At 63.4% G+C, this 114,422-nt stretch carries 102 protein-coding genes, 1 tRNA gene and 1 pseudogene (2 of these 104 running past the window's edge); 51 read left to right on the forward strand and 53 right to left on the reverse strand.

Annotated features, from left to right (window positions below; genetic code table 11):
* Positions 1-391: the 3' portion of a universal stress protein gene (locus tag B7X65_RS03740; protein ID WP_293592801.1), read on the forward strand. Its footprint begins 86 nt before the window's first position; 391 of the gene's 477 nt are visible here — the last part of the coding sequence; its start codon lies off the left edge, out of view; the stop codon is at positions 389-391.
* Between the two features lie 39 nt (positions 392-430).
* On the opposite strand, the gene B7X65_RS03745 is transcribed toward B7X65_RS03740, so the two are convergent.
* From B7X65_RS03745 to B7X65_RS03790, 10 genes are all read right to left on the reverse strand, one after another.
* Positions 431-1,069 (reverse strand): phosphoribosyltransferase, encoded by a 639-nt coding sequence (locus tag B7X65_RS03745; protein ID WP_293592803.1) that lies wholly within the window; start codon positions 1,067-1,069, stop codon positions 431-433.
* Positions 1,070-1,112: 43 nt separating this feature from the next.
* Positions 1,113-1,394, reverse strand: coding sequence for a hypothetical protein (locus tag B7X65_RS03750; RefSeq protein ID WP_293592805.1), 282 nt, complete (start codon positions 1,392-1,394; stop codon positions 1,113-1,115).
* Positions 1,395-1,417: 23 nt separating this feature from the next.
* Positions 1,418-1,708, reverse strand: coding sequence for a FixH family protein (locus tag B7X65_RS03755; protein ID WP_293592807.1), 291 nt, complete (start codon positions 1,706-1,708; stop codon positions 1,418-1,420).
* A gap of 26 nt (positions 1,709-1,734) precedes the next feature.
* Entirely contained in the window at positions 1,735-3,153 is a 1,419-nt protein-coding gene (gene ccoG / locus B7X65_RS03760; protein WP_293592809.1) for a cytochrome c oxidase accessory protein CcoG, read from the reverse strand.
* 20 nt (positions 3,154-3,173) lie between these two features.
* Positions 3,174-4,100 carry a cytochrome-c oxidase, cbb3-type subunit III gene (gene ccoP / locus B7X65_RS03765; protein ID WP_293592811.1) on the reverse strand — a complete coding sequence of 309 codons (927 nt, stop codon included), beginning with the start codon at positions 4,098-4,100 and terminating at the stop codon, positions 3,174-3,176.
* A gap of 2 nt (positions 4,101-4,102) precedes the next feature.
* Positions 4,103-4,240, reverse strand: coding sequence for a CcoQ/FixQ family Cbb3-type cytochrome c oxidase assembly chaperone (locus B7X65_RS03770; RefSeq protein ID WP_096663174.1), 138 nt, complete (start codon positions 4,238-4,240; stop codon positions 4,103-4,105).
* Between the two features lie 14 nt (positions 4,241-4,254).
* Complete coding sequence (gene ccoO, locus B7X65_RS03775; RefSeq protein WP_293592813.1) at positions 4,255-4,980, reverse strand: cytochrome-c oxidase, cbb3-type subunit II; 726 nt, start codon at positions 4,978-4,980, stop codon at positions 4,255-4,257.
* A gap of 10 nt (positions 4,981-4,990) precedes the next feature.
* Positions 4,991-6,424 (reverse strand): cytochrome-c oxidase, cbb3-type subunit I, encoded by a 1,434-nt coding sequence (ccoN, locus tag B7X65_RS03780; protein WP_293592815.1) that lies wholly within the window; start codon positions 6,422-6,424, stop codon positions 4,991-4,993.
* 64 nt (positions 6,425-6,488) lie between these two features.
* Positions 6,489-6,626 carry a cbb3-type cytochrome oxidase assembly protein CcoS gene (gene ccoS, locus B7X65_RS03785; protein ID WP_293592817.1) on the reverse strand — a complete coding sequence of 46 codons (138 nt, stop codon included), beginning with the start codon at positions 6,624-6,626 and terminating at the stop codon, positions 6,489-6,491.
* 12 nt (positions 6,627-6,638) lie between these two features.
* Positions 6,639-8,912, reverse strand: coding sequence for a cation-translocating P-type ATPase (locus tag B7X65_RS03790; RefSeq protein ID WP_293592819.1), 2,274 nt, complete (start codon positions 8,910-8,912; stop codon positions 6,639-6,641).
* A 109-nt stretch (positions 8,913-9,021) separates the two neighbouring features.
* Between B7X65_RS03790 and B7X65_RS03795 the strand changes: the two genes are divergently transcribed.
* Both B7X65_RS03795 and B7X65_RS03800 read left to right on the forward strand, forming a co-directional pair.
* Entirely contained in the window at positions 9,022-9,465 is a 444-nt protein-coding gene (locus B7X65_RS03795) for a universal stress protein (protein ID WP_293592821.1), read from the forward strand.
* A 44-nt stretch (positions 9,466-9,509) separates the two neighbouring features.
* Positions 9,510-9,932 carry a universal stress protein gene (locus B7X65_RS03800; protein ID WP_293592823.1) on the forward strand — a complete coding sequence of 141 codons (423 nt, stop codon included), beginning with the start codon at positions 9,510-9,512 and terminating at the stop codon, positions 9,930-9,932.
* A gap of 141 nt (positions 9,933-10,073) precedes the next feature.
* Here the strand turns inward: B7X65_RS03800 and dcd are convergent, their stop codons facing one another.
* From dcd to B7X65_RS03820, 4 genes are all read right to left on the reverse strand, one after another.
* Positions 10,074-10,646: a dCTP deaminase gene (dcd, locus tag B7X65_RS03805; RefSeq protein ID WP_293592825.1), complete on the reverse strand. Its 573-nt coding sequence runs from the start codon at positions 10,644-10,646 to the stop codon at positions 10,074-10,076.
* A gap of 151 nt (positions 10,647-10,797) precedes the next feature.
* The gene (gene guaD / locus B7X65_RS03810) at positions 10,798-12,087 is read right to left on the reverse strand and encodes a guanine deaminase (protein ID WP_293592827.1); all 1,290 of its coding nucleotides are present in this window, start codon (positions 12,085-12,087) and stop codon (positions 10,798-10,800) included.
* A 55-nt stretch (positions 12,088-12,142) separates the two neighbouring features.
* Entirely contained in the window at positions 12,143-13,225 is a 1,083-nt protein-coding gene (locus tag B7X65_RS03815; RefSeq protein ID WP_293592829.1) for a BMP family ABC transporter substrate-binding protein, read from the reverse strand.
* 258 nt (positions 13,226-13,483) lie between these two features.
* Positions 13,484-13,870 carry a surface-adhesin E family protein gene (locus tag B7X65_RS03820; RefSeq protein WP_293592831.1) on the reverse strand — a complete coding sequence of 129 codons (387 nt, stop codon included), beginning with the start codon at positions 13,868-13,870 and terminating at the stop codon, positions 13,484-13,486.
* A gap of 171 nt (positions 13,871-14,041) precedes the next feature.
* Here B7X65_RS03820 and B7X65_RS03825 point away from each other — a divergent pair, with 171 nt between their 5' ends.
* Complete coding sequence (locus B7X65_RS03825; protein WP_293592833.1) at positions 14,042-14,854, forward strand: response regulator; 813 nt, start codon at positions 14,042-14,044, stop codon at positions 14,852-14,854.
* 13 nt (positions 14,855-14,867) lie between these two features.
* Here the strand turns inward: B7X65_RS03825 and B7X65_RS03830 are convergent, their stop codons facing one another.
* From B7X65_RS03830 to B7X65_RS03855, 6 genes are all read right to left on the reverse strand, one after another.
* Positions 14,868-15,908 (reverse strand): adenosine deaminase, encoded by a 1,041-nt coding sequence (locus B7X65_RS03830; RefSeq protein WP_293592835.1) that lies wholly within the window; start codon positions 15,906-15,908, stop codon positions 14,868-14,870.
* Positions 15,909-16,006: 98 nt separating this feature from the next.
* On the reverse strand, positions 16,007-17,158 hold the full coding sequence (locus tag B7X65_RS03835) for a BMP family ABC transporter substrate-binding protein (RefSeq protein WP_293592837.1): 1,152 nt from the start codon (positions 17,156-17,158) through the stop codon (positions 16,007-16,009).
* 84 nt (positions 17,159-17,242) lie between these two features.
* The gene (locus B7X65_RS03840) at positions 17,243-18,163 is read right to left on the reverse strand and encodes an ABC transporter permease (RefSeq protein WP_293592839.1); all 921 of its coding nucleotides are present in this window, start codon (positions 18,161-18,163) and stop codon (positions 17,243-17,245) included.
* Positions 18,163-19,248, reverse strand: coding sequence for an ABC transporter permease (locus B7X65_RS03845; RefSeq protein ID WP_293592841.1), 1,086 nt, complete (start codon positions 19,246-19,248; stop codon positions 18,163-18,165). The genes B7X65_RS03840 and B7X65_RS03845 overlap by 1 nt, the downstream gene beginning before the upstream one ends.
* Positions 19,235-20,812 (reverse strand): ABC transporter ATP-binding protein, encoded by a 1,578-nt coding sequence (locus tag B7X65_RS03850; protein ID WP_293592843.1) that lies wholly within the window; start codon positions 20,810-20,812, stop codon positions 19,235-19,237. The genes B7X65_RS03845 and B7X65_RS03850 overlap by 14 nt, the downstream gene beginning before the upstream one ends.
* A gap of 60 nt (positions 20,813-20,872) precedes the next feature.
* Positions 20,873-21,805: a LysR family transcriptional regulator gene (locus B7X65_RS03855; RefSeq protein WP_293592845.1), complete on the reverse strand. Its 933-nt coding sequence runs from the start codon at positions 21,803-21,805 to the stop codon at positions 20,873-20,875.
* 72 nt (positions 21,806-21,877) lie between these two features.
* Here B7X65_RS03855 and B7X65_RS03860 point away from each other — a divergent pair, with 72 nt between their 5' ends.
* The 5 genes from B7X65_RS03860 (at position 21,878) to B7X65_RS03880 (ending at position 28,110) form a co-directional block, all read left to right on the forward strand.
* The gene (locus tag B7X65_RS03860) at positions 21,878-23,446 is read left to right on the forward strand and encodes an FAD binding domain-containing protein (protein WP_293592847.1); all 1,569 of its coding nucleotides are present in this window, start codon (positions 21,878-21,880) and stop codon (positions 23,444-23,446) included.
* The gene (gene xdhB, locus B7X65_RS03865; protein WP_293592849.1) at positions 23,443-25,827 is read left to right on the forward strand and encodes a xanthine dehydrogenase molybdopterin binding subunit; all 2,385 of its coding nucleotides are present in this window, start codon (positions 23,443-23,445) and stop codon (positions 25,825-25,827) included. Before B7X65_RS03860 ends, xdhB begins: the two co-directional genes overlap by 4 nt.
* Positions 25,828-26,114: 287 nt before the next feature.
* Positions 26,115-27,011: a diguanylate cyclase gene (locus B7X65_RS03870; RefSeq protein ID WP_293592851.1), complete on the forward strand. Its 897-nt coding sequence runs from the start codon at positions 26,115-26,117 to the stop codon at positions 27,009-27,011.
* A 286-nt stretch (positions 27,012-27,297) separates the two neighbouring features.
* A complete protein-coding gene (locus B7X65_RS03875) occupies positions 27,298-27,546 on the forward strand; it encodes a hypothetical protein (RefSeq protein WP_293592853.1) in 249 nt (82 codons plus the stop codon).
* Positions 27,547-27,777: 231 nt separating this feature from the next.
* Positions 27,778-28,110 (forward strand): BON domain-containing protein, encoded by a 333-nt coding sequence (locus tag B7X65_RS03880; protein ID WP_293592855.1) that lies wholly within the window; start codon positions 27,778-27,780, stop codon positions 28,108-28,110.
* A 63-nt stretch (positions 28,111-28,173) separates the two neighbouring features.
* Here the strand turns inward: B7X65_RS03880 and B7X65_RS03885 are convergent, their stop codons facing one another.
* The 5 genes from B7X65_RS03885 to B7X65_RS03905 form a co-directional block, all read right to left on the reverse strand.
* Positions 28,174-29,154, reverse strand: coding sequence for an FAD:protein FMN transferase (locus B7X65_RS03885; protein ID WP_293592857.1), 981 nt, complete (start codon positions 29,152-29,154; stop codon positions 28,174-28,176).
* Positions 29,135-31,342, reverse strand: a complete 2,208-nt coding sequence (locus tag B7X65_RS03890; protein ID WP_293592859.1) for a PepSY domain-containing protein — start codon at positions 31,340-31,342, stop codon at positions 29,135-29,137. The genes B7X65_RS03885 and B7X65_RS03890 overlap by 20 nt, the downstream gene beginning before the upstream one ends.
* Positions 31,343-31,351: 9 nt before the next feature.
* Positions 31,352-31,828 (reverse strand): DUF2271 domain-containing protein, encoded by a 477-nt coding sequence (locus B7X65_RS03895; protein ID WP_293592861.1) that lies wholly within the window; start codon positions 31,826-31,828, stop codon positions 31,352-31,354.
* 25 nt (positions 31,829-31,853) lie between these two features.
* Positions 31,854-32,267 (reverse strand): PepSY domain-containing protein, encoded by a 414-nt coding sequence (locus B7X65_RS03900; protein ID WP_293592863.1) that lies wholly within the window; start codon positions 32,265-32,267, stop codon positions 31,854-31,856.
* A gap of 521 nt (positions 32,268-32,788) precedes the next feature.
* Positions 32,789-33,955 (reverse strand): mandelate racemase/muconate lactonizing enzyme family protein, encoded by a 1,167-nt coding sequence (locus tag B7X65_RS03905; RefSeq protein WP_293592865.1) that lies wholly within the window; start codon positions 33,953-33,955, stop codon positions 32,789-32,791.
* 103 nt (positions 33,956-34,058) lie between these two features.
* Between B7X65_RS03905 and B7X65_RS03910 the strand changes: the two genes are divergently transcribed.
* Positions 34,059-34,961 carry a LysR family transcriptional regulator gene (locus tag B7X65_RS03910; RefSeq protein ID WP_293592867.1) on the forward strand — a complete coding sequence of 301 codons (903 nt, stop codon included), beginning with the start codon at positions 34,059-34,061 and terminating at the stop codon, positions 34,959-34,961.
* Positions 34,962-35,122: 161 nt separating this feature from the next.
* Here the strand turns inward: B7X65_RS03910 and B7X65_RS03915 are convergent, their stop codons facing one another.
* From B7X65_RS03915 to B7X65_RS03930, 4 genes and pseudogenes are all read right to left on the reverse strand, one after another.
* On the reverse strand, positions 35,123-36,880 hold the full coding sequence (locus tag B7X65_RS03915) for a PAS domain S-box protein (RefSeq protein ID WP_293592869.1): 1,758 nt from the start codon (positions 36,878-36,880) through the stop codon (positions 35,123-35,125).
* Positions 36,881-37,090: 210 nt separating this feature from the next.
* Positions 37,091-37,192 (reverse strand): annotated as a pseudogene (locus B7X65_RS03920) (LysR family transcriptional regulator); the annotation flags it as partial.
* A gap of 148 nt (positions 37,193-37,340) precedes the next feature.
* Entirely contained in the window at positions 37,341-41,069 is a 3,729-nt protein-coding gene (locus B7X65_RS03925) for a PAS domain S-box protein (RefSeq protein WP_293592870.1), read from the reverse strand.
* Positions 41,066-41,242, reverse strand: a complete 177-nt coding sequence (locus B7X65_RS03930; RefSeq protein WP_293592871.1) for a hypothetical protein — start codon at positions 41,240-41,242, stop codon at positions 41,066-41,068. Before B7X65_RS03930 ends, B7X65_RS03925 begins: the two co-directional genes overlap by 4 nt.
* A gap of 436 nt (positions 41,243-41,678) precedes the next feature.
* Between B7X65_RS03930 and B7X65_RS03935 the strand changes: the two genes are divergently transcribed.
* Positions 41,679-41,945: a DUF1810 family protein gene (locus B7X65_RS03935; RefSeq protein ID WP_293593019.1), complete on the forward strand. Its 267-nt coding sequence runs from the start codon at positions 41,679-41,681 to the stop codon at positions 41,943-41,945.
* Positions 41,946-41,961: 16 nt separating this feature from the next.
* Here B7X65_RS03935 and B7X65_RS03940 read toward each other — a convergent pair whose 3' ends face one another.
* Positions 41,962-42,861 carry a LysR family transcriptional regulator gene (locus B7X65_RS03940; RefSeq protein ID WP_293592872.1) on the reverse strand — a complete coding sequence of 300 codons (900 nt, stop codon included), beginning with the start codon at positions 42,859-42,861 and terminating at the stop codon, positions 41,962-41,964.
* A gap of 96 nt (positions 42,862-42,957) precedes the next feature.
* On the opposite strand from B7X65_RS03940, the gene B7X65_RS03945 reads away from it, so the two are divergent.
* The 4 genes from B7X65_RS03945 (at position 42,958) to B7X65_RS03960 (ending at position 48,273) form a co-directional block, all read left to right on the forward strand.
* Positions 42,958-45,120 (forward strand): indolepyruvate ferredoxin oxidoreductase subunit alpha, encoded by a 2,163-nt coding sequence (locus B7X65_RS03945; protein ID WP_293592873.1) that lies wholly within the window; start codon positions 42,958-42,960, stop codon positions 45,118-45,120.
* On the forward strand, positions 45,117-46,730 hold the full coding sequence (locus B7X65_RS03950) for an indolepyruvate oxidoreductase subunit beta family protein (RefSeq protein ID WP_293592874.1): 1,614 nt from the start codon (positions 45,117-45,119) through the stop codon (positions 46,728-46,730). The genes B7X65_RS03945 and B7X65_RS03950 overlap by 4 nt, the downstream gene beginning before the upstream one ends.
* 30 nt (positions 46,731-46,760) lie before the next feature.
* On the forward strand, positions 46,761-47,744 hold the full coding sequence (locus B7X65_RS03955; RefSeq protein ID WP_293592875.1) for a tripartite tricarboxylate transporter substrate binding protein: 984 nt from the start codon (positions 46,761-46,763) through the stop codon (positions 47,742-47,744).
* A gap of 109 nt (positions 47,745-47,853) precedes the next feature.
* Positions 47,854-48,273, forward strand: coding sequence for a thioesterase family protein (locus B7X65_RS03960; protein ID WP_293592876.1), 420 nt, complete (start codon positions 47,854-47,856; stop codon positions 48,271-48,273).
* 616 nt (positions 48,274-48,889) lie between these two features.
* Here B7X65_RS03960 and B7X65_RS03965 read toward each other — a convergent pair.
* The 3 genes from B7X65_RS03965 to B7X65_RS03975 form a co-directional block, all read right to left on the reverse strand.
* The gene (locus B7X65_RS03965; protein WP_293592877.1) at positions 48,890-50,206 is read right to left on the reverse strand and encodes a glycerate kinase; all 1,317 of its coding nucleotides are present in this window, start codon (positions 50,204-50,206) and stop codon (positions 48,890-48,892) included.
* Between the two features lie 82 nt (positions 50,207-50,288).
* The gene (locus tag B7X65_RS03970; protein ID WP_293592878.1) at positions 50,289-51,245 is read right to left on the reverse strand and encodes a tripartite tricarboxylate transporter substrate binding protein; all 957 of its coding nucleotides are present in this window, start codon (positions 51,243-51,245) and stop codon (positions 50,289-50,291) included.
* A gap of 43 nt (positions 51,246-51,288) precedes the next feature.
* Entirely contained in the window at positions 51,289-52,383 is a 1,095-nt protein-coding gene (locus B7X65_RS03975) for a tartrate dehydrogenase (protein ID WP_293592879.1), read from the reverse strand.
* A 97-nt stretch (positions 52,384-52,480) separates the two neighbouring features.
* Between B7X65_RS03975 and B7X65_RS03980 the strand changes: the two genes are divergently transcribed.
* A complete protein-coding gene (locus tag B7X65_RS03980) occupies positions 52,481-53,416 on the forward strand; it encodes a LysR family transcriptional regulator (protein ID WP_293592880.1) in 936 nt (311 codons plus the stop codon).
* A 20-nt stretch (positions 53,417-53,436) separates the two neighbouring features.
* On the opposite strand, the gene B7X65_RS03985 is transcribed toward B7X65_RS03980, so the two are convergent.
* On the reverse strand, positions 53,437-54,678 hold the full coding sequence (locus B7X65_RS03985) for a urate hydroxylase PuuD (RefSeq protein ID WP_293592881.1): 1,242 nt from the start codon (positions 54,676-54,678) through the stop codon (positions 53,437-53,439).
* A gap of 130 nt (positions 54,679-54,808) precedes the next feature.
* A complete protein-coding gene (gene xdhC, locus B7X65_RS03990; RefSeq protein ID WP_293592883.1) occupies positions 54,809-55,615 on the reverse strand; it encodes a xanthine dehydrogenase accessory protein XdhC in 807 nt (268 codons plus the stop codon).
* 149 nt (positions 55,616-55,764) lie between these two features.
* Between xdhC and B7X65_RS03995 the strand changes: the two genes are divergently transcribed.
* Complete coding sequence (locus tag B7X65_RS03995) at positions 55,765-56,274, forward strand: hypothetical protein (protein ID WP_293592885.1); 510 nt, start codon at positions 55,765-55,767, stop codon at positions 56,272-56,274.
* Positions 56,275-56,399: 125 nt separating this feature from the next.
* Here B7X65_RS03995 and uraH read toward each other — a convergent pair whose 3' ends face one another.
* On the reverse strand, positions 56,400-56,753 hold the full coding sequence (gene uraH, locus B7X65_RS04000; RefSeq protein WP_293592887.1) for a hydroxyisourate hydrolase: 354 nt from the start codon (positions 56,751-56,753) through the stop codon (positions 56,400-56,402).
* Between the two features lie 88 nt (positions 56,754-56,841).
* On the opposite strand from uraH, the gene B7X65_RS04005 reads away from it, so the two are divergent.
* The 8 genes from B7X65_RS04005 (at position 56,842) to B7X65_RS04040 (ending at position 65,131) form a co-directional block, all read left to right on the forward strand.
* Entirely contained in the window at positions 56,842-57,507 is a 666-nt protein-coding gene (locus tag B7X65_RS04005) for a GntR family transcriptional regulator (RefSeq protein WP_293592889.1), read from the forward strand.
* Between the two features lie 8 nt (positions 57,508-57,515).
* Positions 57,516-58,466: an allantoinase PuuE gene (gene puuE, locus B7X65_RS04010; RefSeq protein WP_293592891.1), complete on the forward strand. Its 951-nt coding sequence runs from the start codon at positions 57,516-57,518 to the stop codon at positions 58,464-58,466.
* A 2-nt stretch (positions 58,467-58,468) separates the two neighbouring features.
* Positions 58,469-60,277, forward strand: a complete 1,809-nt coding sequence (gene uraD, locus B7X65_RS04015) for a 2-oxo-4-hydroxy-4-carboxy-5-ureidoimidazoline decarboxylase (RefSeq protein WP_293592893.1) — start codon at positions 58,469-58,471, stop codon at positions 60,275-60,277.
* A complete protein-coding gene (locus tag B7X65_RS04020) occupies positions 60,270-61,502 on the forward strand; it encodes an ArgE/DapE family deacylase (RefSeq protein ID WP_293592895.1) in 1,233 nt (410 codons plus the stop codon). The genes uraD and B7X65_RS04020 overlap by 8 nt, the downstream gene beginning before the upstream one ends.
* A gap of 174 nt (positions 61,503-61,676) precedes the next feature.
* Positions 61,677-62,720: an ABC transporter substrate-binding protein gene (locus tag B7X65_RS04025; protein WP_293592897.1), complete on the forward strand. Its 1,044-nt coding sequence runs from the start codon at positions 61,677-61,679 to the stop codon at positions 62,718-62,720.
* Between the two features lie 122 nt (positions 62,721-62,842).
* The gene (locus B7X65_RS04030) at positions 62,843-63,685 is read left to right on the forward strand and encodes an ABC transporter ATP-binding protein (RefSeq protein WP_293592899.1); all 843 of its coding nucleotides are present in this window, start codon (positions 62,843-62,845) and stop codon (positions 63,683-63,685) included.
* A 1-nt stretch (position 63,686) separates the two neighbouring features.
* Positions 63,687-64,454 carry an ABC transporter permease gene (locus tag B7X65_RS04035; RefSeq protein WP_293592901.1) on the forward strand — a complete coding sequence of 256 codons (768 nt, stop codon included), beginning with the start codon at positions 63,687-63,689 and terminating at the stop codon, positions 64,452-64,454.
* 296 nt (positions 64,455-64,750) lie between these two features.
* Positions 64,751-65,131 (forward strand): hypothetical protein, encoded by a 381-nt coding sequence (locus B7X65_RS04040; protein WP_293592903.1) that lies wholly within the window; start codon positions 64,751-64,753, stop codon positions 65,129-65,131.
* 3 nt (positions 65,132-65,134) lie between these two features.
* Here the strand turns inward: B7X65_RS04040 and B7X65_RS04045 are convergent, their stop codons facing one another.
* Complete coding sequence (locus B7X65_RS04045; RefSeq protein ID WP_293592905.1) at positions 65,135-65,626, reverse strand: DUF1854 domain-containing protein; 492 nt, start codon at positions 65,624-65,626, stop codon at positions 65,135-65,137.
* A 10-nt stretch (positions 65,627-65,636) separates the two neighbouring features.
* Positions 65,637-67,973 carry an ABC transporter ATP-binding protein gene (locus B7X65_RS04050; RefSeq protein WP_293592907.1) on the reverse strand — a complete coding sequence of 779 codons (2,337 nt, stop codon included), beginning with the start codon at positions 67,971-67,973 and terminating at the stop codon, positions 65,637-65,639.
* A 200-nt stretch (positions 67,974-68,173) separates the two neighbouring features.
* Here B7X65_RS04050 and cphA (B7X65_RS04055) point away from each other — a divergent pair, with 200 nt between their 5' ends.
* The 5 genes from cphA (B7X65_RS04055) to B7X65_RS04075 all read left to right on the forward strand — a co-directional run bounded on the left by cphA (B7X65_RS04055) (position 68,174) and on the right by B7X65_RS04075 (position 76,850).
* Positions 68,174-70,399, forward strand: coding sequence for a cyanophycin synthetase (gene cphA, locus B7X65_RS04055; RefSeq protein ID WP_293592909.1), 2,226 nt, complete (start codon positions 68,174-68,176; stop codon positions 70,397-70,399).
* Between the two features lie 70 nt (positions 70,400-70,469).
* Positions 70,470-73,064 (forward strand): cyanophycin synthetase, encoded by a 2,595-nt coding sequence (gene cphA / locus B7X65_RS04060; RefSeq protein ID WP_293592911.1) that lies wholly within the window; start codon positions 70,470-70,472, stop codon positions 73,062-73,064.
* Between the two features lie 700 nt (positions 73,065-73,764).
* Positions 73,765-74,595 carry an urease accessory protein UreD gene (locus B7X65_RS04065; protein WP_293592913.1) on the forward strand — a complete coding sequence of 277 codons (831 nt, stop codon included), beginning with the start codon at positions 73,765-73,767 and terminating at the stop codon, positions 74,593-74,595.
* A gap of 127 nt (positions 74,596-74,722) precedes the next feature.
* Complete coding sequence (locus tag B7X65_RS04070; RefSeq protein ID WP_293592915.1) at positions 74,723-75,529, forward strand: M48 family metallopeptidase; 807 nt, start codon at positions 74,723-74,725, stop codon at positions 75,527-75,529.
* Between the two features lie 109 nt (positions 75,530-75,638).
* Positions 75,639-76,850, forward strand: a complete 1,212-nt coding sequence (locus B7X65_RS04075) for a cation:proton antiporter (protein WP_293592917.1) — start codon at positions 75,639-75,641, stop codon at positions 76,848-76,850.
* Positions 76,851-76,863: 13 nt separating this feature from the next.
* On the opposite strand, the gene urtE is transcribed toward B7X65_RS04075, so the two are convergent.
* The 5 genes from urtE to urtA all read right to left on the reverse strand — a co-directional run bounded on the left by urtE (position 76,864) and on the right by urtA (position 83,278).
* Positions 76,864-77,556, reverse strand: a complete 693-nt coding sequence (urtE, locus tag B7X65_RS04080) for an urea ABC transporter ATP-binding subunit UrtE (protein ID WP_293592919.1) — start codon at positions 77,554-77,556, stop codon at positions 76,864-76,866.
* A 666-nt stretch (positions 77,557-78,222) separates the two neighbouring features.
* Positions 78,223-79,104, reverse strand: coding sequence for an urea ABC transporter ATP-binding protein UrtD (gene urtD / locus B7X65_RS04085; protein ID WP_293592921.1), 882 nt, complete (start codon positions 79,102-79,104; stop codon positions 78,223-78,225).
* Entirely contained in the window at positions 79,101-80,210 is a 1,110-nt protein-coding gene (urtC, locus tag B7X65_RS04090) for an urea ABC transporter permease subunit UrtC (RefSeq protein ID WP_293592923.1), read from the reverse strand. Before urtC ends, urtD begins: the two co-directional genes overlap by 4 nt.
* A gap of 14 nt (positions 80,211-80,224) precedes the next feature.
* Positions 80,225-81,799 (reverse strand): urea ABC transporter permease subunit UrtB, encoded by a 1,575-nt coding sequence (gene urtB, locus B7X65_RS04095; RefSeq protein WP_293592925.1) that lies wholly within the window; start codon positions 81,797-81,799, stop codon positions 80,225-80,227.
* Positions 81,800-82,000: 201 nt separating this feature from the next.
* Entirely contained in the window at positions 82,001-83,278 is a 1,278-nt protein-coding gene (urtA, locus tag B7X65_RS04100; RefSeq protein WP_293592927.1) for an urea ABC transporter substrate-binding protein, read from the reverse strand.
* Positions 83,279-83,498: 220 nt separating this feature from the next.
* On the opposite strand from urtA, the gene B7X65_RS04105 reads away from it, so the two are divergent.
* Positions 83,499-83,924: a hypothetical protein gene (locus B7X65_RS04105; protein ID WP_293592929.1), complete on the forward strand. Its 426-nt coding sequence runs from the start codon at positions 83,499-83,501 to the stop codon at positions 83,922-83,924.
* Positions 83,925-83,993: 69 nt separating this feature from the next.
* Here B7X65_RS04105 and B7X65_RS04110 read toward each other — a convergent pair whose 3' ends face one another.
* Positions 83,994-85,088 carry an AI-2E family transporter gene (locus B7X65_RS04110; protein WP_293592931.1) on the reverse strand — a complete coding sequence of 365 codons (1,095 nt, stop codon included), beginning with the start codon at positions 85,086-85,088 and terminating at the stop codon, positions 83,994-83,996.
* Between the two features lie 319 nt (positions 85,089-85,407).
* Here B7X65_RS04110 and B7X65_RS04115 point away from each other — a divergent pair, with 319 nt between their 5' ends.
* Positions 85,408-85,815: an EF-hand domain-containing protein gene (locus B7X65_RS04115; protein ID WP_293592933.1), complete on the forward strand. Its 408-nt coding sequence runs from the start codon at positions 85,408-85,410 to the stop codon at positions 85,813-85,815.
* Positions 85,816-86,279: 464 nt separating this feature from the next.
* Positions 86,280-86,831 (forward strand): hypothetical protein, encoded by a 552-nt coding sequence (locus B7X65_RS04120; RefSeq protein ID WP_293592935.1) that lies wholly within the window; start codon positions 86,280-86,282, stop codon positions 86,829-86,831.
* A gap of 63 nt (positions 86,832-86,894) precedes the next feature.
* Here the strand turns inward: B7X65_RS04120 and B7X65_RS04125 are convergent, their stop codons facing one another.
* A complete protein-coding gene (locus tag B7X65_RS04125) occupies positions 86,895-92,075 on the reverse strand; it encodes a PAS domain S-box protein (protein WP_293592937.1) in 5,181 nt (1,726 codons plus the stop codon).
* Positions 92,076-92,618: 543 nt separating this feature from the next.
* Here B7X65_RS04125 and B7X65_RS04130 point away from each other — a divergent pair.
* The 6 genes from B7X65_RS04130 to B7X65_RS04155 are packed head-to-tail and all read left to right on the forward strand — an operon-like array spanning position 92,619 to position 98,623.
* Positions 92,619-93,005 (forward strand): type IV pilin protein, encoded by a 387-nt coding sequence (locus B7X65_RS04130; protein WP_293593022.1) that lies wholly within the window; start codon positions 92,619-92,621, stop codon positions 93,003-93,005.
* A 9-nt stretch (positions 93,006-93,014) separates the two neighbouring features.
* Entirely contained in the window at positions 93,015-93,488 is a 474-nt protein-coding gene (locus B7X65_RS04135; RefSeq protein ID WP_293592939.1) for a GspH/FimT family pseudopilin, read from the forward strand.
* Positions 93,485-94,012, forward strand: coding sequence for a type IV pilus modification protein PilV (locus tag B7X65_RS04140; RefSeq protein ID WP_293592941.1), 528 nt, complete (start codon positions 93,485-93,487; stop codon positions 94,010-94,012). The genes B7X65_RS04135 and B7X65_RS04140 overlap by 4 nt, the downstream gene beginning before the upstream one ends.
* Complete coding sequence (locus tag B7X65_RS04145) at positions 94,009-95,025, forward strand: PilW family protein (RefSeq protein ID WP_293592943.1); 1,017 nt, start codon at positions 94,009-94,011, stop codon at positions 95,023-95,025. The genes B7X65_RS04140 and B7X65_RS04145 overlap by 4 nt, the downstream gene beginning before the upstream one ends.
* Positions 95,022-95,582, forward strand: a complete 561-nt coding sequence (locus B7X65_RS04150; protein ID WP_293592945.1) for a pilus assembly PilX N-terminal domain-containing protein — start codon at positions 95,022-95,024, stop codon at positions 95,580-95,582. Before B7X65_RS04145 ends, B7X65_RS04150 begins: the two co-directional genes overlap by 4 nt.
* A 17-nt stretch (positions 95,583-95,599) precedes the next feature.
* Positions 95,600-98,623: a PilC/PilY family type IV pilus protein gene (locus B7X65_RS04155; RefSeq protein ID WP_293592947.1), complete on the forward strand. Its 3,024-nt coding sequence runs from the start codon at positions 95,600-95,602 to the stop codon at positions 98,621-98,623.
* Positions 98,624-98,668: 45 nt separating this feature from the next.
* On the opposite strand, the gene B7X65_RS04160 is transcribed toward B7X65_RS04155, so the two are convergent.
* Positions 98,669-99,151, reverse strand: coding sequence for a CreA family protein (locus B7X65_RS04160; protein WP_293592949.1), 483 nt, complete (start codon positions 99,149-99,151; stop codon positions 98,669-98,671).
* Between the two features lie 151 nt (positions 99,152-99,302).
* Here B7X65_RS04160 and B7X65_RS04165 point away from each other — a divergent pair, with 151 nt between their 5' ends.
* A complete protein-coding gene (locus B7X65_RS04165; protein ID WP_293592951.1) occupies positions 99,303-99,725 on the forward strand; it encodes a hypothetical protein in 423 nt (140 codons plus the stop codon).
* Positions 99,726-99,786: 61 nt separating this feature from the next.
* Here the strand turns inward: B7X65_RS04165 and B7X65_RS04170 are convergent, their stop codons facing one another.
* Positions 99,787-99,939, reverse strand: coding sequence for a hypothetical protein (locus B7X65_RS04170; protein ID WP_293592953.1), 153 nt, complete (start codon positions 99,937-99,939; stop codon positions 99,787-99,789).
* 300 nt (positions 99,940-100,239) lie between these two features.
* Here B7X65_RS04170 and B7X65_RS04175 point away from each other — a divergent pair, with 300 nt between their 5' ends.
* Positions 100,240-100,851 (forward strand): DUF502 domain-containing protein, encoded by a 612-nt coding sequence (locus B7X65_RS04175; protein WP_293592955.1) that lies wholly within the window; start codon positions 100,240-100,242, stop codon positions 100,849-100,851.
* A 92-nt stretch (positions 100,852-100,943) separates the two neighbouring features.
* On the opposite strand, the gene infA is transcribed toward B7X65_RS04175, so the two are convergent.
* The 4 genes from infA to B7X65_RS04195 form a co-directional block, all read right to left on the reverse strand.
* Positions 100,944-101,195, reverse strand: coding sequence for a translation initiation factor IF-1 (gene infA, locus B7X65_RS04180; RefSeq protein WP_077592971.1), 252 nt, complete (start codon positions 101,193-101,195; stop codon positions 100,944-100,946).
* A 60-nt stretch (positions 101,196-101,255) separates the two neighbouring features.
* Positions 101,256-101,495, reverse strand: coding sequence for a hypothetical protein (locus B7X65_RS04185; protein WP_293593024.1), 240 nt, complete (start codon positions 101,493-101,495; stop codon positions 101,256-101,258).
* Positions 101,496-101,984: 489 nt separating this feature from the next.
* Entirely contained in the window at positions 101,985-102,956 is a 972-nt protein-coding gene (locus B7X65_RS04190; protein WP_293592957.1) for a response regulator transcription factor, read from the reverse strand.
* Complete coding sequence (locus tag B7X65_RS04195) at positions 102,953-106,387, reverse strand: ATP-binding protein (protein ID WP_293593026.1); 3,435 nt, start codon at positions 106,385-106,387, stop codon at positions 102,953-102,955. The genes B7X65_RS04190 and B7X65_RS04195 overlap by 4 nt, the downstream gene beginning before the upstream one ends.
* A gap of 210 nt (positions 106,388-106,597) precedes the next feature.
* Between B7X65_RS04195 and B7X65_RS04200 the strand changes: the two genes are divergently transcribed.
* The 7 genes from B7X65_RS04200 to ureG are packed head-to-tail and all read left to right on the forward strand — an operon-like array spanning position 106,598 to position 111,129.
* Positions 106,598-106,900 (forward strand): urease subunit gamma, encoded by a 303-nt coding sequence (locus tag B7X65_RS04200; protein ID WP_077592967.1) that lies wholly within the window; start codon positions 106,598-106,600, stop codon positions 106,898-106,900.
* A gap of 29 nt (positions 106,901-106,929) precedes the next feature.
* Complete coding sequence (locus B7X65_RS04205; RefSeq protein ID WP_293592959.1) at positions 106,930-107,115, forward strand: hypothetical protein; 186 nt, start codon at positions 106,930-106,932, stop codon at positions 107,113-107,115.
* A gap of 7 nt (positions 107,116-107,122) precedes the next feature.
* Positions 107,123-107,428 carry an urease subunit beta gene (locus B7X65_RS04210; protein ID WP_293592961.1) on the forward strand — a complete coding sequence of 102 codons (306 nt, stop codon included), beginning with the start codon at positions 107,123-107,125 and terminating at the stop codon, positions 107,426-107,428.
* Positions 107,428-109,146, forward strand: a complete 1,719-nt coding sequence (ureC, locus tag B7X65_RS04215) for an urease subunit alpha (RefSeq protein WP_293592963.1) — start codon at positions 107,428-107,430, stop codon at positions 109,144-109,146. Before B7X65_RS04210 ends, ureC begins: the two co-directional genes overlap by 1 nt.
* A 14-nt stretch (positions 109,147-109,160) precedes the next feature.
* Entirely contained in the window at positions 109,161-109,781 is a 621-nt protein-coding gene (gene ureE, locus B7X65_RS04220) for an urease accessory protein UreE (RefSeq protein ID WP_293592965.1), read from the forward strand.
* A gap of 5 nt (positions 109,782-109,786) precedes the next feature.
* Positions 109,787-110,476, forward strand: coding sequence for an urease accessory UreF family protein (locus B7X65_RS04225; protein WP_293592967.1), 690 nt, complete (start codon positions 109,787-109,789; stop codon positions 110,474-110,476).
* Positions 110,473-111,129: an urease accessory protein UreG gene (ureG, locus tag B7X65_RS04230; RefSeq protein WP_293592969.1), complete on the forward strand. Its 657-nt coding sequence runs from the start codon at positions 110,473-110,475 to the stop codon at positions 111,127-111,129. The genes B7X65_RS04225 and ureG overlap by 4 nt, the downstream gene beginning before the upstream one ends.
* A 157-nt stretch (positions 111,130-111,286) precedes the next feature.
* Here ureG and B7X65_RS04235 read toward each other — a convergent pair whose 3' ends face one another.
* Positions 111,287-111,700 (reverse strand): hypothetical protein, encoded by a 414-nt coding sequence (locus tag B7X65_RS04235; RefSeq protein WP_293592971.1) that lies wholly within the window; start codon positions 111,698-111,700, stop codon positions 111,287-111,289.
* A gap of 148 nt (positions 111,701-111,848) precedes the next feature.
* A tRNA-Ser gene (locus B7X65_RS04240) sits at positions 111,849-111,936 on the reverse strand.
* Positions 111,937-112,244: 308 nt separating this feature from the next.
* On the opposite strand from B7X65_RS04240, the gene B7X65_RS04245 reads away from it, so the two are divergent.
* The 3 genes from B7X65_RS04245 to B7X65_RS04255 form a co-directional block, all read left to right on the forward strand.
* Entirely contained in the window at positions 112,245-112,613 is a 369-nt protein-coding gene (locus tag B7X65_RS04245; protein WP_293592973.1) for a hypothetical protein, read from the forward strand.
* 170 nt (positions 112,614-112,783) lie between these two features.
* Complete coding sequence (locus B7X65_RS04250) at positions 112,784-113,929, forward strand: hypothetical protein (protein ID WP_293592975.1); 1,146 nt, start codon at positions 112,784-112,786, stop codon at positions 113,927-113,929.
* Positions 113,930-113,933: 4 nt separating this feature from the next.
* Positions 113,934-114,422 carry the 5' portion of a hypothetical protein gene (locus B7X65_RS04255; RefSeq protein ID WP_293592977.1) on the forward strand. It continues 219 nt past the right edge of the window, so only the first 489 of its 708 coding nucleotides appear in the window; the start codon lies at positions 113,934-113,936; the stop codon falls past the right edge of the window.

Here is a 114,422-nt window from a genome sequence, read left to right on the forward strand (position 1 = left end):
TGGCGGCAGGGTACGGCTTGTTCATGTGCTGGAAGAACTGACCCACCTGACCGGGTATGAACAGTTTGGCGGCTATGCGGGCGATCTGACCCGGATCATGCGCGACTCCGGGATGCAGATCCTCAATGACGCCATGGCCATCGCCAAGGCCGCTGGCGTGGAGGTGGATACGGTGCTTTTCGACAACCTGGGGGAGCGCCTCGCCGAGGCGGTGGCCGAGGCCGCCAGGCAGTGGAAAGCTGACCTGGTGGTCGTCGGCACCCATGGTCGACGCGGGGTCGGGCGCATGTTGCTGGGCAGCGGTGCCGAGCAGGTCATCCGGCTCGCCCCGGTGCCGGTGCTGGTGATCCGCTCGGAGATGGAAAGGGAAAGCAAGCCAGGCGCTCACTGAAGCAGGGCGGCAATACCAGGCTGGCGCGGCAGAGCGTCCTCAGGACGCAGCCAGCAGCCTGCGTACCTGCTCGTCGCCCACCGGTCCGAAGTCGCGGTAACAGTTTCCGACACCACAGAAGTCCGGCGGACTCAGGGCGCAGACAAACTCATCGGCCGCCGTGCCGATCCACTCCTGCGCACCCGGGGGCGCGACCGGCACGGCCACCACGATCCACGCGGGCTTGGCCCCTCGCAAGGCCATCAGTGCGGCACACATCGAGGCGCCGGTGGCCACACCGTCGTCAACCACAATGACCGTGCGACCTTCGATGCGTGCAGCTTCCCGCGACCCACGGTAAAGCGTCTCGCTCCGCGCCAGTTCACGGCTCTCGGTCGCGATGATCTCTTCGAGCTGCTGCGGACTCACCCCGCTGGCAGCCAAAGCCTTGGGATCAATGTACCTTGCGCCGCCGCTGGCAATGGCGCCCAGGGCCAGATCGGGCCGGCCTGGCACACCCAGCTTTCGCACAACCAGCAAGTCCAGTTCAGCAACCAGCGCCCGGGCCACTTCCCACGCAACCGGTACACCGCCGCGTGCCAAGGCCAGCACGACCACATCGTCGCGTCCTGCATATGCCGGCAGATGACCGGACAAGGCACGACCGGCGGCAGCGCGGTCTTTGAACTGGGTGGTCATGACCATACCGTGCAGAGGCCTGCCAAGGCAACCTCGCTTCGTGTTATTGCGGGCGGCAGCTGTCAGGGCGCTCGCCTGTGGGGACAGGACAGCGGTTGACCTCGGCGGACGACATGCCCAGCAGAGCGGTCAATGCGCTCGACACCATGCACACCATCCAGAACACAAAAAAGGCCGCGGTGTACACGCCCTGCCGCGAAAGGCCCAGCGGCTGGCCAGACCAGAGCAGGTCCCCCGGATCGACCACGGCAAAGACAAGCAACTCAAGCGCGCACGCCCCCAGGAACGCGGGCCACGCGATCCACATCAGTTTCTGGTTCCACATGGCTGTCTCCGTCGTTATAGTAGTTAGCGCTGTCCGGCAGGCGCCAGCGTGGCACCAGGCGGCGTGGCTGCATGATTTCGGCCCTGCACGGCCGGCAAGAGGGATTTTTCCCTCTCGGCAGCGAGCGTCTTGTTGATCTCCAGGCCCTGCCGGTAATAGTCCTCGGCCACCAGTGATTCCGGGTTGGCCAGGGCAAGCCAGAGCGTGGTAAAACCGGCCACCACCACGACAGCGGGGCCCGCAATCACCAGCCAGACATAGCCGAATTTCCACCAGGGCGCGGGTGCCGCTTGCGGTGCCTGGGCAGTACTCATGTAGTTTTCCTTCATGTTGCTCTCCCTCATCGTGGAACAAGGAAAATCGACTTCTCGTTCACATGGCTCTCGCCGGCAATGTCGCTGACGTTGAACGCGATCGCGTGTGATCCGGGAGCAGCCGACCCGTAGCCGATCTGCAAGCGCACCGGCACCCAGCGCGATTCGGCGGGGCCGATATCGAATTCGGACTCCGAAGCCAGCACCAGACCTTCCAGACCGGACGCCGTGATGCGGTAACGCTGCGGCTGCTCGGTGGCATTCATGATCTGCAGCCGATACACATTCTCCAGCTTGCCGCCGGCGACGATGCGCGACAGTGCTGCGCGGTCCCTCACCACATTTACTTTCAGCGGCGTACGCTCAAGCAGGCTCCACATGATGCCGACGCAAAGCGCCAGGAGGATCGCACTGTAGACCAGCACCCGCGGGCGCCGCACCCTGCGCCACAGCTGGGAATTGCTCCACTGGCCGGCCATGGCGTTCTGGGTGCTGAAGCGGATCAGGCCGCGCGGGTAATTCATCTTGTCCATCACCGTGTCGCACACGTCGACGCAGGCGGCGCAGCCAATGCATTCGTACTGCAGTCCCTCGCGGATATCGATACCCGTGGGGCAGACCTGCACACACAGGGTGCAATCCACACAGGCCCCCAACGCCAGCGTGGACAGGTCGGCCTTGCGCGAGCGGGCGCCGCGCGGCTCGCCGCGAGCCGCGTCATAACTCACGATCAAGGTGTCGCGGTCAAACATGGCGCTCTGGAAACGCGCATAGGGACACATGTATTTGCACACCTGCTCGCGCATGAAGCCGGCGTTGCCATAGGTGGCGATGGCGTAGAAGTTCACCCAGAACCATTCCCAGGGGCCGAACGACAGCGTGAAGGCCTCGGCCCACAAAGTCTGGATCGGCGTGAAGTAGCCCACGAAGGTGAAGCCGGTCCACAGCGACAGGACAATCCACAGGAAGTGTTTGGTCCCCTTTTTCAGCAGTTTGCGCGCCGATGCGGGCTCCGCATCCAGCCGCATGCGCGCGCTACGATCACCCTCGACCTTGCGCTCGATCCACAGAAAGATCTCGGTATAGACGGTCTGCGGGCAGGTAAAGCCGCACCACAGCCGGCCCGCCACCGCCGTGAACAGGAACAGCGACAGCGCGCTGATCACCAGCAGACCCGTCAGGTAAATGAAGTCCTGCGGGTACAGCACGACGCCGAACAGGTAGAAGCGGCGTGCACCCAGGTCGAACAACACGGCCTGCCGCTGGCCCCATTCCAGCCAGGGCAGGCCATAAAACACCAGCTGCGTCAGGAACACGAAGCCCCAGCGCCAGCGGGCGAACAGCCCCGTCACCGACCGCGGATACAGCTTCTTCTGCGCCTCGTACAGCGATACCTCTTCCTCGGGAACGATGGGGATGATCTTGCGGACTGGCGTTTCCTGCACGGGGTGAACTCTTTCGGTGGTCAGGGGCGCGCGGTCGCGAGCGTCGCTGGTTTGTTGGACATACCCCAGACGTAGGCTGACAACACATGGATCTGCGCTTCGGTCAGTTTACCCGCCTGGCCCGGCATGACGTTGACCTTGCCGCTATTGACCATGTTGACAATCGCCTGTTCGCCCCAGCCGTGCAACCAGATGTCGTCGGTGAGGTTGGGTGCACCCAGGGCCTGATTGCCCTTGCCGTCCATGCCATGACAGGCTGCACATGCCGTGAACTTGGCCTTGCCGAGCTGGGAACGCAACGAGTCGTGCGGACTGCCGGACAGGCTGAGCACGTAGTGGGCCACGTTTTTCACGTCGTCGGGTGTACCCACGGCTGCGGCCATGGGCGGCATGTTGCCCTGCCGGCCTTGAGTGATGGTTTCAACAAGCTTGGCAGGCGCACCGCCGTGCAGCCAGTCGCCATCGGTCAGATTGGGAAAACCCTTGCTGCCGCGTGCATCCGAACCGTGGCACTGGGCGCAGTTGTTCATGAACAGACGCTCGCCAACGGCCATGGCCGCAGGGTCGCCAGCCAGCTGCTCGGCCGGTTTCGCGGTGAACTGCGCATACAGCGGTGCCAGCTCCTTGTTGGCCTTTTCGACCTCGTCGGTGTATTCGCCGTGGGTGGTCCAGCCCAGTTGACCCTTGTAGCTGCCCAGGCCGGGATAAGCCGCCAGATACCCCAAACCAAAAATGACGGTCAGCACAAACAACCACATCCACCATCGCGGCATGGGGTTGTTCATTTCACGCAGGTCTTCGTCCCAGACGTGGCCCGTGGTGTTGTCGGCGCTGGGGGTGACCTTCTTGCGCGCTGTGATCCAAAGCAGCAGCAGGCAGGCAAGGATACCGACCAGGGTGAAGACGGTTACATAGACCGACCAGAAATTACCGATGAAATCGCTCATGATCAATCCTGCTCAAACGGGATGCGCGCAGCTTCATCGAAGCGGTCACGGTTGTGGCGGGCGTAGGCCCACCAGGCAATGCCCAGAAAGGTGGCGAAGCTGGCCAGCGTGGCCAGAATACGCAAGGTGGTGATGTCCATTGGCGTGGCTCCTGTCAGTTGGCAGCGGGTGCTGCAGGTGCAGCCGGCGGGGCCGATGCGCCGGGTGCCCCGGTGGCCGCGCTACCCCCAACGGTCTTGCCGGCGAAGTTATTGGTCAGGGCCAGGCCCATGCCTTGCAGATAGGCGACCAAGGCGTCCATCTCGGTTTTGCCCTTGACGTCCTCGGCGGACTTGGCGATTTCGTCATCGGTGTAGGGCACGCCCACCATCCGCAGTGCCCGCATGCGCGGCGCCATGTCGGCGGCATCGACCAGGTTCTTCTCGAGCCAGGGATAGGCGGGCATGTTGGATTCTGGAACCAGATCGCGCGGATTGTTCAGGTGGATGCGGTGCCATTCGTCGCTGTACTTGGCGCCCACGCGATGCAAGTCAGGCCCGGTACGCTTGCTGCCCCACTGGAAGGGGTGGTCGTAGACGAATTCGCCGGCCACCGAATAATGGCCGTAGCGCAGCGTCTCGGCACGGAACGGCCGGATCATCTGCGAGTGGCAGTTGTAGCAACCCTCGCGGATGTAGACATCGCGCCCGGCCAGTTGCAGCGTGGTGTAGGGCTTGACACCGGTGACAGGCTCGGTGGTCGACTTCTGGAAGAACAGCGGCACGATCTCGACCAGGCCGCCGACGGCGACAACCAGCAGGATCAGCACGATCATCAGGAAGTTGTTGGTTTCGACTTTCTCGTGCGAGAAGCCGGCGGTGGTATTTTTGTTATCGCTCATAGGTGTTTCCTCAGGCGGCTTGCGGCGCTGGCACGGCCACGGTGACGGAACGGCCACTGGCCACGGTCATCCAGGTGTTCCAGGCCATCACCGTCATGCCGAACAGGTAAAGCAGGCCGCCGAGCACGCGCACGACGTAGAAGGGATAGGTCGCCTTGACCGATTCGACGAAGGTGTAGGTGAGCGTGCCGTCGGCATTGAGGGCGCGCCACATCAGACCCTGCATCACACCGGCGATCCACATCGCGGCAATATAAAACACGATACCAATGGTGGCAGTCCAGAAATGCACCTCGATCGCCTTGACCGAGTACATCTTCTTTTGCCCGAACATGCGCGGAATCAGGTAGTACAAGGAGCCCATCGTGATCAGCCCGACCCAACCCAGAGCGCCCGAGTGCACGTGGCCGACGGTCCAGTCCGTGTAATGGCTCAGGGCATTGACGGTCTTGATGGACATCATGGGCCCTTCGAAGGTGCTCATGCCGTAGAAAGACAGCGACACGATCATGAAGCGCAGGATCGGGTCGTCGCGCAGCTTGTGCCAGGCACCCGACAGGGTCATGATGCCGTTGATCATGCCGCCCCAGCTGGGCGCCAGCAGGATCAGCGAGAACACCATGCCGACCGACTGGGTCCAGTCCGGCAACGCCGTGTAGTGCAGGTGGTGCGGACCGGCCCACATGTAGGTGAAAATCAGCGCCCAGAAGTGGACGATGGACAGGCGGTAGCTGTAGACCGGCCGCTCGGCCTGCTTGGGAATGAAGTAGTACATCATTCCCAGGAAGCCGGTGGTCAAAAAGAAGCCCACCGCGTTGTGACCGTACCACCACTGGATCATTGCATCCTGCACCCCGGCGTAGGCGGAGTAGGACTTCATCCAGCTATAAGGCACCTCGGCACTGTTGACCACATGCAGCAGGGCGATGGCCAGAATGAAGGCACCAAAAAACCAGTTGGCCACATAGATGTGGCGCACCTTGCGGATGCCAATGGTGCCGAAGAAGACGATGGCGTAGGACACCCACACCAGCGTGATCAGGATGTCGATGGGCCATTCCAGTTCGGCGTACTCCTTGCCTGAGGTGTAACCCAAAGGCAGGCTGATCGCCGCCGCCACAATGACAAGTTGCCATCCCCAGAAGGTGAACGCGGCCAGTTTGGGGGCGAACAGCGGCACGCTGCAGGTGCGCTGCACCACGTAATAGCTGGTGGCGAACAGGCCGCAACCACCGAACGCAAAAATCACCGCATTGGTATGCAGCGGCCTGAGGCGGCCATAGCTGAGCCAAGGAATACCGAAGTTAAGTTCGGGCCAGGCAAGCTGGGAGGCGATGATGACGCCGACCAGCATGCCGACGACGCCCCAGACCACGGCCATCAGGGAAAACTGCCGCACCACCGTGTCGTGGTAGTACGCAGTGCGAGCTTGTGGTTCGTTCATGAGTCACCTATAGTCGAGATGTAAGTAGTGTCTCTTTTGGCATGCCGGCGGAACTTGATGCAAGTCAATCCGATCGAAGAATGCGCTCACCTTCGGCTTCCACGGAGTCAAACTGGCCGCGCCAGACGGCCCAGGCCAGCGCAACAATAATCAGCAGCGCCAGTCCGACCGACAGGGGAATCAAGAGAAAAAGAATGTCCATGGAGTAATTCTATTATCCCGGCATACGGGCCAGCCGGGCTGAATTGAGTACAACCAGCAGCGAACTGGCGGCCATGCCCAGTCCGGCCAGCCAGGGCGGCATGAAGCCGAGAATGGCCAGAGGCACACACACGGCGTTGTAGAGGGCCGCCCACAACAGGTTCTGGCGCACGATGACGCGGGTACGGCGCGCATGCTGCAGCAATGCGGACACCCCAGCCAGCTGGCCACCCAGCACGATGAAGTCGGATTGGGCCTGCGCCAGCGGGACGGCCTGGCCCATGGCGACCGACACATCGGCACAGGCCAGCACCGGCCCGTCGTTCATGCCGTCGCCAACCATGGCAACGCGCCGGCCCTGCTGCTGCAACTCGCGCACATGGGTCAGCTTGCCTTCCGGCGTACGCTGTCCGTACGCCTTGTCGATGCCCGCGCGCGCAGCCAGGCGCGTGACAGCGGCCATCAGGTCGCCGGAAAGCAGTTGCACCTGCAGGCCCAGAGCGTGCAGCGCTCCCACCGCCGGCCTGGCGTCTGGCCGCAGGGCCTCATCCATCTCAAAACTGGCAAGCCAGCCCTGTTCATCCGACAAATGCACCTGCGGGCCGCCCGCGGCCTGGACATCGGCCGGTGCCCCGCAAAATGCGGCCGACCCGAGGCGCATGGCGTACAGCTTCCCGCCAGCGCCGGCAGCGGCATGGCCCTGCAAACCCTGACCGGAAACTTCGGTGACATCCACAGCAGGCCCTGGCACGATCCCCGCCGCCTGGACAATGGCACGCGACAGTGGGTGCAGGGAATGCTGCGCCAGCGCCGCCGCCAGCGACAGGGCCTGCACGGCAGGGGTGCCCTCGCGAGTCCGGCTGACGGTCACCGCCATGCGGTCTTCAGTCAGCGTGCCGGTCTTGTCGAACACCACCGTGTCCACCATGGCGCAGCTCTCCAGCGCCTCCAGCCGGCGCACCAGCACACCGCGCCGCGCCAGGGCGCCGGCAGCAGCCAGCGTCGCCGCCGGCGTGGCGAGCGAGAGCGCGCAGGGACAGGTCACAATCAGCACCGCCACGGCCACGCTGATCGCATGCACCGGGTCGGATGGCCACCACCAGATCGCCGCACCAGCGCTGGCCAGCAAAACCAGCAGCACAAAAGGCCCGGCGATGCGGTCGGCGATTCGCGCCAGGCGCGGCTTCTGCACCGAGGCCTGCTCCATTAGCGCCACCATGGCGGCATAACGGGTCTCGCTGCCTGCGCGTTCCACCCGCACCAGCAGCATGCCGTTCAGGTTGTGGCTGCCGGCAATCACCGCGCTGCCAACGCGGCGTTGCAGCGGCGTGGACTCGCCGGTGAGCAGGGCTTCATCGACCTGGCTCTCGCCGGCCGTCACCGTGCCGTCGGCCGGGATCACGTCACCGGGCAGCAAGCGGATCAGGTCGCCCGGTACAAGGCGGCGCACGGCCACACGCTCGAAAGTGCCGTCCGCCCCCTGCCGCTCCACGCCGTCGGGCAGGCTGCGCATCAGCGCCTCGAGAGAGCCGGCGGTTCGGTCACGCAGGCGCTGCTCCAGCAGGCGTCCGGAGAGCAGGAAGAACACAAACATGGTGACCGAGTCGTACCAGACCTCTGCGCCCCAGCGCGAAGCCGGATCGAAGGTGGCGGCCGAGCTGGCACCGAACGCAATGAGAATGCCCAGTGCCACCGGCACGTCCATGCCGACACGCCGGTTGCGCAGATCACGCAGCGCTGAAGAGAAAAACGGCCAGCAGGAAAACAGCACGACCGGCAGGGTCAGCACCCAGGACGCCCAGCGCAGCAGGCTCTGGGCTTCGGATGAGATGTCGCCCGGCTCGGCGATGTAGGCCGGAAAGGCGTACATCATGACCTGCATCATGCAAAAGCCCGCCACCAGCCAGCGCCAGAGCATCATGCGCTGGGCCTGGATACGCGGCGCCGCAGCCAGCATGTCGCCGGCGGGCAGCGCACCATAACCGGCCCGCTGCAGCGCGGCCAGCCAGGCGGAGGGCCGGCCCTGGTCGGGCGCCCAGGCCACACGGGCCACCGCGCTGGCGCCGTTGACCTGCACGTTGTCCACGCCGGGAAGCTTTTGCAGCACCTCCTCCACCGTCAGCGAGCAGGCCGCGCAATGCATGCCCTCGATCGCGAGGTAGGACTCCCACAGGTCCGTGCGCCCAGGCAGCGGCCGGCTGAAGCCCTCCCATTCGGCGCGCTCGTCCAGAGCAGACCAGCGCAAGGCCTGTTGCGCGGCGCCGGAATCGAGGGTGGCAGTGTGCATGGGGCAAGCCTACCCTGTCGCGGTGACACCCGCTTGACATGGATCAAGCGCACCGGACGGTCGCCAGCCTAAGCTGCAAACCTCGCATCAACCCTCAGGAGACCCCGCCATGTATAAACGCATCCTCGTTGCCACCGATGGCTCCACCCTCTCGAAAAAAGCCGTGCGCAGCGCCATTGATCTGGCCGGCGTCGTCGGAGCCGAACTGGTCGCGCTTTATGTGGTGCCGCGTTACCCGGTCAGCTATTTCGAAGGCGGCATCACGATTTCGGCGCAGGACGTGGCCCGCACCGAAAAGCAATGGGCCGACAAAGGCCAGGCTGTGGTGGATGCGGTGCAACTGCAGGCACAGGCCGAAGGCCTCAAGGCCAAGGCTGTCGTCGCGCGTTCCGACCTGGTTGCCGAGTCCATCATCTCGGCCGCGAAAAAACACAAATGCGACCTCATCGTCATGGCCTCGCATGGCCGCAAGGGCATCAAACGCGTCCTGCTGGGCAGCGAAACCCAGCATGTGCTGACACACAGCAGTGTTCCCGTGCTGGTGTTGCGCTAAACTGGTTTTTCAAAACCGGTTTTTATCCAGCACAAGGAGAAATAATGAAAGTCCTGTTCGCCGCTGACGGCAGCAAATACACCAAAAAGGCCCTGGCTTTTCTCGTCACGCACGAAAGCCTGGCCGGCCCCGAGGATGAAGTGGTGGTGCTCAACGTCCAGCCGCCCGTTCCTCCGCGCGTCAAGGGCATGGTGGGTGCGAGCACCGTCAACGCCTACTATGAGGACGAAGCCAAGAAAGTGCTGGACCCCATCGAGCGTTTCCTCAAGCGCCACAAGCTGCAATACCGCACGATCTGGGTCGCCGGATCACCCGCAGCGGAAGTGGCGCGCGCCGCCAAGCGCGAAAAGGCGCACATGATTGTCATGGGCACCCACGGCCACGGCATTCTCGGCCGCGCCGTCATGGGCAGCGTGGCCCAGCGCGTGGTCACCGACAGCGACATTCCGGTGCTGCTGGTCAAATAGCCTGCAGCTGGTCAGGCGATAACGCGCCACCAGACAAAAAAAGCTGACAACGTCAGCTTTTTTTCATTGATGCAAGCGCTTCCTGTTGGACAACCACCGGCGCGGTCATCACCACCCACATCCACGTCGGAGGGTATAGAACTAGGCCTTGGGCAGGGTCACCCCGACCTGGCCCTGGTACTTCCCGCCGCGGTCCTTGTAGCTGACTTCGCAGACGTCGTCGGGATCGCTCTCGAAAAACAACACTTGCGCGCAGCCTTCGCCCGCGTAGATCCTCGCGGGTAGCGGCGTGGTGTTGGAGAACTCCAGCGTCACATAACCCTCCCATTCGGGCTCGAAGGGCGTGACGTTGACGATGATGCCGCAGCGCGCGTAGGTGCTTTTGCCCAGGCAGATGGTCAGCACGTTGCGCGGGATGCGAAAGTACTCCAGCGTGCGGGCCAGCGCGAAGCTGTTGGGCGGGATGATGCAGCTGTCGCCGTGAAAGTCGACAAAACTCTTTTCATCGAAGTTTTTCGGGTCGACCACCGTGCTGTGGATGTTGGTGAACACCTTGAACTCGGGCGCACAGCGGATGTCGTAGCCGTAGCTGCTGGTGCCGTAGCTGATGATCTTCTTGCCTTCGCTTTCGCGGATCTGGCCCGGCTCGAAAGGTTCGATCATGCCGGTGGTCTCGGCCATGCGGCGTATCCATTTGTCGCTTTTGATGCTCATTCGGAAGGTTCCTTGCGTTGCCGCCAATTGTAGGCAAGCTGCGGCAGGGACAGGTCGGCATCAGGTTTACTATAAATCTGATAGCTTCTTGCGCCCGTCCCGTATGGGCTGGAGGCTGATTTTTCTTGTAAAACGTCGAAAAAACTGAGGCTCAGGCCGCTTGCGCCTGCGAAATCACGGTTTGCTCGACCACGCGGTCGTCCCCCAGCACGATCAGCGCAAACAGCAGTTCGTCCAGACTGGCGGCCTGCGCCGTCTTGCGCGCCAGCAGCGGCGTAGCTTGCGGGTTGAGCACCAGAAAGTCGGCCTCGCAGCCGGGCAGCAGGTTGCCCACCACACCCTCCAGGCCCAGCGCCCGCGCCGCGCCGCCGGTGTGTTGCCACCACAACTGCTGCGGCTTGAGTGACACGCCGGGCTTGGTCTGCCCTTCCCGGCCCACGTAATACGCAGCGAGCATGGTGTGAAAGGGGCTGAAACTGGTGCCGCCGCCCACGTCGCTCGCCAGGCCATAGGGAAAACCAGCGCGGTCGGCGGCGGCGTAGTCAAAAAAGCCGCTGCCGAGAAACAGGTTGCTGGTCGGGCTGACGGCCGCGGCCGTGCCGGTGGCTCGCAGCAGCGCGCGGTCCTCGTCGTCGATGTGGATGCAGTGGGCGTACACAGCGCGCGGACGCAACAGGCCAAACTGTTCGTACACGCTGAGGTAGCTGCGCGCCTGCGGGTACAGTTCGCGCACCCAGGCAATTTCATCCTTGTTCTCGGCCACATGCGACTGGATCCAGACATCGGCGTAGCGGGCGGCCAGCTCGCCGGCGCCGCGCAGCTGCGCTTCGCTGCAACTGGGCACAAAACGCGGCGTGATCGCGTAACCGAGCCGGTCCACGCCGTGCCAGCGCGTGATCAGCGCCTCGGTGTCAAGCAGGCTTTGTTGGGTAGCGTCGCGCACGCCATCCGGCGAGTTCTGGTCCTGCAACACCTTGCCGGCGATCATTCGCAAGCTGCGGCGCTGCGCTTCGCCAAGCAGGGCATCCACCGACTCGGGATGCGAGGTGGCAAAGGCCAGCGCCGTCGTCACGCCGTGGCGCAGCAGTTCATCCACAAAAAAATTGGCCGCTTCGCTGTTGTGCGCGGCATCCGAAAACCGGCTTTCATGCGGAAAGGTGTAGTTCTCAAGCCACGGCAACAGGCCTTCAGCGGGTGAGCCGATCACGTCGAGCTGCGGGTAGTGGATGTGCATGTCCACAAAACCGGGCGCAATGATGCGGCCCGGCAGGTGGGTGACGTCAAGTCCGGGAAAACGCGACGCCAGTTCGCTGTAGCTGCCCACGGCCAACACGACCTGACGGCCAACGGCGTCCGGACCGACCACCAGCAGGCCGTCGGTTTCCAGCTGGGCCTGCGCCGGTGCGGGAAAATAAAGAAGGGAGGCGCGCCAGGCTTTCATCCAGGAAAGCTTACCGCAGCGGCGGGGTCCGCCGATATGCCGGCCCGCATAAGGTCTATTTGGCCAGCTTGCCCTGGACGCCCTGCACCAGGAAGTTCATGCCCAGGATCTGCTCGTCCGACAGCGTCTTGCCGGCCGCCAGCACCTCGCGGCCCTCGTTGTCCAGCAGCGGCGTACGCGCCCGGAAAGGGTGCAGCTTGCCGGCAGCGATGTCCTTCTGCCGCGCGAGCACCTCCTCAACCACTTTTTTCGGCACCTTGGGGCCGAAGCTGTCGACGCGGATCATGCCCTCCTTCACGCCGCCCCACACCGCGCCGCTTTTCCAGCTGCCGTCGAGCACCGCCCGCGCACGGCGGGTGTAGTAGTCGCCCCACTGGTGCGTGACTGCCAGGACCTGTGCGTCGGGCGCCACCTTGCGCATGTCCGAATGGTAGGCAATGGCCAGCTTGCCGCGCTCCTGGGCCGCGCTCATCACCGCAGTGGAGCCGGTGTGAAAAGCGATCACTTCCACACCCTGGTTGAACAGTGTCATCGCCGCTTCGCGTTCGCGCGGCGGGTCAAACCAGGCGCCCAGCCAGACCACCTTCACTTCGGCTTTCGGATTGACCGAACGCATGCCCAGCGTGAAGGCGTTGATGCCCTGGATCACCTCGGGAATGGCAAAACCCGCGACATAGCCGGCGCTGGATGCGAGACGGCCGGCAGCAATGCCGGCCAGGTAGCGGCCTTCGTAATAACGTGCATTGGCCACCGCAACGTTGGGGGCGGTCTTGTAGCCGGTGATGGACTCGAATTTCACGTCAGGAAAGTCCTTCGCCACCTTCAGCGTCGGCTCCATGTAGCCAAAGCTGGGCGTGAAGATGAGCCGGTGGCCCTGGCTGGCCAGGTCGCGGATCACGCGTTCGGCATCGGCCCCCTCGGGAACGTTTTCAACATAGGTGGTTTTGACCCGGTTGCCCAGCGCCGTCTCAACGGCCTTGCGGGCGTCATCATGCTGGCGCACCCAGCCGGCATCGGTCAGCGGCGCCACATAAACGAAGCCGATTTTCAAAGGCTCTTTGGCGGGCGCAGCGGGTTGGGAAAAAACGGGTGAAATAAAACAGGCGGCCGCGAGCGCGGCAGCGAGGTTTTTGTACATGGTGGTCCTCTACATGGCCCCGGAAAATAAAAACACCAGCGCGCCGGGACAGCACGCGGGTGAATCGCTATTTTAACGGCTTGCGGGGCATCCTTCGACAGGCTCAGGACGAACGGGGTAACAACAAGCGACTGCGGAAGGCATCTCTTTTCAAGCAGGGGCCGCGGAACCGGCTTCGCCGGGCCGCAGGCGCAGCGCCCCCTCGGGGGGCAGCGACCCACACGCAGTGGGGGAGCGTGGGGGCTCCATATCCACGGGCTAGTAGGCCACGCAGGCAATGTCCCACAACGCATCCTGGAAGGAGCCGTCCCGCACGGCCTCCCATTTGCGCGGCAACGGGTCTTCGAAGACGGTCTGGCCAAGGCCCATGGGCTCGGACAGCAGCGCCACCGAGAGCACGCGCACGCGCTGACCCTTGCAGTCAAATTCGCTGTGGTGCAGGCGCGAGAAGTAGCCTTTTTCGTCGGTGATCTGCACCAGCTGGTAGTCCATCAGCCACCACATCCTGACCATGCCGCCCTTGCCGCGCAGGGTGGTGCGATCGATGTAGGTGACGACCGCGGGGTCGACCATGACCGGTGTCCATTGCGCGGCGGCGCCGGCGCTCAGGCACATCAGGGCAAGGACGGTAATCAGGCGTTTCATGGGTGCGGCTCTGTCGGTAGGACGGGTCCCGCCGCCACGCGGCGGATTGTCCTGTACACACAGTAGCACACCGGGTCAGCCCGAGCCGGAGCCATGCGAGGATAATCGCCTGAAAAACATGACCCGCTTGCGGGGCTGCGGAGACCATGTACCCAAAGAAAGCCGGTAACCATGCATGACAACGACGTTTACCAACTCACGCCCAAGGGCCAGCAGGAACTGCGAAGCGGCGCGACCACGCTGCCGCCGGCCGAGATTGAGCTGCTGATCCGCATCGACGGCATCCTGAGCTTCGCGCAAATCAGTGCAGGCATGCCTGCTGTCCCCGTCGAAACACTCGCAGCAACCCTGCAGAGCCTGCTGATTCGCGGACTGCTGGCGCATGCGGAGAGCGACCCCTTTACCGAACAGTTCAACATCCAGCTCAACCAGCTCGCCCTGTCCAAGGCCGAAGCCGAGGCCGACTCGGGCGCTGCGTCCCTCAAGAAGGCCGGCTACTACGTCAGCATCGCGCGCGGCCGCGGACCAGCCCGCAAGCTGGCGCCCGGGGAGATACTGTCGGCCATCGTGGTGGACGACGAGCCCATGCTCGCCAAATTCATCCAGACCTATCTCTCCTTCGAAGGCTTCCAGGTCCGGCTGGCGGGCAACCGGGCAGAAGTGGTGGCCGAATTCCGCAAGCCCCCGATTCCCGACCTGATTCTTCTCGACGTGATGCTGCCCGACGCCGACGGTTTCGACATCCTGCTCCGGCTGCGCCAGCACCCGGCCCTGAAAAACGTCCCGGTCATCATGCTGACCGGCAAAGCCACACGTGAATCCGTGATCAAGGGCCTGGCCGGTGGCGCCGACGGTTATGTCACCAAACCTTTCGAGGCCGACGCGCTGATGCGGGCGGTCAGGACCGTGGTGGGTCTGCCGGAAGCCCCGGCCTCCCCCGGCGCAGCACCCGACCCCTGGGTCAACCGGGACGCCAAGTCCTGAGCGTTGACAGGCCCTAGCGAAAACTCTCGAAACAGGCGGCCAGCCGCTCCAGGTGGCCACGTTTGGCCGCCGCGGCGGCGAAGCTGGCTTCGAAACTGTTGCTCGCCAGCGTACACGCATGCTGCGCATCCATGCCGGTGGCCGCAAAGGTCTGCGTGAAGTTCTCGTTCATGTAGCCGCCGAAATAAGCCGGGTCGTCGGAGTTGACGGTCGCGGCCAGTCCGGCATCGAGCAACTGGCGCAGGTTGTGCCGGGCCAGGTCCGGAAACACACACAGCTTGAGGTTGGACAGCGGGCACACCGTCAGGGCGATGCGGTCTTTGGCCAGACGCTGCATCAGCGACGGGTCTTTGGCCGACTGCACGCCATGGTCAATACGCTCGACCTTGAGCAGGTCCAGGGCCGTCCAGATGTATTCCGGCGGGCCCTCCTCGCCCGCATGCGCCACCAGGTGCAGGCCGAGTTCGCGGCAGCGTGCAAACACACGCGCAAACTTCTCGGGCGGGTTGCCGACCTCGCCGGAGTCCAGCCCCACACCGATGATGAGGTCGCGGAACGGCAGGGCCTGCTCCAGCGTCTCGAAGGCTTCTTCCTCGCTGAGATGGCGCAGGAAACACAGGATCAGCGCGGCGCTGATGCCGAGCTCGGCCCGCGCATCGACACAGGCGCGGTGCAGTCCCTTGATCACGGTTTCCATGGGGATCCCGCGCGCCGTGTGGGTCTGCGGGTCAAAGAATATTTCCGTGTGGATCACGTTGTCCTGCGCAGCCCGCTCCAGGTAGGCCCGTGTCATGTCGTAGAAATCCTGCTCGGTGATCAGCACACTGGCGCCGGCGTAATAGATGTCCAGGAAACTCTGCAGGTTGGTAAAAGCATAGGCGCGGCGCAGGTCATCCACGCTCGCGTACGGCAGCTGGATGCCGTTGCGCCGGGCGAGCGCAAAGATCAGCTCGGGCTCGAGCGAGCCTTCGATGTGGATGTGCAACTCGGCCTTGGGCATGGCGCGCAGCAGATCGGGCAGGCGGTCGGGGGATACAGGTCGGACGGAATTCATGTCGGCTCCAAAAACAGAAAAAGCCGCCCGGAGGCGGCTTGGGCTTTGCTACTGCACGGTCAGCGGCCTGGCGCCGCCGTACCGCACGGTATCAGGCATCAGTTGCCAGGGACTTTGCCTTCCACGCCCTTGACGTAGGTCTTCAGGCCGCCCAGGAATTTGTCGTCGGCCACGGCGTCCTTGGCCACCAGCTCCTTGCCGGTGTTGTCCATGATGGGGCCTTTCCAGATCGAGAAGCTGCCATCCTTGAGGCCGGCCTTGATCTCGTCGATGCGTTTCTTGGTGTCATCGGGCACGTCGGCGGCAATCGACACCATGTCGATGGCGCCTTCTTTCACGCCCCACCAGGTCTGGCCTGTCGCCCACTTGCCTTCAAGCGCGTCCTTGACGGCCTTGACGTAGTAAGGACCCCAGTTGATCACGGCCGAACCGAGGTGGGCCTTGGGACCGTAGGCGGTCATGTCCGAGTCCCAGCCGAAAGCGCGCTTGTTCATCTTCTCGGCGGTCTGCAGCACGGCCGACGAGTCGGTGTTCTGGAACAACACGTCCGCGCCGCCGTTGATCAGCGCGGTGGCGGCTTCGGTTTCTTTCGGCGGGTTGAACCACTCGTTGACCCAGACCACCTTGGTCTTGACCTTGGGGTTGACCGACTGCGCACCCAGCGTGAAGCTGTTGATGTTGCGCACCACCTCGGGGATCGGCACCGAGCCGACCACACCCAACGTGCCGGTCTTGCTCATCTTGCCGGCGATCACGCCGGCCATGTAGGCACCTTCGTAGGTGCGGCTGTCGTAGGTGCGCAGGTTGTCCGCGGTCTTGTAGCCGGTGGCGTGTTCGAACTTCACGTCCTTGAAGTCGGCGGCCACCTTGAGCATGGGCTCCATGTAGCCGAAGGTGGTGCCGAAGATCAGCTTGTTGCCCTGGCTGGCCATGTCGCGGATCACGCGTTCAGCATCGGCCGACTCGGGGACTTTTTCGACGAAGCTGGTGACCACCTTGTCGCCAAATTCCTTTTCGATTTCCTTGCGGCCGTTGTCGTGCGCAAAAGTCCAGCCACCGTCGCCAACCGGGCCGACATAGGCGAATGCAATCTTCAAAGGCTCCACTTTGGCCGGAGCCGGTGCGGCCACAGGCGCGGCGGCCGGAGGCGGTGCGGGCTCTTCCTTTTTGCCGCAACCGATAAGGGCCGCGGAAGCAACTGCGGAAAGGGCAGCCAGCTTGAGCAGTGAGCGTTTTTGTAAGTCAGTCATGTCATCTCCTGTAACGACGGTTGCGGTTAACGGTTGTGATTAACGGTTGGCGAGGTGGCAAACCCAGATTATGGGCCGGGAACATCATGAACCGGGGTAGAAAGGCTTTCCAATCGATGTCGGCATGTTCAGCCTGATCCAGCGCGGGTTGCGCGAAATCAGCACCAGCACCACGATGGTCGCCAGGTAAGGCAGCATGGTCAGGAACTGGGGCGGCACATCCACGCCCAGCCCCTGCAGGTGAAACTGCAGCATGGTCACGCCACCGAACAGGTAAGCACCAAGCAACACCCGTGCCGGGCGCCAGGTGGCAAAGGTGGTCAGGGCCAGCGCAATCCAGCCCTTGCCGGCAATCATGCCTTCCACCCACAGCGGCGTGTAGACCACCGAGACATAGGCACCGGCCAGACCGCACAACGCGCCGCCGGCCACCACCGCCGCCAGGCGGATGCGCCGCACCGGGTAACCGAGTGCATGCGCCGACTCCGGGCTTTCGCCGACCGAACGCAGCACCAGACCGGCGCGGGTGCGGTACAAAAACCAGATCAGTCCGACCGTCAGCGCCATGGCGATGTAAACCATGGGGTGCTGGCGAAACAGCGCCGGCCCGACAAAAGGCAGGTCACCGAGCCAGGGCAAGGCGTACTGGCCCTGCTCGGGGAGCTTCTCCTGCACGTACTTGATGCCGGCAAAGGCCGAGAAGCCCGCACCAAACAGGCTCAGCGCGAGCCCGGTCGCGTACTGGTTGGTATTGAGCCAGATCACCAGCACACCGAAGATGGCCGCGAGCAAGGCGCCGGCCGCCATGCCGGCTGCAAAACCGAGCCAGATGTTGCCGCTGTGCACCACGGCGGCAAAGCCTGCAATCGCGGCGCACAACATCATGCCTTCGGCGCCCAGGTTGACGATGCCGGCTTTTTCATTGATCAGCAGGCCCAGCGAAGCAATCGCCAGCACGGTGCCGGCGCTCAGGGTCGCTGCCAGCAGCAAGGCGTAGGAGTCCATCAGCGGGCGCCTTTCATGACGGGTTTGGCGCGGCCCGTCCAGCGCACGCGGTAGCTGATCAGCGTGTCGCAGGCCAGCAGGCTGAACAGCAGCAGGCCCTGGAACACCCCGGTCAACGACTTGGGCAGGCCCAGGCGCGACTGCGCCAGCTCTCCGCCGATGTAGAACATGCTCATCAGGATCGCCGAAAACACCATGCCGGCCGGGTGCAGGCGCCCGACAAAAGCCACGATGATCGCGGCAAAACCGTAACCGGCCGGCACGTAGGGCGTGAGCTGGCCGATCGGGCCGGCCACCTCCAGCGCGCCAGCCAGACCGGCGGCACCGCCGGAGGTCAGCAGCGCCACCCACAAGGCCTTGCGCGACGAAAAGCCGGCGTAACGCGCCGCGGCGGGCGCCAGGCCACCGACCTGCTGGGCAAAACCGGCGCGGGTGCGAAACAGGAAAAGCCACAAGGCCAGCGCGCCGGCCAGACCGATCAACAGGCCGATGCTGACGCGCGAGCCGGCCATCAGGCGCGGAATCTGCGTCACCGCCTCGAAGGTTTTGGTCTGCGGGAAGTTATAGCCCTGCGGGTCTTTCCAGGGGCCGAACACCAGGTAGCTGAGCACCATGTCGGCCACATAAACCAGCATCAGGCTGACCAGGATTTCATTGGCGTTGAAGCGGTCGCGCAGCAGTGCCGTGATGCCGGCCCAGGCCATGCCACCCAACACACCGGCCGCGATGATGGCGGGGACTATCCAGGGCCCGGTGGTTTTGTCGGCCAGCAGGGCCACGCCGCCGGCCGCCACCGCGCCGATGACAAACTGCCCCTCGGCGCCGATGTTCCAGACGTTGGAGCGAAAACACACGGCCAGGCCCAGCGCAATGATCAGCAGCGGGGTCGCCTTGACCATCAGCTCGCTCAGCGCATAGGGCGACTTGACCGGTTCCCAGAAAAAGATCTGCAGGCCGCGCACCGGGTCCTTGCCCAGCGCCGCAAACAGCAACACGCCGATCACCACCGTGATCAGCAGCGCCAGCAGCGGCGAGCCGAGGCTCCACCATTTCGAGGGCTGCGGCCGGGCTTCAAGCTTGAGCATGGGCACCCTCCACGGCATGGTCGTTCCACAACCCGCTCATCCACTGCCCGACCAGTTCCACCGTCGCGTCGGCACGCGGCAAGGCCGGTGAGATCTGGCCCTTGGCCATCACGTAAAGGCGGTCGCAGATGTCAAACAGTTCTTCGAGCTCTTCGCTGACCACCAGCACCGCGCAGCCCTTGTCGCGCAGCTTGAGCAGCTCGCCGCGGATTTGCGCCGAAGCGCCCACGTCCACCCCCCAGGTCGGTTGCGAAACAATCAGCAGGGTGGGTTGGGCCTCGATCTCGCGGCCGACCAGGAATTTTTGCAGGTTGCCGCCCGACAGCGACTGCGCCGCCGCCTGCGGGCCGCCGGCCTTGACCTGGTAGCGTGCAATGATGCCGGCCGCCTGCGCCTGCAGGGCACCGAGCTTGAGCCAGCCGCCGCGGCCCACCGCATCGCTTCGGGTGAGCAGCAGGTTCTGCGCCAGGCTCAGCGTCGGCACGGCACCGCGCCCCAGCCGCTCTTCGGGCAGGAAATGCAGGCCCCGCGCACGACGCTGCATGGGGCCAAGCCGGCCCACGCCCTGCCCCGCGACCTGGATGCTGTCGCCCGCCGCACGGATGTCTTCACCCGACAGCGCATACAGCAGCTCCTTCTGGCCGTTGCCCGAGACGCCGGCAATGCCGACCACCTCGCCGGCGCGTACCGTCAGCGCAATGTGCTGCAGGTCCACGCCGAACTGGTCTTCCCGCGCCAGGCTCAGGTCGCGCACTTCCAGCACCACGGCGCCGGCGGGCTGCTCGCGGTGCTCCAGGGCCGGCGGCTCCGCGCCAATCATCAGGCGGCTCAGCGAGGCGTTGGACTCCTCGCGCGGATCGCAGACGCCGGTGACCTTGCCGCCGCGCAGCACCGTGCAGGCCGTGCACAGCGCACGTATCTCGTGCAGCTTGTGGCTGATGTACAGAATGCTGCAGCCGCGCGCGGCCAGCTGGCGCAAGGTGACAAACAGGTTCTCCACCGCCTGCGGCGTCAGCACCGAGGTCGGTTCGTCAAGAATCAGGAGTTTGGGGTCGGTCAGCAGCGAACGGACAATCTCCACACGCTGGCGCTCGCCGACACCCAGCGTGTGCACCGGCCGCGTGGGTTCGAGCTGCAGGCCGTACTCCTGTGTGGTGGCGATGATGCGGCGCGAGACTTCGCCCAGGCTCAGGCTCTTGCCCAGGCCGAGCCAGACGTTTTCCGCGACGGTCAAGGTGTCGAACAGGCTGAAATGCTGGAACACCATGGCGATGCCCAGCGCCCGCGCCTCCTGCGGGTTGCGGATCACCACGCTGCGGCCATCGACCTCGACCCGGCCGGCGTCGGGCTTGACCGCGCCGTAGATGACTTTCATCAGCGTCGATTTGCCGGCGCCGTTTTCGCCGAGCACGGCGTGGATCTCGCCGGGCAACACCGTCAGCGACACATCGCTGTTGGCGACCACCGCCGGGTAGGCCTTGGTGATGCCGGTCAGCCGCAGGCGCGGCGCCGCAGCGGACGGCGGGTCGGACGGTGGGTCGGAAGGAACAGTGGAAGCAGGCATTGTCTCTTGGTTCTTATATATGTTTTAGGGCCCTGGCCCTTGTGCAGAAAGCGCAAGCAGCTATTCTTTTCGTAGCGCCGAAGCCACCGTCTTGACACGGTCGCGCAGCCATTTGGCCGACGCCGAAGCATGGGTGCGCTCATGCCAGAGCTGGTAATACATCATGCGGGGGAAGTCTACCGGGCAGGGCAGGATCTTCAGCGGCAGGGCCCCGGTGTAACGCTCGCAGTACTGGCGGCCGGTGGTCAGCACCAGCAGGCTGGAGGCCACCATGGCGGGAATCAGGCCGAAATGCGGGCAGCGCACCGTGATGTTGCGCTGCAGGCCCAGCTTGTCCAGGTGTTCATCGATCACGCCCTTGGCGCCCGGGTGGGTGGGCGTCGGCGCCACGTGTTCGGCGGCCAGCCAGCTCGCGCTGTCCCAGCCGCGGCGTGCCGCCGGGTGGTCTTTGGCCACCAGGCACACCACTTCGTCGCCGAACAGGCGTGCCATGTGCAGGTCGCCGGGCGGCGCTGGCCAGTTGCCGACCACGATGTCGACCTCGCCCTGCGCCAGCCGGGTGCGGTAGTCCGACTCGCCCGACAGCGGATGAATGTCCACATGGCACAGCGGCGCCTGGTTCTTGATCTGCGCCACGAGCTGCGGCAAGAACAGCGGGTCCATGTAGTCGCTGCAGGCCAGGCTGAAGGTGCTGGTGGCGGTGGCCGGATCAAAGCCGCGTGCGTCGCTGAACAGCACCTCGGCCGCCCGGAGAATGCGCGCCGAGGGGTCGATCATGCGCAGGCCGGCGTCGGTGGGTACCATGCCGGCGCCCGAACGCACCAGCAGCGGGTCACCCGCCAGCTCGCGCAGGCGTTTGAGCGCCGCGCTGACGGCGGGTTGGTACATTCCAAGGCGGATGGCGGCGCGCGAAACGCTGCGTTCGGTCAGCACGGTGTTCAAGACCCTTATGAGATGGAGGTCTATCTTGTCGAATAAGGCCTGGTCTTTCATACCTTTTTGTGCATCGGCTTGATATGGCGATGGGTATACCCGCATCGCGCGATTGGGTTTACCCTAGTAAATATGGACATTCAATCGCCTCTCAAAACCATTCAATTCATCCGGGGGGGCGAGGTGGTCGCGCTCGCCAATGTACCACCCAGCCGCACGCTGCTGGAGGTGCTGCGCGAGGACCTGGGGTGCACCGGCACCAAGGAAGGCTGCGGCGAAGGCGACTGCGGTGCCTGCACGGTGGTGGTCGGCGAGGCCGAAGGCGGACGTCTCCGTTACCGGGCGGTCAACAGCTGCATCAAGCTGGCGCATTCGATTGATGGCCAGGCACTGTGGACGGTGGAAGACCTGGCCGCCGCCGACGGCACGCTGCACCCGGCGCAGGAAGCGATGGTGCAGTGCCACGGCTCCCAATGCGGCTTTTGCACCCCCGGTTTTGTCATGAGCCTGTTTGGCATGTACCAAAACCACGTTGCTTGCGGTACACCCATCACCCGCGAGCTGGCGCAGCAGGATCTGTCAGGCAACCTGTGCCGCTGTACCGGCTACCGGCCTATTTTTGACGCTGCGCAGCAGATGGCAACACTGCCCGCCGTGCAGGTCAACGAGGCCGAATTGCTATCAAAACTGGAGCTGCTTGCGCAGACCCGGAAAGGGCTGGAGGCCGATTTATCTTATAACGCGCCGCGGACCCTGGCGGAGCTGCTGGCCGCCCGCGCCGCCCACCCCGACGCCCAGCTCGTCGCCGGCTGCACCGACGTCGGACTCTGGGTGACCAAGATGCACATGCAGTTCGGCCAGGTGCTGGACGTGACACGGGTGGAGGAACTCCGGCGGGTCGAGCATTACGGCCACCACGTCGCCATCGGCGCGGCCGTCACGCTGGCCGACGCCTTTGCCGCGCTGGTGGCCGACCGGCCGCAGCTGCAGGCCTTTGCCCATCGTTTTGCCGGCCTGCCGGTGCGCAACGCCGGCACCCTGGGCGGCAACGTGGCCAACGGTTCGCCGATCGGCGACTCGATGCCGCTGCTGATCGCGCTCGGCGCGAATGTCGTGCTGATGAGCCTGCGCGGCCACCGCGAGCTGCCGCTGGAGCAGCTCTACACCGGCTACCGCAAGAATGTGATGGCCAAAGACGAGGTGCTGGCCTGGATCAAGGTGCCGCGGCCGGTGCGCCCTCACCCCAGCCCTCTCCCGGCGGGAGAGGGAGGAAAACCAGGCGCTCCTGCTCCCTCGCCCCTCAGGGGAGAGGGCTGGGGTGAGGGGCAGGAGTTGCTCCGGGTCTACAAGATTTCCAAACGGTATGACGACGACATCTCGGCCGTCTGCCTGGCACTGAACCTGCAGATCGAGGACGGCAAGGTGCTGAAAGCCTCTATAGGCGCCGGCGGCGTGGCGGCCACGCCGGTGCGCGCGGTGCTCACTGAAGCCGACCTCACCAGCCGGCCCTGGACCAGCGCCACCGTGCAGCAGGCCATCACCACCCTGCGCGCCGAGTTTTCACCGATCTCCGACATGCGCGCTTCCGGCGCCTACCGCAGCGAGGTGCTGGGCAACCTGCTGCAGCGCTTCTGGCTGGAGAGCCAGGGTTTGCAGCAGATCAATCTGGAATCCTTTGTGCTCGTGGAGGAATCCGCATGAACGCGCGGGAAAAGAACCACAACGAAGGCCCGGTCAGCCGCGCCGACAACCCGGCTGTGCCCGTGGTCCCTGTGCCGACCGTGGCCGCCCCCGCCGCAGCGAACAGGCCCGCCCGTGGCGCCTCCGGCAAGTCGCACAAACACGAAAGCGCCCGCGCGCAGGTGGCAGGTGCCGCAACCTATGTGGACGACATCCTGGAGGCGCGCGGCACCCTGTACGCGGCGCCCATCCTCTCGACCGTCGCCCACGGCCGGCTGCGGGGCGTGGATGCCACGGCCGCGCTGGCCATGCCCGGCGTGCGCGGTGTCGTTCTGGCAGACGACATTCCGGGCGACCCGCTGCTGGCCACCTTTGTGCATGACGAACCGGTGTTTGCCACCGATACCGTCGAGCACATCGGCCAGGTCATCGGCCTCGTGGTTGCCAGCTCGGTGATGCAGGCACGCCGCGCCGCGCGAAAGGTCAAACTCGAGATCGAGGAACTGCCGGCCATCCTGAAGGTGCGCGATGCGCTCAAGGCCGAAAACTATGTGTTGCCGCCGGTGTTTGTGAAACGCGGCGACGCGGCGCAGGCGCTGGCCTCGGCCCCGCACACCCTGAGCGGTCAACTCGAGGTCGGTGGCCAGGAGCACTTCTACCTCGAAGGCCAGATCGCCTACGTGGTGCCGCAGGAGCAGAACCAGTGGCTGGTGTATTCCAGCACCCAGCACCCGGGCGAGGTGCAGCACTGGGTCTCGCACGCGCTGGGGACAGCCAACCACGCGGTGCGCGTCGAGTGCCGGCGCATGGGCGGCGGCTTCGGCGGCAAGGAAACGCAGGCCGGCCACCTCGCCGTGTGGGCCGCGATTGCCGCGAACAAATTCCAATGCCCCATCAAGCTGCGGCTGGACCGCGACGACGACTTTCTGGTCACCGGCAAGCGCCACCCCTTTGCCTACGACTACAGCGTGGGTTTTGACGAGACCGGACGATTGCACGGCCTCAAACTTTTGATGACCGCCAACTGCGGCTTCAGCGCCGACCTGAGTGGCCCGGTGGCTGACCGCGCGATTTTCCACACCGACAACGCCTATTTTCTGGAAGACGTGGAAATCGCGTCCTACCGCTGCAAGACGAACACGCAGAGCCACACCGCCTTCCGTGGCTTCGGCGGGCCGCAAGGCGTGGTGCTGATCGAGACCATCCTCGGCGACATCGCGCGGCATCTGGCCCTGGACCCGCTGGATGTGCGCATGCGCAACCTGTACGGCGTGGAAGACAGGAACACCACCCATTACCAGATGAAGGTCGAGGACAACATTCTCGATCCGTTGCTATCAAAACTGGAGCTGTCTGCGCAGTACCGGAGCCGGCGCAAGGCCATTTCGGCATGGAACGCAAAAAGCCCGGTGATCAAGCGCGGCATCGCCATCACGCCGGTCAAGTTCGGCATCTCCTTCACCGCCACCTTGTTCAACCAGGCCGGCGCACTCGTGCATGTGTACACCGACGGCAGCGTGCAGGTGAACCACGGCGGCACCGAGATGGGCCAGGGGCTGAACACCAAGGTCGCGCAGATCGTCGCCGACGAACTCGGCGTGGCCTTTGACGACGTGCTGGCCACGGCCAGCGACACCAGCAAGATACCCAACGCCTCGGCCACCGCCGCCTCGGCCGGCACCGACCTGAACGCGCGCGCCGCGCAGTATGCCGCGCGCAATGTGCGTGACAACCTGGCGCAGTTTGTGGCGGGCCTGGACGGCTGCGGCGCCGGCGCCGTGTCGTTTGCCGGTGGTGCCATCAGTTCGCCCAAAGGCAGCCGGTCCTTCCCGGAGGTGGTGCGTTTGGCCTACGCCAACCGCATCCAGCTCTGGAGCGACGGTTTTTATCGCACACCCAAGATCCACTACGACAAGACCACCCTCACCGGCCGGCCGTTTTACTACTTCGCCTACGGCGCCGCCTGCAGCGAGGTCGCCATCGACACGCTGACCGGTGAAAGCCGCGTGCTCAAGGTCGACATCCTGCATGACGTGGGCACCAGCATCAACCCGGCGATCGACATCGGCCAGATCGAAGGCGGCTTTGTGCAGGGCATGGGCTGGCTCACGACGGAGCAGCTGGTGTGGAATGACAAGGGCCTGCTGAGCACCCACGCGCCCAGCACCTACAAGATCCCGGCGACCGGCGACATCCCCGAACACTTCAAGGTGGATCTCTGGCCCGAGCCGAACCGCGAGGACAACGTGTTCGGCAGCAAGGCGGTCGGCGAACCGCCCTTCATGCTGGCGATCAGCGTGCTGGAGGCGCTGAAGGACGCGGTGGCGGCAGCACGGCCGGGTGCGGTTCGGCTCGATGCGCCAGCTACTGCCGAGACTGTGCTGAGGGCGCTGAAGGCCTGACGCGTCATACGACAGGCCATGACGATCTCCAGGACTACGGGGCTACTGCCATTGCTGCAGCCTCCAAAGAGGCTCCCCTGGAGCTGGGCTATAGCAACAACCCCGGGCATCCTCTTTCCACGACGAGATCGAAACTCGGCAAGCTTCGGTCATGGCTGTTCAAGCCGCTTGGGCCCGAACGCGATTCTGCGGTTATCCTGTTGCAAGTATCTCCCCCCATGCTCATGCAAACTGGCATCGGGGCACGCGCTGAAAACCGATGCAAACAATTCGCAGGGGAAAAAACCATGTCACTCAATGAACTCCCTCGCGATGAAATGCCAGGCGTTATCGCACAACTCAAAGAAGCTCTCTACAACCACCAACAATGGCACAGTGCATTGATCCGCTCGCTCGTATGCAAGCTGCCAGGCGACAAGCGTGAAACCGCCCCTCTGGCCCACATGGAATGCCGCTTCGGCCAATGGTATTACAGCAAAGCGGCCGAAAAACTGCGTGACCACCCCGGATTCCTCGCCATGGGAGAGGAGCACCAGCGCATGCACCGCCTGGCCGGGCAGCTGCTCATCGCCGAGGAGGCCGGTCGACCCATTCCCGGCACCGACTACGATAACTTTGCCAATGCGCTCGACCGCCTGCGGCTTGAAATTATTGGTCTGGAAAGGGAGCTGGAAGACACGCTGTTCAACCACGATCCGCTGACCGGGGCGCTCGTCCGGGCCGGCATATTGCCAACATTGCGTGAGCAACAAGAACTGGTGAAGCGCCGTGTCCAGGTCAACTACATTGCCATGATGGACCTGGATCATTTCAAGGCTGTCAACGATCTCCATGGGCACCACGCGGGTGACCTCGTTTTGACCGCAACAGTTCAGTACCTGATCAAGCATCTCCGTCCCTACGACAAGGTGTTCCGTTACGGCGGGGAAGAATTCCTTCTCAGCATGCCCTATGCCGACTTGACCCCATGCCATGACAGGGTCAATGAACTCCGGGAAGGAATCGCCGCACTGGAAATAGACATCGGCCAAAAAGAACCCATCCATATTTCCGCCTCCTTCGGCTTGACGCTCCTCGACCCGGACATCCCGGTGGAAACGTCCATCGACCGCACCGACAAGGCTCTGTATGCGGCCAAATCCGGGGGGCGCAATTGTGTGCGGATATGGGATTCGTCGATGTAGATGCCCGCTGCCGGAACTTCAGACCCGGGTTCGATTTCGGCTGCCCAGCCGGTCCGGTGTTGGCCGAAAACATACTGAAGGCCTTGCGGAAAAGCGCCGCTTGGCTGTTCAGAGGTCCTGGTCGCGGGAAGTGTCCGCGCGCAGGCCGCGGGGCGGGGACTCGACCGGCGCCGGCAGCTTGCTGCGCGTCGTGGGCCCGCCCGCAAGCTCCACGCGCACCCGTCCGCCCGCCGTCCTCGCCGGGGTTCAGGCCGCCAGCTCTTTCATCACCACATACAAATCCGCCTTGCCCCCAAAAACCAATGCCCGGCAGCTCAGGCAGCGTGACGTAACCATTCACCACCCTGACGCCGTTGGCATCATCCAGCTGCGGGTTATCCGGAAACACCTCGAGCAGGGAACGCCCGAAAATTTCCTCGGTGCTGTGGGTGGTCAGCAAATAGACCTCGCTTGCCCCAACGATCGTGAAGCCCATGTCGGGCTTTATCACGCAGCCATCGACGAAAAACGCCTGACTCGTCAAAGGCTACGCTGAATATGCCCCGTCAAAGAGCCAACACGGGTCGATGACGCAACGATTTGGCTCAAGCGCCACCGAACGCGCATCCTGTTCAGCTTAGGTTCAGTCGCACGCCTGCAACATGGCCCCAAGGTTCAGGACAGACCACCGGGCCTCAACCCCTTGAACCTTTCCCACCGAGCAAAGCCGTAGAGAAAAGCCGCAGAGCAAAGCGCTTTTCTTGCCCACATCCCACGAAAGAATCCCATGAAATCCATCACCCAGGTCTTCCTGTTGACCGCCTGCTGCACGCTGCTGCTGACCGCATGCAACAAGGCAGAGAACCCGGGCGCGACGCTGACTCCGGCTGCCAGCGCAGTTGCCAACGTTTCAGATGCCGACATCACCATCCATGTCAAATCTGCACTGGACAAGGAACCCGGTCTGGCAGGGCTGGACATCGCAGTCGTCACCACCAAGGGCGACGTTCGGCTCACGGGTGTAGTGTCAAGCCAGGCGCAGATCGATACCGCCATCAGCGCCGCACGGGCCGCCCAGGGCGCCCACTCCATCCACGATGAGTTGACCGTCAAGCAGTGAAGTACAGCCCCGCGATCCGGTCACCCTGCCTGACGCGGCGGTGCTGACTAGGGCCTGTTCACACTATTTATGCAAGACCTGCCTGCCAAACCGCCCCAGCCCCACCTCCACCAGACCTTCGGGACGGCGAAGCAGGAACAACACATCCATCCCCATGCGCTGTGCCATGGCCAGCCCTTCATTGGCGCCCTCCACCAGCAAGGCCGTGGCCCAGGCGTCCGCCTGCATGCAGGTACGCGCCAGCACGGTGACCGATGCCACGGCGTTGTTCACAGGCGCACCGCGGCGCGCGTCCATGGTGTGCGCAAGGCGCGCATCGCCCACCTCCAGATAGCGCCGGTAGTCGCCCGAGGTGGCCACGGCCAGATCTTCCAGTTCGATGACCCCGTGCACCGCGCGGCGCCCAGCCTCGGGGCGTTCGAGCGCCACCGCCCAGGGCACGCCGCTGGCCTGACCGCCCACGGCGCGGAGCTCGCCATCCAGCGCTGCCAGAGCATGCCGCACGCCGTGCTGTTGCAGCACATGGGCCATGCGGTCCACCGCGTATCCCTTGGCAATGCCGCACAGGTCGAGCTGCAAGGGCGCACGCTTGCGGGCCCGGCCTGCGGGCCTGTCCAGCTCCAGGCACCCGTGCGCAGTGAGCGGCGTGGACTGGCGTGCAGCGCGGATCGCCTGGGCGTCGGGTGCATCGCGCACCGCGCCAAAGCCCCAGGCATCAACCAGCGCCCCAACGCACGGATCGAATGCACCCTCGCTCAGGCGATAGACATCGAGCGCACAGTCCAGTACCTCCAGCATTTCAGCGGGCAGATCCACCCAGTCGTCCACGGGCGCGCGGTTCAGGCGCATGAGGTCGCTGTCCGGTTTCCAGGGCGACATCTGCTCGTCCACCTGCTCCACCGCAGCGGCAAGGTCCTGGCGCAAGGCCGCCAGGTCCATGGTGTTGTCGGCATCGACACTGGCCGACCAGCGTGTGCCCATGGTCGGGCCGTGCAGGGTGGTGCGTTTGCAGGGCGCAGCGGGTTCAGAAGACATCTTCGGCATACCGCTCCTTTGCTTTCAGCTTCGCTACGCTCAACTGCAGTGGTGCCAGCACCACGTCCAGCGTCTCGGCCACGCCCTGCGCCATGGCGCGCCCGCCGCAGACACGCACGATGGCGCCCTGTGCCAGCAGACCGCGGAGGCGCTCGGCGTCGCGGCGCAGGGCGTCCTGCACGTAACCGCCGCCGTCGGGCACGCGGGAAAACACCGTCTGCAAAGTCGCCAGGCGCCCTTCGCCGAGCCAGCGCTGGATTTCGGGGCCGAAGTAGAAGTCCCGCGCCGGATCGCGCCCGCCAAAGTACAGGTGCATCGGGGTCCGTCTGTCGTTGCGGCGGATGAAGCCGGCCAGCGGTGCCACGCCTGTGCCCGCCCCGATCAACAACACAGGCCGCCGCGTTCGTGGCAGTGCAAAGCCGGGATTGGACCGGATAAAGGCGGTGATGCCGTCCCCCGTCTGCAGGCCCAGCAAGTGCGTGGAACACAGACCGTCCGGCATCTGACGCACGCAGATTTCCAGAAACCCGTCTTCCCAGCCGGACGCCAGCGAGTAGTAGCGCGGCACGGCCGAACCTGGCGGCACGATGCCCACGAGATCGCCGGCTGCAAACCGCGCCAGACCGTGCCCGCGCAGGCGTGCGCCCGAGCCCTGTGCAGGCCACGCAAATCGCAGGATCGCCGTGGCCTGCCCGGTCGCACCGGGATAGTCCTGGCGCGCTATAAGCGTGAGCGTCGCGGTAGGCGGCACGCGCGGCACATGCGCCAGCACCAGGGGTTCTCCCAGCGCCTGTGCCAGGGCAACGCCCCAGCGCGCGAACTGCTGGCCCGATTGCTGGTGGATGCACTCGAGCGGCAGCAGCGCGGGCCAGCCCTGTGCGCGCAGCGTCTGATCCAGCGCCTCGGCAAAGGCACAGAAGGCCGGGAACTGCCGGTCGCCAAAGCCAAGCACCGTCACCGGCACAGCGCTGGCGCTGAGTCTGGCGATGTGCTCCAGGGCGTGGCTGGCGTGGGCCGGGGCCTGGCCTTCGCCATAGGTTGCGGCAAGCACAAACACCTGCCGCGTGGCGGCCGTGGTTCGAAAGTTCTCCAGCGCGCTGGTGTGAACGCGATGGCCGCCCTGGCTCAGCGCATCCTGCAGCGTTTGGGCAAAACCCCAGGTGCTGCCGCCTTCGCTGGCAACGAAGATGAGCACGTCGGCCTGTGCCAGCGGGGTGTTGCCCGTGATGTGTGGCGCCTGGCGGCGTGCTTGCCACCAGATGACAACGCCCGACAGCCAGAACAGCAGCACGCTGGCGCCCACGAGCCCGAGCACGACGGCCCAGGGCCAGGCCGCTTCGCCCGTGTGCAGCACCACGGCGAGGTCGTAAACGCGCTGCGCAAAGGTGGCGTCCTGCCAGGCCAGCATCTGGCCCGAGTACCTGTCGATCCAACCTTGACCCTGGACGGTGGCGACCTTCCAGGTGTCCTCCGGGTCGGTGATACCGGGAAAATTCAGCTTGTGCAGATCCCGCACAACAAGGCCTTGCAGCGTGGCAAGCTGTGCGCCAGGCAAGGCTGGCTTGCCGGCGACCACCGAGAGCACTTCAGGCTCGGTTCTGGTGTCCAGTGCCACGAGGCCCAGGGTCGATGCGCTCATGGTCAGCGCCGTGAGCGATGTCAGGAACAGGACTGCGAGCACCACACGGCCCGCGACCACATGGATGCGCTGCGCCAGCGAGCCACGCACCCGCGCCGCCAGCCGCCGCCAGCCGCCCATGCGCCGCAGCAGCAGCACCAGCGCAGAAACGCACACCAGGCCCATGGCCAGCGCAATGCCCGCTGCGCCCCAGCGCCCGGCGTCGCCGAGCAGCAGCGAGCGGTGCAGGTTCTTTACCCAGCGCGGCAGCGCCGAGGCTTGCCACGCACCCAGCACCCGGCCATCGGCGGGGTCCACGTAAGACGCCTGCGGCTGGTCGCCGGCAAAACTGAACACCACGATGGCACCCGAGGGCAGGTGGCGAATTTCTTCCGCGCCCGGGACGGTGCGCGTCACGCGCTCCACCAGCGTGGCCACGGGCAAATCGCCCGGTGCGGCGGGTGCCTGCCACGCCTGCTGCACCGGATCAATCGCCAGGATGGCTCCGGTGACGCCCAGCACCACGGCCAGGGTGCCAACGGTCAGGCCCAGCCAGCGGTGGATGGCTTTCCAGCCCATACGAGCCCTTTACTGGAGTTGGAAGGTCACCGACTGGATGTACTGCTTGCCGGCCTGCGGCTTGCCGGCGTTGGCTTTGGACAGCGGAACGCGGACCTCTGACGGGCTGTCGCGCATGTCTTCTGCTGCGGCGTCGATGCGGATTTCATAGCCCGCGTCAATCAGTGCATCCGCCAGATCGGCTGTGACCTTGAGTGTGCGCCCAGCGCCCACGCTGGCGCCGGTGACGCCGTCCAGACGCTTGGCGTCACCGGCCGAGAGGCGGCTCCAGTCGGACAAGTGCTTGTGGTACTTCGCCTTGCCGCCGGCCACCCACAGCGTGCGCACATAGGCGCCTTTGGCATCGGTCAGGTACGCCGCCAGGTAGGCGCCGTCGCCACCGTAGTTCTTGAGCTGGGCGGTCAGCGTGACCTGGCGGCTGTGTGCCAGCGCGGGAAGCGCCAGCGCGCAGGCGGTGGCCAAAATGGTCAAAAGAGGTTTGGACATGGTGATGCTCCTGTGGGATTGGTGCTTACTGGATCTGGCCGCGCGGCGCGCTGCCAGGGGTCAACAAAGGCGATGGCGCGGCAGCGCCGTCCGGTTGCGGCGGTCGTGCCTGCTGCGCGGCACCCTCCTGACCACGATCGCGTTCCCGGGAACGTTGGTGGTCGTCTTGCTTCATCTTCAACACCTTCAGGGTTTCCGGGTCGATCTTGGCCTTGAAGGTGCGTCCCTGCGCATCCGTGCCGCGAATTTCATAGCAGCCGTCGTCGATCTTCAGCCGATGGATCTGCCAGCCCTGTGCGGCTGCCATCTGCCGCACAGCCTCACGCGTCTGCCAGCGATTGAGCGGCGCATCACAATCGTCACCGGCCCATGCGGGCAGGGTGACCAGGCCCACCGACAAAACCAGCAAGCCATGGCGCAAAGAGGCGGGGTATTTCATGGGAGGGTCCTTTAAAACGGGGCAGTACATGATGAACGGTTTGCGGTGCCGAAAATGCCAGGGCTGGTGCCCGGCAGCCAAATTCCAGCTGCAACGTTGATACGCATCAGGGTTCTGCCTTCTTGTTCAAGGGGATTGTGGAGAAAACACCCTGTATGCATGCTGAATGGCGCATTCATTTTCTGTTCATCGCCCAAAAGGCAAAACGCGGGCTGGTGGTCTTGTGCAGCTGCGCTGCCCCGTCGCTGCCTTGTTCTGTCCGGCCTGGGAATGTAGTGCCCCGATGGGTTCGGCCAGCCAGGGCTTGTTCACACCATGAATACAGGTGCGAACGCGGTGAACACAGCGCCAATCAAGGCGTGCGACGACGCCCGGACCGGGCGTCCGGGCGAGGAGTGCAACGACAAGTGGCGTTGGAGAAACCGGCTATGCTGATACTGTCCGACTCAGCGAACCCAGTCTGTTCGTCTCCTTGGGCTGCAGCCCACTTTGGAATTTGAGTCCGAGCAGGCCGCGACGAGTCAGGCTGCCAGTTCTTTCATCACCGCATACAGGTCCGCCTTGCCCTCGAAGCCGATGCCCGGCAATTCAGGCAGCGTGACGTAGCTGTCCACCACCTTCACACCATCGGGAAAACCGCCATAGGGCTGGAACAGGTCCGGGTAGGACTCGTTGCCGCCCAGGCCCAGGCCGGCCGCAATCGCCAGGGACATCTGGTGGCCGCCGTGCGGAATGCAGCGTGTGGGCGACCAGCCATGCTCCTTGAGCATGTCCAGCGTGCGCAGGTATTCGACCAGGCCGTAGCTGAGCGCGCAGTCGAACTGCAGCCAGTCGCGGTCCGGGCGCATGCCGCCGTAACGGATCAGGTTGCGCGCGTCCTGCATGGAAAACAGGTTCTCGCCGGTGGCCATGGGCCCCGCGTAGTGCTGCGCCAGCTCGGCCTGCAAGGCGTAGTCCAGCGGGTCGCCGGCCTCCTCGTACCAGAACAGGTCGTAGTGAGACAGGGCCTTGGCGTAGGCGATGGCAGTCTTCAGGTCGAAGCGGCCATTCGCATCGACCGCCAGCTTCTGACCAGGGGCCAGCATGCCCAGCACCGCCTCGATGCGCCGGCAGTCGTCGGCCAGCGACGCGCCGCCTATTTTCATCTTCACCACCGCGTAACCGCGGTCCAGGTAGCTGCGCATCTCCATCATCAGCTTGGCGTCGTCCTTGCCCGGGTAGTAATAACCGCCGGCCGCGTACACAAACACCTTGCGGTTCGGCGTGCCGTTGCCATACCGTTCGGCCAGCAGCTGGTACAGCGGCACGCCTTCAATCTTGGCCACGGCGTCCCAGACGGCCATGTCGATGGTGCCGACGGCCACCGAACGTTCGCCGTGGCCGCCGGGTTTTTCATTGGTCATCATGGCGGCCCAAACCTTGTGCGGGTCGAGGTTGTCCCGGCTGTCGTCCAGCAGGCTGTCCGGCGCGGCTTCGAGGATGCGCGGCGCAAAACGCTCGCGGATCAGCCCGCCCTGGCCGTAACGGCCGTTGGAGTTGAAGCCGTAACCGACGACAGGTTTGCCGTCGCGGACCACGTCGGTGACGACGGCCACCAGGCTCAGTGTCATTTTCGAAAAGTCGATGTAGGCGTTGCGAATGTCGGACTTGATCGGCTGGGTGACTTCGCGGATGGCTGTAATCTTCATGTCTTTGCTTTGCTGGAGGTGGGTGATGGGACTATCATCGGCGCCTCGCGTCCCGGCGTCCAATGCCGGTTTTTTCTTGTTCCATGCCCGCAAAGCACCGCCCATGAACCTGACCTGGTTGGAGGATTTCCTGGCGCTCGCCAGCTCGGGCAATTTCTCGCGCGCCGCCAGCGACCGCCACATGACACAGCCGGCCTTCAGCCGCCGCGTGCGGGCGCTGGAGGAGTGGCTGGGCGTCGCTCTGTTCGACCGCAGCACGCACCCCGTCACGATGACCGAGACCGGGCAGTGGTTCCAGTCGGTGGCGCAGGACATCCTCGCGCGTGTGGCCCGTGTGCCCGACGAGGCGCGGGCAGTGGCCGACGCCAGCTCCGCCACCCTGCGGTTTGCGTCCACCCACGCGTTGTCCTTCACTTTCCTGCCGACCTGGCTGCGCGGGCTGGAGGCCGGCGCGACTATGGGCCCGATCCAGCTCGTCTCGGACGTGATGCAGCAGTGCGAGGCGCTGATGCTGCAGGGGCGCATCCAGTTCCTGCTGTGTCACTGGCATGAACAGGTGCCGGGCCGGCTGGACCCGGCGAGCCACCGCTCGGTGAAGCTGGGCGGCGACACCCTGGTGCCGGTCTCGAGCCCGGGGAAAAACGGCAAGCCCCAGCACCTGCTGTCGGCCAGCGGCAAACGAGCGCCCATCCTCGCCTACAGCAGCGAGTCCGGGCTGGGCCGCATCGTGCGCGCCCTGCGCAGCGGCGCGCTTGAAAAATCCCGCAGCGAGCCGGTGTTCACCGCGCATCTGGCCTCGGTGCTCAAGACCATGGCGCTGGACGGACGCGGCGTGGCCTGGTTGCCGCTCAGCCTGATCGCCGGGGAACTGGCCACGGGGCGGCTGGTCGCCGCCGGCGGCCCCGAGTGGGCGATTGAACTCGACATCCGGCTGTTCCGCAGCAATACCGCGCTGCCGCCGGCGGCCGAAAACTTCTGGCGCGGGGTGGCCGGTTCGCCGCGCTAGGAGTCTGCGCGGCAGAAGGCGTCGAAGCGAAAAGCGGCCCCAGCGAGGACAGTTTTTGCCGGATTTGCAGCCCCATAGCCGTCGCTATGGGGCAATAAGCCGGCGAAAAATGGACCGCTGCGGTCGCTTTGCAGCCGACGATCCTTCTGCCGCGCAGACTCCTAGGACGCAGAGGCCTTTTCCGACAAGGGCGCAAACGTCATGAAAACCGAGGTACCCTCGCCCGGCACTGATTCCACCCATATCCGCTGGTGATGGCGGGCGACGATGCGTTGGCAGGTGGTCAGGCCAATGCCGGTTCCGCTGAACTCGCTGAGCGTATGGAAGCGCTGGAAGGGCTGGAACAGCAACTCGCCGTTGCCCGCATCGAAGCCCACACCATTGTCCTGAATCCGGACGATCACTTCGGCACCCGCCGCATCCACCAGGAGCTGGACGTGCGCATCCTCACGCTTGCCGGTGAATTTCCAGGCGTTGCCCAGCAAGTTGGTCAGCAGCGGCCGCATCAGCCCGGCGTCCGCACAGACATGCAGCGAGGCCGGCGCGTCAAAACGCAGCTTGCGCTCGGGCTCCTGCTGCCTGAACTCCTCCATGATGTCCTGTGCGATGGGGACCAGGTCCACGTCCACGAGGGTCAGCACCGTGGTGGACACCCGAGACAGGGACAGCAGGTCATTGACCAGGCTGGCCATCTGTTTGGCCGCTCGCTCGATGCGGGCGGTCAGCCTGGCGCCGTCCTCGTCCAGCACATTGGCGTAGCGCTTCTGGAGAATCTGGGTGAACCCGACCACCGAGACCAGCGGTGACTTCAGGTCGTGCGCAATGGTTCGTGCAAAAGCGTCGAGTTCGGCATTGACGCGCACCAGTTCGGAGGTGCGCTGCGCCACCAGCCGTTCCAGCTCCAGGTGGCTCTCGGCCCGCCGGGCTTCGTACTCCTTGGCCGCCGTGATGTCCTTGAGAATGCCGCCCATCAGGGTCACCAGCCCTTCCTCATCGACGATGAGCCGTTTGCAATCCAATACCCACTTGATCGCGCCCGAGGTAGCAAGAATCCGGTATTCGCAACCTGCTTCCCCAACAGCCTGCAGCGCGGCATACGAGGCTTGGGCAATGGCCACATCGTCCGGATGAACCACCTGGAGCCAGAGATCCGGGTTGGCCACCATCTGCTCCGGAGTCCATCCACAGATCTGTTCGATGGCGGGACTGACATACAGCATGGTCCGGCCATCGGCCGACGCGATCCACAGCGCATCGGACAGGCTCTGGTGCAGCTGGCGAAACTGCGCCTGCTGGCGCTCAAGGGCGCGTTTGGACAACACATCCGCCGTCACGTCAAGGGCCATCACCGTGGCGGCCTCACGCTGGAGAAACTCGACGGTGTGCAGGGTGAGATGCACAAAAACAAGCTCGCCGGACTTCTTGCGGTGCCGCACCACACCGATGTCGTGGTGCCCAGGCACGGCGTTACGCTTGGTCTTGAGCATGAGCGGCAGGTCCTCTGCCGGTCGAATGTCCCCCAGGGTCATCTGCAGGAACTCTTCCTGCGAATAGCCGTAATACCGCGTGGCAGCCTCGTTCACCGCCAGGAAGCGAAGCGTCTCCCGGTCATACACCCACATCGGTTGGGGGTGCTGCACGAACAGGTCGCGCACATGCAGTTCCATGGCATCGGCCCGGTCGCGCGCATCGAATATCCGCCGGTAGCCCGCATTGACCAGAAAGATCAGTCCCAGGGAGGTGCCGATGACATAGAACACCCCCTTGTAGCGCTGGACCGCTGCCAGCCACTCGGGGTCGGCTGAAAGGGATGCAACAAAGGTATCCGAAGCGAGAATCCAGAGAATTCCAAGCGCGGCATAGAGCAGGCCGATGCCCAAGGCGAGCCGAAACCCATACGACGTCCAGACTGCTTTCATTTCCTTCTGCATCGCAAGCTCACTGGGGTCCTTCAGGAGCATGGCCCATAGAGGCCGCTGTTCCGGCAATAAGTGGTGCGCCGGCGTTTTGCATACAAGCGTCCGGCGGGATCAGGCCGTAAGTCTGAACGGCCTGAGATCACCATAACACGGCCACAGCCCTGCCTGTGTAGGCGCCCATCCTGAAAAGCGGTGCCAAGGGCCAGGTCGCTATTCCCCGAACAGGCCCTCAATCACCCCTCGCAGCCAGCGGTTGCCGGGGTCCGCTTCAAAACGTTTGCTCCAATGCAGGGACACCGTGAAGTCGCACACCGACAAGGCTCTGTATGCGGCAAATCCGGGGGGCGCAATTGTGTACGGATATGGGATTCGTCAATGTAGACGCCCGCTGCCGGGACTTCAGACCCGGCTTCGATGGCGGCTGCCCAAGCGGCCGATGCCGGCCGAAAACAGTGTTCAGTCAGGCGGAAAACACAAATCGTTTTTCCGAAAAAACCCGAACGCAGGCATCGACTACCGCGGCGTCATAGACGGAATCCCGGCCGCGTTCTATTTCCTTCAGCGCCATGTCGATCCCCAGCGCCGCCCGGTAGGGTCGATGCGAAGCCATCGCCTCGACCACGTCCGCCACCCCAATGATCCGCGACTCCAGCAGGATTTGCTCACCCTTGAGCCCCTGCGGATAACCCGAGCCGTCCTGCCTTTCGTGATGCTGCCAAACCATGGTGGCGATGGGCCAGGGAAATTTGATGTCCTTGAGAATGTCGTAGCCAGCCTGCGCGTGATTCTTGACGAGCATCAATTCGAGGTTCGTCAGCTTGGTCGGCTTGGATAGAATTTCCGCAGGGACGCCGATTTTCCCAACGTCGTGAATGCTCGCAGCGAGTTCGATGCCGCGAATCGTTCCTTCCGGCAATCCCAGCTCATTCGCGATGGCAACGGCCAGTTGCCCGACACGCCGTTGATGGCCGGCCGTGTAGGCGTCGCGCATTTCCACGGTGGCGGCGATGGCCTTGATGGAGTCTTCCAGGCTCTGCATGAGGATCTCGGCATCGCGCATGTGCTCGTCGACGATACGGTCATGCTCAATGCGGGTACGCAGGGTCTGGATGCCGAAGGCCAGGTCTGCGGCGAGTTCCTGCAACAACGTGACTTCAGCTTCATTGAAGGCGTCCGGCTCCGACGCATAAATGGTCAGCACACCCAATATGCCCGCAGAATTCTTGAGCGGCAGCGCAATGCTGGACTGATAGCCGCGCGGCCGTGCCGCCTCTTGCCACGGCGCCATTGCCGGGTCGGTCAGGAAGTGCTGGTTGACCTGGACGGTGCCGGTACGTATGGCCATCCCGATTGGCCCGCGGCCGAATTCGTTGTCCGCCCAGCTGATTTTCGCCGCCGCCAGATAGCCCTCCTCGTGGCCAAAATGGGCCACCGGGCGCACGGTCTTTGCCGCGTCCTGCTCGGGGTAGCCGACCCAGGCCATGCGGTAGCCGCCTGTTTCCACGACAAGCCGGCAAATGGAATCAAGAAGCCCGGATTCGCTTGTGGCACGCACGAGCGCCACGTTGCAGGCGCTGAGTGTGTGCAAGGCGCGGTTGGCTTTGTCCAGCGTCAGTCCGGCCTGCTTGCGCTCGGTGATATCTCGCACGGTAATCACGATACCGGCTACATCGGGATCATCAAGGAGGTTTTTCGCCAGAGCTTCGACCTCAACTTGCTTCCCATCCTTGCGCACCATACTCACTTCAACCCTGAACCATTGGTCAGGGTTGGCGAAAGCTTCTGCCATGGCGCCCCGAATCAGAGGCAGAGATTCCGCAGACACGAAATCCGTTACCGGCTTCCCGAGCACCTCTGCGGTTGTCCAGCCGGTCAATTGTTTCCCAGGCTCATTGCGGTAGAGCACGGTTCCCGCGCGATCCATCAGGAGGAACACCTCCGATCCGCCCTCAATCATTTTTCGATAGTAGCGTTCCTTTCGCTCCAAGGCCTCCTGGGCCTGCTTGCGCTCGGTGATGTCGCGCGCTATGGAAATTATGTAAGCCCGATCCAGCTGGACGTAGCCGAGGTTGACTTCAACCGGAAACTCGGAGCCGTCCTTGCGCCGGTGGCGGCCTTCATAGATCAGTGAACCCAATTTCCGAAGCCCCTGCGACTGTTCTGCGGCTCTGGACCGATCCAGCGTTGGATCGATGTCGAAAGCGCTCAGGGACAGCAGTTCTTCCCGGCTGTAACCGAGATCCAGGCAGGCCTTCTGATTGACATCGAGAAACCGATATGTTTGCGGGTCCAGCACCTCGATGGCATCGGTCGATCGATCAACCAAGGCTCGAAACAGCTTCTGTCCTTCCTCGGAATTCTTGCGCTCGGTGATGTCCCAGATGATGCCGTTGATCCTCGCCGGCCGGCCCTTGTCATCGCGGACCAGCCTGCCGCGGGCCGTGATGGCGTGGACACTTCCGTCCGGCCAGACTGCGCGGTACTCCGGTTCGTACGGTACCTCCTGCTCCAGGGTCCGGGCCAGTGCGGCCTTGACCGTCTCCCGGTCATCGGGATGGATCGCCCCGAGGAACTCCTCCGCGGTCCCGTTAAAAGTCGCGGGATCGAGACCCAGCAAACGGCAGACCTGCTCATCGAAATACCGTCTGTTCTCGATCATGTCAAAGTGCCATACGCCCATTCTGGCTGAGCGCAGCGCAAGATCGAGCCGCGCCTGGTTCTCGCTCAATGCTTCCTCGGCCCGCTTGCGCTCGGTGATGTCCCGGTAGAGACCCAGCATGCCGATGACCTGCTGGCTTTCATCACGCAGTGGCACCTTGGAGGTGCTCAGCCAGATCGTGTTGCCGTCCGGTGTGGTCTGGAGTTCTTCGTAATCCAGCTTGGGCTGGCCCGATTCCATCACGGCCTGATCGTCGGCGCGGTACAACTCGGCCTGATCCTTCCAGCCCATTTCAAAATCGGTCTTGCCAATCAATTCGTCAGGTCTGGCGTGCCCGGCATCTTTCGCAAACTCGGTATTGCAACCCAGATAGCGCGAATCGCGATCCTTCCAGAAGATGCGGCCTGGCACATATTCCACGACGGACTGCAGCAATTCCATCGATTTCCGGAGCGCCGTTTCGGCCTGCTTGCGCTCGGTGATGTCGATCGCAGTGCCAACCCATTCGTGCACACCGCCCGACGCGTCGAGAACCGGCACGCCGCGCGCGAAAAAGTTCCGGTAAATTCCGTCATGCCGGAGCATGCGATATTCCACCTCGTACACGCCCTTGCGCTCCACCGCCTCGCGCCATATCTGCGCGGCGCGCTCCCGATCATCCGGGTGCAGGGCCTCGCTCCAGCCCCTGCCCTTTACCTGATCTTCGCTCTGGCCGGTGAATGCCCGCCACGACGGAATATCCTCCACCACCACGCCGTCGGCGCCGGTGACCCAAGCGAGTTGACCCGTGAGCTCGATGTAGGAACGGTAGCGCGCCTCGCTCTTCTTGAGAGCCTCCTCGGACCGCTTTCGCTCGGTGATGTCGAGCATGTAGATGCGGACCAGGTCGCTTTGCGGGACCGGGTAAAGGAATTGCTCGAATGTTGTGCTCCCGACCCTGAGCTCGCGCACCACCTCCGGCCGCTCGCCGCTCCCCATCGCGGCCGGGACCGCGACATCCCCCAGCGCGCCGGGGACGGGCTGCGCCACGGCCAGCTCCGGAAACAGCCTCTCGGCCACCGGGTTCAGATAAGTGATCTCCCCGGCGGCATTGACCTCAAGCACGGGGTTGGGATTCATCCCGGGGAAGGATGCCAGCTGCAGAATCCGCTGCTGGGTTTGCTGCTGGTCCAGAGCACGATGGATGTGGCGCAGCAACTTGTCGATGTCGCAGGGTTTCAGCAGATAGGAGAATGCGCCCTTGTTGGTCGACTCGACCGCCGTATCCAGTGAGGCATGATCGGTCAGGACAATCGCCTCGGTGAGGGGTGTGGCGAGTTTGATGCGCCCCATTAGCTCGATGCCCAACATGTCCGGCAGCTCGAGTTCGATCAACGCCACGTTCACAAAAGCGCGCTCTGCCTCCGCCATGGCTTGCGCCCCGGTTTCTGCGGTCGCCACCTCATAGCCCTCGATGCGCAGGATGCCTGAGAGCATCCTCCTGAGATCCTCGTCGTCGTCCACCACCAGTATTCTGGGAATATTCTTCACTTGGAAAGCACCTCACTGGCCAGAATTTCGACACCATTCCTGTCCGGCACCTTCGCGAACAACTCCCGCATGTGAGGCAAGTTCTCCGGTCGAATGATGAGCGGAAAAGGACGGCCTATCCATTCACCCGCTTGGGTAGCATTCTCCTCTCCCCGCAGTTTGATGGTTTTCATTTGGATCACCCCAGTCGCCCTTGTCTACTTTGGACCGCATGTGGCCGCCTGCGGCCGTTCATCGTTCCGGCAAGCTGCTGCGGGTTGACTTCGCTCATCCACCTTCAGACAACACGGTGGCGTTGAATACAAAGGGCATGGTAAGCGCTTTCCCGGCTCTCCGATATCCTCCAAATAGGGGGTTCAGGCATCGTGGAGAAAGGGCGAGAGGAGACCGGATTCATATCGAGTTGGCTTTGCCAAACCAAGGATGTGCTCGTGGTGCTTGAGGTGCTTGAGAAATATCAAGCCACCGTTCATCCGGCGTCCAATAGTGATCAGCATGTTCTGCCGTTGTTGCCCCGGACCTGCGTGCCTGCCAGTCCTTCGACATGACAGCGCCTGATCCCCTCCCCTTTGAACCCAGGCAGCTTCACCAGGCCTGCAACCCTGAACAATTCGTTTCGGCTTCGCATTCAGGGACGAGGCGCAGGCCTGTTGGCAATATCCCGTTCCTGGGCCGCGGCTCAGGCAATGTATTGAACGCGTACTGGTAATCGAGGAAAAATCCGCGTTGAAAATTTTTGGTGCGACGGCCGGCCTCAAGTTCCACGCCTGCCTGACGCTGTTTGCGCAGGAGGCGCCGCAGGAATCCCTGTTCGGCCGGGCATTGGCAAAATATCTCTCCGGTGTACCGGACCCGGGTACCCTGGAACTTCTTTGACGGCTGCGGCCCCGCACTACTCCCTGAACAGGTCCTCAATCACCCCGCGCAGCCAGCGGTTGCCGGGATCCGCTTCAAAGCGCTTGCTCCAGTGCAGGCACACCGTGAAGTCGCGCAGCGGAAACGGCGGCTCGATGACGGTGTAACCGCCGCCGGCCGCAAAAATGGCGGCGATGTTGCGCGGCATCACAACTGCGAGGTCGGTGGCCTTGACGATGGACGGCAGCACCATGAAGTGTTCGGTCGTCAGCCGCAGGCGCTCTTCCAGCTGCAGCATCTGCAGAATGCGCAAGGTGTCGGAGTGCGTGCGCACCGCCACAAACTCCAGTTGCTGCAGGGCGTCGAGCAGCGCCTGGCCGCTGCGCCGGCGCCGCGCAAAAGGGTGGCCTTCGCGCAGCAGCACGATGTAGCGGTCTTTCAGCAGCTGCACGCGCTGCGTGTCTTTCACCGCCGGCAAAAAGCCGAACGCAAAGTCGATGCGCCCGCTGTCCAGCGCCGGGGCGACATCGTTGCTGGCCCGCGGGGAGGTTTCAATGCGCACCCCGGGTGCGAGTTCGCGCAGCGCCGCCATCAGCTCGGGCAGGAAGCGGCCCTCGCCGATGTCGCTCATGTGGATGCGAAACACCTTGCGCGAGCGCAGCGGCTCGAACAGGGCCGATTCATTGAGCGCCTGCTCCAGCGTGGCCAGCGCGCTGCGCACCGCGTCGGCCAGCCTGTCGGCCTTGGGCGTGGGCTGCACGCCGCCGCCGGCGCGCACAAACAGCGGGTCCTTGATCAGCAGCCGCAGCCGCGTCAGGCCCTGGCTGGCGGCGGGCTGGGTCAGGTCCATCAACTCGGCCGCGCGGCTGACGTTGCGCGTGCGGTAGACCGCGTCGAACAGCCGGAGCAGGTTCAGGTCGATGTCTTTTATATGCATTGAATGAATACCAGATAGTCTTGTTATTTTATTGATGGATAGTCGAATGGGGCCCAAACTCGCTGCTTCCCACGAAAATAAAACCCGGAGACAGCCTTGGAAGTTTCATTCAGCAAGGAAATCGAGTCACTGCGCATGAGCGCGGGCGAGACTTTCCACGGCGAGGGCATCCTCGCGATCACCAAGGCCCTGCTCCAGTCCGGTGTCGCCTACGTCGGCGGCTACCAGGGCGCACCGGTGTCCCACCTGCTCGACGTCATGGTGCAGGCCAAGCCCTACATGGACGAACTCGGCGTGCATGTCGAAGCCTGCTCCAACGAAGCATCGGCCGCGGCCATGCTGGGCGCATCCATCCATTACCCGCTGCGCGGCGCCGTGACCTGGAAATCGATAGTGGGCACCAACGTCGCGGCCGACGCCCTGTCCAATCTCTCGTCGCCCGGCGTCACCGGCGGCGCGCTGATCGTGGTCGGCGAGGACTATGGCGAGGGCGCCAGCGTGATCCAGGAGCGCACCCATGCCTACGCGCTCAAATCGTCCATGTGCCTGCTGGACCCGCGGCCCGACCTCGGCAAGATGGTGGACATGGTCGAACACGGCTTTCGCATCTCGGAGGCCTCCAACATGCCGGCCATCCTGGAACTGCGCATACGCGCCTGCCATGTGCGCGGCAGCTTCGAATGCAAGGACAATCGCCCGCCGGCGATCTCGACGCGCCAGCTGATGGAAGAACCCGCCGCCTTTGACTACGCCAAACTCGCGCATCCGCCGGTGACCTTCCGGCACGAAAAACTCAAGTTCGAGGAGCGCATCCCGGCGGCGCGCCGCTACATCATCGAGCAGCAGCTCAACGAGCTGATGGACGGACCGCGCCAGGACCTCGGCATCATCGTGCAGGGCGGCATCTACAACTCACTCGTCCGCGCGCTACAGCAGTTCGGCCTGTGCGACGCGTTTGGCCAGACCGACATTCCCATCCTCGTGCTCAATGTCACCTACCCGCTGGTGCCCGAGCAGGTGGCCGGCTTTGCACTCGGCAAGCGCGCGGTGCTGGTGGTCGAGGAAGGCCAGCCCGAGTACATCGAGCAGGAGATCGCCACCTTTTTACGCCGGCGCGACATCAACACGCCGCTGCACGGCAAGGACATGTTGCCCTCGGGCGGCGAATATTCGGTGGAGGTGGTCGCCAGCGGCCTGGCCGCCTTTGTCGCGCGTTACGCCACCGACGTGGACACGGCGTCGGCCACCGCCTGGCTCAGGGGCAATGCCGAGCGCCGCAGCGCGGTCGGCCGCGAGATCGAGGCGCAACTGAAGCAGGCTTTGCCGGTCCGGCCACCGGGCTTTTGCATCGGCTGCCCGGAGCGTCCGGTGTTCTCGGCGCTCAAGCTGGCGCAACAGGACGTCGGGCCGGTGCACATCGCGGCCGACATCGGCTGCCACGCCTTCGGCACCTTCGCGCCCTTCTCTTTCGGCCACTCCATCCTCGGCTACGGCATGAGTCTGGCCAGCCGCGCCGGCGTCTCGCCGATGATGGCGCGGCGCACGCTGTCCATCATGGGGGACGGCGGTTTCTGGCACAACGGCCTGCTGACCGGTGTGCAGTCGGCGCTGTTCAACGGCGACGACGCGGTGCTGCTGATCTTCAAGAACGGCTACACCTCGGCCACCGGCACGCAGGACATCATCTCCACCCCGAGCGACGACGCGAAATTCAACGCCAGCGACAAGCTGCAAAGCCTGACCGACACCAACAAGACGATTGAAAACACCCTGCAGGGCCTGGGCATCCAGTGGCTGCGCACGGTGCACACCTACCATGTGGAGGAGATGCGCCAGACGCTCAACGAGGCCTTCACGACCGATTTCAACGGCCTGAAGGTCATCATTGCCGAGGGCGAATGCCAGCTCGAACGCCAACGCCGCATCAAGCCCTGGCTGGCCGGTCTCCTCAAAAAAGGCAAACGCGTGGTGCGCGTGAAATATGGTGTCGATGAAGACATCTGCAACGGCGACCACGCGTGCATCCGCCTGTCGGGCTGCCCGACGCTGACACTCAAGGACAACCCGGATCCGCTCAAGGTGGACCCGGTGGCCACGGTGATCGACGGTTGCGTCGGTTGCGGCCTGTGCGGCGCCAACGCGCATGCGGCGACCCTGTGCCCCTCGTTTTACCGCGCCGAAGTGATCCAGAACCCCAAGTGGCATGAGCGGCTCCTGGGCAGCGTGCGTGGTGCACTGGTGAAAGCGATGCAGACATGACCACGACTCAACAAAAACCCCTCACCCTCCTGATCTGTGCACTCGGCGGCGAAGGCGGCGGCGTGCTGACCGAATGGCTGGTCGACATCGCGCTGGCCAGTGGTTACGCCGCGCAGAGCACGTCGATTCCCGGCGTGGCCCAGCGCACCGGCGCCACCACTTATTACCTCGAGGTGTTCCCGGTGCCGCTGGCCGAGCTGCAGGGCAAACGCCCGGTGTTCAGCCTGAACCCGGTGCCCGGTGCACTGGACGGCATCGTCTCGTCCGAGCTGCTGGAAACCGCGCGCCAGATCGGCAACGGCATGAGCTCGCCGCTGCGCACCCTGGTCATCAGTTCCAGCAGCCGCACCTTCACCACGGCCGAACGCATGGAGCCGGGTGACGGCCGCACCGACAGCGCGCCGCTGCTGGAAGTGGTGCGTGCGCAAAGCCGCGAGCACCATGTGTTCGACATGGGCGAACTGGCCAGAACCAGCGGCACCGTGGTCAGCGCCGTGATGCTGGGCGCCATCGCCGGCAGCGGCCTGCTGCCTTTTGCGCGTGAGGCCTACGAGACCGTGATCCGCCACGGTGGCAAAGGCGCCGAAGCCAGCCTGCGTGGCTTCTCCCAGGCCTTTGAACAGGTGGGCACGCAACGGGCGCAGACGGCGCTGGTCACCAGCCTGCTATCAGAAGAGGAGCTGTCTTCGCCCGTCCCCAAAGGGCTGGAGGCCAATTTGGCTAAACTTTTTCCACCACCGGCGCATGACATGCTGGCCCTGGGCCACGCCCGCATGCTGGAGTATCAAGGCCGCCAATATGCTGACCTGTATGTGAGCCGCCTGCGGCAGGTGCTGGCCGCCGAGGTGATGGCGGACCCGGCGGCGGTGCAAGGCTACGCCACCACACGCGAGATGGCACGCTGGCTGGCGCTGTGGATGGCGTTCGACGACATCGTGCGTGTCGCCGACCTGAAAAGCAGCGCCAGCCGCTGGCAGCGCGTGCACGGTGAGGTCAAGGCGGGCGCCGGTGACCTGCTGCAGGTTTACGATCATTTCAAGCCCGGCGCCGCGGAATTCGCAGCCCTGCTGCCGGCGGGCCTGGCCGCGCGTGTGACACGCTGGGACCGCCAGCGCGTGGCGCGCGGCAAGGCGCCGTGGGCCCTGCCGCTCAAGGTCGGCACACACTCGGTCTTCGGCATGCTCTCGCTGCGTCTGCTGGCCAGCCTGAAGTGGCTGCGCGTGCGCGGCAGCCGTTTTGCCACCGAGCAGGCGCTGATCGAGCAGTGGCTGGCCGGCGTGGTGCGCGGAACGCAGGCGCACTGGCAACTGGGCCACGAGATCGCCCTGTGCGGCCGCCTGATCAAGGGTTATGGCAGCACCAACGAACGCGGCAAGGACAACCTCATGCATGTGCTGGAGCACCTGGCCACGGGCGCCGCTTTTGCATCGAACGAACTACGCGCAGCCGCCATCGCCGCCGCCCGCCATGCCGCCCTGCTCGATGAAGCCGGCAAGGCGCTGGACCAGACGCTGGTGAGCCACGGCGCACCGGCGCGCCCCGTCAAAGCACAACCGATCAGATGGGTGGCCAACCCACACCGCAAGCCGCGTGCCGCCAAGAGCACCTGATTTTTTTACCCACCCAAGAGGAGACAAACCATGAGCCCATTCTTTCAACCCGGCCGCCGCACCCTGCTGGCACTGGCGCTGATCGCCAGCAGCCTGTTTTCCGCAGCCCAGGCGCAGACCTGGCCGGCCAAGCCGGTCAAGGTCATCGTCAACTTCCCGCCCGGCGGCGCGGCCGACCAGCTGGCACGCGCCATCGGCACGCCGCTGGCCGAAGCCCTGAGCCAGCCGGTGGTGGTGGAAAACCGCGGTGGCGCCAACGGCAACATCGGCGGTGAAGCCGTGGCCAAGGCGCCTGCCGACGGCTACACCCTGCTCATGAGTTCGGGCGGCATGGTGTCGGTCAACCCGCACCTGTACCCGAAGATGTCCTTCAATCCGGCCAAGGACCTGGTGCCGGTGGCGGCCGCGGCACGCGTGCTGGTGTTCCTGGAAGTCAAACCAACGCTTCCGGTCAACAACGTGAAGGAATTCCTGGCCTACCTGAAGGCCAACCCCGGCAAGCTGTCCTTCGGCTCACCGGGCAACGGCAGCTCGCCACACCTGGCGGCCGAGATGCTGAAGGCCCAGACCAACAGCTTTGCGGTGCACGTGCCTTACCGCGGCGCGGCGCCGGCCATGCAGGACCTGCTGGGTGGCCAGCTCGACTTCATGTTCGACCCGGGCATCGGCCTGCAGCATGTGAAGGCCGGCAAGCTCAAGCTGCTGGCCGTGGGCAGCGCCAAACGCTCGCCCCTGTTTCCGGATGTGCCCACCCTGGACGAAGCCGGCCTGAAAAACTTCGACGCCGACACCTGGTTCGGCTTTTACGCGCCGGCCGGCACCCCGCCGGCCGTCGTGAGCCGCCTGAACCAGGAGATCAACAAGATCCTCGCGACGCAGCCGGTGAAAGACCGCATCATGGCCATAGGGGGCATTCCGGCCCCGATGTCGCCGTCCGACTTCAACATGCGCGCAGCCATTGACGGCACACGTTTCGGCGCGCTGATCCGGGCCCGCAATATCAAGGCTGAATGAGTAAGGCCCCCACGGTCGCTCACACCCACCGTTCGGGCTGAGCCTGTCGAAGCCCCCCTTCGACAAGCTCAGGGCGAACGGACCGGAAGCCTGACGACATAATTCACCCATGAGCAAACAGATCACCCACACCATCCGCGTTGAATTCGGCGACTGCGACCCGGCGCGCATTGTGTGGTTTCCCAATTTCTTCCGCTGGATAGATGCCGCCTCGCGAAACTTTTTTGTCCAATGCGGTGTGCCGTCCTGGCAGGAGACCGAAAAAACAATCGGCGTGATCGGCACGCCGCTGGTGGACACGCACTCGCGCTTTCTGCGCACCGCCACCTACGGCGACATGCTGGACATCCACACGTCCATCCCCGAATGGCGCGAGAAAAGTTTTGTGCAGCGTTACCGCATCATGCGCGGGGACGACGCCATCATGGAATGTGACGAGGTGCGCATCTTTGCAGGCCGGCGTGCCGACAACCCGGAAGCCATACGGGCGTTGCCGATTCCGCCCGACATTCGCGCGCTGTGCGAGTAGAGCCGGACCAGCGACCGGCCAGCTACCCCTGATTTGTCATTGCGGGCAACCCCCTGCCCACTGTCGTTGGCAAGGTGCGGCACCCGGACGTGCCACAGACAGCAGGACTTGACTCCCCACTCCCTCCCCTAACCCCTCCCTCGCCCCGCTGGGCGATGGAGGGGGACTTCATTTGGCCGCGTGTGCTGCGCTCGCGTGCAAAAATGACGGTCCCAGGAGATTCGACAGGACGCGCTGCGCGCGTCCTGTCTCCCCGAATTTGTATTGGCTCCCGCTCCCCCCCACCCGTCGGGCTGGGCCGAGGAGCGCAGCCGAAAGCGGATCAGGGCGAGCGATTGTCTGAGCGAAGCGAGTTCGAGCTCGACCCCGCTTTCGGTGAGCACCGGAGGTTGCCCCGGAGCGAAGCGCAGGGGACCCAGACCATCGGGTCGCCTTTTCTTTGGTGACTTTCTTTTGGCGACGCAAAAGAAAGTTACTTGCCGCCGGGCAACCCCCCGGCTTGTGGGCAAACCGCTGCGCCATAAACAACGTGAGTAGTCAGCAAGCATGGATCCCGGATCAAGCCCGGGATGACAACCTCTTCTCGCCACAATCCTTATGGACATTGCGTAGCCAGCTACAAAATCAATAGCGCACGGAAGTCGTTGACATTCGTATGGGTGGGCCCCGTGATCACCAGATCGCCCAGCGGTTCGAAGTAGCCATAGGCGTCGTTGCGGTCCAGGAAGCCGTTGATCTTCATGCCCTGCGCCACCGCGCGCGTCAGGGTGTCGGGCGCCACAAAGGCACCGGCGTTGTCTTCCACACCGTCGATGCCGTCGGTGTCGGCCGCCAGCGCATAGACCCCGGCCTGGCCTTGCAGCGCGAGCGCCAGGCCCAGGCAGAACTCGCCCGCCCGCCCGCCGCGGCCTTTGGCAGCGCCCGCTTGCAGGGGTCGGACCGTCACCGTGGTTTCGCCGCCGCTCAGGATCACGCAGGGTTTGCTGAAGGGCTGGCCCCTGAGCGCCACCGCACGCGCCAGCGCCGCATGCACCTTGCCGACCTCGCGCGACTCGCCCTCCATTTCATCGCTGAGGATGTAGGCCTGCAGCCCCGCCGCACGCGCCGCAGCCGCGGCAGCCTCGAGCGACTGCTGCGGCGTGGCCATCATGTGGACCTGATGGCCGCCAAACGCCGGGTTGCCGGGCTTGGGGGTTTCCAGCGCCCCGCTTTCCAGTCGCGACAACACGTCCGCCGGCACGTCGATACCGTAACGTTTCAGGATGGCCAGTGCATCGGCGCAACTGCTGGCGTCGGGCACGGTCGGGCCGCTGGCAATGATGGACGGATCGTCGCCTGGCACATCGCTGATGGTCAGCGTGACCACACGCGCCGGCGCGCAGGCCGCGGCCAGGCGCCCGCCCTTGATGCGCGAGAGGTGTTTGCGCACGCAGTTCATCTCGACGATGTTGGCGCCGCTGTTGAGCAGCGCCTTGTTGATGCGCTGCTTGTCTTCCAGACTCAAGCCTTCTGCCGGCAGCGTGAGCAAGGCCGAGCCGCCGCCGGAGATCAGGCACAACACGAGATCGTCTTTTGTGAGACCTTGCACCATGGCCAGAATGCGCTGCGAGGCGGCCAGCCCTGCCGCGTCGGGCACCGGGTGGGCGGCCTCGACCATCTCGATGCGCTGCGGCAGACCTTCGGGGCGCGGTGGAATGTGGTGGTAACGCGTGACGACCAGGCCCTCCAGCGGCGCATCCGCCGGCCACAACGCTTCGACAGCCTGCGCCATCGAGCCACCGGCCTTGCCGGCGCCGATCACAAGGGTTCTGCCTTTGGGTGGCTTGGGCAGGCAGGCGGCCGTGTTGTGCAGCGGCATGGCACGCGTGACCGCGGCCTGGTAAAGATGCTCGAGGAACTGGCGCGGGCGGGTAGCGGGATCGGGTGCAGTCATTCGATGTCTCCTGCCCCGTATTGTGCCGCCGTCACCCGCCGGTAACCCGCTGCCTGATAGCGCAGCGGGCCCGACGGTCCGCTTACTTCTTGCCCAGCCCCAGACGCTGCGCGCCGTCCGTGTACAAGCGGGTCTTTTCCTTCATGAACGCGTCCATCTGGTCCACCCCCACGTTGACCAGCTCGAAACCGCTTTTGGCGGCGAGCGCTTTCATCTCGGGGTCATTGTTCAAGGCGGCCCACATGTCCGAAATCTTCTTGCGGGTCTCGGGCGGCGTGCTGCGGGGCACCCCGATGCCGCGGTAGGCACCGTCCACCCAGTCCACACCGAGCTCCTTGAACGTCGGCACATCCGGCATCAGCGGATGGCGCTTGTCCATGGCCACCGCCAGCGGGCGGATGCGGGTCTTGTTGTTGATGGCAAACGCGGTGTAGGTCATTGCACCGTCGACCTGCGCGCCCATGACCGAGGTCGCCATGTCGCCCGTACCCTTGAACGGCACATAAATGGTCTTGACGCCAAAGGCCGCATTCATGCGCTCGTGCGCCGCATGGTTGGCCGAGTTCTGGCCCGAGCCGCCCAGGCTCAGCTTGCCGGGGTCGGCCTTGGCCGCCTTGATGAAGTCCGCGAAATTCCTGATCGGGCTCTGCTCGGGCACCACCAGGATATCGGGTGTGTAGTGGAACCAGAACACCGGCGTGATGTCCTGCGTCTTGTACTGCACCAGGCCTTCGATCGGCTGGAACACGATGTGCGGCAGGTTCACACCCACGATGTTGAGCCCGTCGCCGGGCAGGGTGTTCATCTGCGACCACATCAGCGCGCCGCCGGCACCGGCCTTGTACTGGATGACGGTGTCGATGGCCGGGCACTTTTTCTTCAGCACCACCTGCTGGTGGCGCGCCGACAGGTCCGACTCGCCGCCGGGCGGAAAAGCCTGCCAGTACTGCAGGTTCTTGTCCGGGCAGGCTTGCGCCATGACGGCGGGTGCGGCGGCCAGGCAGGCGATGCCTATCCATTGTCTGATGTCAACTTTCATGCTGCTGTCTCCTTGTTTTATGTGAATGCCACGGGGAAAATTTTCAGGCCGCGCGCGCCTGCTGCGTGCCGCCCTGCTGGGCGAGCAACCCACACACCGCGGCGGTGACCTGCGCGGTGGTGGCGTTTCCGCCCAGGTCGCGCGTATGCAGGGCCGGGTTGGCAGTGACGGCCTCGATGGCCTGCATCAGCTGCTGCGCCGCCACGTGTTCACCGAGGTGATCGAGCAGCATGACGCAGCTCCAGAACGTGCCGACCGGATTGGCCAGGCCCATGCCCATGATGTCGAAGGCCGACCCGTGGATGGGCTCGAACATCGAGGGGTAGCGGCGCTCGGGGTCGATGTTGCCGGTGGGCGCAATGCCCAGGCTGCCGGCCAGCGCCGCCGCGAGGTCGCTCAGGATGTCGGCGTGCAGATTCGTCGCCACGATGGTGTCCAGCGAGGCCGGGCGGTTCACCATGCGCGCGGTGCAGGCGTCCACCAGTTCCTTGTCCCAGGTCACGTCCGGAAACTCCTTGCTGATCTGCAGCGCGATCTCGTCCCACATCACCATCGCGTGGCGCTGGGCGTTGGACTTGGTGACCACGGTCAGCAGCTTGCGCGGGCGCGACTGCGCGAGCTTGAAGGCGTACCGCATGATGCGTTCGACGCCGGCGCGCGTCATCATCGACACATCGGTGGCCACCTCGATCGGATGGCCCTGATGGGCACGCCCACCGACGCCGGAATATTCGCCCTCGGAGTTCTCGCGCACGATGACCCAATCCAGATCTTTCGCCGTACAGCGTTTGAGCGGTGCGTCGATGCCGGGCAGGATGCGCGTGGGCCGCACATTGGCGTACTGATCGAACCCCTGGCAGATCTTCAGGCGCAGGCCCCAGAGCGTGATGTGGTCGGGAATGTGCGGGTCACCCGCCGAGCCGAACAGGATGGCGTCCTGGTCGCGCAGGGCATCCAGGCCGTCGTCCGGCATCATCACGCCGTGCGCGCGGAACCAGTCGCCGCCCCAGCCCAAGGAGGTGAAAGCGAAACCGAAATTCTGTGTGGCGGCCAGGGCCTGCAGCACCTGTTGACCCGCGGGAACCACTTCCTTGCCAATGCCGTCGCCCGGAATGCAGGCAATCTTGTAAACCTTCATGACATGTCCTTGAAATCATCAACAAGCATGGACTCTAGCGCTTGCCCGATTCAACAGAACGCCTTAAAGTTATGGCATTGTTGACTTTGATTTAATAATGAGCACACCCGCCTCCGCCCCTTCCGAGATGGCTTTTTTCAGCCTGCTGGCGCGTTGCGGCAGCTTCTCGGCCACGGCGCGCGAACTCGACGTGACCACACCGGCCATCAGCAAACGCCTGGCGCTCATGGAAGCGCGGCTGGGCGTGCAGTTGCTGAACCGGACCACGCGCCGCATCAGCCCCACGCCCGAAGGCGAGATCTACCTCAGTCATGCGCGGCGCATTCTGGCCGAGATCGCCGACATGGAGCAACTGGTATCCAGCGCGGTGGCGGCGCCCAAGGGCCTGCTGCGCGTCAACGCCACCCCGGGTTTCGGGCGCAGCCACATCGCCCCGCTGATCGCCAGCTTCGTAAAACAGCACCCGGACATGCAGGTCCAGCTGCAGCTCACGGTCAACCCCCCGCCGGCCAGCGAGGATGCCTTTGATGTGTGCGTGCGCTTCGGCGAGCCGCCCGAGGCGCGTGTGATCGCCCGCAAGCTGGCCCCGAACCGGCGTCTGCTGTGTGCGGCCCCCGCCTACCTGGCCAGACACGGCCCCCCCAAAGTGCCGCACGACCTGACGCAGCACAACTGCATCGGCATCCGCCAGGGCGACGAGGCCTACGGCATCTGGCGCCTGACGTCGGGCAAACGCACGGAAACCGTGAAGGTGCGCGGCAACCTGAGCACCAGCGACGGTGAGATTGCCGTCAACTGGGCGCTGGCCGGCCATGGCATCGTGATGCGCGCCGAATGGGACGTCGCGCGTTACCTGCGCAGCGGCCGGCTGCGCCAGGTGCTGGAGAACTACCAGACCCCGCTGGCCGACATTCATGCGGTCTGGCCGCAGCGCCATCAGGTGTCGGCACGTGTGCGCGCCTTTGTGGACTACCTGGCGGGACACTTCGAGAAATCGTCCACGCGGGCCGCGGGCCTGGTCACCCGCTGGTAAAAGGCGTGCTCAGGACGGTCTCAGGGTACAGGCGCGCCGGCTTCGAACCATTGCCGGACCAGGGCCCGTTCCGCCTCGGTGATGCCGGTGGAGTTGTTCATCGGCATGGTTTTGCTGACCACCACCTGCTGGTACACCGCCTGCGCATGCTGCCTGAGCAGCGCCGGCGAGTCGAGGCGGATGTTTTTCATCTGCACCTGCGCGCCGTGGCACAGGTAGCAGCGCTGCTCCAGCACTTTTTGCAGATTTATATAGTCATTTTGGCCTACAGCCCCCGCCACTCCTACGCCACCAGCTATTGAATCAGTAGCAAGCCCGGCACCTGCGGGCTGGGGCGGCGGCTTCATCCAGACGATGGCGCCGAGGATCAGGACCAGCCCGACCAGCGCATAGGGCAGCGGGTTACCGTTGCGGCCCAGCTTGTAGCCATGGCGCATGACAAAAAACTGGCGGATCAGCGCGCCGGCCAGCATCATGACCATCAGCACCAGCCAGTTCTGCGGGTGGCCCCAGGTGAAGCTGTAGTGGTTGCTCAGCATCGCAAACAGCACCGGCAAGGTGAAATAGGTGTTGTGCACGCTGCGCTGTTTGCCGCGCTGGCCGTGCACCGGGTCCACCGCCTCGCCGGCCTTGATGCTGGCCACGACCTTGCGCTGCCCGGGGATGATCCAGAAAAACACGTTGGCACTCATCGCGGTGGCGATCATGGCGCCCACCAGCAGAAACGCGGCGCGCCCCGCAAACCAGTGACAGGCCAGCCAGGACGCCACACAGACCAGCCCCAGCACCAGCGCGCCCACAATCGCATCGCCGTTTTTGCGTTTGCCGAACAGCTGGCAGATGCCGTCGTAAAGCATCCAGAACACCACAAAGAAAGAAAGTGCCACGCCGATGGCGGCGCCGGGCGACCAGTCCATCAGCGATTTGTCGACCAGGTAGGTGCCGGCGTTCCAGAGGTAGGAGACGGTGAACAGCGCAAAACCGGTGAGCCAGGTGCTGTAACTTTCCCAGTAAAACCAGTGCAGGTGGGCGGGCAAGGTGGGCGGCTTGACTGCAAACTTGACCGGGTGATAGAAACCGCCGCCGTGCACGGCCCAGAGTTCGCCGCTGACGCCCTGTTTCTTCAAGTCTTCATCGACCGGCGGCGTCAGGCTGGAATCGAGAAAAACAAAATAAAACGAGGATCCGACCCAGGCGATCGCGGTGATGACGTGGACCCAGCGCAGCAGCAGGTTGGCCCAGTCGAGAAGGTAACTTTCCATGTCTCAACCTATGCAGCGACGCGGCGCTGCCTTGTGCAAGCTGCTCACCACTGCGGGCGCTGTAAGCAGACAAAGGCCACGAACAACAAGAAGTGCTCCGCTGCGACCAGATCGCAAAAGTGTATGCGATCTATGCCCTGCCGGCATGCAACAACTGTGCCGCGACGGACACCGCAATCACCTCGGGCTCCTTGCCGGGGATGCCTGGCAGGCCGATCGGGCAGGTCACGTGCGCCAGTTCTTCCGCGCTGAAACCACGTGCCTCCAGCCGGTGCCGGAAGGTTGCCCATTTGGTCTTGCTGCCGATCAGGCCGATGTAGGGCAGGTCGCCCCGCTCGCGCAGGCGCCTGAGGCATTCGGCCACGATGTCCAGGTCTTCGGCGTGGCTGAAACTCATGATCAGCACCCGCGAGTTCGGCGCCAGGCCAGTCACCGCGCGTTGCACCGGGTCGGAATGCTCGCACACCACGTCGTCCGGCACCGCCTCCGGGAAAATGCCGTCGCGGCTGTCGATCCAGCTCAGCGCAAACGGCAGGCGCGAGAGCACCTGAATCAGCGCAAAACCCACATGCCCGCCCCCAAAAAGCGCAACAGGCTGTAAATTTGTATCCAGCCGGCGGCGCAGGCCCGACACGTCGTCAGGCCCGACGGGTTCAAAGCGCAAATGAACCACGCCGCCGCAGCATTGCCCCAGCGACGGACCGAGCACAAAACGTCCAAGCGCCTCACCCGGCAACCCCTGCAGACGTGCGCGCGCTCTCGCCATCGCTTCATATTCCAGATGGCCGCCGCCTATGGTGCCAACCGCCGTTCCGGCAAAAACCGCCATCCAGGTGCCGGCCTCGCGCGGCACCGAGCCTTCGGTGGCGGTCACCTCGACCAGCACCGCCGGCTCCAGCGCCAGCCGGGCCAAAAACAAATCCTTGAGCTGACTCACGGTAGAAACCCTCTGATACACGGCCCCCTGTCGGGGCCCGCAGAACGCATAATTCAGCCTCGGGGCAGCCGGTTTCTGTTACATAACCTGAGCCCGGGCAGACTGCACAATAGCAGCCGCCACCGTCTGGCAACTACACAAGGATACGTATGCCTGAATCCTCACACCGCCGCTTCTGGCTTGCGGCCCTGCTTTCGACTGCAGCCGGCGCCCTTGTTTCCGCCTGCAAGTCCGCTCCCCCGCCGGCAGCGGCACCCGAGCCTGCGGCACCGCCCACCACGATAGGCCCGATCTCCGGCCCGGCCGGCTCGGCGCGCCAATCGGCCGCACCGACGGCCCGCGCCTACCGCCAAAGCGGCGCCAGCCACCTTTACGGGTTGCACGCCGACCGCATCTACAAGGGCAAAATGCCGCCGCTGCTGTACGCCATCGGTGTGCTGAACGTGGAAATCAACCAGGTCGGCATCGTGACCCGCCTCGACTGGATGCGCGCACCGCGCCATGCGCCGGAAGTGATTGCCGAGATCGAACGCATGATCAAGGCCGCGTCGCCTTTCCCGGCGCCGGTGCGCATTGGCAAGGTTGTCTACACCGACACCTGGCTCTGGCACAAAAGCGGCAAATTCCAGCTCGATACACTGACCGAAGGGCAGACTTAGGCCCCCACGGTTGCTCACTTCGTGTAGCGCCCTGCCCCCCGAGGGGGCCGCTGCGCCTGCGGCCCCTGCCTGAAATAGAGATAGAGCCCGCATGCGTTCACTGTGCAGGGTGCCCTACCTCAGGTTCACGATCCGCGATAGGTGGAATAACTCCAGGGGCTGACCAGCAGCGGCACGTGGTAATGCTGGCTGGTATCGGCCACGCCGAAGTCCAGGCTCACCCGGTTCAGGAAATTCGGCTCCGGCAGCGTCACGCCGCGGGCACGAAAATACCCCGCCACGTCGAACACCAGCCGGTAGGTGCCGCGCCGCAGGCTGCTGTTGTCATAGAGCAGCCCGTCGGGGTTGCGGCCGTCGCTGTTCAGATGAAAGGCTTTCACCAGCGTGGTCCGATCGCCGTCGGTGGTGTACAGCTCGACGAACATGCCGGCCGCTGGCGTGCCGTGCATGGTGTCCAGCACATGTGTGCTCAGGCCCATGTCAACTCCTTGTTTGCGGTGAATCTGTTCGCCGGATGGTCTACTGAAAGTGTATACACTTTTGGGCTTTCCGACTATCATTTGCGCCATGGAATCGTCCACCACCAGCGCCATTGTTGAAGCCCTGACCAAGGCCATTGTGGAGCACCGGCTGCATCCGGGCACCAAGCTGGCCGAGCAGAAACTGGCCGACCACTTCGGCGTTTCCCGCACGCTGGTGCGCCAGGCCCTGTTCCAGCTCTCGCAAAACCAGCTGATCCGGCTCGAGCCCGCGCGCGGCGCCTTTGTCGCTGCGCCTTCGGTCACCGAGGCGCGCCAGGTGTTTGCGGTGCGCCGCATGCTGGAAGCCGAGATGACCCGGGCATTTGTGCGCAGCGTCACACCGGCCAGGATCAAGGCCCTGAAGGAACATGTGGCGCAGGAAAAAATGGCCGTGGACCGGCAGGACGCGCCGGGGCGCACCGAGCTGCTGGGTGATTTTCATGTCCGCATGGCCGAGCTGATGGGCAACGAGGTGCTGGCGCAGATGCTGGGCGACCTGATTTCGCGCTGCTCGCTGATCACGTTGATGTACCAGAGCGCCAGCGCCGCCGAACACTCGCACGACGAACACGCCGAAATCGTGAGAGCCCTGGCCGCCAGGGACGAAGAGCGCGCCGTGCGCCTGATGGACGAGCACCTGCAGCACGTCGAGGAAAACCTCAGCTTTGACCGCCCGCTGCCGGCCAATGATATTTCCATGGCCCTGTCCTGAACCCGCGCATGACCACCTACGACACCACCCTGCCCTATCCCAGAGACCTGGTTGGCTATGGCCGCACGCCGCCGCATGCGCAGTGGCCGGGTCAGGCCCGCATTGCCGTGCAATTCGTTCTGAACTACGAGGAAGGCGGTGAAAACGCCGTTTTGCATGGCGACGCCGGCTCCGAACAGTTTCTCTCCGAGATGGCCAACCCGCCCAGCTACCCGGAGCGCCACCTGAGCATGGAAGGCATTTACGAGTACGGATCGCGCGCCGGCGTCTGGCGTCTCCTGCGTGAATTTGAAAAGCGCCGGCTGCCGCTGACCGTGTTCGGCGTCAGCATGGCCCTGCAACGCCACCCCGAGCTGACCGCCGCCTTCGTCGAGCTGGGCCACGAAATCGCCTGCCACGGCCTGCGCTGGATCAACTACCAGGGCGTGGACGAAGTGGTCGAGCGCGAACACATGCGCCTGGGCCTGGACATCATCACGCAGATGACCGGCCAGCGGCCGCTGGGCTGGTACACCGGCCGCGACAGCCCGCGCACCCGGCGGCTGGTCGCCGACGACGGCCAGCTGGCCTACGACAGCGACTACTACGGCGACGACCTGCCGCTGTGGATGAAAGTGGCGCGCACCGACGGCACCGTGGTGCCGCGGCTCGTGGTGCCCTACACGCTGGACACCAACGACATGCGTTTTGCGCTGCCCCAGGGCTTCTCGCAGGGCGATGATTTTTTCACCTACCTGCGCGACAGCTTCGACGCGCTGTATGCCGAAGGCGACCCGAACGGCCTGAACGCGCCCAAGATGCTGAGCATCGGCATGCACTGCCGCCTGCTGGGCCGGCCCGGCCGCATCGTGGCGCTGCAGAAATTCCTCGACCATGTCCAGCAGCACGAGAATGTCTGGATCTGCCGCCGCATCGACATCGCACGCCACTGGCAGCAAGTCCACCCCTTCAAAGAATGACCATGTCCCTGACCCTTGAACAACTGAACACCGCCCCGGCCCCGCAAGCCGCGGCCTGGCTGGCCGGCCTCTACGAACATTCCCCGTGGATCACCGATGCCGCGCTGGCACACCGCCCTTTCCGGTCGCTGGCCCACCTCAAACACGTGACGGCCAGCATCGTTCGCGAAGCCGGCCGCGAGGCCCAGCTGACGCTGATTCGCGCCCACCCCGAACTGGCCGGCAAGGCCATGATCAGCAAGACACTGACCGCCGAGTCGACGAACGAACAGGGCAAGGCAGGCCTGACGGACTGCACGCCCGACGAGTTCACGCGCATCCAGGCACTCAACACCGCCTACAACACACGGTTCGGTTTTCCCTTCATCCTCGCCGTGCGCGGCCCGCGCGGCACCGGCTTGAGCCGGCAGGAGATCATCGCCACCTTTGAACAGCGCCTGGCCAACCACCCCGACTTCGAGCTCGCCGAGGCCCTGCGCAACATCCACCGCATCGCCGAGTTGCGGCTCAACGACAAGTTCGGTGCGGAGCCGACCCTGGGCAACCAGGTCTGGGACTGGCAGGAGAAACTCGGCGTTTTCAGCGACCCGGGCTACCTGGAAAAAGGCCAGCTCACGGTGACCTACCTGACTGACGCGCACCGCGCGGCCGCCCGGCTGATTGAACAGACCATGCGGGACAGCGGCTTTGATGAAGTCAGCGTGGACGCGGTCGGCAACGTGGTGGGCCGCTACAAGGCGCGCCCTCACCCCAACCCTCTCCCAGCGGGAGAGGGAGTGAAGACACTCATGACCGGCTCGCATTACGACACCGTGCGCAACGGCGGCAAGTACGATGGCCGGCTCGGGATTTTTGTACCCGTGGCCTGCGTGGCCGAGCTGTCTCGCGCGGGCAAGCGCCTGCCCTTCGACTTTGAAGTGATTGCTTTTGCCGAAGAAGAAGGCCAGCGCTACAAGGCCACTTTTCTCGGCTCCGGCGCATTGATCGGCCAGTTCAATCCGGCCTGGCTGGACCAGACAGACGCCGACGGCATCAGCATGCGCGAGGCCATGCAACACGCCGGCCTGCCGGCCACGCTGGAGGCCATCCGCGCGCTGCAGCGCAAGCCGGCCGATTACCTGGGTTTTGTCGAGGTGCACATCGAGCAGGGACCGGTGCTCAACGAACTCGACATCCCGCTGGGCATCGTGACCTCCATCAACGGCGGTGTGCGCTACACCTGCGAGGTCACCGGCATGGCCAGCCATGCGGGCACCACCCCCATGAACCGCCGGCGCGACGCGGCCCTGGCCGTGGCGGAACTCGCGCTGTATGTGGAGCAGCGCGCGGCACGCGACGGCGACTCGGTCGGCACCATCGGCATCTGGACGGTGCCCGGCGGCTCGACCAACGTGGTGCCCGGCCGTTGCCAGTTCACGCTGGACTTGCGCGCGCCCAACGATGCACAGCGCGACGCGATGGTGGCCGATGTGCTGGCCGAACTGAAAACCATTTGCGAACGCCGCGGTGTCCACCACACCACCGAACAGACCATGCGCGCAGCGGCAGCGCCGAGTGCCCCGGACTGGCAACAGCGCTGGGAAAAAGCGGTGGACAGCCTGGGCGTTCCGCTTTACCGCATGCCCAGCGGCGCGGGCCACGACGCGATGAAGCTGCACGAGGTGATGCCGCAGGCCATGCTGTTTGTGCGCGGCCAGAATTCCGGCATCAGCCACAACCCGCTGGAAAGCACGACCAGCGACGACATCGACCTGGCCGTCCGGGCTTTCCAGCACCTGTTGAACCAATTTGCCGGACCCAGCCATGACTGATGACGAAAAACTGGATGCCTGGGTGGACGCCCACTTCGACGAGGAAGTGCGTTTTCTGCAGGAACTGATCCGCGTGCCCACACCCACGCCGCCCGGCAACAATGCCCCGCATGCCGAACGCACGGCCGAACTTCTCCACACTTTCGGTTTCGAAGCGGAAAAACACAAGATCGCCCCGGTGGAGGTCAAGGCCTACGGGCTCGAGTCCCTGACCAACCTGATCGTGCGTCGCCGTTATGGCGAAGGCAGGACCATCGCGCTGAACGCCCACGGCGACGTGGTGCCGCCCGGTGAAGGCTGGACCCAGGAACCTTATGGCGGCAAGGTCGTGGACGGCAGGATCTACGGCCGGGCCTCGGCCGTCAGCAAGTCCGATTTCGCCACTTACACCTTTGCCGTGCGGGCGCTGGAGGCGCTGGATGTCCCGCTGCACGGCAGCGTGGAACTGCATTTCACCTACGACGAGGAGTTCGGCGGGGAGATGGGCCCCGGCTGGCTGCTCAAGAACAAGCTCACCCGGCCGGACCTGCTGATCGCCGCGGGTTTCAGCCATGAAGTGGTGACCGCCCACAACGGCTGCCTGCAGATGGAAGTCACGGTGCACGGCAAGATGGCCCATGCCGCCATTCCCGACACCGGCGTGGATGCACTGCAGGCCGCCGTGCACATCCTCAATGCGCTGTACGCGCAGAACACGCTGTACCAGAAGGTCAGCTCGAAGGTCGAGGGCATCAACCATCCCTACCTGAATGTGGGCCGCATCGAAGGTGGCACCAACACCAACGTCGTGCCGGGCAAGGTGATGTTCAAGCTGGACCGGCGCATGATTCCCGAGGAAAAACCGTTTGAAGTGGAACGGGATATCCGCAAGGTGATCAATGATGCCGCCAAGGAGTGCGAAGGTGTCCGCGTCGAAATCAAGCGCCTGCTGCTGGCCAATGCGCTCAAGCCGCTGCCGGGCAACCAGCCGCTGGTCGATGCGATCCAGAAGCATGGCCAGGCGGTCTTCGGTGAGCCCATCCCGGCGATGGGCACGCCGCTGTATACCGATGTGCGCCTGTACGCCGAGGCCGGCATACCGGGCGTGATTTACGGCGCCGGGCCACGCACGGTGCTCGAGTCCAATGCCAAACGCGCTGACGAACACCTGGTTCTCGACGATCTGCGCGGCGCGACCAAGGTGATTGCGCGCACGCTGCGTGAACTGCTGGCGCCCTCGCCATGAACGCCTGGCGCCGTCAACCATCCCTTTTCTGCCCGGTGCGCCGGTTCAGGGGATATCCCAATGGCTGCGCCGCGCACCCGACCCACAATCAAAGAGGCACAGGGTGCCTCCAGCCACCGACCCGGCATTTTTCTTGCTTGACGTGATACATCCCCAACCTTCCCCGGAGCACCCATGACAAAACGCGCTTTCATCAAGACCTTCGCAGCCCTGGCCGTCACTGCAGCCGCGGCGGTGGGCAGCCATGCCTACGCCCAGAACACACCCGTCAAGTTCCAGCTGGACTGGCGTTTTGAAGGACCGGCGGCACTGTTTCTGACCCCTGCCGCCAAAGGCTACTTCAAGGACGCCAAGCTGGATGTCACGATCGACGCCGGCAACGGCTCGGGCGGCACCGTCACACGTGTGGCGTCGGGCAGCTACGACATGGGTTTTGCCGACCTGGCCGCGCTGATGGAATTCCACGCCAACAACCCGGATGCCCCCAATAAGCCGATCGCGGTGATGATGGTCTACAACAACACGCCCGCTTCGGTGATGGCGCTGAAAAAGTCCGGCATCAAGACCGTCGCCGACCTGAACGGCAAAAAACTCGGTGCCCCGGTGTTTGACGCCGGCCGCCGCGCCTTCCCGATTTTTGCCAAGGCCAACGGCATCAGCGGCGTGCAGTGGACGGCCATGGACCCGCCACTGCGTGAAACCATGCTGGTTCGGGGCGATGTCGATGCCATCACCGGCTTCACCTTCACTTCGCTGCTCAACCTCGAAGCGCGCGGTGTGAAAGCCGCGGACGTGGTGGTGCTGCCTTACGCCGACAATGGCGTCAAGCTCTACGGCAACGTGATCATCGCCTCGCCGAAAATGATCAAGGAGAACCCCGCCGCCGTGAAAGCCTTCCTGCTGGCTTTCACCAAGGGCGTGAAGGACGTCATCGCCAAACCGGCCGCCGCCATTGAAGACGTCAAGGCACGCGACGGCATCATCAACACCGCGCTCGAAACCCGCCGCCTGCAGCTGGCGATTGACACCGTGATCAACAGCCCCGACGCACGTGCCGAAGGTTTCGGCCAGGCCAAGGGCCCGCGCCTGACACTGATGGCCTCGCAGGTGTCGGACGCCTTCAACACCAAGACACGCGTCAATGCCGACAGCGTGTGGAACGGTTCCTTCCTGCCCACGGCGGCCGAGCTCAACGTTTTGCCCGCAGCGAAGAAGTAGATCTACAGGGCGCCCGCCGGCCACCCGTTCCGGCAAGCACCTTGAACGACACGGCCGGCCTTTCCCTGAAATGCCGGCCGTTGTCCTGAAGACTCCGGGCGAATCACAAAACTCAAAAAACCATGCAAGCACATCCCGACGGCCATTTTGTTGACTTCAGCGACGTCTGGCTCGCTTACAACGATGAGTTGCTGGCGCAAAACCACTTCGCCGTGGAAGCCATCGACCTCAAGGTACGCGAGGGCGAGTTCATCGCCATCGTCGGACCCTCGGGCTGCGGCAAATCCACCTTCATGAAGCTGACCACTGGCCTGAAAATGCCGTCGAAGGGCCGCATCATGATCGACGGCCAGCCGGTCACCGGCCCGCTGAAGATTTCCGGCATGGCTTTCCAGGCGCCGTCACTGCTGCCCTGGCGGACCACGGTCGACAACGTGCTGCTGCCGCTGGAGATCGTCGAGCCCTTTCGCAGCCAGTTCAAGTCCAAACGCAAGGAATTCGAGGAGCGCGCACGCAAGCTGCTGCAAAAGGTCGGCCTGGGGGGTTACGAGGACAAGTTCCCGTGGCAGCTGTCGGGTGGCATGCAGCAGCGCGTGAGCATTTGTCGCGCGCTGATCCACGAACCCAAGATGCTGCTGCTCGACGAGCCCTTCGGCGCGCTCGACGCCTTCACGCGCGAGGAGCTGTGGTGCATCCTGCGCGACCTCTGGACCGAGCAGCGTTTCAACGTCATCCTGGTCACGCACGACCTGCGCGAGTCGGTCTTCCTGGCCGACACCGTGTATGTGATGAGCAAAAGCCCGGGGCGTTTTGTCGTCAAACGCGAGATCGACCTGCCGCGCCCGCGCGACCTCGAGGTGACCTACACCCAGGCCTTCGGCGACATCGTGCACGAGTTGCGCAGCCACATCGGCGCCATCCGCACGCCCGTCATCAACCCGGTTCCCGCCGCTGAAGGCAAATAGCATGAGCAAAAAACAGATTGAGCGCTGGTCCCCGTTTGTGCTGCTGGCAGCCATCCTGGCGCTCTGGCAAGGGGTGGTCATGGTGTTCGGCATCGCCGAATACATTTTTCCCGCGCCGCTGGCGATTGCCCAGGCCATGGCCGAGTTCGCCGGCCCGATCGCGCAGGCCGCCTGGAAAACCTTCTGGGTCACCATGGTCGGCTTCGGCTTGTCCATCGTGGTCGGCGTGATGCTGGGTTTTCTGGTCGGCTCCTCGCGCCTGGCCTATGCCGCGGTCTATCCGCTGCTGGTCGCTTTCAACGCCGTGCCCAAGGCGGCGATTGTGCCCATCCTGATCGTCTGGTTCGGCATCGGCGTCGGCCCCGGCATCCTGACCGCCTTCCTGATTTCCTTCTTCCCGATCACCGTCAACATGGCCACCGGCCTGGCGACGCTGGAGCCCGAGCTGGAGGACGTGCTGCGCGTGCTGGGCGCCAAACGCTGGGACGTGCTGGTCAAGGTCGGCCTGCCGCGCTCCATGCCCTACTTCTACGGTTCCCTCAAGATCGCGATCACGCTGGCCTTTGTCGGCACCGTGCTGGCCGAAATGACGGCCGGCGACTCCGGCATCGGCTACCTGATGCTCAGCGCCGGCTCGCAGCAACGCATGGCGCTGGCTTTTGCCGGGCTGGTGGTGATCGGCGCGATGGCAATGATCATGTACGAGCTGTTCAGCTACATCGAGAAACACACGACCGGCTGGGCGCATCGGGGCACGCAGGGCGGTTGAGGCCGCCAGCTCCGGTTTACGCATGAAATCGGGCTCCAGCCCAAGTAATACGTGGGCAACCAGCTATTAAAATCATAGCGAAATGCATCCATACTACGGGTGCCTCCGTCATCCTTGACTTCATCCCACCCCTTTGCGGCCTGAGATTGGCGGATGGAGCCGCCTCAGTGAAGGGCATTGTCTGACAGAGGCGCGGCCTGCCCGACGACTCGCCCGGTGCAGGTGCCGGAGTTACACCAGAGTGGTAGCGCTTATGGCGCTCATGCCCTCGTCAGTCAACTTCCAAGGAGCGACTCATGTCCCCATCCACCACCTCTGCCACCCGGCCGCTTAACGTTGATCCGGCAGACAAAGACCTTGCCGAGCAGGCGCGGCCCGGCCACGGCATTCCGTCGCAGGATCCTGAACCTGCGGCGCAGCTTCCCCTCACGGCGGCAGAGTCCGACCGCGAATCCAACTCTGTATTGATGGGCGGCGGCATGATCGCCGGTGCGGCTACCGGCGCAGCCGTTGGCGCCGTATTGGCCGGCCCGGTCGGTGTCCTGGTCGGCGGCACCGTGGGTAGCGTGGCTGGCGCACTGGGCGGAGCCGCTGCGGGCCCGTTGGTGACACCGGAAGATACTGCCAGCACCCTCCCTGAGCCGACCGACAGGGAAGCCAACAGCGCCAAGCGATAGAGGTCAGAGAAAGCGCTCGAGCAAGCGCCGGGAAGCCCTGTCCAGCGCCCCCATGTCCTTCACACTGAAATGCACGCCATGGCCGGCGGCAATCAGCAGCGACTGGCGGCTCAGGCGGCGGATGTCTTCCTCGCCCTTGAGCACGAACGAGGTGTCGCCGCGGTCGGTTTCCACCGTCCAGGTGCTGGGTGTGCCGAAGCTCGACACGCTGATGAGGCGCGTGATCTCCGGCACAAAATCACGCAGCGCGAGTTCTTCCTGCAGCAAGCTGCGCTGCAGCTGCGGCAACTCGCTCAGCCGTTCCAGCCAGACCAGTTCATGGCCTTCGCTGCTGATCAGGGAGATGCCTTCGTCGGGCGCGGCAATCGGGAAAGCGCGCACCGGCACCACGCCCAGGTGCTGCTCGCCGTCAGGGGCAACAACCAGCAGCAGCTGGCCCGAGGCGTGCCGCTCGAGCTGGAAAGCAGGGCTGGCAGAAATGGAGGGGGTGGTCATGCGGAGTCCTTCAGACATTGCCGTTGCGCTGCGCGGTGTGGGCCACCTGCGAGGTGGCCAGCGCGATGCGGCCTTCCTCGGCATCGGCATTGCCCTCACTGTCGACCTGGCGCGCCTGGGCTTCGTAGAGCCGCCAGTAGGCGCCCTGCTTCGCCATGAGTTCGTCGTGCGGCCCGACCTCAACCACTTGGCCGCGGTCCATCACCACCAGGCGGTCGGCCTTGCGCAGTGTGGACAGGCGGTGCGCGATGGCAATGGTGGTACGGCCCTGCACCAGGTTGTCGAGGGCTTTCTGGATTTCCTGCTCGGTCTCGGTGTCCACCGACGAGGTCGCCTCGTCGAGAATCAGGATGCGCGGGTCGATCAGTAACGCGCGCGCGATCGAGATGCGCTGGCGTTCGCCGCCCGACAGGCCCTGCCCGCGCTCGCCGACCAGCGAGTCGTAACCCTGCGGCAGGCGCAGGATGAACTCGTGCGCATGGGCGGCACGGGCCGCGGCCACGATCTCGGCACGGCTGGCGCCGGGTTTGCCGTAGGCGATGTTTTCGGCGATGGTGCCAAAGAACAGAAAGGGTTCCTGCAGCACCAGGCCGATATTGCGCCGGTAGTCGGCCACGGTGAAGCGCCGGATGTCGGTGCCGTCCACACTGATGCTGCCGTCGGTCACGTCGTAGAAGCGGCAGATCAGGTTGACCAGCGTGCTTTTGCCCGAGCCGCTGTGGCCGACCAGGCCTATCATCTCGCCGGGCTGAATGGTCAGGTCCAGGCCGCGGATCACTGCGCGGTTGCCGTAACGGAAGCCCAGGCCCACCATCTCGATGCGGCCCTGCATGGGCGCCATGGGCACCGGGTTGGCCGGTTCCGGCACATTCGAGGCGTGGTCGAGGATGTCGAAAATACGCTTGGCACCGGCCGCCGCCTTTTGCGTGACCGAGACAATGCGGCTCATGGAGTCCAGCCGCGTGTAAAAACGGCCAATGTAGGCGATAAACGCCGTCAGCACACCGACCGTGATCTGCTGCTTCGACACCAGCCAGATGCCGAAGGCCCAGACCACCAGCAGGCCGATTTCGGTCAGCAGCGAGACCGTCGGCGTGAACAGCGACCAGACCTTGTTGAGCTTGTCGTTGACCAGCAGGTTATGCCGGTTGGCATCGCGAAAACGCTGGGCTTCGCGCTTTTCCTGGGCAAAGGCCTTGACCACGCGGATGCCGGGAATGGTGTCGGCCAGCACATTGGTCACTTCGGACCAGACCCGGTCGATTTTTTCAAAACCGGTACGCAGGCGCTCGCGCACCGCATGGATCATCCAGGCGATGAAGGGCAGCGGCAGCAGGGTCACCAGCGCCAGCCAGGGGTTGATCGAAAACAGGATGGCGGCCGTCATCAGGATCATCAGCACATCGGTCGCAAAGTCGAGTGCATGCAACGACAGGAACACATTGATGCGGTCGGTTTCCGAGCCGATGCGGCTCATCAGGTCGCCCGTGCGTTTGCCGCCGAAATAGTCCAGCGACAGCTCCAGCAGGTGGTCAAACGTGGCCGTGCGCAGGTCGGCGCCTATGCGTTCGGACACCAGCGCCAGCAAATAGGTGCGTGCCCAGTTCAGCGCCCAGCCGAGCAGCGCCGCCGCCAGCAGGCCGCCCAGGATGGCCAGCACCTTCCAGGTCTCGATCTGCTGGCCGTTCTGGAACGGGATCAGGATGTCGTCCATCAGCGGAATCGTCAGGTAAGGCGGCACCAGGGTCGCGGCGGTGGAGGCCAGGGTCAACAAAAACCCGGAAAGCAGCTGCCACTGGTAAGGCCGGGCAAAGCGCCACAGGCGCAGCAAGACCCAGGTCGACGGCGGCGTGTGCAGTTCGCGGGCGCAGGTCGGGCACTCGTCGCTGTCCGTCGCCAGCACCGTATCGCAAAAGGGGCACAGGGCCATGTCGTCGCTGGCGGCAGCCGCACCGGGCGCCAATTGCTGCTCGAACAGGCGCAGCAGCCGCAGCGCCTGCACATTGGCCGCCAGCGTAAACCGCCAGTTGGCCAGGCGCTGCCCCCCCTGGTGAAGCTCCAGCGTGCCGACACCGGCATGGTCGAAATGGCGCAGCGACAGGGGCGGCAGGTGGCCGGAGGCCTCCGCCGGGCGCAACGGCCAGCTGGCCCACAGGCCGGTTTCCGGGTCGCGGGCCATCAGGCGGCGGTCGGTCAGAGCCAGCAAACCCCGGGAAAAACGAAGTTGCTGATTCAGGTCAACCAGCACCGTACATAACACGTTCTCATGGTTTGCGAGTTGCGCGCGCAGGTCCGTCTGCGCTGAACCAGCCTCGCTGGAGGCGTCGACCGGAGAGGAATGTTGCATTGTGATGTGGAAGCCGTAAAAACCGGTGCCCCGAAACGGTGGGGCCAAATCAGGGATTTTCGCCCAATCCGTGCCGGCTGATGCGAGATTCGGACACCGGACCGGAAAACCTGCCCGAACAAACAGAAACGCCCGTTGTGGGCGCTTATCCAGAAAAGAACGTTGCCCCGGCCCGACCGGTTGACCGAAATCAGAAAAACATGAGCAAACAGGACGACATCCAGCTTCTGCATATCAACTACCTGCGCGGCCCCAACATCTGGACTTACCGCCCTGTGCTGGAAGTCTGGATGGACCTCGGCACCCTGGAGGACTTTCCCTCCAACCTGCTACCGGGTTTCAGCGACCGCCTGGTCGCACTGTTGCCTGCCTTGCTGGAGCACCACTGCGGCGTCGGGGAGCGCGGCGGCTTCATCCAGCGCCTCTACGAGGGCACCTGGGCCGGCCATGTGCTGGAGCATGTCGTCATCGAACTGCTGAACCTGGCGGGCATGCCCACCGGTTTCGGCCAGACCCGCAGTACCTCGAAGCGCGGCATTTACCGCATGGTGGTCCGCGCCCGCGACGAGCAGGTGGCACGCAGCGCGCTGGCCGAAGGCCACCGCCTGCTGATGGCCGCCGTCAACAACGAGGCCTTTAGCGACGCGGACCTGCAGGCGGCGGTTGGCCGCGTGCGCGACAAGGTCGACGAGTGTTACCTCGGCCCCAGCACGGCCTCCATCGTCGCCGCCGCCACCGAGCGCCGCATCCCGCACATCCGGCTGAATGACGGCAACCTCGTGCAGCTGGGCTATGGCGCCAGCCAGCGCCGCATCTGGACGGCCGAGACCGATCTCACCAGCGCGATTGCCGAAGGCATCGCCAGCGACAAGGACCTGACCAAAAGCCTGCTGGCTTCCTGCGGCGTGCCCGTGCCCGAAGGCGAAATCGTGGGCAGCGCCGAAGCCGCCTGGGAGGCCGCGCAGGAAATTGGCCTGCCGGTGGTTGTCAAGCCAACCGACGGCAACCACGGCCGCGGCGTGTCGCTGGACCTGACCACCCGCGAGCAGGTTGAAGCCGCTTTCCGGGTCGCGCAGCCGCAGGGCAGCGAAGTGATGGTCGAGCGTTTTGTGCGCGGCCACGAGCACCGACTGCTGGTCGTGGGCGGCCGGGTGGTCGCCGCTGCACGCGGGGAGACCGCGACGGTCCGCGGCGATGGCCGCGCCAGCGTGGCCGAACTGGTCGAAGCGCAGCTCAACACCGACCCGCGGCGCGGCGCCACCGAAGACTTTCCGCTCGGCCTGATCGAACTCGACAAGGACGAAGCCATCCTGCTGGACCTGCAGCGCCAGGGCCTCAGCCCCGCCTCGGTGCCGGACGCCGGGCGCCAGGTGCTGATCCAGCGCAACGGCAATGTGGCGATTGACTGCACCGACGAGATCCACCCCGAGGTCGACCATATCGTCTCGCTGGCCGCCCGCGTCGTTGGCCTGGACATTGCCGGCGTGGATGTCGTGGCGCAGGACATCTCCAAACCCCTGCATGTCCAGGGCGGCGCCATTGTGGAAGTCAACGCCGGTCCCGGCCTGCTGATGCACCTCAAGCCGGCCGAAGGTGCGCCGCGTCCGGTTGGCCGCGCCATTTGTGAGCACCTGTTTCCCGAAGCGCCCGAAGGCACCCATAGCGGCCGCATTCCCGTGGTCGGCGTGGCTGGCTCGGTCGGCACGCACAATGTGGCGCGCCTGGTGGCCTGGCTGCTGCAGCTCTCGGGCCGGCACACCGGCCTGGCCTGTCGTGACGGTCTGTTCCTGGACGGGCGCTGCCTGGATGCCAGCGACTGCACGCACTGGGAGGCCGGCCAGCGCCTGCTGATCAACCGTGCCGTACAGGCCGCCGTCTTTGAGAACGGGGCCGACACCATTTTGCGCAGCGGCCTGGTTTATGACCGCTGCCAGGTTGGGGTGGTCACCGACCTGGAAGGCGCCGAAGCGCTGGGCGAATTCGATGTGGCAGGCGAAGCGCAGATGTTCAAGGTCATGCGCTCACAAGTCGATGTCGTGCTGTCCGACGGTGTGGCCGTGCTCAATGCCGCCGATCCGCTCATCGTGGAGATGGCCCGCCTGTGTGACGGCGAGGTGATCTTTTACGCCACCGACCCGAATTTGCCCGCCATTGCCATGCACCTGGACGGTGGCGGCCGGGCGGTTTTCATGCGTCAGGGCCAGGTCGTGCTGGCCACCGGCGCCAGCGAAGCCTTCCTGCCCGGCCTGGACAAACTGGCCGTCTGGCAGGGCCGGCATGTCCCGACGGCCGAAGACAGCCTGCTTGCTGCCATTTCAGCGGCGTGGGCGCTCGACATCCCGCTCAACCTGATAGGCGCCGGCATTGAAGCCTTCAACCTGGAAAAGGCGGCAGACCGCTTCCCCCAGGAAGAAAAGGTCGCATGACCCCCATGAACACCGGCTCCCTCGCAAAAAAACGCCCCTCCCGCGGACCCCAGCCCGGAAAGACACATCAATGAAAGCTACCCGCATCCGTGCACTGCGCGGCCCCAACCTCTGGAGCCGCCATACGGCGCTTGAGGCCATCATCACCTGCACGCAGGCCGAGTGCGCCATTGACGCCCTGCCCGGCTTTGAACCGCGCGTGCGTTCGCTGTTTCCCGCCATAGGCGCGCTGCGTCCGGGTGGTTATGTCGGCCCCGTGTCGCTGGCCCATGTGCTGGAATCGGCGGCACTGGCCTTGCAGGCCCAGGCCGGTTGCCCCGTGACCTTCAGCCACACGGCCGCCACGCTCGAGGACGGCGTTTACCAGACGGTGGTCGAGTACAGCGAAGAAGCGGTCGGCCGGCTGGCGCTGGAACTGGCCCAGGCGCTGATCCACGCCGCGCTCCACGAAACCGGCTTCGACATGGAAGCCGCGATTGCCCAGTTGCGCGACCTCGACGAAGACGAACGTATCGGCCCCAGCACCGGCGCCATTGTGGACGCAGCTGTCGCCCGCGGCATTCCGTACAAGCGCCTGACCAAGGGCAGCCTGGTGCAGTTTGGCTGGGGTTCGCGCCAGCGCCGCATCCAGGCCGCCGAGCTCGATGCCACCAGTGCGGTGTCCGAATCGATTGCGCAGGACAAGGATTTGACCAAAAAACTGCTGCTCGCCGCCGGTGTGCCTGTGCCCATGGGCCAGCCCGTCGCCGACCCCGATGAAGCCTGGGCCGCGGCCCTGCAGATCGGCCTGCCGGTGGTACTCAAACCGCAGGACGGCAACCAGGGCAAGGGTGTCACGGTCAACATCGTGGACCGCGACCACCTTGAGATCGCCTTCCGTGCAGCGGCCGAACACGGCACCGTCATGGTCGAAAAATTCCTGCCCGGCAACGACTTCCGCCTGCTGGTCGTCGGCAACAAGCTGGTGGCCGCCTCGCGGCGCGAGCCCCCACAGGTGCTGGGTGATGGCCTGCACACGGTGCGCGAACTGGTTGATATCGTCAACCAGGACCCGCGCCGCGGCGAGGGCCATGCCACCTCGCTGACCAAGATCCGCTTTGACGACATCGCCGTGGCCCGACTGAACGCGCAAGACCTCACGCCGGAATCGATTCCGGCGCGCGGCCGCCGCGTGATCCTGCGCAACAACGCCAACCTCAGCACTGGCGGCACCGCCACCGACGTGACCGGCGACGTGCACCCCGACGTCGCGGCACGTGCCGTGGCCGCCGCGCAGATGGTGGGTCTGCACATCTGCGGTGTGGACATCGTCTGCGAAAGCGTGCTGCGCCCGCTCGAAGCGCAGAACGGTGGCGTGGTCGAAGTCAACGCCGCACCCGGCCTGCGCATGCACCTCTCGCCGTCCTACGGCAAGGGCCGCGCCGTCGGTGGCGCGATGATCAACGAACTGTTTGCGCCGGGCGATGACGGCCGCGTGCCAGTGGTGGCCGTGACCGGTACCAACGGCAAGACCACCGTCACCCGCCTGATCTCGCACCTGCTGACTGCCAGCGGCCTGCGCTGCGGCATGACCAACACTGACGGCGTTTACGTCAACGGCCGCCAGACCGACAGCGGCGACTGCAGCGGACCCAAAAGCGCGCGCAACGTGCTGATGCACCCCGACGTCGATGCCGCCGTGTTCGAAGTGGCGCGCGGCGGTGTGCTGCGTGAAGGCCTGGGTTTTGACCGCTGCGAAGTGGCGGTGGTGACCAACGTCGGCACCGGTGACCACCTGGGCCTGAACTACATCACCACGGTTGAAGACCTCGCGGTGCTCAAGCGCGTGATTGTGCAGAACGTCGCACCAACCGGCTACGCCGTACTCAACGCGGCCGACCCCATCGTCGCGGCCATGGCACCCGCCTGCCCCGGCAACGTGATCTTTTTCGCCGCCGACCGGCACCACCCCCTGATGGCCACCCACCGCGCCCAGGGCAAACGCACGGTCTACGTCGACGGCAATACGCTGGTCGCGGCCGAAGGCGCCTGGCGCGAACGTGTGCCGCTGCACAGCATTCCGCTGACGCGCAACGGCAGCATCGGCTTCCAGGTTGAAAACGTCATGGCGGCACTGGCCGCGGCCTGGGCCGTCGGCGTGACCTGGGAAACCCTCAAAAGCGGGCTCGCCAGCTTTGTCAACGATGCGCACAACGCGCCCGGCCGCTTCAACGTGATGGACTACCGCGGCGCCACCGTGATTGCCGACTACGGCCACAACCCCGACGCCATGCGCGCGCTGGTCAGCGCGGTGGAAGCGATGCCGGCCAGACGCCGCAGCGTGGTCATCAGCGGCGCCGGCGACCGCCGGGACAACGACATCCGCGACCAGACCATCATTCTCGGCCACGCTTTTGACGATGTGTTGCTCTACCAGGATGCCGCCCAGCGCGGCCGCGCCGACGGCGAAGTCATGGGCCTGCTGCGCGACGGACTGGTGGGCGCCAGCCGCACCACCCACATCGAGGAAATCCGCGGCGAGTTCCTGGCCATCGACACCGCACTGGCCCGCCTGGAGCCGGGTGACCTGTGCCTGATCCTGGTCGATCAGGTGCAGGAAGCGCTGGCGCACCTGGCTGAACGGGTGAAAGAAACTGGCGCCCCCAGGCAAGTCGCGCTGGCCTGAGAACGCGGATTCGTTGCGTCACGCTGCGCCTGCTGTCTGCCTTGGACAGTAGGATGGACTCCCCACTCCCACCCCTAACCCCTCGCCCCGCAACGGGGCGATGGAGGGAGCTTCATTTGGCCGCGTGTGCTGCGCCCGCGTGCAAACATGACGGTCCTGTCCTCTGACGAGGACGCGCAAAGCGCGTCCTCGCCTCCCCGAATCCGCATTCGTCCCCCTAACCCGTCGGGCTGGGCCGAGGAGCGCAGGCAAAAGCGGATCAGGGCTCGCGATTGTCTGAGCCGAAGGCGAGTTCGAGCGAGACCCCGCTTTTACCGAGCACCGCAGGTTGCCCGTAGCGAAGCGGAGGGACCCAGACCATCGGGTCGCCTTCTCTTTGCTTACTTTCTCTTGGCGAAGCAAGAGAAAGTAAGTCGCCCGCCGGGGCGAGACCCGGCTTGCTGGCAAAACCGCACCGCAAGAGGGAAAGACGGCTTCGACAAGCCCAGCCCGAACAGTGATTGAACTCAGATCTGGATTGCTGGCGCCCGCCGGGCGAGTCCCGGCTTGCAGGCACACCCCGTCACCCGGAGCTACATCCGCTCAGCATCTATTTATAAGCCAAAACCGCCTCCAACCCATGCCAGCAAAGCGCAAGCAGCTACAAATTCAATAGCACCCGACACATTGAGCCATGCCATAGCCGCGTTAAACTCGCCGCATGGCCTGGAACGCAACGCTCTCTCTCGACTACACCTTGCAGGCCAGCAAGACGATTGCGCACTTCCGCCACGACGGCCCGCTGCGCATTCTGCAAAGCCTCTACCCCGAAGGCGACGCCGTGTGCCACAACGTGCTGGTGCATCCACCGGGCGGCCTGGTGGGCGGCGACACGCTGGACATCGCGGTCACGGCGGCAGCCGGCAGCCACGGCCTGATCACCACGCCCGGCGCCACGCGCTTTTACCGGTCAGCGGGTGAAACCGCCCTGCAGCGCACCCGCCTGCGCCTGGAAGCCGGCGCCCGCGCCGAATGGCTGCCGATGGAGGCGCTGTGTTACAGCGGCTGCCTGGCCGAAAACCACCTGACGCTGGATCTGGCACCCGGGGCTGAACTGATGGGCTGGGATGTCACCGCTCTCGGCCTGCCCAGTGCCAACCAGCCCTTTGAACAAGGCAACTTTTGCCAGCACATCGAGTTACCCGGCGTCTGGCTGGAACGTGCTCGCATCCGGGCCGACGACCTGCTGCTGATGAACAGCCCGCTGGGCCTGGCCGGCCAGCGCTGCATCGCCACCTTGTTTTTTTCCGCCGGCAGCAAGCTCGACCGCCAGCGCCGGCAACTGGCTCTGGATCTGGCGCGGCAGGTGCTGGAGGCGCACCCGCTGAACGCCACCGCAGGCGCCACCAGCCCCGATGCGCAGGTGGTGGTCGTGCGGGTGCTGGCGCCCCTGGTCGAGCCGGCCATGGTCCTGCTCAAACAAGTCTGGAAGGTCTGGCGCCAGCACTTCTGGGAAAAAGACGCGCCCAGCCCGCGCATCTGGTCGGCCTGATCGTCACGACGGATCTGCCGTCTGCGGCCTACACCCTGTTTGCGGGCCGTCCTACCGGGCGCGGGCACCAGCGGCGCAAAATCGGGGGCGGCATTGCCCCCCATCAACATTGATCTGCGAGACGCTCATGAAAACCTTTCTGACCCCTGCCCTGGTGGCCGTTACCCTGCTGTTCACCGGATGCGCCAGCACCACCGAAGGCGGTGCCGTTGGTGCGTCGCGCTCGCAGCTTCTGCTGGTGTCATCCGCGGAGCTGGACCAGATGGCGGCCCAAAGTTACGCCAAGCTCAAGGCCGAAGCCAGCGCCAAAGGCACGCTCAACACCAATGCGGCCATGCTGGCCCGCGTGCGCGCAGTGGCCGCCCGCATAGAACCGCAGACAGCGGTGTTCCGCGCCGACGCACCGCGCTGGCAGTGGGAGGTCAACCTGATCACCAGCGACCAGCTCAATGCCTTCTGCATGCCTGGCGGAAAAATCATGTTCTACACCGGTCTGGTTTCCAGACTCAACCTCAGTGATGACGAAATTGCTGTCGTGATGGGCCACGAAATCGCCCATGCCCTGCGCGAGCACTCGCGCGAACAGGTGTCCCAGGCAGCGGCCGCACAGACCGCCATCGGCATCGGCACCCAGTTGCTGGGTCTGGGTGGAGGCACCTCACAGATCACGGAAGCCGCCTACGAGGCCCTGGTGGCTACACGTTTCAGCCGTTCGCATGAAAGCGAAGCCGACCGCATCGGCCTGGAACTGACGGCACGCGCCGGCTACAACCCCCAGGCCGGCGTGAGCCTGTGGCAGAAAATGGCCAGTGCAGGCAGCACCGGCGGCGGCGTCGATTTTCTGAGCAGCCACCCCACCGATAGCAGCCGCGTGCAGCAGATCCAGGCCTTGCTGCCAACGGTGATGCCGCTGTACCAGGCGACGCGCCGCTAAACTTGTCATTCCAGACCTGACGCGCAAGCCCCCACATTGCCGCTGTCAGGTCAGGCACGGCGCGCAGGCGTGCGCCTGCGGCAGCAACAAAAACAATACGGGGAAAGCCATGCCCGCAGCCATGACCACGACCGAGATCTACCTGATCGCCATGGCGATCATCTTCACGGTTCCCTACCTGATCTGGCGGATCTTCAAGACCGACTACTACGCGCCGCTGGTGGTGGTGCAGATCATTGCCGGCATCCTGCTCGGTCCCGGCATCCTGGGCAAGCTCTACCCCGACTACTACACCTTCGTGTTCAGCGCGCCTGTCGTGCAGTCGCTCAACGGCATCGCCTGGTGGGCGGTGATGGTGTTTGTCTGGATCGCCGGCATCGAACTCGACCTGAAAAAAGCCTGGGCACACCGGCGTGAGAGCACCATCACCGCCGGCCTGGCGCTGGGCACCCCGCTGTTGTTCGGCTGCGCGGCCGCCGCCGGCATGCTGATGTACGAGGGCTGGGTCGGCCCGCAGGGCATGCGCTGGCAGTTTGTCATGGGCGTGGGCATGGCCTGCGCCGTCACCGCGCTGCCCATCCTGATCCTGCTGATGGAAAAGCTTGCCATCCTGCGCCAACCCATCGGCCAGCGCATCCTGCGTTACGCCAGCCTGGACGACATCGCGATCTGGGGCGTGCTGGCGCTGATCCTGATGGACTGGGAGCGGGTCGGCCGCCAGGGCAGCTTTCTTGCGGCCTTTGCCTTGCTCGCCTATGTCTTCCGGAAGTTGATGCTGTGGGTGCCGGAACGCGACCGCTGGTATGCCGGACTCGTCTGGCTCATCCTCTGCGCCCTGGGTGCCGACTGGGCCGGCCTGCACTTCATGGTGGGCGCCTTCCTGGCGGGCGCCATCATGGACGGCGATTGGTTCAACCAGGAACACATGGATATGTTGCGCCACCATGTGCTGCTGGTGATGATGCCGGTTTTTTTCCTGAGCACCGGCCTGCGCACCAACTGGTCGATGGGTGGCGAAGCCGTATTCATCGCTGCGGCGGTACTGCTGGTGGCTTCGGTGGCCGGCAAGCTGGTCGGCGTCCATATCGCCGGCAAGGTACTCAAGTGGGCGCCAGGCGAGAGTTCCATCATCGGCTGGCTGCTGCAGACCAAGGCGCTGATCATGATCATTTTTGCCAACATCCTGCTGGACAAAGGCATCATCACCAACGCAACCTTCACGGCGCTGCTGCTGATGGCGATTGCCAGCACCATGTTGACGGTGCCGGTGGTTGCGCCCAGGCTTCAGCGCATGAAAGAGATTATTTTCAGGGCGAAGTGAAGACCCGCAGCCGCTAGATGGCGACGAGCTGCCGCACGCCATTGGCCTGCATGTCCTTGCCCTGGCCGCGCGCGATAAACTCGCCGCGCTCCATCACCAGGTAATCGTCGGCCAGTTCTTCCGCAAAATCGTAGTACTGCTCGACCAGCAGGATGGCCATGTCGCCGCGGTCGGCCAGCATGCGGATCACGCGGCCGATGTCCTTGATGATGCTGGGCTGGATACCCTCGGTCGGCTCGTCCAGGATCAGCAGCTTGGGCTTGGCCGCCAGTGCGCGCGCAATCGCGAGCTGCTGCTGCTGCCCGCCCGAGAGGTCGCCGCCACGCCGGTTCAGCATCTGCTTCAAAACTGGAAACAGCTCGTACAGCTCGGCCGGAATCGGCGTACTCGCACTTTTGTAGGCCAAGCCCATGCGCAGGTTTTCCTCGACCGTCAGGCGCGCAAAAATCTCGCGACCTTGCGGCACAAAACCGATGCCGGCGCGCGCGCGTTCATACGGCGTGGCGTTCTGGATGGCCTTGCCGTCGAAATCGATGCTGCCGGTCTTGATAGGCACCAGACCCATCAGCGATTTGAGCAGGGTGGTCTTGCCGACGCCGTTGCGGCCGAGCAGCACGGTGACCTTGCCGAGGTGGGCTTGCAGGCTCACGTCGCGCAGGATGTGGGAGCCGCCGTAATACTGGTTGATGTTTTTGACGTTTAGCATTTGGTGATCTCCATCGCGCTTCTTGGAGCTTCGGAGCCATAGTGGTTCGCCAACAGGCCGGGGGTAGCCCGGCGGCTACTCACTTTCTTTTGCTTCGCCAAAAGAAAGTAAGCAAAGAAAAGGCGCCCCTGCTGTCTGCGTCCCCCTTCGCTTAAGCTACGGGGACAACCTGCGGTGCTCGGTCCAGCCGGGGCCGGGCTCGAACTCGCCTTCGGCTCAGACAATCGCCCGTCCTGATCCGTCTGGCCCTGCGCTCCTCGGCGCAGCCAGAAGGGGGGTGGGGTCAGGAGCGGGTTCGGAATCGGAATCGGGTACGCAGTCGGGCTCCGGCGAGGACGCGCAAAGCGCGTCCTCGCCTCCCCGCACCCGTATTCGCTCCCCAACCCGTCGGGCCGGGCCGAGGAGCACAGCCGAAAGCGGATCAGGGCGAGCGATTGTCTGAGCGTAGCGAGTTCGAGCTCGACCCCGCTTTCGGCGAGCACCGCAGGTTGCCCGCAGCGAAGCGAAGGGACCCGGACCATCGGGTCGCCTTTTCTTTTGCTTACTTTTCTTTTGGCGACGCAAAAGAAAAGTGAGTTGCCGCCGGGCAACCCCCGGCTTGCTGGCGAACCTCCAATGCACGAGGCAAAGACGGCTCCGACAGGCTCCGTCTGAACGAACCGAGGATCAGCGCCCAAGGTACACCTCAATCACCCGTTCATCCGCCTGCACCTGGTCCAGCGTGCCCTGCGCCAGCACAGAGCCATCACACAACACCGTGACGATCTCGGAAATCGTCTTGATGAAACTCATGTCGTGCTCCACCACCATCAGCGAATGTTTGCCCTTGAGCGTGAGAAACAGTTCAGCGGTGCGGGCGGTTTCCTCGTCCGTCATGCCGGCCACCGGCTCGTCGAGCAACAGAAGCTTCGGGTCCTGCATCAGCAGCATGCCGATCTCCAGCCACTGCTTTTGCCCATGGCTCAGGTTGCCAGCCATGCGGCCCACGCTGTCGGCCAGGTGTATCGTGACCAGGACCTCGGCCAGGCGGTCGCTTTGCGCGGAGTCGAGCTTGAAAAACACCGACGATTTCACGCCCTTGTTGGTCTTGAGTGCGAGTTCGAGGTTCTCGAACACCGTGAGTTGCTCGAACACCGTGGGCTTCTGGAACTTGCGGCCAATGCCGAGCTGCGCGATCTGCGGCTCGGTGTGGCGCAGCAAATCAATCGTGCTCCCGAAAAACACCGTGCCTTCGTCGGGCCGGGTCTTGCCGGTGATGATGTCCATCATCGTGGTCTTGCCGGCGCCGTTGGGACCGATGATGCAGCGCAGCTCGCCCGGTGCAATGTCGAGCGAGAGTTTGTTGATGGCCTTGAAACCGTCAAAACTCACGCTCACGTCTTCGAGGTACAAAATGCGGCCGTGTGTCACGTCCACCTCGCCGGGCGTGGCAACGCGGCCTGTGCTGGCGTTGCGCCCGCCCGATTCGGTGTTGGACTTGCTCGCCTCCAGGGCCGCGCGGCGTTTTTCAATACGTGCGGCACCCTGCTCCAGAAGATCGGGCGTCATTTCTCACCCCCTTTGCGGAGTTTCTTGATCAACCCAACCACACCGTTCGGCAGGAACAGCGTGACTGCAATGAACAGCATGCCCAGGAAATACAGCCAGTACTCGGGGTAGGCCACCGTCAGCCAGCTCTTGGCGCCGTTGACGATGAAGGCGCCGAGGATGGGGCCGATCAGGGTGGCGCGCCCGCCGACCGCGGCCCAGATCGCCATTTCGATCGAGTTGGCCGGGCTCATCTCGCTCGGGTTGATGATGCCGACCTGCGGCACGTACAGCGCGCCGGCAATGCCGCACATCACGGCCGACAGGGTCCAGATGGTCAGCTTGTAGCCGATCGGGTTGTAGCCCGAGAACATCACGCGGGTCTCGGCGTCGCGAATCGCCTGCAACACGCGCCCGAACTTGCTGCGCACCAGCCACTTGGCAAACAGAAAGAAGCCGAGCAGGGCCAGGCCGGTGATGACGAACAGCCCCATGCGCATGGTGGGCGTGGCAATCGGCGTATCGAGGATGCGCTTGAAGTCGGTGAAACCGTTGTTGCCGCCGAAACCGGTTTCATTGCGGAAGAACAGCAGCATGGCCGCAAAGGTCATGGCCTGGGTGATGATGGAAAAATACACGCCCTTGATGCGTGAACGGAAAGCGAAGTAGCCAAACACAAAGGCGACCAGCCCGGGCACCAGCACGATCAGGAACAGCGTGGCGACGAAACTGTCGCTGAAGGACCAATGCCAGGGCAACTCCTTCCAGTCGAGAAATACCATGAAGTCGGGCAAGTCGCTTTTGTAGTTGCCGTCGCGGCCGATCTGGCGCATCAGGTACATGCCCATGGCGTAACCTCCCAGCGCGAAGAACAGGCCATGCCCGAGCGACAGGATGCCGGTATAGCCCCAGATCAGATCCATGGCCAGCGCCACGATGGCGTAACACATGATCTTGCCGAGCAGCGCCACCGCGTAGGTGCTCATGTGGAACATGCTGCTCTCCGGCACCAGCAAGTTCAGCACAGGCGCCAGCGCGCAGACCAGCAGCAGCGACAGCATGAAGGCGCTCCAGCCGGCGCGCGTGAGCAAGGGGCCTTTGGCAGGTAGAACGAGAGAGGAGGTCATGGGCAGGCTCATATTTACGCTTCAGCGGAGCGGCCCTTCATCGCAAAAATGCCTTGCGGGCGTTTTTGAATGAAGATGATGATGAGCACCAGCACCGCAATCTTGGCCAGCACCGCACCGGTCCAGCCTTCGAGGAATTTGTTCAGGATACCCAGGCCCATGGCCGCATAGACGGTGCCGGCCAGCTGGCCCACACCGCCCAGCACTACCACCATGAAGGCATCGACGATGTAGCCCTGGCCCAGGTCCGGGCCGACGTTGCCGACCTGGCTCAACGCGCAGCCGGCCAGGCCCGCAATGCCTGAGCCGAGTGCAAACGCATAGGTGTCCACCCGCGCGGTGTTCACACCCATGCAGGAAGCAATCGGCCTGTTCTGCGTGACGCCGCGCACAAACAGGCCCAGCCGCGTCCTGCTGATCAGCCAGGCCATGCCCAGCAGCACCGCAATCGCAAAGCCGATGATGACCAGGCGGTTGTAAGGCAGCGACAGATTGCCCAGCACCTGCACACCGCCGCTCATCCAGACCGGGTTCTCCACGCCGACGTTTTGTGCGCCGAAGATGGAACGCACCAGTTGCTGCAGCATCAGGCTGATACCCCAGGTGGCCAGCAGCGTCTCGAGTGGGCGACCGTAAAGAAAACGGATCACGCCGCGTTCCAATGCCGCACCCATCAGCGCCGAGGCCATGAAAGCCACCGGCACGGCCGCCAGCAGGTACCAGTCGAACAGGCCGGGCAGATACTTCTGGAACAGGCCCTGCACCACGTAGGTGGCGTAGGCGCCAATCATCATGAGTTCGCCGTGCGCCATGTTGATGACGCCCATCAGGCCGTAGGTGATGGCCAGGCCCAGCGCCACCAGCAGCAGGATGCTGCCCAGACTGATCCCGCTGAAGATGGCACCGAGCTTGTCGCCCCAGGCCAGCGCCGACTCGACCTTGCGCAGCGAGCCTTGCAGCGCGCTCTTGACCTCGGCGTCGTCCTCTTCCGCCAGGCGTGCGATCAGCACCGTCTTGCTGATCGGGTTGTTGCTGCCCGACAGGCGGGCCGCGGCTTCCAGGCGTTTGCGCTTGTCGCTGCTACCCAGCAGGATGGTGGCGCGCACCATCTCTAACTGGGTCTTGAGCGCAGGAACCGTCTCGGCCGCGTACGCTTTCTCGATCAGCGGCAGGCGGACTTCATCGGCACCGCCAGACAGCGTCTTGATCGCCTCGGCGCGGACCTTTTCATCCTTGGAGAATAATTTGAGTGAGGCCAGCGCATTGTCCAGCTCGCCACGCATCAGGTTGTTGTTGATCACGTCCTCGGCCTCGGCAGGCACCGGCAACTCGGCACCGCTGACAGGGTCGTAGCCCTTGTCGTCCTTGATGACAAACACCTTGTCGCCGGCCGTCTTCACCGCGTCGTCGGCCAGGGCCTGGATAAAGGCAGCAGTTTTTTCGTCAGGCACGGCCGAGGCCTTGACCAGCGCCTCGACCCGGGCTTCGGTCTCACCCAGCGCCATGCCCCTGACCTCTTCCGGCGTCAAGGCGTGTGCACCGGCGGACAGTAAAAAAGCGGCAAATAAAAGAAGTGTGCGCATCATCATGGTAAAGAACCTGTAGGGTGGGCACGGTAGCGCGCCGGTGCGGCTCGCTGCGGTGCACAGACTGCAACTTCCTTGGAAAAAAATAATCCGATTCATGCACCGGAGTAGTGCAAGAATTGGGCCAGACCAAAAAAAGCCGCACCTGTTTCTGCAACCCAGGTGCGGCTTGCACCGCAGGTCGACAGACCTGCGGCAGCGGCCTTATTTGCTGGCCATTTTTGCCGGCTCGTCAGGCTTCTTGTCGTTGCCTTCGATGTACGGGCTCCATGGCTTGGCTTTCACCGGGCCAGGTGTCTTCCACACCACGTTGAACTGGCCGTCGGCCTTGATCTCGCCGATAAACACCGACTTGTGGAGGTGGTGGTTTTTCTCGTCCATCTTGGAGACGATGCCCGACGGTGCCTTGAAAGTCTGGCCAGCCATGGCGGCAATCACCTTGTCGGTGTCGGTGGACTTGGCTTTCTCGACCGCCTGCTTCCACATGTTGATGCCGATGTAGGTGGCTTCCATCGGATCGTTGGTCAGCGGCTTGTCCTTGTGGCCGGCGATACCCTTGGCCTTCGCGTAGGTCGACCATTTCTTGATGAACTCGGTGTTGGCCGGGCTCTTGATGGACTGGAAGTAGTTCCAGGCAGCCAGGTGGCCGACCAGCGGTTTCGTGTCCACGCCGCGCAGCTCTTCTTCACCCACGGAGAAAGCGACAACTGGCACATCCTTGGCCTTCAGGCCGGCGTTGCCCAGTTCCTTGTAGAAAGGAACGTTGGAGTCGCCATTGATGGTGGAGACCACAGCGGTTTTGCCGCCAGCAGAGAATTTCTTCACGTCAGCCACGATGGTCTGGTAGTCGGAATGGCCGAACGGTGTGTATTTCTCATCGATGTCGCTGTCCTTCACACCCTTGCTCTTCAGGTAGGCGCGCAGGATCTTGTTGGTGGTGCGTGGGTACACATAGTCGGTGCCCAGCAGCACCCAGCGCTTGGCGCCGCCGCCGGCCTTGCTCATCAGGTAGTCCACGGCAGGAATGGCTTGCTGGTTGGGTGCTGCACCGGTGTAGAACACGTTCTTGGACAGCTCTTCACCTTCGTACTGCACGGGGTAGAACAGCAGGCCGTTCATTTCTTCAACCACCGGGAGTACCGACTTGCGCGACACCGAGGTCCAGCAGCCAAAAATCACCGAAACCTTGTCCTGGCCGAGCAACTGCTTGGTTTTTTCAGCAAACAGGGGCCAGTTGGAGGCAGGGTCCACGATCACGGGCTCGAGCTTCTTGCCCATCACGCCGCCCTTGGCGTTGATTTCGTCAATCGCCATCAGCACGGTGTCTTTCAACACGGTTTCCGAAATGGCCATGGTGCCCGACAGGCTGTGCAGAATGCCCACCTTGATGGTGCCGCCCGACTGGGCATGGGCTGGCAGGACAGAGAGGCCCGCCAGGGCGACGGCGGCGCTCAGCGCCTTGAGGGTAAAACGACGTTGCATGTGTGCTTCTCCGGTAGGTAAGTAGTTCGCGTTTCGCCTCGCACAGCCACCAGGGAAGGGACTTTTGCGAAGCGATGAGGCGATTCTGGGCACCGGCAGGGGATTGGGGAATACGCCGGGTGGCGTATGCGCAAGAGGATCACAACGAGCGCTTGCTCGCTGCCAAGCCAGTCACACACCCTCCTTTGACATTTATCTTCATCCGGTTCAGGATGGCGTGATGCTCATCAAATTTTCACCCTCCCTGTTCGCGGCCATGGCCGTTTCCGGCTTTTTGGTCGGCTGCCAATCTGCGGGGCAACCCGCCAACATGCCACCCTTCGGCTCGATGGCGCAAATCACGTCCATCTCGCCCGACACCACCAGGGTTCTTCGCGCCGGCGAACAAGTCAGGCTGAGGGTTGACGTCAGTCATGTCCTGACCTCGCCATCGGGAACAATCAAACTTCTCGTTCTCGCGGCCGACAGTTCGGAGCTTGGCCAGGATGTCAAGGTGATCACCAAGGGAAGTGGAAAGTCCACGCTGGAAACCCAATTCACCGTCCCGGGCACCACGGAAATTCGCGTGTTTGCACCGCTGATTGTTCAGGGAGAAAGCTCGGGCTCAGCAGCGGATGGCCGATCCTACAAGGTGGTTCCCCGTTGAGGGTGGGTCCGGCACTTCCCGACACCTGACTCCGAAACTGGTCCACCAGGAGATGCCGTTACGCAGACGTCACGGCCGCTTGGGCGGCTCGGCCACCTGCGCCTGCCGCGCCTTGGAAAACAGACCCCAGGCGGCCATGAACATCGCCGCGATCACGGGGCCGATGACAAAGCCGTTCAGGCCGAACAGCGCCATACCGCCCAGCGTGGACACCAGCACCACGTAGTCGGGCATCTTGGTGTCCTTGCCGACCAGCACCGGGCGCAGGATGTTGTCCACCAGGCCGATGACCAGCACGCCGAAGGCGATCAGCACCACGCCCTGGACGATGGCCCCCGTGGCCAGGAAATAAATCGCGACGGGCAGCCACACCATGGCGGCCCCGACAGCCGGCAGCAACGACAAAAAGGCCATCAGCGTGCCCCACAGCACCGGTGCATGCACACCCAGCACCCACAGGATCAGACCGCCCAGCGCGCCCTGGATCAGGGCCACCACGATGTTGCCCTTGACCGTGGCGCGAATGACCGTGGTGAACTTGGCTGACAGCTTGCGCTTGACCTCCGCATTGAGCGGCACGGCATCCTTGATGCGCATGACCAGGGCCGAACCGTCGAGCAGCAGGAAAAACAGCAGGTAGAGCATGACAAAAAAACTGACGAAAAAGTCGAAAGTGCCCTGGCCGATACTCAAGGCCTGCGTGGCAAAAAACTGGCTGCCCTTGGTCAGCCCTTCCGTGATCCGTTGCTGCACCAGCCCGAAGTTGTTCATGCCGAAGCGATCGAGCAGACTGGTGATCCAGGCCGGCAGGGCCTCGTAGACCTGCTGGAAGTAACGCGCCACACTGAGTTCACCCGACTGCAGGCGCTGGTAGACGCCACCGCCTTCCTGGATCAGCAGCGCGGTCACAATGCCCACCGGCAAAATGACCGCCACCAGGATGACCAGCAGTGTGAGCAACGCGGCGCCGACGCGCCTGGCCGGCATGGCCCTGAGCACGCGCAGGTACAGCGGCTTGAACATGATGGCCAGCACCGCAGCCCAGAACACCGCCCCGTAAAACGGCCAGAGTATCCACAGGAAGGCCACCGAAACGGCCAGCAGCACAAGCAGGAAGGTCTTGTCTTCAAGCGCGGTGGATGTCGCTTCGTCGGGGAGGTTCATGGCTTCGCGGTTCCTGCTGGATGGGGGTATCGCCCACCGCACAGACGCCACCGGGAAGACCGGTTTTTTGTTTGCGCGGTAGCGCTTCCCGATGATCGCACCACCGATGGGGCTGCTCGCCAGCCCAGGGGGTTGCAACTTGTGGGACAGGCCGGACAGTTGCTGTCAGCGGGCAGCCCGAACAGCCTGGTGAGCGCAAAGAAATGTGTCCCGATCCTCCACGGATGTAAAGTCACGCAACACCGTGCAACCTTGCTGGCGCCGGCACGTCTATTGGCGTTCAATGGTGCTCATGTTTGCCACTACCGTCAGGAAACCCATGACTTTGACCACCGCTTCACGGGGCGCATCTCGTACCCCGACCCGGACCCTCCTCGCCCTCGCCCTCGCCCTCGCCACTGCAGCGGCAGCCCTGCTGGCGCCGGCCGCACACGCCCAGCCGGCCGCGGCAGCGCCAGCCACGTCGCCAGCGGTTCAGGCACAGCCTGCGCCGTCCACCTCGGTAGTCTCCACGGCATCGGCCTCTACCGAACCCAGATACACCACCGGTGACATCGCGCGGGCATTCAGTTTCATGGACACCAACAAGGACGGCAAGATCAGCCGAGAAGAGGCCTCCGGCTTTCGCGGCGTGGCCAGGCACTTTGATGAAGCCGACACGAACAAGGACCGCACCCTGTCGCACCAGGAGTTCGAAAGCGCGTTGAATCAGGCCAAAAGCCGCTGACTGGAAAATCACGGCGGGAACGCTCCCTGATTGATAGCGCCTTCGGCTTTCCCGTATTGGGCTACAGCCCTTTTTGGCATCCCGTTCTGTGTCCTCCGCTTCGGCTTTCCCGTATTGGGCTACAGCCCTTTTTGGCATCCCGTTCTGTGTCCTCCGGCATCTGCGCATCGGCGCTCGCAATCGGCAAGTGCGATGACTTCAGCAGCCTGTGCGCCGCGCTGCAACGTCTGTTGGGCCATGCTCCGCGTCCAGCACTGGCCAGCTTCTCCGGCTGGGTCTGGCTTTCAACCCTGGTGAGCGACTCGGCACGCCTCGCGCGACGGGCGCCTGGCTGTAGGACAACATCGCCGGAAGGCCCCCTATCAGCCAAATCGGACAACAAAATCAAGGGTGACGCGTTATAAAGTATTCAACCAAGCACCGGACCCAGGCCCGGCCGATTAGCTAGCTACCAAGGTCACATCATGAACACGAAACAACTGCATCAACTTCGCGCGCTGCCCCTCGTTTTGGCGTTTGCGTTCGCGGCAGGCTCCACCTGGGCCCAGAAACCCGAATGGGCCGGCCAGGGCAAAGGCGGAAAGCAGGAGCAAAACGAACGTTCCGGCGGCAAACCGGACAAAGCCGAACGCGGCGACAAGGGCAACGGCAACAACAAGGGCGGCCAGCAGGCCCGCCCGGCGCAACAGGACGTCCGGGTCGGCGCTTACTTCGGCGACCAGCAGCGCGTGGTGATCCGCGACTACTACGGCAAGCAGTACAAGGCAGGTCGCTGCCCTCCCGGCCTGGCCAAGAAAAACAATGGCTGCATGCCTCCGGGGCAGGCCAAAAAATGGGCCATGGGCCAGCCGCTGCCGCGTGACGTGGTGTTTTACCCGGTGCCCAACGCCGTGCTGATCCAGCTGGGCACGCCCCCTGCCGGCCACAAATATGTGCGCGTGGCCAGCGACATTCTGCTGATCGCCGTGGGAACCAGCATGGTGGTGGACGCCATTCAGGACCTGGGCCGGATGTAAACACCCTGAGGCGGGCTTGCGGCAGCAGGCCCGCCGCTCAAAGGCGGGGCACCCTTGCTTCGATCAGCGCGTCTGGCTGAGAACCCGCTGCAGCGTCTGCAGCAACTCATCGTTCGAGGTTTGCGCCTTGACCAGCACGGCAGCGGCCCGGGTTCCCTGGGCGCGGTCCACCTCGCTGGCCGAGAAAACCACGACCGGCGGCGGCCGCTCCAGCGCTTCGATGTCGGCCAGCAGATCCCAGCCTGATTCACCGGGCAGGCTCAGATCGAGCAGGATCAGGTCGTAGGTCCGCGCCGCCAGGCATGCGCGGGCTTCCTGCAGCGTGGCGGCAAATTCAAAGGTGGCGAAGTCCTGCACGATCGCTGCCGTGATGCGCTGGATATCCAGATCGTCTTCAACATGCAGGATGCGGGGCTTACCCTCGGCCATGCCCTTCATCGCATGGCGCAGACTGCGGATCAGCAGATTTTCATCAATCGGCTTTTCGAGCCAGTCGGAAACCGTCAGCGACTGGTTGTTGAACTGGATCTGGCCCTCCCCGGCCATGGCCGACACCACCACAATGGGCAGATCCCGCGTGCCTTCCTGGCTGCGCAGGGTGCGGATGAGCGTGATGCCATCCTGGTCGGGCAGCTTGAGGTCCAGCGTCATCGCGGCATACCGGTTGGCCGCCAGGTGGGCCATCGCCTCGGAGGCGCTGTAAACCATGTCGCTGTCAAAGCCGCCCTTGTCCAGCATCATCGCGATCAGGCGGGCAATGTCTCTATCGTCTTCGCAGATCAGCACGCATGGCCGGGTGAAAACCCGGGTTTCTACGGGAAGGCGCGGTGCAGCCTCTTTCCATTCGGGCAGTTCAAAGAAGAACGTGGAGCCCACGCCGACTTTGCTGTCAAAACCCACGCTGCCGCCGAGGCGTTCGACAATCGCCCTGGAAATATTCAGGCCCAGCCCGGTGCCGCCCTTCTGGCGCGTGTCGGACGAATCCGCCTGGGAAAACTTCTGGAAGATGCGCTTGCGGAATTCTTCCGGAACGCCTGGCCCATGATCACGCACTTCCACCCGCACGCCGAGGCCGGCGCGTTTGACATCGACCTCCACCACCCCGCCCGGCGGTGAATATTTCATCGCGTTGGACAGCAGGTTGGTCACGACCTGGGCCAGGCGGTCAGTGTCCACATGAACCCGCAGGTCACCCTCCGGAAAATTCAGGCGCAAGCTGACGTTCTGCGCAGCCCCAAAACCTTCGTTGGCCGCCAGCACCTGTACCAGCAAGGGCTGGAGGTCGACCACCTGCAGGTCCAGGCGCATCTTGCCGGACTCGATCTTTTCGATGTCGAGGATGTCGTTGATCAGACGGATCAGTCGCTCGCAGTTGTTCCTGGCAATGTCCACCAGGGTCTTGACGCGCTCCGGCAACTCGCCGGCCACGCCGCCGGAGATCAGCCCCAGCGAACCACGGATGGAGGTGAGCGGCGTGCGCAACTCGTGACTGACCGTGGAGACAAATTCGCTCTTCATGCGGTCGATGCGCTTGAGTTCGGTCACATCGGTCGCCAGCGAATAAAACCCGATGACCTCGCCTTCTTCCTTGCCGTCGCCGTAACGTGGAAAATAATTGACCACGTAGTCGCGGTGGTCGCCGCGTGCGGTTTTCTGGGTGCGCTCGTAGACCACCGGGTAACCCGACAGGACCTCGTCTACCTGGGCGCGCACGACCTGGTAAAGCTCCTCGCCCATGACCTCGAGCAGGGTTTTTCCGTCGATCTGCTCATGCGACAGGCCAAACCCTTCTTCATAGGCCCGGTTGTGAAAGCGAAAGCGCTGCGCCTTGTCGACATAGGCGATCAGGGCCGGCACGGTGTCCGTGATCTCGCGCAACTGCTGCTCGCTGTCCCGCAGCGCGTTACTCACGCGGTGCATCTCGGTGGTGTCGCGGCCGGTTCCGTGGTACCCGGTAAAACGACCGGACGAATCGAAGATCGGCTCCCCGCTGATGCTGATATGACGAACACTTCCCTTGCGGCCAAGCAGGGAAATTTCCAGGTCGCGAAAAACCTCGTGCCGCGCGAGCTGTGCCTTGTGGCCCTCCCAGACACGGTCATCCATGTCCACATGGTTCAGCTCCCAGGGCGTCTTGCCGATGGCGTCGCGGGAAATTGCCGACAGCCGGGTCGCCTCGCCTGGAACCGGAACAAAACGGAAATTTTCATCCTGCTGCCAGAACCAGTCGGACGACAGCTCGGTCAGTGCGCGAAAGCGCTCTTCACTCTCGCGCAGGATGCGTTCGGCCTCTTTTCGTTCGGTGGTGTCCTGCACCTGGACAATGAAGTGCAGCGGCTTGCGGTCAGGGTCGCGCACCAGCGAACACGTCAGAGAGCCCCAGACAATATGTCCGGACTTGTGGATATAGCGCTTTTCCCGCTGGTAGGTTTCAATCTCGCCGTCCAGCGCCCTTTTTCGCTGCAGCAGATCCCATTCGATGTCGTCCGGATGGGTGAGGTCGTGCACGGTGCGGGCCAGCATCTCCGCTTCGGAGTAGCCGAGCATCTGGCAAAAGGCACTGTTGACCCGGATCCGGCGGGAGTTGATGGCGATCAGCGCCATGCCGATCGCTGCATGCTCGAAAGCACTGCTGAACTGCTGGTCGCCGGCGGAAAAAATATCGTTGTCACTGCTGATCAGCGAACCCGCCGTATCCCGGGCGGCCGGGCCGGTGTCCCTGAACAGGTGGCGTGAGCGGGGCAGGGCCAGCGCGATGCCCGCGTCTTCTCCGGAAACATCGTCACCCGGCAAGGCATTGCCCTGGTCGCTTCCGAGCGTGAAATAAAACGTGCTGCCTTCGCCCAACACGGAACTTGCCCAGATCCGCCCGCCGTGACGAATGATGATGCGTTTGACCGTGGCCAGGCCGATGCCGCTGCCAGCAAACTCTTCCGGCGAATGCAGGCGCTGGAAAGTGCCGAACAGCTTGTCGGCATAAGCCATGTCGAATCCCGCGCCGTTGTCCCGGACAAAATACACCGGCGGCTGGTCGGCAACGGTTTCCCTGCCGATCATGATCTCCGTGCGGGTCTTTTTCGCACTGAACTTCCAGGCGTTACTGATCAGGTTCTCAAGCACCTGCCGGATCAGCGAGACGTCCGCGCGGGCCAGCATGCCGGGCTCGACGGTCACCTGAACCTCGCGACCGGGCTCGGTCTCCGACAATTGTGCGACAACCCGGGCTGCCTCGGCACCGAGGTCCACAGTCTCCCAGTTCAGGCTGGTGCGCGACAGCCTGGCAAGCAGCAGCAACCCGTCGGTGAGTTCGCCCATGCGCCGCACACCGCCGCGTATCCGGCTCAGGTAATGGTTCGCACGTTCGTCGGCCTGCGGCGACACCGCCTTTTGCAGCAAGGCACAGTAGCCGTCGATGGAACTCAGCGGGGAACGCAGGTCGTGCGCCACGGAATAGGAGAAAGCCTCCAGCTCCGTGTTGGCCGCCTCCAGCTGGGCGGTCCTGCGCGAGACCCGGTTTTCCAGGTCGACGTTGAGCCGGACAATTTCCATCTCGGCGCGCTTGCGCTCGGTGATGTCGGTGAAAGTGCTGACAAACCCGGACGGGGCGTCGCGGGCATTGTCAAACAACGGCCTCACATTGATCAGTACCCACAAATCCCTGCCGTCGGGCTTGCGGTAACAGACCACCACGTTTGACTGCGGCAGGCCCTTGCGCCTGGCCACCGCACTGGGCCGTTCATCCTCGGCCATCAGCGAACCGTCTTCGCGCAGCGTCTGCCACTCCGGCCCGACAAGGGTCTGGCCTCGCATCTGGGCCAGGGTCTGGCCAAGAATGCGTTCGGCACTGGCATTGCAGTCGAGGATCCGCCCCTCGGCATCCCGCATGATGACACCTTCGGCCAGCGCGCCCACCACGCTGCGAAAGCGTGCTTCACTGGCTACCAGCGCCGCTTCAGTCTGTTTGCGCGCGGTGATGTCGGTGCCCACGCCGCGGTAACCCGTGAATTTCCCGTCCATGTCAAACACGGGCTCGCCACTGATGGAGAAAAAGATGCGCGTGCCGTCCAGGTCCACGCGCTCGTATTCGAAGTCGCGGAAAGTTTCGTGGTTTTCCAGCTGCGCGCGATGCACCGCCCAGGCCGCCTTGTTGCGTGGGTTATCGTCGATGTCCCAACGCGTCCGGCCGATGTATTCGCTGATCAGGACCTGTCCTCCCGGGCCGGCGGGAAGCCGGCCAAAACGGGCCGCGCCGCTGGACATCCGGGTGAAGCGGAACTGGTCGTCCAGTTCCCAGTACCAGTCGGAGGAAAGCTGGGTCAGGCTGCGAAAGCGTTCCTGGCTGTCGCGCAGGCGGGCCTCGGCCGCCAGCCGTCCGGTGACATCCCCGCTGGTGACCAGCATATGGGTGACCGTGCCGCTGGCATCTTTCAGCGGAACCTTGCGCATGTGAACGCGGATGGCGCCGCGGTGTTTTGTCACGGTCAGCCGGTCGGGCAGGTCCTGCATGACGCCTGCTGCAACCAGCTCGAGGTCGGCGGCGTGCATGCGGTCTGCGTCCTCCTTCGGCCAGAGATCGTGCACCGTGCGGCCCATCGCCTCTTCGCGGGTCACCCCGTACAGGGCCGCGGCGGCCTTGTTCCAGCCCACAATCCTGAACCCGTCCTGCACGGACTTCAGTTGCAGGGCAATCGGCAGGTTGTCAACCACTTCATCGAGGAAGCTCGCGGCCTGCCGCTCGGCTTCTTCCGAGCGTTTGATCGCGCTGATGTCATGCACCGTCCCCCGATAACCGAGGAAGCGGTTCTGGTCGTCGAAAACGGGGATGCCACTGACCGACAGGTAGTGCGGCAAGTCGTCGCCGAGCTTGCGCATGTATTCGAAATTGCGAAACGGCTGATGCGCATCCAGCACGGCGCGGTGCGCCTCCCAGGACCCGTTAAAGGGCACCGCACCGACCAGCTCCCACCGGCGCCTGCCGATGTTGCTGTCCCGTTCGATATCGAGCTCGGTGGCCGCCTGCTCCCCGGAAAACCTGACGAAACGATGCTCTACATCCTGTTCCCAGTACCAGTCCGCGGATATCGTGGCCAGGTCGCGCAATCCCTGCGCGCTGCGCCTGAGCAAATCGGCCTCGCGCTTTTGTTCGGCAAGCATCCGATCGAGCTGGTCGTTGGCGCTCTCAAGTTCAAGCAGCCGCGCCTTCAGGCGACGGTTTTCTTCGGCGAGGTCTTCGTTGTGCTTCACTCGAGTACCTTCAATGCCCCGGCCTCGGGAGAACGGCACGCGGGAGCAGAAGACCGCAGTGCGGAACTTCGCAAAAAAACTGCCACCGCAGTGGCGGCGGTCTGTGCTTCATGTCCTGTCTTTTGTCCTTGTTTCTAAAAGCGCATCCTCGAACAAAACACGCCATCCATGCCTGCAAGTTTCCGCCACTTATGCCGGATTGATATCGGGGTAGTCCCTTTTTTAGCAGTGCTCGTGCAGGCGCCAGAGCCGTTACTTCTGGCCGCGCATCACCTTTCAGCAAAACTTGCAGTGAACACATGCAAAAGACACACATAGTTACATTCAGCCATTTTTTGCCTGTTTTTTAGGCGTTATTTGTCCGATATTTTCATATTTGTAACTTTTTGTAAACATCACTCTGTGACATATTGCTTTAAACTTTAGTTTGCATCAATGTGCTACCTATTAGGAAATTTTCGCCTCTAATAAGAACCTATTTCTATCGAATTTGGCGAATATTTTTAATTTATCAAATTTCACAATTATGGAGTTTTGATTAAGATGGCACCTAGCCGAGGGTTCACCCTCATTGAACTAATGATCACGGTTGCCGTCATTGGCATCCTGGCGGCCGTCGCTTATCCCGCCTACCTTGACCAGGTTCGTAAAGCAAGGCGTGCAGAAGCTCAGGCCGCCTTGCTGAACATCAGCGCGCGACAGCAGCAAATGCTGCTGGACACACGCAGCTATGCCGCCGACACCACGGCCCTGAATGTTTCCATCCCAGCCACCGTCCAGCAGACCTACACGATTTCCTTGACGGTAGGGACGGCAACCGTGCCGACCTTCACGGCAACAGCCACACCGACGGGAGCCCAGGCGGCAGACAAATGCGGCATCCTGAGCATCACCCAGACAGGTACAAAATCCCCCACCACTTGCTGGTGAGACCCCATCATGAAACTTGCGAAAACGCGGATCAATGCAGGTTTTACGCTCATTGAACTCATGGTGGCAGTGGCCATTCTGGCTGTCCTTGCATCGCTGGCAAGCCCCTCGTTCCGGCAGCTCCTGGCAGCGCAGCGGGTGCGGGCCACGGCCTACAGCATAGTCAGTGACCTGGTTCTGGCAAGAAGCGAGGCCGTCAAGCGAGGGGAAAGCGTCACGCTCACTCCTTCAACTGCCGACTGGGCCGGCGGCTGGAATGTCAAGGTCGCGTCCAGCGCCGAAGTTCTCAGCGCGCAAAACGGCGTAGGGAGCGGGGTGGTCTTTACCACCGCTCCCACCACGATCACCTTTGACCGCAACGGCAGAAGCACCTCCGACACAGTCGTGCGCTTTGGCTTGTCTGACGGAAGTACCCGCTGGCGATGCATCTCGCTGGATCCGTCCGGGCGGCCGAAAAGTGCGACCACGGAGTGCCCGGCATGATGAAATCCCAAAACCAGCAAGGTGCGGCAATGATGGAGCTGCTCATTGCCATGTTGATCATTGCCTTTGGCGTCCTCGGCTTTGTCGGCCTGCAGGCACAGACGGCCCTGTCCCAACTCGAGGGCTACCAGCGGTCGCAGGCGCTGATTCTGATCAGCGACATCTCCGAACGTATCGCCTTGAATCGCGCGAACGCCGCAGCCTACGTGGGCAACAACATCGGCACCAGTGATCCCGGCGACTGCACCACCCTGGCCGACCGTGCTGCCAGGGATCTCTGCGAATGGAGCCTGTCGTTGCAGGGTGCGGCCGAAGTCCAGGGCACAGCCAAGCTCGGGGCCATGACGGGCGCGCGGGGCTGCATTACCAGTCCTGCGGCCAACCAGTATCTGATCAGCATTGCGTGGCAAGGTGTTCAGGCAACCGGTGCACCTCCCAACGCTTGCGGCCAGGACGCCTATTCCAGCGAGAACCTGCGCAGGACAGTGACCACCGTTGTACAGATCGCCACACTTGCATCATGACCGCGATGAAGCGTTATTCCGGTTACCGCTCAGGAAAATCAACCAAGGGGTTTTCCCTGGTTGAACTAATGGTGTCTATCGCCATCGGCTTGATCCTGATCGCAGGGTTGGCCATGCTGTTTGCCAATAGCAGCCAGACCGGCCAGGAAATCGACAGGAGTATCCGCCAGATCGAAAATGGCCGCTACGCTCTCGAACTGATCGAGGAAGACGTCAGCGTGGCCGGGTACTACGGCGAAGTTTCCACAACGGGCATCTCCCTGGGGACGGCTCCAGCCTGCGCAACAGCCCTGGGGGATCTGGGGTGGAACAACGCGGCCCTGACCGCACCGGTTGCGCTGACAGGTTTCACCGCAACAGAAACAGCTGCGCTGAGCTGCCTGAGCAATCACAAGGCCGGCACGACTGCCATCGTTCTGCGGCGACTCGACACCACCCCAGCAACACCTGGAACCGGAACCAATGGAAGCGCTTATCTGCAAACTTCACGATGCAGCACGGACCCCAACGCCACCCGATTCATCCTTTCCGCCACGGCAGCCGATTTTTCATTGCGCGGCCTGGACTGCACAGCGGTCAACACCATCCACAGGTACATCACCCGGATTTATTACGTCGCCAGCTGTAACGAGTGCGGTACCGACACTGTTCCCACCCTCAAGCGGGCTGAACTCAGGGGGACAGCCATGGTCATCGTTCCCCTCGCAGAGGGCATTGAGGAAGTAGCGTACGACTATGGTTTTGACACGGATGGTGACGGCAGCCCCGATACCTACCTCACTGGTTTGAGCGGCGTCTCTGGCGCGGCTGACAACGACTGGAGCAATGTGGTCGGCGTGCGCATCAACCTGCTGTCGCGCAGCACCGAGCCCAGCGCCGGATTTACCGACGGAAAAACCTATTCACTGGGCCTTGCTGGAACACGTGGCCCCTTCACTGACAGCCATAAACGCCGCGCTTACACCGTTACAAGCCGCCTGAACAACGTGGCCGGCCCGAGAGAGATCCCATGAAAAAGCGATCGACACAACACGGAGCCACCTTGGTCGTGGCAATGATTTTTCTGATTCTCATGAGCCTGTTTGCCATCAGCGCATTCAAGAGTTCCACGGGCAATCTGCGGATCATCGGCAATATGCAGGCCCGCCAGGAGGCTATCGCCGTCGCCCAGCAAGCCATTGAACAGACGCTGAGTTCGTTTCTCTTCACGACAAGCCCGGAAACGGTGGCAGCCACACCGCTGCTTGTCGACATTGACGGCAATGGAAGCAATGACTACACCGCCAACCTGAATCCGCAACCCAATTGCTACCGTACCAAGGTCATCAAGACCACTGAGCTCAACCCTTCCCTGCCAGCAGATCTCGCTTGCCTGAAATCGAGCGTTGTCCAGCAGGGCGGGCTTGACATCATCGATGCCGCGGCGGATGCGGGAAATTCGCTTTGCGCGAACAGTGAATGGAACGTGGGCGCTGCGGTGACCGACCAGCGAACCGGAACGAAAGTTGCCGTTCATCAGGGTGTTGCGGTTCGAGTGCTCGAAACCGATGCGGCAAATCTCTGCCTGTGAAGAGAAAGTAGGACGATATGACCCATTCCGTCACCAGAAGGATTCAGCGGCTGGCTATCGCCGCGGGACTGATGGTTGCTGCATCTGTACAGGCCCAGTATTCGAGCGATATCGATATCTACAGCGGCCCGACGGCCCTCAACGATGCCCCCAACGTCCTGATCGTCCTGGACAACACCGCCAACTGGAATACGGCCTTTACCAACGAGGTCGCCGCTCTGGTGTCGACGGTCAATGCCTTGCCTGCCAACCGTTTTCGTGTCGGCTTGATGATGTTTACCGAAACGGGTGGGAGTGATTCAGGCAACGCCGGCGGGTATGTCCGCTCCGCTGTGCGGCTGCTCGATACCAACTACCAGACCAAATTCAAGGCCCTGCTCAACAGCCTGGACGCCTCCGGTGACAAATCCAACGGAGGCAAGGCGGGACTGACCATGGCGGAGGCCTACTACTACTTTGCCGCGAAAGCCCCTTATGCGGGCAACAACAAGGCCAAAACAGACTACACGGGAAACACTTCGGGCACTGTGGCCTCCAATGCCGTCTATGCGATCACGGGCAACGCGTTGACGTCCAAGTCCGGAACACCCTACGTCAGCCCGGTGCTCAATGACTGCCAGCGCAACTACATCATTTACATCAGCAACGGCGCAGTCCAGGACAATAACTCTGATACCAGCGAGGCATCCACCAGGCTGTCGGCTGCCTACACTGCCCTGGGGCTGACCCGGCCTGCGGACCTGAACCTCTCTCCCAGCGGCTCCCAGTCCGGTGTATCGGATGAATGGGCGCGCTTCATGAAGAAAAGTCCGCAAAACATTGCCACCTATACGCTGGACGTGGACAAGATCACGAACGGACAGGGCCCGGGCTGGTCAGCCATGCTCAGGAGCATGGCGAGCGCCAGCGGTGGCGAGTATTTCTCCGTCAGTTCAGGCACCGGTGCCGGCGCGGAAATCAGCAATGCCTTGACCCAGATATTCAACCAGATCCAGGCGGTAGACAGTGTGTTTTCATCTGCCAGCCTGCCCGTGAGCGTGAACGCTCGCGGCACTTTCCTGAATCAGATCTTCATGGGCATGTTTCGACCGGATGGCGACGCCCTTCCGCGTTGGCGCGGCAACCTGAAACAATACCAGTTCGGCTACGACCCCACCACTGACAGCCTGTTCCTGAGCGACAAAAACGGCAATCCGGCGATCAGCGGTGCAACCGGTTTTCTGTCGCCAGCAGCTGTTTCGTACTGGACCACCGACAGTACCTTCTGGGTGAACCAGCAACTGGGGACGCCGCTGTCAAGCTCCGACTCGCCCGACGGAGAGGTCGTGGAAAAAGGCGGTGTCGCCCAGCGGATCCGTTCGGCCTATGCCACGACCCAGACTGCCCGCAATGTCTACACCTGTCAGGCTTGTGCAGCCAACACCAATCTCGCCAGCACCGCTGCCGCACAGTTCAGTACAGCGACGAGCGGCATCACCACGTCCCTGCTGGGAGTATCCAGCACCACGGACCGGGACAACCTGATCAACTGGGTGAGGGGCGCGGACAACGCGGGCGATGAACAGGGCCCCGGCGGGACAGTCACGGTTCGTCCAAGCGCCCATGGCGACGTCCTGCATTCCCGTCCAGCGGTGGTGAACTACGGCGGCACCACCGGTGTCGTGGTGTTCTACGGTTCCAACGATGGCACCTTGCGTGCCGTCAATGGCAACCAGACCGGCACGGGCGCAGGCAATGAACTGTGGAGTTTCATACCGGAAGAACACTTTTCAAAACTGAACAGGCTGCGCGTCAATACGCCAAAAATACGCCTGTCGACCACTGTGGCTGGAACACCGACCACGTCCCTGACGCCTACATCGCGGGACTATTTTGTTGATGGGCCTATCGGCATTTACCAGAAGGTACTGGCCGACGGCACCAACGACAAGGTCTATCTTTACATCGCCATGCGCCGCGGCGGACGCATTCTCTATGCCCTGGACGTCACCACGCCTGCCGCGCCGAAATTTCTCTGGAAAAAAACCGAGGCGGACATTTCTGTTCTCGGCCAGACATGGTCCGAGCCCAAGGTCGCCAGGATACGGGGCAACGCCAACCCAGTCCTCATCATGGGCGCAGGGTATGACGCGGCTGCCGAAGATGTTTCACCTCAGGGCACGACGACCATGGGCAATGCTGTTCTGGTACTTGATGCCATCACAGGCGCCCTGCTGAAGAAATTCGATACCACGCGCAGTGTTCCCGCAGACGTTTCCCTGGTGGACGCCGACTTTGACGGTTATGTGGACCGCGCCTACGCCGTGGACATGGGTGGCAATGTATACAGGATTGACCTGGAGAAAACGGTCAGTGCAACCACAACCTCGGCCGTCAGCGATTGGGGCATCTACCAGCTCGCGGCGCTCTCTGGCAGTGGTACGCGAAAATTTTTCTATCCGCCTGATGTTGTTGTCACGAACAACTACACGGCGGTTCTGGTGGGCTCAGGCGACCGTGAGAAGCCGCTGGCCACCACCAGCACCGATGCGTTTTTCACCCTCTACGACACACTGACCGGGAAGGGCACGCCCAGCAGCGCCCCCACAGCCATCTCTTCGAGCAGTCTCGGCTTGGTCGGTTCGAGCGAAAGCCTGACCAATGGTTGCTACATTCCCATGGCAACCACTGGCGAGAAGATTGTGAATGCGCCGGTCTCCGTGGGCGGCATCACTTACTTCAGTACCAATCAGCCGGCGCCAGTGAGTACCAACGCGTGCAGCGCCAACCTGGGCATTGCCAAGGTCTACTCGGCCCCGCTGTTCTGCAAGGCAGCGGCCGCGCAGACACTGGTCGGCGGCGGCCTGCCGCCGAGTCCAGTCACTGGCACCGTGACGGTTTCCTACACCTCCCCCATCACCGGTGAAACAGCTACCAAGCGAGTGCCTTTCATCATCGGCGCGCCAAACAGCAAAGGCTCGGGCATTGAAGGCTCGAAGGTGACGCCAACCATCACACCGGTGCGCAAACGCCGTTACTGGTACCTGGAAAACGCCCGCTGACAAAAGGCCGCAGTCGCGTGCCCCCCCTCGCACCGCCGGGAGGCATCAAGGCTGCAACGGAATTTTCATGGCGAGATCAACAGGAACCGCTGCGACACTGTTTTGCGGCGAGCCTTCAATCACCCGGTCCGAGTACGTCAGGTACACCAGGGTGTTGCGGGCGGCATCGACCATGCGTACGATGCGTATCCTCTTGAAAACCAGCGATATCCTCTCGCTGAAAACCTCTTCCTGCTGCGGCAGCGGTTTGACAAACGAAATCGGCCCCACCTGGCGGCAATCAATGGACGCCTCCGATTTGTCTTCGGCCAAACCCACGGCCCCCTTGATGCCCCCCGTTTTGGCCCGCGAAACGTAACAGGTGATGCCCCTGACCTTGGGGTCATCATGGGCGTCGACCACGATCTTGTGATCGGGCCCGATGAACTTGAACACGGTGTCCACCTCGCCGATGCTCTGGGCGTGGACGGGTGACAACACGCCGAGCAACAACGACAACAACAACGGGGAGAGGGTGAACTTTTTCATGGGGTCTCCTTCAGCGTGAACATACCCCACTATAGCCACGCCTTTCCTCAATAGCTGCGCGGGTTGTCCGGCCGGCGCCTGACAAGGGGCCGGCTGCAAGGGAGTAGCATTGGCCACTCAGCTCCATCCCTTGCCTATGAGGAAGCCCCGATTGCGAAAACTGCTTTTTACTGCCTGCCTGCTGATGGCCGCTCCCCTGCTGCAGGCCGCCGGAGAATCCGCGCCGGCGAACGCTCCCCCGCTGACAGGCACCTGGTCCTGGTCGCTCTTCGGGGGCAGCTGTACCGAGACGTGGCAGTACCGCAGCAACCGCACGGTGCTCAGCACCAGCGGGCAGGAAGTGGCCGAAAAAACATACGAGGTCGCGAAGCTGCCGGACGCCAACGGTTTCTACAAACTTGTGGAGACCGTGGTCCGGCAAAACGACAAGAAGGATTGTTCCGGGGCGCTGCTGGAGGGGCCGGGTGAACAGATCACCCGCTTCATTCAGTTCAGTCCGCAGCGCGACAAGATGCTGGTCTGCGAGAAGGCCTCTCTCCAGGCCTGCTTTGGACCGGTGTCGAAGATGGAATGAGCAGCGCGCCGTGGTGGGTGCTATATGGAAATGCCCCGGCGGGTGAGGCCGGGGCAGGGTGTCAATTCGAATCGCTCTGCGCCCCGGCACGCCGACGCCGCGTCGCAGCTGGCCTGAGCGGCGTTACAGGCGGGTTGCGCCTGCTGGCGTAGCGGCGATACAGCCTGGCCGCCAGCCCGGAGGTGATGGCGAAAACAAGCAGTTTGCGAAGCATGAAGTGCCTCCCGGATTTAAAAAACGCCGAACAACATCAAGAGAATGATGACGCTGATCGGTACACCGAGTAACCAGGCAATGATGGGCATGTGATTTCTCCTTGTTAAGTACGAAACCCAAAGATAAGCACCTCACGCAGGAGCGAGTGCCGGAAGCGGACCCCAGCAAAGGTAGGGCCAGACCTACACGGCAGCGTTGAACGCCACACCTGGTCGCGGGACGAGCCACAGAGCTTCGGTATATTGGGGGGCTTCGCTCACCACCCTGCCCGGCCCGTTTTTCCCTTTTTGAAACCACCATGAAAAAGCTCTACAGATATTTCTTCCGCGGGCTGATCACCATCCTGCCGCTGGCCCTGACCCTGTACCTTCTCTTCATCATGCTCGCATGGATGGAGACCCTGACGTTGTGGATCCTGCGGCCGCTGTTCGGCGACTTCTACATTCCTGGCATGGGGCTGGTGGTCGGCATGCTGGGCATTGTGTTGATCGGCTACCTGGTGTCCAAACCGCGCGTGCGCAAGGCGCTGCTGGTTGTCGAGCTGCCGTTCACCAACCTGCCTGTCGTCAAAAGCATTTACTCGTCGCTCAAGAGTTTTGCCGACTACTTTTCGCCCACGGGCAAACAGGGCGAACAAAGCGTGGTGATCCTGCGCATGCCGGACAACGGGCTCGAAATTGTGGGTCTGATCACGCGCCGCAGTTTTTCGGATCTGCCCGCGGGCTTTCTGCCGGGGGAACGTGTGGCGGTGTATTTGCCGATGGGCTACATGATCGGCGGCTACACCGTTTTTGTGCCTGTCGAATGGGTGCAACCGATTGCGATGACGGTTGAGGAAGCGATGCGCTCGTCGATGTTCGCCTGGATGGCGCGGCCACCGAGTTCTGCGGACAACGCGCCCCGGCCCTGAGTCGGCGTTCTATTGCTATCAATAAAATAGCTATTGCCGCCCGCCCGATAAGGACTGGCAGCCAAAATGATCTATAAAAGAGTGGCTTGCGACTAGTGGGTGCGCGAAGGGCCTGGGCCACGGCCGGCAATGTGCCGGAACGTGATGCGCCCCTTGCTCAGGTCATAAGGCGACAGCTCCAGCGACACCTGGTCGCCCGCCAGAATGCGGATATGGTTCTTGCGCATCTTGCCGGAGGTGTAGGCCACCAGCTTGTGGCCGTTGTCCAGCGTCACGCGAAAGCGCGAGTCCGGCAGCACTTCGTTGACCAGTCCGTGCATTTCAATCAGTTCTTCTTTGGCCATGATGAAAACTCCTTGGGAATTTGAAAAAAATCTGTCGTGCAGGTGATCGGGCAAAGCCGTTCAGGCGCAAACCGGCGACGTGCGCTCGTGAATCCAGCCGAGGGCGTGTTCCGTGGCGTACTGCACGGCAGCCGCGGCGCTGTCAAAAAGCCCGCTGAACCGCAGCACGCGGTCATGCGTGGCACTGCCGCGCCCGGAGCGGATGGAGACCGACGCCGCGTAAAGGCCTTCGCCCTGCGGTTTGGCGAGCGGGGAGACAAGGTACTTGCCCACCGCGATGTTGGTGTGATCGATGTTCATAAAGTCCATGCCGGGTATTTTTCCCGGCTTGATAAATAAGGAAATAACGGCTTGCAAGCAAGCCCGCGCGTGTTCGGGTCCTGACCGCCAAGCTTTACAACATAAAGGACTGGCTGGTTGAGCCTTGCGTGGGCACCGTTGGGGGAGGTGCTCGCCGGAAATGGAACAGTGTTTGAGAGGGTTCAGCGCTGTAGGGGCACTGAAAACACTGTGAATTCGGGCTCTTGGAAGCGCCGCATTTGAGAAGGAAGCCGCGTGGTAAGGGGGCTTCGATGTAAAAAGCTGATGCTTTACCGAATCGCTTATTGTAACCGTTACCACGCCTGCGCGCACAAAGCCATTACTGAGACGCAGGAAGCAAGGCGCAGAACACCCTCCGAGGAGGTATTTTCAAGCAGGGGCCGCGGATCTGGCTCTGCCAGTCCGCAGGCGCAGCGCACCCTCGGGGGGCAGAGAGCTACGCGCAGCGAGCGAACGTGGGGGCTCTATCTATTGCTCAAACTGCGGGTGCAGCAGCCGGATCCGGCTCATGGCCATGCCGGCCGCGGCCGTGCGGGTTTCCACGCCAAGCTTGGCAAACACCCGCTCCAGGTGTTTTTTCACCGTCATCGGGCTGGTGCCCAGGATGTCGCCGATGTCGCGGTTGATCTTGCCTTTGACCACCCAATACAACACCTCAGCCTCGCGCGCCGTGAGCTTGAAGCTCAGGCTCATGGCCTGGATCACGGTGTCGTCGGACTCCTCGCGCATGATGATCAGCCAGTCGTCGTCGCCAGTCTGCTGGTGCAGTCGAAAGGTCAGCCGGCGCGCGACCGAGGCAGCGCTCTCGCACACCAGGCGCGGCGGCTCGATCTGCCGCTCGGCATCGGCCAGGTTGCGCCGTAGCCAGGTCAGCACGGCTGCAGGCGTCTGCGGCGCGCTGGTGCCGTAATACTGCTGCAGCAGCTCGCGCGCCAGCGGTGTCTGCCACATCAGCTTGCCGTCATTGGCTCGCACCGTGATGGTGGCGTAGCCAAAGGCGTCCAGGGCGTTGCGCGCCTGGCGCTTTTCGCGCGCGCTCTGCAAATGCACACCGATGCGCGCCAACACTTCCTTGGGCTTGATCGGTTTGGTCACATAGTCGACACCACCCGATTCCAGCGCGGCGACCAGGTACTCGGTCTCGGTCAGCCCGGTCATGAAGATGATGGGAATGTGCGCGGTACGCGCATCGGCCTTCAGGCGCTTGGCCACCTCGAAGCCATCCATGCCCGGCATCATCGCGTCGAGCAGCACGATGTCGGGCAGGGCCTGGGCAGCGCGCTGCAAGGCGGCTTCGCCGTGGGTGGCCACCAGCACGGTGTAGCCCGATTCATCGAGCGCGTCGTGCAGCACTGACAGGTTGTCGGGCACGTCGTCGACGATCAGCACCACGTCGCTGTTGGCGCGGTCCAGCGTGTGCGCGAGTGTGCGGTCGTTCATGTCGGCACCTCGCTGAGCTGCTGGCTCATGGTTTCAAACTGGAACTGGCGCGCCAGGCCGCGCATTTCGGCGGCAAACCCGGCGCTTTGCGGCTGTGATTTTTCGATCTCGTCGAGGGTATTCATGATGCCGCGAAAATAACCGAGGTTGACCACCTCGCGCAAGGCGTCGAGCTGCGCCGCGGGCGGGTAGATGCGCGGCAGCGCAGCCGGCGCCGGTGCGGCCGGCGCCTGCGGCGGCGCTTCCAGCCAGACCAGCGCCAGGCGCCGCTCCAGCCAGTCGATCAACTCACTGTGGCGCACCGGCTTGAGGATGAAGTCTTCGAGACGGATGCCGACGTCGTTGTCCAGCCCCTTGTCGAAGGCGTTGGCCGACACGATCGCCAGGTGAATATCGGCATGGCCCGCCGCACGCAGGCGGCGCAGGGTCTCCCAGCCGTCGATGCCGGGCATGGCCAGGTCCATCAGGATGACCTCGGGCCGGTAGCCGGCGGCCAGCAGGTCCAGGCAGTCGTGACCGCTGGCGGCCGTGCGTATTTCGAAACCGAGCGGCTGCAACACATTGACCAGCAGTTCGCGGTCGGCCTCCTCGTTGTCCACCACCAGCACGCGCCGGCGCGGCCCCGCATAACCGTAACGTGCCTTGTGCGCACGCGACGATGGCGCCGGCAGCGCCGCGCCGGGCGCCAGCCGCACTTCGGGCAAAAACAGCTTGACGCGAAACACCGAGCCGACATCGGGCGTGCTGGCCACCGTGAGTTCGCCGCCCATCAGGTCGGTCAGCATCTTGGCAATCGTCAGCCCCAGGCCCGCGCCCGGTGCAGCGGGGCCGGGTGTTGACGCCCGCGTGAAGGGCTCGAAGATGCGCTCGATTTCCTGCGCCGACAGGCCCGGGCCGGTGTCCTCTATCTCGATGCTGGCCATCTCGCGCGCATATTTCAGGCGCAGGTTGATGCGCCCCCTGGCCGTGAACTTGACGGCGTTGCCCAGCAGGTTGATCAGGATTTGCCGAACACGTTTTTCGTCGGCACGCACCACCACCGGCAGCGTGCCTTCGGACTCGAAGTGAAAGCCCAGCCCCTTGGCTTGCGCCTCAAGCTCGAACATGCCGGCCATCTCCTGCACAAAGTCGGCAAAGTGCATGGGCCTGACATTGAGCGTCAGTTTGCCGCTTTCGATGCGCGCAATGTCCAGCGTTCCCTCGATCAGCGAGAGCAGGTGTTCGCCGCCGCGCTTGATGACGCCTACCGCCTGCTGGCGGTGCAGCGGAATCGACGTGTCTTCGCCCATCAGTTGCGCATAACCGAGGATGCTGTTGAGCGGCGTGCGCAACTCGTGGCTGATGGCGCTGATGTAGCGGCTCTTGGCCTGGTTGGCCAGATCCGCCACCCGTTTGGCCTGCTGCAGGGCCTCGTCGGTCTGGCGGTGCGACTCGATTTCCCTCATCAGCAAGTGCGTCTGGCGGTTCGACTCTTCCTGCGCCACCTGCCGGCTCTTGTGCGCCAGCACCAGCCACCAGGCCACCAGCCCGGCAATCACCAGCAGCGCCATGTAGGCCTTCAGGAAGCCGGAGCGCAGCGCCGATTCGGAGGCGGCCTGCAGGTCCAGCAAGGCGCGCATTTCCTGGTGGTAAAGCAGGCCGAACACGCTGGCCAGCAGGGGCACGATGATCAGCATCAAGAGCAGGAAGTGCCCGAGCCCGGTGTCCAGATACGGCCAGATACGGCGCGGCAGCAGCCAGCGCAGCGTGGCCGACCATTGCGCCGACAGGCTGGCCTGCGGCTTGCACAAATCGCCGCAACGCGCATCCAGCGTGCAGCACAGCGAACAGATGGGCCCCTGGTAGGCCGGGCAATGCGCCATGTCCGGGCCTTCGTAGTCGCGCTCGCAGATCACGCAGCGCTTGAGGGCATAGGGTTTGTAATTGCCCTGGGCATCGGCCTCGGGCGCTTCCCCCTGACGGGCAATGTAATAGCGCCCTTTCGTGGCCCAGGCAATCAGCGGCGAGGTGACAAAGGCCGTGCCCAGCGCAATGACCGCAGAAAAAGCCTGGGCCAGCGGGCCGAACAGGCCCAGGTGCGCGGTGACCGACAGCAGCGAGGCCAGTGCCATCGCCCCCACACCGACCGGGTTGATGTCGTAGAGGTGCGCACGCTTGAACTCGATGCCCTTGGGCGACAGGCCCAGCGGTTTGTTGATGACGAGGTCAGCCACCACCGCCATCATCCAGGCAATCGCGATGTTGGAATACAGGCCCAGCACATCACCGAGGGCCTGGAACACATTCATCTCCATCAGCATGAAGGCGATCAGCGTGTTGAACACCACCCAGACCACGCGCCCCGGGTGACTGTGCGTCAGGCGCGAGAAGAAGTTGGACCAGGCGAGTGATCCTGCATAGGCGTTGGTGACGTTGATCTTGAGCTGCGAGATCACCACGAACAGCGCCGTCGCCGCCACCGCCCAGCCGTAATGCGGAAACACGTATTCATAAGCCGCCAGGTACATCTGGTTGGGGTCCACCGCGCGCTCCAGCGGCACCATGTGCTGGATCGCCAGGTAAGCGAGAAAAGCGCCGCCCAGCATCTTGACCACGCCGAGCAACACCCAGCCGGGGCCGCCGGCCAGTACGCCGGCCCACCAGCGGCGACGGTTGGCCGCCGTGCGCACCGGCATGAAACGCAGGTAGTCGGCCTGTTCGCCCATTTGGGTGATCAGCGCGATGCCTACCGTCAAAGCAGCACCAAACAAGTGCAAATCAAACCCTGAACTCGTGCCTTTTTCACCTTTGTAGTGCGTTATCCCCGCAAAGGCCCCTGGATCACGCACCAAAACATACACAAACGGCACCACCAGCATGATCAGCCAGAGCGGCTGCGTCCAGACCTGCAAGCGGCTGATGGCCGACACCCCATGGGTAACCAGAGGGATGACCACCAGCGCGCAGATCAGGTAACCCCAGCTTGGCGGAATGCCCAGCGCCAGCTCCAGCGCATAGGCCATGACCGCCGCCTCCAGCGCAAAGAAGATGAAGGTGAAGGACGCGTAGATCAGCGAGGTCAGGGTCGAGCCGATGTAGCCGAAGCCGGCGCCGCGCGTCAGCAGGTCCATGTCGACGCCGTAACGGGCGGCATAAACGCTGATCGGCAGGCCGGCCATGAAAATGATGAGGCCGGTGGCAACGATGGCCCAGAACGCGTTGGTGAAGCCGTACTTCACCAGCAAGGTGGCGCCCACCGCTTCCAGGATCAGGAAGGAGGCCGCACCAAACGCGGTATTGGCGACCCGCCATTCGGACCACCGGCGAAAGCGCTGCGGCGTGAAACGCAGCGCGTAGTCTTCCATGGTTTCGCTGGCGACCCAGCTGTTGTAGTCGCGTCGGACCTTGATGATGCGCTGCACCGGCGCCTCGGGCCCCGCCTGCGCAGGCATGGCGGGCGCCCACGGGGGCACCGCCTGGGTCGGCAGGGGCGGCGGCGTGGCGGTGGCGTCCATGGGGTGTCAATACGTCATAAGGCGGAGCCTCATCAAGTGCAGATTCCATGCCACAGAGGGAAAACCAGCGCTACGGGGCCCATTCGTGTGGCACCATTCTTGCACCCCGGCAGAGCGTCCACTGCTGCAGCCGACCCCGGAGAACCCATGGAACTGACCCCCAGAGAAAAAGACAAGCTGCTCATTTTTACGGCCGCGCTGCTGGCCGAGAGGCGCCAGGCCAGAGGCCTGAAACTGAACTACCCCGAAGCCGTCGCGCTGATCAGCGCCGCCGTGATGGAAGGCGCACGGGACGGCAAAACCGTGGCCCAGCTCATGAGCGAAGGCCGCACGATTCTGACGCGCGCCGACGTGATGGACGGCATCCCCGAGCTGATCCCCGACATCCAGGTCGAAGCCACCTTTCCCGACGGCACCAAGCTGGTCACCGTGCACCAGCCGATTGTGTGAATCATCCACCCCTGCAAAAAGCCCGCACCATGAAAACCAGCCTTGCTCTCAAAACTATAGCTACTTGCGCAATAACAACATGGGCTGGAGCCTCATTTGGCCATGACGGCCACCTGATGGCCGGCGCCCACTGGCATGCCACCGACGCCTGGGGTTTTGTGGCCCTGGGCGGCCTGGTTGTGCTGGCGATCTGGCTGTCCAACAAAGACAAATGAGACGGTCATGATTCCTGGCGAAATATTCACCGATGGCCCCGACCATCCGCTCAATACCGGCCGTCGCACCCTGAGCGTGGTGGTGCAAAACACCGCGGACCGGCCCATCCAGGTCGGCTCGCATTACCACTTTGCCGAGACCAACGGCGCGCTGGCCTTCGACCGCGCCGCCGCGCAGGGCATGCGGCTCAACATCGCGTCCGGCACGGCCGTGCGTTTTGAGCCCGGGCAGCAGCGCACGGTGGAGCTGGTGGACTTCGCCGGCGAACGAAAAATTTACGGCTTTCGCGGCCTGGTACAGGGAAAAATCTGATGGCAACCATAGGCAGACGCGCTTACGCAGAAATGTTCGGCCCCACCGTAGGCGACCGCCTGCGGCTGTCCGACACCGAGCTGATGATCGAGGTCGAGGCCGACTACACACTGCGCGCCGGCAGTTACGGCGAGGAAGTGAAATTTGGCGGCGGCAAGACCATCCGTGACGGCATGGCGCAGTCGCAGAAAACGCGTGCAGAAGGGGCGATGGACTGCGTGATGACCAACGCGCTGATCATCGACCACTGGGGCATCGTCAAGGCCGACATTGGCCTCAAGGGCGGGCGCATCGCAGCCATCGGCAAGGCCGGCAACCCCGACACCCAGCCCGGCGTGGACATGATCATCGGCCCCGGCACCGAGATCATCAGCTGCGAAGGCATGATCGTCACCGCCGGCGGCATCGACTCGCACATCCACTTCATCTGCCCGCAGCAGATCGAGGAAGCGCTGACCTCGGGCGTCACCACCATGCTGGGCGGCGGCACCGGGCCGGCCACCGGCACCTTCGCCACCACCTGCACACCCGGGCCGTGGAACATCGAGCGCATGCTGCAGGCGGCTGACGCTTTTCCGATGAACCTGGGTTTTCTCGGCAAGGGCAACGCCAGCCTGCCGGCCGCGCTGCACGAACAGATCGATGCGGGCGTGATCGGCCTGAAGCTGCATGAGGACTGGGGCACGACTCCGGCCGCCATCAGCAACTGCCTGGACGTCGCCGAAGAAACCGACGTGCAGGTTGCCATTCACAGCGACACGCTCAATGAAAGCGGTTTTGTCGAGAACACGATTGCCGCCACCAAGGGGCGCACCCTGTGCGCCTTCCACACCGAAGGCGCGGGCGGCGGCCACGCACCCGACATCCTGAAGGTGGTCGGTGAGCAGAACTTCCTGCCGTCCTCGACCAACCCGACCATGCCCTACACCGTCAACACGCTGGACGAACATGTGGACATGCTGATGGTCTGCCACCACCTCGACCCGGCGATTGCCGAGGATCTGGCTTTTGCCGAAAGCCGCATCCGCAAGGAAACGATTGCCGCCGAAGACGTGCTGCACGACCTGGGCGCCATCAGCATGATGAGCAGCGACAGCCAGGCCATGGGCCGCGTCGGCGAAGTCATCATCCGCACCTGGCAGACCGCGCACAAGATGAAGGAGCAGCGCGGCAAGCTGCCGGGCGACACGGAGCGCAACGACAACTTCCGCGTCAAACGCTACATCAGCAAATACACCATCAACCCGGCGATTGCCCACGGCATCGCGCACGAGGTCGGCTCCATCGAACTCGGCAAGTGGGCGGACCTGGTGGTCTGGAAGCCGGCCTTCTTCGGCATCAAGCCGGCGCTCATCCTCAAGGGCGGCTTCATCGCCATGGCCGCGATGGGCGACCCGAACGCCTCCATCCCGACACCGCAACCGGTGCACTACCGCCCGATGTTCGGCGGCTTCGGCGGCGCGATTGCCAAAGGCTCGCTGACCTTTGTCTCGCAGGCCGGGCTGGCCGGCGGCATCAAGGAGAGGTTCGGCCTGGCCAAGAATCTGTCCGCCGTGAAAAACATACGCGGCGTGCAAAAGCGCCACATGATCCACAATGACTACGCGCCGAAAATGGAGGTCGATGCACAAACCTACTCGGTGCGCGCCGACGGCCAGTTGCTCACTTGCGAACCCGCCGTGAGCCTGCCAATGACACAACGCTACTTTCTTTTCTGAACTGAATTTTCTTCATGCTCCAGGTTTCCAAAATCATGCCGCAGGGCGCCGGCCTGGCACCCGTGCTGCTCAAACGCGCGGCCACCGTCGAACTCGACTGGGACGTGCGCCAGAAAAGCCGCTTCGAAGCCACCGACTCGCTGGGCCGGCAGCTCGGCATCTTTTTGCCGCGCGGCACGCTGGTGCGCGGCGGTGACGTGCTGGTGGCCGAAGACGGCTCCATGGTCAAGGTGATTGCCGCGCCGCAAACCGTGCTGCGCATCACGGCCTGCAGCACCCACGGCAGTCCTTTCGACCTGACGCGCGCGGCTTACCACCTCGGCAACCGCCATGTGCCTATCGAGCTCAAGCCCGACCACCTGAAGATAGAACCCGACCACGTGCTGGCGGACATGCTGCGGTCCATGCATTTGATCGTCAACGAAGTCAGCGAGTCCTTCGAGCCCGAAGGCGGCGCCTACAGCGCTGGCGGCCACGGCCATGCGCATGAGGGGGGACATGCTCACGCCCACGCGCCCGCGGCGGCACCCGCGCCGCATGTGCACGGCCCGGACTGCAAGCATGACCACGATCACGGTCATGAGCACCACGAGGTGCCGGTCCAGATCCACCCCCACAAGCCGCACAGCCATTGAGCGCGATGGCCCAGCCCCTGCCGGCCGCCAGCCTGCTGCAGCTGATCTGGCTGGCCTCGCCCGCCCTGCCCGTCGGCGGCTTTTCATACTCCGAAGGGCTGGAAGCCGGCGTGGAACGGGCGGGAGTAGCTACAGAAAGCATAGCGTCGGACTGGCTCAGCGACCAGTTGCACCTGAGCCTGGCGCGCGGCGACCTCGCGGTGATCGGGCAGGCCATCCCGGCCTGGCGCAACAATCATCTAAACAAGATCAATGCCCTCAACGACTGGGTGCTGCAGACCCGCGAAACCAGCGAGCTGCGGGCGCAGGCCGAGCAGATGGGGCGCTCCCTGCTGGAATGGCTGCGCAACCACCACAGCGTCAGCGAGGCGGATATAGACGCTTGCGCGAAGTTGCCACCCACCTACCCCGTCACCTTTGCGCTGGCCGCTTCGCCGCTGGCAGCCAATGTGCCCGACTGCCTGACCGCCTACGCCTTCGGCTGGGCCGAAAACATGATGCAGGCCGCACTCAAATCGGTGCCGCTGGGCCAGAGCGCCGGCCAGCGCATACTGGCCCGGCTGGCCGCAGAAATCCCGACCGCCATCGCCACGGCCATGGCACTTGAAGACCACGAACGCCAGGCCTTTTCGCCCATGCTGGCGATTCTTTCATCGCAACACGAAACCCAATACTCCAGATTGTTCCGCTCATGAGCATGCACCACATCGCCAACCGCACCAAGAAACTCCCGCCCTTGCGCGTCGGCATAGGCGGCCCCGTCGGCTCCGGCAAAACCACTTTGCTGGAAATGTTGTGCAAGGCCATGAAAGACAAGTACGACCTGGTGGCCATCACCAACGACATCTACACCAAGGAAGACCAGCGCATCCTGACCGTCAGCGGCGCGCTGGCGGCCGAACGCATCATGGGCGTGGAAACCGGCGGCTGCCCGCACACCGCGATCCGTGAAGACGCCTCGATCAACCTCGAGGCGATCGACCGCATGCTGGAAGACTTTCCCGATGCCGACGTGGTGTTTGTCGAGTCCGGCGGCGACAACCTGGCCGCGACCTTCAGCCCTGAACTCAGCGACCTGACGATTTACGTGATCGACGTGGCAGCCGGCGAAAAAATCCCGCGCAAGGGCGGCCCCGGCATCACCAAAAGCGATCTGTTCGTCATCAACAAGACCGACCTGGCTCCCTACGTGGGCGCCGACCTGGCGGTGATGGAAGCCGACACCATTCGCATGCGCACCACGGCCAAAGGCTTGAAGCCCTTTGTCATGACCAACTTGAAGACCAACACGGGGTTGGCGGAGGTGGTGGCTTTTATCGAAAGCAAGGGCATGCTCGGCGCGCATTGAGCCGGAGCATCAGGCACCAGGGAAGCGCTGAATAAGTCCTGGCGGATGCGCGGCAGCCGGATCGGGATGGAATGCAAGGCGGATTTCGCAGCCAATAGCTGGCTATTGGCAAGAAATTCGCTGATCGCGCGCCGCAGGGGACTTATTCAGCGCTTCCCTAAAGTTCGCTGGCGTCCTTGAGAACACGCGCTTTGTAGATCAGGCGCACGCGGGTCTGGCTCGCAGAACCCGACTGCAGGGCCAGAATGTCCATCTCATCGTGAACCCAGGAGGCGCTCCCCGCCTCCACACTGGACAAACCGCCGTGCAGCGGCAGTTCTGGTCCGTAACTGGCGCGCAGCGAAGCCACCAGATGCGCGAAAACCTCGTCGGGTTGCGCGGACGTACCCGGTTGCAGGACCAGTTCCACACGCTGCAGCGTTTGCTCCGCAAAAAAGAAGGTCTCGTCGAAAACCAGATCGGCCTGCTGGACACCATCAACCCGCCACCTGCCGACAGCACCAGCGACGGTCTGCGGCCGCCGAACGGGCTGAAGCCCCGGCACCGCTTCACGCAACTCGGAGGCGCTCATGCCCAGGTGCACACCCGGAGGAACAGGCGCCTGGGCAGCAGCAGTACTGCAGAAAATTGCCGATAGCAGTCCGACAACAGCAGGCCATGAACGCAAGGGGAAGGTCATCGGGATGTTTTGTATAACTTCGGGCCTGTGCTGGGCCGTCTGGCGGAAGCGGTGAGATTCGAACTCACGAAAGGTTTCCCTTTGCCGGTTTTCAAGACCGGTGCAATCGACCACTCTGCCACGCTTCCATGGCCGATATCTTAACCGGTACGTGACGAAATTTTTCAAAGGCAAAGGCAAAGGAACAATGGGCCGATTGGACAGATCCGCCCATCATTTCAATGCTGACTCCGCAAGGTCCACGGCGGCTACCGGGGCGGCGTGGTGTCGGTGGAGGAACGCAAGTACAAGCCGGAGTTCTTCAAGCTCTACAAAAGTCACACCCAGGGCAACAGCGTGGCTGAAGCCGGCGCTCAGGACGTTGCAGCCGGTCGGGGTAAATGAGTTTCCGGAGCCGTATGGCCAGAAGGGCCTGCATGTGGTCGGGCAGATGACGATGCACGGGAAAACCGTCCATGTGATCGCGGTGAGCCAGAACGGCTCCCTGGTCACGACGGTGACCAGTGCCGAGCTGCAGGCTGTGGGCTACACCTGGAAGGCGCTGACGGACTGCGCGGCTTCAGTCCAGTGGAAGGACCGGGTGCGCGCGCTGACTTGTGACAGTCCGCAGATCACGATGGCGTTGCAGAAGACGGCAGCTGTGCCAGCCAGGCAGGCTGAGGGGGCTGTGGTGCCAGCTGCGCCGGAGATGGTGCCTGTGACCGTGCTGGGCAGCACCGGTGGGCATGGGTTGCGGGATGCAGGTTATCTGCAGGCGCGCAATGAGGCTATCAAGCCTTATTCGCCGAATGTAGCTGCGAAGTAGGGTAGTTGCGAGTTGACCAGAAATCCTCATCTTCTCCTCTATTCGGAGGATGAAATCGTACTTATTCTCGGCAAGAATGTGTTATCGGCTGAGATATAACTCTGGACGATAATCTCGAACATATCAGTTGTCTCACATCTAGGCCGCAGCTGATGAACGAGGAGCGAGATATGAAACTGAAATCGATTGAATATTCCGAACGCAATGGTGAAGCTCAAGAGTGGAGCTTGGAAAGACTTCTGCTGGGTCAGAAAACGCTGCTGGTCGGAAAAAATGCGTCAGGAAAGTCCCGTACCCTAAATGTGATTAATGGCTTGGCTCGCCACCTTTCCGGCTTGCAGCCCCCTTCAGTATCCGGCACATACAACTGTGAATTCGAGCATGAAGAAAAAATCTATACATACCACTGTGTCTGTGCGAGCGGAGAGGTCATGGCTGAGGCACTTGTGATCGACGGTAAAGTATCTTTAGAGCGCGGTCCAGGAGGTGTCGGAAAAATCTGGGCGGAAAAAATTGACAAAGGGTCATATATCGATTTCCAAACACCTCCGTCCGAGTTTGCCGCTGTTACTCGCCGAGATTCGATTCAGCATAGTTTTTTAGAACCGCTTTATCAATGGGCTGCGGCGCTGCGCCATTTCCAGTTCGGATCAAATTTGGGTAAAGATCTGTTTGCCGTGTTCGCTGCGAACGGCGCCGAAATAAACGAGAGAGATCAAAAGGCTGTCGTTGGCCTGTTTCGCAATGGCAAACGAGACTTTGGTGACCGTTTTACTTCAGCTCTTATTCAAGACATGAAGGAAGTCGGGTATTACTTGGATTCAATAGACATAGGGGCCCCTGTATCTGTTGTTTTGCCGCCGACGCCTAACGGCGAAATACATGGATTGCTCTTGAAGGAAAAAGACTTAGAGGGTTTCACAGATCAGATTGGCATGTCCCAGGGGATGTATCGAGTACTCAGTTTATTAATCAATGTCGACTATTTCCAGCTCAAAGGCAAAGGGAGTTGCATTTTGGTTGACGATATCGGTGAAGGACTCGATTTTGAACGGTCTTGTCGCTTGATTAGTCTCCTCCGGAAGAAGGCAGAGGAGTTCAAGCTTCAGATCGTAATTTCGACGAATGATCGATTTGTGATGAATGAGGTGCCTCTTGAAGAATGGGCAGTCGCACAGAGGAAGGGCAACCGCGTCAGCTTTAAAAACATAGAGAATTCTCGCCAGATTTTCGAAAATTTTAAATTCACGGGATTGAGCAACTTTTCTTTTCTGGAGCTTGATGTAATCAACGAACCCATCGGCGAAGGAGCATGACTCAATGCGCAGACTTGCTGTGTTTGTAGAGGGCTTTACAGAAGTTTTATTTGTCGAAAAGCTAATTAGCGAGGTGGCTGGAGCGCACAGAGTTGTAATTGAAAAGCGGAGAATCTCGGGCGGTGTTTTGAAGCCGAGGCAGATCACAGTCATCGAAGCCGCAGGTCCGGTGGACGATCAGGAGTTTTATATTCTGCTTTACGATTGCGGGGGGGATCATCAGGTCAAGCCACGCATTGTTGAAGAACACAAATCTTTGACGGCAGCGGGCTATGAGAAGATTATTGGGCTTCGGGATGTCAGGCCACACACCGCTTATAACGATATCCCGCTCCTTGAGAGAAATCTTAGAGCTGGCATTGAGACGACTTTAACCCCCGTCGATTTCGTACTAGCTGTTATGGAGATAGAAGCTTGGTTCTTGGCCGAATGCACGCATTTCCCGAAGATAGATCCTAGTATTACCGTTGCAGAAATTGTCGCTAAGTTGGGT

It is taken from the genome of Polaromonas sp. 39-63-25 (assembly GCF_002278925.1).
Lineage (GTDB): Bacteria > Pseudomonadota > Gammaproteobacteria > Burkholderiales > Burkholderiaceae_C > Polaromonas.

Coding starts and splice junctions, on each gene's coding strand:
- B7X65_RS03745 (WP_293592803.1), bottom strand. CDS start 1,069: ATGACCACCCAGTTCAAAGACCGCGCTGCCGCCGGTCGTGCCTTGTCC.
- B7X65_RS03750 (WP_293592805.1), bottom strand. CDS start 1,394: ATGTGGAACCAGAAACTGATGTGGATCGCGTGGCCCGCGTTCCTGGGG.
- B7X65_RS03755 (WP_293592807.1), bottom strand. CDS start 1,708: ATGAGTACTGCCCAGGCACCGCAAGCGGCACCCGCGCCCTGGTGGAAA.
- ccoP (WP_293592811.1), bottom strand. CDS start 4,100: ATGAGCGATTTCATCGGTAATTTCTGGTCGGTCTATGTAACCGTCTTC.
- B7X65_RS03770 (WP_096663174.1), bottom strand. CDS start 4,240: ATGGACATCACCACCTTGCGTATTCTGGCCACGCTGGCCAGCTTCGCC.
- ccoO (WP_293592813.1), bottom strand. CDS start 4,980: ATGAGCGATAACAAAAATACCACCGCCGGCTTCTCGCACGAGAAAGTC.
- ccoN (WP_293592815.1), bottom strand. CDS start 6,424: ATGAACGAACCACAAGCTCGCACTGCGTACTACCACGACACGGTGGTG.
- ccoS (WP_293592817.1), bottom strand. CDS start 6,626: ATGGACATTCTTTTTCTCTTGATTCCCCTGTCGGTCGGACTGGCGCTG.
- B7X65_RS03790 (WP_293592819.1), bottom strand. CDS start 8,912: ATGCACACTGCCACCCTCGATTCCGGCGCCGCGCAACAGGCCTTGCGC.
- B7X65_RS03795 (WP_293592821.1), top strand. CDS start 9,022: ATGTATAAACGCATCCTCGTTGCCACCGATGGCTCCACCCTCTCGAAA.
- B7X65_RS03800 (WP_293592823.1), top strand. CDS start 9,510: ATGAAAGTCCTGTTCGCCGCTGACGGCAGCAAATACACCAAAAAGGCC.
- dcd (WP_293592825.1), bottom strand. CDS start 10,646: ATGAGCATCAAAAGCGACAAATGGATACGCCGCATGGCCGAGACCACC.
- guaD (WP_293592827.1), bottom strand. CDS start 12,087: ATGAAAGCCTGGCGCGCCTCCCTTCTTTATTTTCCCGCACCGGCGCAG.
- B7X65_RS03815 (WP_293592829.1), bottom strand. CDS start 13,225: ATGTACAAAAACCTCGCTGCCGCGCTCGCGGCCGCCTGTTTTATTTCA.
- B7X65_RS03820 (WP_293592831.1), bottom strand. CDS start 13,870: ATGAAACGCCTGATTACCGTCCTTGCCCTGATGTGCCTGAGCGCCGGC.
- B7X65_RS03825 (WP_293592833.1), top strand. CDS start 14,042: ATGCATGACAACGACGTTTACCAACTCACGCCCAAGGGCCAGCAGGAA.
- B7X65_RS03830 (WP_293592835.1), bottom strand. CDS start 15,908: ATGAATTCCGTCCGACCTGTATCCCCCGACCGCCTGCCCGATCTGCTG.
- B7X65_RS03835 (WP_293592837.1), bottom strand. CDS start 17,158: ATGACTGACTTACAAAAACGCTCACTGCTCAAGCTGGCTGCCCTTTCC.
- B7X65_RS03840 (WP_293592839.1), bottom strand. CDS start 18,163: ATGGACTCCTACGCCTTGCTGCTGGCAGCGACCCTGAGCGCCGGCACC.
- B7X65_RS03845 (WP_293592841.1), bottom strand. CDS start 19,248: ATGCTCAAGCTTGAAGCCCGGCCGCAGCCCTCGAAATGGTGGAGCCTC.
- B7X65_RS03850 (WP_293592843.1), bottom strand. CDS start 20,812: ATGCCTGCTTCCACTGTTCCTTCCGACCCACCGTCCGACCCGCCGTCC.
- B7X65_RS03855 (WP_293592845.1), bottom strand. CDS start 21,805: ATGAAAGACCAGGCCTTATTCGACAAGATAGACCTCCATCTCATAAGG.
- B7X65_RS03860 (WP_293592847.1), top strand. CDS start 21,878: ATGGACATTCAATCGCCTCTCAAAACCATTCAATTCATCCGGGGGGGC.
- xdhB (WP_293592849.1), top strand. CDS start 23,443: ATGAACGCGCGGGAAAAGAACCACAACGAAGGCCCGGTCAGCCGCGCC.
- B7X65_RS03870 (WP_293592851.1), top strand. CDS start 26,115: ATGTCACTCAATGAACTCCCTCGCGATGAAATGCCAGGCGTTATCGCA.
- B7X65_RS03880 (WP_293592855.1), top strand. CDS start 27,778: ATGAAATCCATCACCCAGGTCTTCCTGTTGACCGCCTGCTGCACGCTG.
- B7X65_RS03885 (WP_293592857.1), bottom strand. CDS start 29,154: ATGCCGAAGATGTCTTCTGAACCCGCTGCGCCCTGCAAACGCACCACC.
- B7X65_RS03890 (WP_293592859.1), bottom strand. CDS start 31,342: ATGGGCTGGAAAGCCATCCACCGCTGGCTGGGCCTGACCGTTGGCACC.
- B7X65_RS03895 (WP_293592861.1), bottom strand. CDS start 31,828: ATGTCCAAACCTCTTTTGACCATTTTGGCCACCGCCTGCGCGCTGGCG.
- B7X65_RS03900 (WP_293592863.1), bottom strand. CDS start 32,267: ATGAAATACCCCGCCTCTTTGCGCCATGGCTTGCTGGTTTTGTCGGTG.
- B7X65_RS03905 (WP_293592865.1), bottom strand. CDS start 33,955: ATGAAGATTACAGCCATCCGCGAAGTCACCCAGCCGATCAAGTCCGAC.
- B7X65_RS03910 (WP_293592867.1), top strand. CDS start 34,059: ATGAACCTGACCTGGTTGGAGGATTTCCTGGCGCTCGCCAGCTCGGGC.
- B7X65_RS03915 (WP_293592869.1), bottom strand. CDS start 36,880: ATGAAAGCAGTCTGGACGTCGTATGGGTTTCGGCTCGCCTTGGGCATC.
- B7X65_RS03930 (WP_293592871.1), bottom strand. CDS start 41,242: ATGAAAACCATCAAACTGCGGGGAGAGGAGAATGCTACCCAAGCGGGT.
- B7X65_RS03940 (WP_293592872.1), bottom strand. CDS start 42,861: ATGCATATAAAAGACATCGACCTGAACCTGCTCCGGCTGTTCGACGCG.
- B7X65_RS03950 (WP_293592874.1), top strand. CDS start 45,117: ATGACCACGACTCAACAAAAACCCCTCACCCTCCTGATCTGTGCACTC.
- B7X65_RS03955 (WP_293592875.1), top strand. CDS start 46,761: ATGAGCCCATTCTTTCAACCCGGCCGCCGCACCCTGCTGGCACTGGCG.
- B7X65_RS03960 (WP_293592876.1), top strand. CDS start 47,854: ATGAGCAAACAGATCACCCACACCATCCGCGTTGAATTCGGCGACTGC.
- B7X65_RS03965 (WP_293592877.1), bottom strand. CDS start 50,206: ATGACTGCACCCGATCCCGCTACCCGCCCGCGCCAGTTCCTCGAGCAT.
- B7X65_RS03970 (WP_293592878.1), bottom strand. CDS start 51,245: ATGAAAGTTGACATCAGACAATGGATAGGCATCGCCTGCCTGGCCGCC.
- B7X65_RS03975 (WP_293592879.1), bottom strand. CDS start 52,383: ATGAAGGTTTACAAGATTGCCTGCATTCCGGGCGACGGCATTGGCAAG.
- B7X65_RS03980 (WP_293592880.1), top strand. CDS start 52,481: ATGAGCACACCCGCCTCCGCCCCTTCCGAGATGGCTTTTTTCAGCCTG.
- B7X65_RS03985 (WP_293592881.1), bottom strand. CDS start 54,678: ATGGAAAGTTACCTTCTCGACTGGGCCAACCTGCTGCTGCGCTGGGTC.
- B7X65_RS03995 (WP_293592885.1), top strand. CDS start 55,765: ATGCCTGAATCCTCACACCGCCGCTTCTGGCTTGCGGCCCTGCTTTCG.
- uraH (WP_293592887.1), bottom strand. CDS start 56,753: ATGGGCCTGAGCACACATGTGCTGGACACCATGCACGGCACGCCAGCG.
- B7X65_RS04005 (WP_293592889.1), top strand. CDS start 56,842: ATGGAATCGTCCACCACCAGCGCCATTGTTGAAGCCCTGACCAAGGCC.
- puuE (WP_293592891.1), top strand. CDS start 57,516: ATGACCACCTACGACACCACCCTGCCCTATCCCAGAGACCTGGTTGGC.
- uraD (WP_293592893.1), top strand. CDS start 58,469: ATGTCCCTGACCCTTGAACAACTGAACACCGCCCCGGCCCCGCAAGCC.
- B7X65_RS04020 (WP_293592895.1), top strand. CDS start 60,270: ATGACTGATGACGAAAAACTGGATGCCTGGGTGGACGCCCACTTCGAC.
- B7X65_RS04025 (WP_293592897.1), top strand. CDS start 61,677: ATGACAAAACGCGCTTTCATCAAGACCTTCGCAGCCCTGGCCGTCACT.
- B7X65_RS04030 (WP_293592899.1), top strand. CDS start 62,843: ATGCAAGCACATCCCGACGGCCATTTTGTTGACTTCAGCGACGTCTGG.
- B7X65_RS04035 (WP_293592901.1), top strand. CDS start 63,687: ATGAGCAAAAAACAGATTGAGCGCTGGTCCCCGTTTGTGCTGCTGGCA.
- B7X65_RS04040 (WP_293592903.1), top strand. CDS start 64,751: ATGTCCCCATCCACCACCTCTGCCACCCGGCCGCTTAACGTTGATCCG.
- B7X65_RS04045 (WP_293592905.1), bottom strand. CDS start 65,626: ATGACCACCCCCTCCATTTCTGCCAGCCCTGCTTTCCAGCTCGAGCGG.
- B7X65_RS04050 (WP_293592907.1), bottom strand. CDS start 67,973: ATGCAACATTCCTCTCCGGTCGACGCCTCCAGCGAGGCTGGTTCAGCG.
- cphA (WP_293592909.1), top strand. CDS start 68,174: ATGAGCAAACAGGACGACATCCAGCTTCTGCATATCAACTACCTGCGC.
- cphA (WP_293592911.1), top strand. CDS start 70,470: ATGAAAGCTACCCGCATCCGTGCACTGCGCGGCCCCAACCTCTGGAGC.
- B7X65_RS04065 (WP_293592913.1), top strand. CDS start 73,765: ATGGCCTGGAACGCAACGCTCTCTCTCGACTACACCTTGCAGGCCAGC.
- B7X65_RS04070 (WP_293592915.1), top strand. CDS start 74,723: ATGAAAACCTTTCTGACCCCTGCCCTGGTGGCCGTTACCCTGCTGTTC.
- B7X65_RS04075 (WP_293592917.1), top strand. CDS start 75,639: ATGCCCGCAGCCATGACCACGACCGAGATCTACCTGATCGCCATGGCG.
- urtE (WP_293592919.1), bottom strand. CDS start 77,556: ATGCTAAACGTCAAAAACATCAACCAGTATTACGGCGGCTCCCACATC.
- urtD (WP_293592921.1), bottom strand. CDS start 79,104: ATGACGCCCGATCTTCTGGAGCAGGGTGCCGCACGTATTGAAAAACGC.
- urtC (WP_293592923.1), bottom strand. CDS start 80,210: ATGACCTCCTCTCTCGTTCTACCTGCCAAAGGCCCCTTGCTCACGCGC.
- urtB (WP_293592925.1), bottom strand. CDS start 81,799: ATGATGATGCGCACACTTCTTTTATTTGCCGCTTTTTTACTGTCCGCC.
- urtA (WP_293592927.1), bottom strand. CDS start 83,278: ATGCAACGTCGTTTTACCCTCAAGGCGCTGAGCGCCGCCGTCGCCCTG.
- B7X65_RS04105 (WP_293592929.1), top strand. CDS start 83,499: ATGCTCATCAAATTTTCACCCTCCCTGTTCGCGGCCATGGCCGTTTCC.
- B7X65_RS04110 (WP_293592931.1), bottom strand. CDS start 85,088: ATGAACCTCCCCGACGAAGCGACATCCACCGCGCTTGAAGACAAGACC.
- B7X65_RS04115 (WP_293592933.1), top strand. CDS start 85,408: ATGACTTTGACCACCGCTTCACGGGGCGCATCTCGTACCCCGACCCGG.
- B7X65_RS04120 (WP_293592935.1), top strand. CDS start 86,280: ATGAACACGAAACAACTGCATCAACTTCGCGCGCTGCCCCTCGTTTTG.
- B7X65_RS04130 (WP_293593022.1), top strand. CDS start 92,619: ATGGCACCTAGCCGAGGGTTCACCCTCATTGAACTAATGATCACGGTT.
- B7X65_RS04135 (WP_293592939.1), top strand. CDS start 93,015: ATGAAACTTGCGAAAACGCGGATCAATGCAGGTTTTACGCTCATTGAA.
- B7X65_RS04140 (WP_293592941.1), top strand. CDS start 93,485: ATGATGAAATCCCAAAACCAGCAAGGTGCGGCAATGATGGAGCTGCTC.
- B7X65_RS04145 (WP_293592943.1), top strand. CDS start 94,009: ATGACCGCGATGAAGCGTTATTCCGGTTACCGCTCAGGAAAATCAACC.
- B7X65_RS04150 (WP_293592945.1), top strand. CDS start 95,022: ATGAAAAAGCGATCGACACAACACGGAGCCACCTTGGTCGTGGCAATG.
- B7X65_RS04155 (WP_293592947.1), top strand. CDS start 95,600: ATGACCCATTCCGTCACCAGAAGGATTCAGCGGCTGGCTATCGCCGCG.
- B7X65_RS04160 (WP_293592949.1), bottom strand. CDS start 99,151: ATGAAAAAGTTCACCCTCTCCCCGTTGTTGTTGTCGTTGTTGCTCGGC.
- B7X65_RS04170 (WP_293592953.1), bottom strand. CDS start 99,939: ATGCTTCGCAAACTGCTTGTTTTCGCCATCACCTCCGGGCTGGCGGCC.
- B7X65_RS04175 (WP_293592955.1), top strand. CDS start 100,240: ATGAAAAAGCTCTACAGATATTTCTTCCGCGGGCTGATCACCATCCTG.
- infA (WP_077592971.1), bottom strand. CDS start 101,195: ATGGCCAAAGAAGAACTGATTGAAATGCACGGACTGGTCAACGAAGTG.
- B7X65_RS04185 (WP_293593024.1), bottom strand. CDS start 101,495: ATGAACATCGATCACACCAACATCGCGGTGGGCAAGTACCTTGTCTCC.
- B7X65_RS04190 (WP_293592957.1), bottom strand. CDS start 102,956: ATGAACGACCGCACACTCGCGCACACGCTGGACCGCGCCAACAGCGAC.
- B7X65_RS04195 (WP_293593026.1), bottom strand. CDS start 106,387: ATGCCTGCGCAGGCGGGGCCCGAGGCGCCGGTGCAGCGCATCATCAAG.
- B7X65_RS04200 (WP_077592967.1), top strand. CDS start 106,598: ATGGAACTGACCCCCAGAGAAAAAGACAAGCTGCTCATTTTTACGGCC.
- B7X65_RS04205 (WP_293592959.1), top strand. CDS start 106,930: ATGAAAACCAGCCTTGCTCTCAAAACTATAGCTACTTGCGCAATAACA.
- B7X65_RS04210 (WP_293592961.1), top strand. CDS start 107,123: ATGATTCCTGGCGAAATATTCACCGATGGCCCCGACCATCCGCTCAAT.
- ureC (WP_293592963.1), top strand. CDS start 107,428: ATGGCAACCATAGGCAGACGCGCTTACGCAGAAATGTTCGGCCCCACC.
- ureE (WP_293592965.1), top strand. CDS start 109,161: ATGCTCCAGGTTTCCAAAATCATGCCGCAGGGCGCCGGCCTGGCACCC.
- B7X65_RS04225 (WP_293592967.1), top strand. CDS start 109,787: ATGGCCCAGCCCCTGCCGGCCGCCAGCCTGCTGCAGCTGATCTGGCTG.
- ureG (WP_293592969.1), top strand. CDS start 110,473: ATGAGCATGCACCACATCGCCAACCGCACCAAGAAACTCCCGCCCTTG.
- B7X65_RS04235 (WP_293592971.1), bottom strand. CDS start 111,700: ATGAGCGCCTCCGAGTTGCGTGAAGCGGTGCCGGGGCTTCAGCCCGTT.
- B7X65_RS04245 (WP_293592973.1), top strand. CDS start 112,245: ATGCACGGGAAAACCGTCCATGTGATCGCGGTGAGCCAGAACGGCTCC.
- B7X65_RS04250 (WP_293592975.1), top strand. CDS start 112,784: ATGAAACTGAAATCGATTGAATATTCCGAACGCAATGGTGAAGCTCAA.